Here is a 112,799-nt window from a genome sequence, read left to right as displayed (position 1 = left end):
GCCGATCTTCGCCGGGTGATTGATACGTTCCACGAGCGCGGAGTTTCATTTCAGTCTCTAGACATTCTCCCTTCCGGAGAGGTTCGTTTGACGCTGGCAACACCAGAAAATTCGGTTTCCACCGATTTGTCTCAAGACGTTAAATCTTGGGATGACGTCCTGAGATAATGACCTGCCGACGTTCGAGTGCATTTCTGCAGGCCGATTAATGTCCGCCCCGAAATACCCCAAACAGGGAAAGCTTACGGCGCGAGACCTAACTGCGCTTGGATATCCCCACCTTAACGTTTTTAAGGATCGGCATGGAAAGCTCCGGTACCGATATAGACAGGCTGGGCGAGCCACCGTGTACATACACGGGGTTTTGGTTCTCCTGAATTTTGCGCGGCATACCATGCCGCACGTGAGGGCCAGACAAGCGCTGTTATTCCCGGTGCGGGGCGAACGGTCGCCGGAACCCTCAACGCCTTGGTAATCGCAATCTACCGCTCAGCAGAATGGGCGCGGCTGTCGAAGAGTACCCAAGCGACATATCGCGGCATCATGGAGCGGTTGCGAACCGACTACGGGGATCAGCCTGTGCGGGGGTTGCAGGCTCAACACATCCTAAAAATGCGCGACCGAAAGGCCGATGCGCCCACGGCAGCCAACAACTTGGTCAAGGTAGTGCGCTGGATGCTAAATTTCGCGGTCGCCCGGCAATGGCGGTCGGATAACCCGGCCATTGGTATCAAGCCGCTGAAGATCGCGTCGCAAGGCTTTCCTTCTTGGTCAGAGAGCGACATTGCCAATTTGAGGCTCACTGGTCTGTGGGGTCCCGCGAACGCTTGGCCTTTGACCTCTTACTGTACACCGCTCAGCGGTCGGGTGACGTGCGACAGATGGGTCACCAACATGTCCAAGCCGGGGCAATCCTTGTGCGGCAGGAAAAGACTAAGGCATTTCTGGAGTTGCCGATTCATCCGAGGCTCAAGGCGTCGCTCGACACCGTCCCGACGGGGCAGATGCTTTTCCTGGTGACGCAGTCGCGCGTTGGCTTCACGGCGGGCGGGTTCGGCAACTGGTTCCGTGGGGCCTGTAGGGCGGCGGGTATCCCGGATCGCTCGGCGCACGGTCTGAGAAAATCGGCCGCGACGCGCTTAGCTGATGCGGGCTGCACCGAAGCTCAGATCAAGGCCGTGACGGGCCATCAAACCTCCAAGGAGGTCGAACGCTACACGAAGGCGAGGGATCAGCGGCTGTTGGCGCAGGACGCCTTCGCCATGATCGGCGGCACGCAACGCGAACAAACTTTGGCTAACCCGGCTGGGAAGTTAGCCAAATCGAACGGTAACTAGCTGAAAATAAAGGAAATTGCGATGGTGATGGCGGACAGAGAGGGATTCGAACCCTCGATAGAGTTGCCCCTATACACGCGTTCCAGGCGTGCGCCTTCAACCACTCGGCCACCTGTCCATTCCACCTGAGCCCGGATGCGTCCGGGGCGGAGCCGTCGGGAGCGGACCGACGGGAGGGGCTGATTAGAGCATGACGACCCCATGGGCAAGCGCTCTTGAAGCCTCCATATAGGCGTTGACGATGTTTTCGCGGAGTTCTCGCCATGTTGTTGAAGAAGAATGATGAACTGCCCACGCCTGAGACGGCTTTGCCGGGGCGGGCCGAGGCGCTGGCGACCGATGAGACCCACTTCGTGCTGGGCCATGCGCTGAAGGGGCCGCACCCCGCGGGGATGCAGACGGCCGTGTTCGGCATGGGCTGTTTCTGGGGCGTGGAACGGGTGTTCTGGCAGTTGCCGGGCGTGTGGGTCACATCGGCAGGCTATGCGGGCGGGATCACGCCCAATCCGACCTATGAAGAGGTCTGCTCGGGCCGGACCGGCCACGCCGAGGTGGTGCAGGTGGTGTTCGATCCGACCCAGATCACCTACGGCGACCTGCTGAAGGCCTTCTGGGAGAACCACGACCCGACGCAGGGCATGCGTCAGGGCAATGATCTGGGCACCCAGTATCGCTCGGCCATCTATACGCTGAATGACGAGCAGCAGGCGGAAGCGGAAACGTCGCGCGACGCCTATCAGGCGGCGCTCAGCGCGGCGGGGCGCGGGGTCATCACGACCGAGATCGAACCGGCGGGCCCCTATTATTTCGCCGAGGATTACCATCAGGGCTATCTGGCCAAGAACCCGGCGGGCTATTGCGGCATCGGCGGGACGGGCGTGGTCTGCCCGATCGGTCTGGGCGTCGGGGCCTAGGATGGATCGCGCGGGCGTGGGCGAGGCTTGCCTGGCCTTGCCGGGGGCGACGATGGATCACCCGTTCGGGCCGGGCCATGACGCCTATAAGGTCGGCGGCAAGATGTTCGCCCTGATCGGGGCCGAAGGCGGGCTGTCGTTGAAGGTCTCCGACACCGCCTATGAGGTGCTGACCGAGGAGGGCGCGCGGCGCCGGCCCCTATCTGGCGCGAGCGAAATGGGTGCATCTGGCCCATCCGGGCGACTGGCCGGATGACGAACTGGCCGATCATCTGAAGTCGGCCCACGCCCTGATCGCCGCCAGGCTGACGAGGAAGGCGCGGGCCGACCTGGGGCTTCTCCTCCCCATGTAATGGGGAGGTGGATCGGCGGCGAAGCCGCTGAGACGGAGGGGCCGCTTGGTTCAGCCGTCGCCGAGCCCCTCCACCACTTCGTGGTCCCCCTCCCCACATGTGGGGAGGAGAAGGCGCCGGTTACCTGGTCTTCTGTTCGGCGATCCAGCGGTCCATGCGCGCGTCCAGCAGGGCCAGCGGCAGGGCGCCGTCGACCAGCAGGGCGTCGTGGAAGGTCCGCACGTCGAAACGGTCGCCCAGCTCGCGCTCGGCCCGGCTGCGGATCTCGCGCAGGCGGATTTCGCCGATCTTGTAGGCTGTGGCCTGGCCGGGATCGCCGATGTAGCGCTGCAGTTCGGTTTCGATGTTGTGCGGCGACAGGGCGGAGTTGTCGCGGAAGCAGGCGCGGGCCTGTTCCTCGCTCCAGCCCAGCCAGTGCAGGCCGGTGTCGGCCACCAGACGACAGGCGCGCCACATCTCATAGCTGAGGCGGCCGAACCGCTCATAGGGGGTGCGGTAGATGCCCATTTCCTCGCCCAGGAACTCGGAATACAGGCCCCAGCCCTCGCTGAAGGCCGTCACCGACGCGCGGCGGCGGTAATAGGGCTGGTCGGCGGCTTCCTGCTGCAGGGCGATCTGCAGATGGTGGCCCGGCACGGCCTCGTGCACCGTCAGAGCGGGCAGTTCATACAGGGGCCGCTGGTCCAGCTTGCCGGTGTTGACGATGTAGCCGCCGGCGACGCCCGTCTTCATCGACCCGGCGTTGTAGCGGCCGGTGGTGTAGGTCTCTTCCATCTCGACTGGCACCGGGCGCACGCCATACGGCAGGCGCGGCAGGGTGGCGAACAGCGACGGCAGGCGGTCGTCCGAGCGTTTGGCGATCTCGGACGCCTTCTCCAGCAGTTCCTCGCGCGACTGGGCGTAGAATTGCGGGTCCGTGCGCAGGAAGTTCAGAAAACCGGCGAAGTCGCCGGTCCAGCCCGCGGCGCGCATCTCCGTCTCCATGCGGGCGCGGATGCGGGCGACTTCCTCAACGCCGATCTGGTGCACCTGATCGGGCGTCAGGTCGGTGGTCGTATTGCTGCGGACCAGGAAGGCGTACAGGTCGCGGCCGCCGGGGCGGTGGACCAGGCCCGGCTCCTGCGGGGCCTTCGGCGCATATTCGTCGCGCAGCAGGTCGCGCCAGGCGGTGCGGCGGGCGGTGATCGGTCCCTCGACCAAGGCGCGGGCGCGGGCGCGGAACTGTTCCTGCTGGGCGGCGGGGATGGCGGCGGGCAGGGCGTTGAACGGGCGCAGCAGGACGTCGCCCGCCTCGCCCGGCGTCAGGTCGCGTTCGGCCTGGGCCAGGGCGCTGTCGACCACTGAACGGGCCTGGATCAGGCCGGTCTCCAGCCCGCGCCGGGTGTTGGCGATGCCGGCGTCGTAGAAGGCGGGCGCAGCCTCCAGACGCTTCAGCCAGGCCTCGGCGTCGGCGGCCGTGGCGATGCGCGTGGCGGGCGCCACATAGGCCAGCATCTGGCCGGGGCCGCCTTCGGAATCAAAGGCCAGACGCGACGGGTCCAGCTCGATCCGCTCCAGCTCGCGGCCGATCAGATAGCCGACGAACGCGTGGTTCAGGCGGTGCGCTTCATCCAGCGCGGCGGGGTCGATGGCGTCCAGCCGGGCCTTCAGCGCGTTCAGCGGCGCGCGGCGAGCCAGTTCGCCCGCACGGCTGGCGTCGGGCAGGCGCGACAGGGCGGCGCGGTCGCCATCCATGCCCGAGCCGATCGGGTCGTTCTGGCGCAGATAGGCTTCGTAATCGACCAGCAGGGCGTCGAGCGCGGCGGCGCTGGACTGGCTCTGAGCAACGGCCGCCTGCGCAGGCAGGGCGGTTGCGGCCGTGAGGCCCGACAGGCCGAGGCCGGCGATAAGAAGAAGATGACGCATGACTGAAGCCCTCCCACGAGCAGGCGGGGAAGGGAGCGGACGGCGCCGCTGCGGTCAAGCCCTTAGCGGCACAACGCCAGGAAGCGGGCGGGGCGATCCTGCGATCCCGGCTGGGCCGCCATCATCGACCGCTGGTCGCCGTTCCACACGGCCAGCCAGCCGAGGCGCTGGAAACGCTGGAAAACCGGATGCGACGCGGGCGCTGTGGCGACCAGATGGACGCCGTCGTGCATGTCCGCCGGCTCGATCCGGGCCGGGAAGGTCTCGGTGTCGCCGCCCGATTCCAGCGTCACGGCGCGGCGCTGCGGCGTCCGGTCGGCGGTCAGCGACAGGCCGATCTTGCCCGATCCGGGAGCGCACATGAGGCTGAGCGGCACGTCGTCGGACTGGGCCAGTCCATAGGACAGGCGCGGCTCGTCCGGATCCTCGTTCAGGAACCAGTCGTAACCGGCGACCGGCAGGGGGCCGGCGCTGGTCGCCAGAGGCGCGACGGTCGGCGCGCAGGCGCCCAGGGCGGACACGGCGGCGACGGCTGCGGCCGTCAGCCAGAAAGAGAGGCGCATCCTGATCCCTATCCGGTGCACAGTTCGGCGAAGCGGCGCAGCTTGGGCAGATCTGCTCGGTCGATCTCTATGGTCTGGGCCTGTTCGCCCAGGGTGAGCGTCAGCCGCCCGGTCGCCAGGAAGGCGGCGAAGACCGGATGGTCGGCGCGCAGCACCGCCTCCAGACGGCCGCGTCGCGCCCGGGCCTCGACCTCGGCCGATGCAGCGCCGGAGCGGATGGTCGCGAAACCGTCGGCGCCGGGGGCATCATGGAAGGCCAGCCGCACGATGCTGGAGCCCGCCGCGCATTCCAGGGTGGTGCGCAGGCGCGGCGTATCCGGGATCTCATTGGCCAAGACCAGAGGGCCGTCGCCGCTGTAGAGAGTCCAGGTCCAACCTTCGGAGGCGCGCGGCGGTCGCGCGGGCGTTCCGGCCTGAGGCCGTTCGGCCGGCGTTTGGGCTCCGCTCTGAGGCGCCGTCTGCACGGCCAGGGCGAACAGCATGGCCTGGGACAGGCCGAGCAGTGAGGTCATGTTTCAGCCCCCGCTGAGGAAAACCGGGGACTGTGGTCACGCATGTCCCGAAGCGCAATAGCTAAGGAAGCCCTGGACCATGCGCCGCTCGGCGCGGGTGGCTGTCAGCTGACGATCGCCGGCCTCAGTCTGGACGGTCATCCGTCCGCCGCGCGCCAGCCCGGTCAGGGCGGCATCGCCCAGCGGCAGGCGCGCCTCAAAGGCCTCGCCGTTCGACAGGGGATCGATGGGCTGCGGCCCGTGCGAAGCCAGGACCAAGCCTGCGCTGCGCGGCTGAACATCGCCATAGACCACGGCCGAGCCCTCGCCCGGCGCACAGGTCAGCATCAGGGCCAGCTGGTCCGAATCCGGCAGGCCATACGCCAGTTTCGCCATCGGGCCCTCGCGCAGCACATGCCAGCCGGCGACCGGCTCGGTTTCGCCGCGCGGCGCCGAAGGCGCTTGGGTCGCCGCATGAGCTGCAAAGGCGGCCAGGCCCACGGCGCTCAGGATTGGAAAAAGGCTCTTACGCATCACAAGTTCACCCGCGTTCGACAGAGCAAACGCGGGTCGCTTGTTAAGAGTTCACGGCTCCGCTGGGCCGCGCGCGATTCAGTGATCGGGTGCGGCTGGAATCACACGTTTCGGTGAACGCGGATCAGAACGGGCTGAACCGCTCGACCAGGGATTGGGCGGCGGGCGTCGCCTGCATCCGGCTGATGTCGCCGCGCCCGCCGTAGCTGATGCGCGCTTCGGCGATCTGGCTGTGGCGGATGGTGTTGGCGCTGGAGATGTCCTCGGGCCGGACGATGCCGGCGACGGTCAGCTCGCGCACCTCGCGGTTGGTGCGCACTTCTTGCCGACCCTGGATGACCAGGTTGCCGTTGGGCATGACGGCGGTGACGACAGCGGCCACCGTCAGGTTGACCCTCTCAGAGCGGTTGACGCTGCCGGAGCCGTTGGCGTTCACGGCGCCTTCGGTGCCGATCATGTTGGCGGCGTCGAAACCGCCGGGGAAGGCGCGGCCCAGGCTGTTCTCCAGCCCGAAGAAGTTGGTCACCCCGCCCGAGGCGCTGTTGGTGCGATTGCGCTGGGTCGAGTTCTGGGTCTGGGCGCGGTCGTTGATATCGATGGCGACGGTCAGGATGTCGCCGACGCGGCGCGCGCGCTGGTCGCCGAAGAAGCTGCGCGCGCCGGTGCGCCACAGGCTGTTGGCGCTGGCCGAGGTCGGCTCGGGCAGATAGGCCTGCTCGACCGGGACCAGGGCGGCCGGATAGCCGATGGGCGCCAGTTCCGGGCCCTTCACCGCCTCGATCGCGGTGGAGCAGGCGGCCAGCGAGAGCGCGGACAGGGACAGGGCGATCAGGGGCAGGGGGCGCATGATGTCTCTCTCGCTCAACGGGCGGCGAACTGTTGCGGGTTGCGGCGGGCCATCTGGGCGGCGGGGCCGGCGACGGCCCGGCCGGGGCCCACGGCCACGGCGTCGATGGTGCGGTTGGACTGGACGTTCAGGATCGGCACGGCCTCGCCCGCCGAGGCGTTGCGCGTCGCCTTGCCGGTGACGGTCAGCTCGACGCCGTCGCTCAGATAGGCGACCTCGACCATGTCGTTGCGGGCGATGACCTGGGGCGAGGCCAGGTCGCGCTGGGCCACGGGCGAACCGGCGCGCAGGGCGCGTTTGGCCTGCAGCCCGATCACGACTTCGGCGTCCTGGGGCGCGCCCGCCGGGGCCAGGTGCGACTGGACCGAGGCCCAGATCACGTCTTCGGGCTGCACCACCTCGCCGGCGGCCAGGCTGCGGGCATAGGTCAGGACCTCGACGCTGGCGCCGGCTCGAGCGGGCGCGCTGACGCTGGCGATGGCGGGACGAGCCGAGGCTTCGGCCGCAGCGGCGCCGCCTTCACGCACCACGATGCGACGCAGGCCGCTGGGGTTGCTCCATTCCAGCCCGGCGCGGCGCGCCGCGATCTGCACCTGAGAGGCTTCCAGCACGGCGGTGGGGCCGACGCGGCGGCCGACCACGACACTGGCCGCCTCGCCCGCGTTGTCGAACAGCTCGCCCAGGGTGATGCGGCCGTCATCGTCGACCGGATCGGGCAGCAGGCTGACCGGCCCGGCCAGCGCAGGGGCGGCGAGGGCGGCCAGGGCGACGGCCAGGACGGGGGCGAGGATCAGGGCGCGCTTCATGACTTAGCTCTTCACCTGGGCCGTGACGGCCAGCATGTCGTCGGCGGTGGTGATGACCTTGGAGTTCATCTCATACGCGCGCTGGGCCACGATCAGCGCCGTGATCTCGCTGACCGCATCGACGTTGGAGGCCTCGGTATAGTGCTGCAACAGATTGCCGTAGCCGACCTCGCCGGGCACGCCGACCGTGGCCGGGCCCGAAGCCGCCGTCTCCAGCAGCAGGTTGTCGCCGATGGCTTCCAGGCCTGCTTCGTTGAAGAAGGTCGCCAGCTCCAGCTGGCCCACGACCTGCGGCTCCGGCTCGCCCTGGGTGGTCACCTGGACCTGGCCTGACTTGGAGATGGTGACGTCCAGCGCATCCTGCGGAATGGCGATGGCGGGCTCGACCGCATAGCCGTCGTCGGTCACCAGCTGGCCTTCGCCGTTGATGGTGAAGTTGCCTGCCCGCGTATAGGCCAGCTCGCCGGAGGGCAGGGTGATCTGGAAATAGCCCTTGCCCTGAATGGCCACGTCGTAGGTGTTGCCGGTGCGGTTGGGGCTGCCCTGTTCGGTGATGCGGTAGACGCTGCCCGCCTTGACGCCCGAACCGATCTGGATGCCGGTCGGCACCACGGTGCCCTGCGACGAGGACTGGGCCCCCATGCGTTCGACGTTCTGGTACAGCAGGTCCTGGAACTCGGCCCGCTGACGCTTGAAGCCGACCGTGTTCATGTTGGCGATGTTGTTGGAGATGACCTCCACGTTCAGCTGTTGGGCGGCCATGCCGGTGGCGGCGGTGCGAAGCGCGCGCATGTCTCAGCTCTCCCTTACGAAACCCGGCCCAGCCGCTCGATCGAGCGGCGCGACAGGTCGTTGGTGTTTTCGATCATCTTGGTCACGCGCTCATAGGCGCGGTTGATCTCGATGAGGTTGGTGATTTCCATCAGGGTGTTGACGTTCGACCCTTCGAGCGTCCCTTGACGCACCTGGGCGTCGGTCGCCTCCATCGGCTCGGCGCCGGACGTGTTGCGGTACAGGCCGTCGCCGGACTTCTGCAGCACCGACAGGTCGTCGAAACGCACCACGGTCAGGCGGCCGATCGGCTGGCCCTGCTGGCTGACCGTGCCGTCGTGGGCGACGCTGACGGGGCCGCGTTGCGGGTCCAGATCCAGTTCGGCGCCGTCGGCCATGACCAGCAGGCCCTGTTTGGTCGTCAGCCGCCCTTCGGGATCGGTGACGAAGGAGCCGTCGCGGGTATAGGCGGGGCCGGTCGGCGTCTGCACCGTGAAGAAGGCCCCTTCGCCCTCGATGGCGAAGTCCAGGTCGCGGCCGGTCTGCTTCAGCGCGCCCTGGCCGAAGTCGCGGCCGACGCCCTTGTCCAGGACGAAGCTGGCCGAGGGGCGGATGGCGTCGTTGCGCGCGCGCTCGCCGATCTCGGTCCCGACCATCAGCTGCTCGACCTTGAAGCCGGTGGTGTCGGCGTTGGCGACGTTGTTGGCCACGATGTCCAGCTCGCGGCGAAGCGTCATCTGGCGTGACAATCCGATATAGGCGGCGTTTTCCACGAGCGGGCTCCTTTCGCCCTTTCCCGTCGCAACGACCGTGCCAACAGGGTTAACGCCCGTAGAATGGGGGTTTGAGCGGTTCTGAGCCCTGCGGCGCCCGGCAGGATTTGCCGATTGTAAACGCCTCGTTAACCAAAACAGGGCCACACCCGGCATGTGAGGATCGGGGCGGCTTGGGCATGCTGAAACTGAAGCTGGGCAAGAAGAAGAGCGAGGCGCCGGTCGGCGACGACGCCAACCTGCCCGCCGTAAGCGAGGCCGCGCCCGGCGCTGAGGGCGAAGACGGCGCCGCCGAGGCCTCGGGCAAGAAGAAGATCCCGCTGCTGTTCATCATCATTCCGGCAGCGCTTGTGGTGCTGGGCGGGGGCGGCGCGACCGCCTTCATGCTGATGAAGCCCAAGTCGGCCGAGGCGGCGGGCGGTCACGCGGCTCCAGCCAAGGAAGACAAGAAAAAGGACGGCGGCGGTCACGGCGGCGCCAAGGAGGGCGAGGCGCCCGCCGGGGCAGGCAAGATCGCGGCCGGTCCTGACGGCGTGACCTTCTACACCCTGCCGGACATGATCGTGAACATTCAGTCGGTGGACGGGCGTCCGACCTATCTGAAGCTGCGGCTGACGCTCGAGATGAAGGACGCCTCGGTCGCTTCGCACCTTCAGGCCGAGGCGCCGCGGATGCAGGACATGTTCCAGGGCTTCCTGCGCGAACTGCGCCCCGAGGATCTGGCCGGGTCGGCCGGGTCGTATCAGCTGCGCGCCGAGATCCTGCGCCGCGTCAACCTGATCGCGCGCCCGGCAAGGTCGACGCCGTGCTGATCGAAGAAATGCTCGTGCAGTAATGAGCGACACCCTGGCTCCCGACAACGAACTGGATCCCTTCGGCGGCGACGCCGACCTGGGCGCCGATCTAGGCGCGGGTCTGTCCGAGCGCGTGCTGAACCAGGATGAGATCGACAGCCTGCTGGGCTTCGACATGGGCGGCGGCGACGATGATGAGCGCAGCGGCATCCGCGCCATCATCAACTCGGCCCTGGTCTCCTACGAGCGCCTGCCGATGCTCGAAATCGTCTTCGACCGCCTGGTGCGGCTGATGACGACCAGCCTTCGCAACTTCACCTCCGACAACGTCGAGGTCAGCCTCGACACCATCAGCTCCATCCGCTTCGGCGACTATCTGAACTCCATCCCGCTGCCGGCCATCCTGGCGGTGTTCCGGGCCGAGGAACTGGACAACTACGGCCTGCTGACGGTCGATTCCAACCTGATCTACTCCATCGTCGACGTCCTGCTGGGCGGGCGCCGCGGCACGGCGGCCCTGCGGATCGAGGGGCGGCCCTACACCACCATCGAGCGGGTGCTGGTGCAGCGCATGGTCGAGGTCATCCTGAATGACGCGCGTCAGGCGTTCGAGCCCCTGACCCCCGTCCACTTCAATCTGGACCGGCTGGAGACCAACCCTCGCTTCGCCGCCATCGCGCGCCCCGCCAACGCCGCCATTCTGGTCAAGCTGCGCATCGACATGGAAGATCGCGGCGGCCGGGTCGAGCTGCTGCTGCCCTATTCGACACTAGAGCCCATCCGCAAGATGCTGCTGCAGCAGTTCATGGGCGAGAAGTTCGGCCGCGACAACATCTGGGAAGGCCACCTGGCCACCGAGCTCTGGACCACCGAAACCGAGGTGCGCTGCGTTCTGGACGAGCAGCAGATGCCCCTGTCCAAGGTGTTGGACCTGAAGGTCGGCGACACCCTGATGCTGAACGCCACGCCTGAGTCCGAAGTCTCGGTGCGGGCGGGATCCATCCCGCTGACGACAGGCAAGATGGGCCGCAAGGGCCAGCACATCGCCGTCCGCGTCGAAGGCCCCATCAGCACCGACGCCGCCGCCCGTATCGCCAGAGGGACCCGCTGACATGACCGGCATCATCCTCGACTCCATCCTCATGCTGCTGCTGGTCGCGGCCATCGGCTACGGAATCAAGCTGGAGCGCAAGCTGAAGACCCTGCGCGAGGGTCAGCTGGCCTTCGCCGCCGCCGTGACCGAGCTGAACAGCGCCGCCGGACGCGCCGAACAGGCCCTGGCCACCCTGCGCGCCTCGGGTCAGGAGACCGACCTGCTGCACGACCGCATCATCAAGGCCCGCGCGGTGAAGCAGGAGCTGGAGGTGCTGATCGCCCGCGCCCCGGCGCGCCCGGTCGACAGCCGCATCGAAACGCGCGAGGACGAACGCCGCGCCGCCGCCAGGGCTCTGGCCGAGATCGAGGCGACCGCCGAGGCCGAACCGGCCCGCGCCTCTGCGGTCTCGCCTCTGCTGGATGACGAGACCCGCGCCCGCCGCATGGCCGCCCTGATGGAGCGCATCGAGGGGGCCCGCGCCGTCATGAAAGCGCCGTCGCCGAAGCCTGCGCCCGCGCCTGAGCGCGCCTCGCTGGTGATGCAGGCCCTGGCCGCTAACCATGCTGCGCAACAGAGCCTAAACCGCGCCCGCCGTAGTCTGGACGACGACCTGTTCGCTGCTTGATGTTAGCCCCTATGTCCGAGGCGCGGCCTCGGACGACTTGAGGGGCGATGGTGTTACGCCGCTTTTTTCCTGAGTTTGACCGATGAGCAAGCTGCCCCGCCTTCTGCCCCTGATCGCCGTCGCCATCGGCGGCGTCGTGGCCGTGCGCGCTGCGGGCGTGGCGCCGGATCTGTTCCAGGGCGCGACCGCCTGGGCGCAGGAAGCCGTGGTCAAGGAAGGCGAGGGGGCCAAGCCCGAGCCCAAGCCCGCCGCCGTCTGCGCCCTGACGCCCGAACAACTGGCCCAGCAGGCGGGGATTTCTCCGGCCGAACTGCGCATCATCCAGTCCCTGTCCAAACGCCGCGACGCGCTGGACGCGCGCGACGCCGACTTCGCCACCACCCTGCCGCTGATGGTGGCCGCCGAGCAGAAGCTGGACGCCAAACTGCAGGCTCTGGAAGCTCTCAAGAGCGAGATCGGCGCCCTGGTCGGCCAGGTCGACGAAAAGGAAAAGGCGGAAGAGGACCGTCTGGTCGCCGTCTACTCCGCCATGCGGCCCAAGGAGGCGGCGGCGGTCTTTTCGACGCTGGACGATGGCGTGCGTCTGCCGGTCGCCTCGGCCATGCGCCCCCGGACCCTGGCCGCCATCATGGCCCAGATGCCGCCCGCCGCCGCGCGTGAACTGACCGAGAAGCTGGCCAAACGCTTCCAGGCCGAGCAGTACGCCGCCCGCGCCGCCGCCGTGGCTGCGCCCGCCGCGACCGCTCCGGCTCCGACCCCTGTCGCCCAGCCTGCGGCGACGACGCCTGCGCCCGCTCAGGCCGCCCAGACGACGCCGCGCCGCCCAGCGGCCCGCCCCGCCGCCCAGCCGGCGCGAAAGGCGGCCCCGTCCGCCGAAACCGGCCCGCGCCCCTATGCGGCGGCGGCTGACGCCCCGACCGGTCCGCGCCAGTCGGTGCAGTAACTCACAAGAGCCCTTCGGCTCGATGGGGAGGAAGAGTTGTCGCGCTGGCCCCGCGCGGCTATTCAGCCCGCTTCGCCTTTTCATGAGACCTGCCATGTCCGACGCTCTGCCTGACCGCCTTTCGGTCGATCCCGACAGCCCCTTCCACGACGCCGACCTGCTGGCGCGCGGCGTGGGCATCCGCTTCAAGGGCGAGGAGAAGACCAACGTCGAGGAATACTGCGTCTCGGAAGGCTGGGTCCGTCTGGCCGTCGGCAACCGCGTCGACCGCCGCGGCAAGGCCCTGACCGTCAAACTGCAAGGCCCGGTCGAGCCCTTCATCAAGGGCGAGTGATCGAGAGCCTTCGATTTCCGCTCTGGCGGCGAAGCTGAGACTTTCGGTCGCAGCCTTCGCCCGCTAGGGTCCGCGGCTCATTGTTGAGTTGGGGAGGCGCTCTTGTCGTTCAATGCTCGTCTGATGGCCGCCAGCGCTGTAGCGCTCGGCCTGATCGCCACGCCGGTCCTGGCCCAGGACGCCAGGACCATCCGCGCCGCCGAACAGGTGCGCGACCAGGCGCTGAAGGGCAATATCGCCCTCGACTACGTCACCCAGGTCACCACCCGCTTCGGCCCGCGCCCGGCGGGTTCGCGCGCCGAGCAGGACGCCTCGGCCTGGGCCGCCGATTACATGCGCGCCCACGGTTTCCAGAACGTCCGCATCGAGACCTTCCCCCTGATCGGTTGGGAGCGGGGCGAGGAGAGCGCCGAGATCCTCGGCGCCCGTCCGCAGAAGCTGGTCGTGGCGGCGCTCGGCCACTCCATCGCCACCCCCGCCGAGGGCGTCGAGGCGGACATCGTCTTCTTCGACGGCCTGGAAGCGTTGGCGGCCGCGCCCGCCGGCTCGCTGACGGGCAAGATCGCGGTGGTCGACGGCGGCCAGATGGTGCGCATGCAGAACGGCTCGGGCTACGGTTCCCTCTCGCGCATTCGCAGCGTCGGCCCGACCGAGGCGGCCAAGCGCGGCGCGGTCGCCTTCGTGATGCGCTCGGCCGGGTCGGATGAGCACCGGATGCCGCACACCGGCACCACCCGCTATGTCGACGGCAAGGTGCCGCTGCCGTCCTTCGCGCTCAGCGCGCCCGACGCCGATCAGATCGCGCGCCTGGTCGGCATGGGCGAGACGGTGCGCCTGCGCCTGAAATCCACCGCCCGCACCTATGAGACGGTCAGCCAGAACGTCATCGGCGACATCGTCGGCGCCTCGCGTCCGGACGAGATCATCGTACTGGGCTCGCACATGGACAGCTGGGACCTGGGGACCGGCGCCATCGACGACGCCGCCGGCGGCGCCATCACCCTGGCGGCGGCCAAGCTGATCGCCGAACAGGGCCGCCCGGCCCGCACCATCCGCGTGGTCCTGTACGGATCCGAAGAGGTCGCCCAGCCGACCGATCACGGCAACGGCGGCGGCGCCTATGTCCGCAACATCGGCGCGGCCGTCGAGAAGCACGTCATCGCCGGCGAGAGCGACTTCGGCGCCGACCGCGTCTACGCCCTGGGTCTGCCGCCGGGATCGCAGGGGACCGACTTCGCCCGCATCGCCGAGCGGATCCTGCGCCCGCTGGGCGTGCTGCCGGGCGAGCCGGAACTGTACGGCGGGGTCGACATCGGCCCGCTGGCCAAGGCGGGCGTCCCGGTCTTCGGCCTGCGCCAGGACGGCACGCGCTATTTCGACCTGCACCACACCGCCGACGATACGCTGGACAAGATCGACCCGGCCCAGATGACCCAGAACGTCGCCGCCTGGGCGGCTCTGGTGCGCCTGATCGCCGATTCAGATGTGGACTTCCGGGCCGCTCGTGCGGCACAGGAGGCCAAGCGCTGAGACGCGCACTGCGAGCGTGGCGGAACTGGTAGACGCAAGCGACTTAAAATCGCTCGACCTCGGTCGTGCGGGTTCGATTCCCGCCGCTCGCACCATGAATGGCTTAATCGAGTTGCGCCCCTGGCCGGCTTTTGGGGCTGGCCCGTACAGGCGCCGGCGTGACCCGGGCGATCAACTGGGATAACAGGGCTCCGTTGCGCCGCATTTCCGGCAGCGTTGGCGGAGGCGTAACTTGCCAAGATTATTCCCCCTTCTGATTGCCCTCGTCCTGAGCATGAGCTTCGCCCAGCCTGCTTGTGCGATGCAGATCTTCGTCAAGACCCTGACGGGCAAGACCATTGCCCTTGAGGTAGAGCCGAGCGATTCGATCGACGCCGTGAAGGCGAAGATTCAGGACAAGGAAGGCATCCTCCTCCCCAGCAGCGCCTGGTCTTCGCGGGAGTGCAGTTGGAAGACGGGCGCACGCTTGCTGATTACAATATCCAGAAGGAGAGCACTCTCCATCTGGTTTTGCCGGCGGCGGCGGTCCCGACCATGTCCGAATGGGCGTTGATCATTCTTGCCTTGGGCCTGGCGGGCGGCGCGGCCGTCGCCATCCAGAGGCGGCGGCTCGCCTGAGGCTTTTCGCGCCAGACGGAACAGCTGGATCCGAACTAAGCGCCTGCGTTCTTGAACGCAGGCGTTTTGCATTTTGGCCGCGTGCGAGGCGCCCCTTCAAGGCGGCGCTCAGCGGTCTGGCACGGCGCGTTCACCCGCTGCATGAAAATCAATGTCGATGAATGAAGTGTTCGGTGTCGGCCGATTTCTTCGCCCTGAACCGGCATTTGTTGCGAGTAAAGTATAAATCGTGATGAATATGGTTTTAGTTCATTTTCCCGTGCTGACAGTTAGGGTTGAATGATCTTGGTTTGATTGTCTATCGCCTTGCTGGAAAAGGCCCGATTTCTGTCAAGCCATTTGCGCTGCACAAAAACTTTATCTCGGCTTTGCCGTTGATGTATTAAGCTGTCTTCTCGTGGCTTGCGGGAGCGAGCCGCGTCGGCGCGCCGGACGCGCCTTTTCCTTGCGCCTGGCGTTTTCGTCGGGTGCGAACGCAACCGTGACATCCCGTCTGCCTGCGCCTGGGGCGCGGCGGCGTCTTTGCGGCTGCGCGTAGGGCGGGCCGGGGGCTCGCCGGAAGTAGAACAGACAGGAGCGCAGGCGCGCGTGGACGACTTACAACTTCAACAACTGGGCGGGCCGCTGACGATCGGCCTGCTGGTGCTGTTCTTCGGCCTGACCATGCTGATTTCCTTGCGGATCAGCCGACGCAAGGAAAACGCCGACGCCTATATGACCGCCGGGAACGGGATCGGTCTGGGCGTCTCCGCCGCCTCGATGACGGCGACCTGGATATGGGCGGCGTCGATGTATGCGTCCGCCACCTCGGGCTACGTCTACGGCATATCGGGGCCGATCCATTATGGGCTGTGGGGGCGCTGATGATCCTGTTCATCTACCCCTACGGCCGCCGCATCCGCGCCGTGGCGCCGCGCGCCCATACGCTGGCCGAGGTCATGTACGCCCGGCACGGCCGCTCCAGCCAGCTGATGCTGGCGGGCTCCAACGTTCTGGGCAGCGTGATCAGTCTGACGTCCAACTTCATCGCCGGCGGCGCCCTGATCTCCATGCTGTCGCCGTTCAGCTTCAGCCAGGGCATCGTCGTCATCGCCGGCGGGGTGCTGCTCTACACCCTGTGGTCGGGCTTCCGCGCCTCGGTCCTGACCGACTTCATCCAGGTCTGCGCCATGCTGGGCGCCGTGGTGGTGATCATCCCGGCCATCTTCTTCGCCATGGGCGGCCCGGCGGTCTTTATCGAGGGTGCGTCCAATCTGACGCCGCAGCAGACCAGCTTCTTCTCGTCCGACGCCTTCCTGAACCAGGGCGCGCCCTATATCGCCGCCGTCCTGGCCTACGCCATCGGCAACCAGACCATCGCCCAGCGTCTGTTCGCCGTGCGCGAGGATCTGATCAGGCCGACCTTCATCACCGCCACGGTCGGTTACGGCGCGACCATCATCGGCATCGGCATGCTGGGCGTGGTGGCGCTCTATGCCGGGATCAATCCGATGGAGGGGGACCTCAACAACTTGATCCCGCAACTGGCCGGGACCTATTTCGGGCCTGTGCTGCTCAGCATCTTCTTCATCATGATCATCGGCTCGCTGGCCTCGACGGCGGATTCCGATCTGTCCGCCCTGTCGTCGATCATGATGGCCGACATTTACGGCCGTGCGGGCAAGCGCAAGGCCGACCCGCGCCTGATGCTGACCGTCGGGCGCGCCACCATGGTCATCGCCACCGGCGCGGCGCTGTATTTCGCCGGGGCGCGGATGAACATCCTGGACCTGCTGGTCCTGGTCGGCGCCATCTGGGGCGCGCTGGTCTTCCCCGTCATCGCCAGCTTTTATTGGGAGAAGGTGACCAACAAGGCCTTCACCGTCTCGGTGCTGGCGGCGCTGGCGATCTTCTTCCCGGTGCGGTTCGGCTGGATCCCGATGGACGGCGCCGTCGGCTATGTCTTCGACGTGATCGCCGTGGTCGGCGTCGGCGTCGTCGCGGGCCTGATGATCTTCGGCTTCTTCGGCGCGCGCGCGGCGCGGATCGTCGGCTTCATCGCCGCCGTGGCCGTGGCGCCCTTCGCCATCGGCTTCCTGCATGACTACGCCGTGCTCAGCGGCTCGCTGATCGCCTATGCCGTCAGCACCGTGGTCTGCACCGCCATGTCGCTGTCCAATCAGGACGGGTTCGACTTCTCGCGCATCGCCCGCATGACCGGCGACTTCGATGTGGAGGAAGCCGAACCCGCCGCCGCCTCTGCGGCCGCCCCCGCCCGTTCGGGCTCGCAAATCCCCCAACCCCGCTAACAGGAGATCGCAATGACCCCTTTCTGGCTGACGACCTATGTCCTGATGTGGCCCGTCATCGTCGCGGGCGTGCTGGCCTTCATCGCCCGGGCCTTCTTCAAGGAGTGGCTGGACGCGCACCGGCGCGGCGAGCCGATGATCTGATGTCGAAGGGGGCTGCGGCCCCTTTTTCATGCCCTGACTGTCTTGGACCCGTCATTGCAGACGGCTAGGGGTTGGAAGACATTCTGCTTCGCCTGGAGTTCCTGATGATCCGAAGCCGCCTTCTCGCCTCCGCCCTGGGGCTGACTCTCGGGCTTGCCGCTATGAGCGGAGTTGCACAGGCGGCCGAGGCGGCGTCCCCGAAGGCGGCCGCGACAGCGACCCCCGCGGGCGAGCGGGCCTCGCCCTCGCTGATCGTCACCATCGTAGTGGACCAGCTCAGCGCCAATCTGTTCAACCAGTATCGCAGTCAGTTCACCGGCGGGCTCAAGACCCTGGCCGATCAGGGCCTGGTCTCGATCAACGGCTATCAGACCCACGGCGTGACGGTGACCTGCGCCGGTCACTCCACCGTCCTGACGGGGGTGCACCCGACCCACAGCGGCATTCCGGCCAACGACTGGATCGACACCCGGACGGGGCAGGACACCTACTGCCTCGCCGCGCCGCAGAACACCCTGGCTCACGGCAAGAACACCGACAACGGCCCGGTCGGCCCGGAACAGCTCAGCGCCTCGACCCTGGGCGACTGGCTCAAGGCGGTCAGCCCTGAGAGCCGCGTCTATGGCGTGTCGGGCAAGGATCGCGGCGCCATCACCCTGGCCGGCCACAAGGGCGACGGCGCCTTCTGGCTGACCGACGGCTTCGGCTTCACCACCTATGTCGAGCCGGGTCAGTCGGCGCAGGCGCGTCTGGCGCCGGTGGCGGCGATCAACGCCCGCATGGCCGAGCGGTTCAGCCCCGCCACGCCCAGCTGGACCTATACCAACGAAGCCTGCCGCCGTCTGGAAGGGCAGTGGACCATCGCGGGCCAGACCTTCGACTCCAAACTGCCGCCGGTGAACGACAGCTTCGACAACTCGCCGGTGCTGGACGAGCTGACCCTTGAAGGCGCCATCGAGCTGCTGGAGACGCAGCAACTGGGCCGTCGCGGCGTCACCGACATGCTGGGCGTCAGCCTGTCGGCCACCGACCGGATCGGCCACGGCTTCGGCACTCAGGGCCCTGAAATGTGCGAGCAGATGCTGCGTCTGGACGCGGCCCTGGGCGGCTTCCTCGACCGGCTGTCCACCATCCCCGGCGGAGTGATCGTGGCGTTGACGGCCGACCACGGCGGTTCGGACTTCCCCGAGCGGTCGGCGGTCGAGGGCTATCCCCACGCGGGCCGGGTCGACCGCGCCCTGCAACCGCGCGTCAATGCGGCGCTGAAGGCTCGTTTCGGTCTCGACGCCGATCCGGTCGTGTCCTCGGCGGGCGGCTTCGTTATCGTCGACAAGGACCGCAGGTCGCTGGCCGAGCCGCTGCGCTCGCAGGTGCTGGCGGCCGCGATCGAACTGCTGAACGGCGAGCCGCAGGTGGCCCTGGCCGTGTCGCGGGACGAACTTCTGGCTGAGCCTGCGCCGGCCTCGCTCAATCCCGAAGACCTCAGCGTGCGCGAACGCCTGCGTCTGTCGGCCGTAGCGGGCCGTTCGCCCGACATCCTGCGCGCCTGGCAGCCGGGCCTGACCGGCCAGGGCCGCGTCGGCGGCGCCATCTCCAGCCACGGTTCGCCCTGGGACTACGACCGCCGCGTGCCCATCGTCTTCTGGTGGCCGGGCGCGCAAGGCCAGGAGCGCTTCCTGCCGATGCGCACCATCGACATCGCCCCGACCCTGGCCAATCTCATCGGGATCGAACCGGGCGCCCGATCGACGGCCGCTGCATGGACCTGCCTCAGTTCGCCAAGGGCCGGTGCGCGGCGGAATAGGTCGCGGAGGTGACAGGAGTGATCCCTTCTGGGCTGACGCGCACGGCGAGCGGCGTATGAGGGCGGATTTTTCCGCTCTCAACCGCTTGCGCTAGCATGTCTAAAAAACGGTCCGGCTGATCTAGAGGGAGACGGGTCAGGTCGCGGGCGCTGTAGAGCCACCATTGGCTGTTGAGCAGCCGGCGGATCGTGTCAGGGCGATGGCGCCAGCCGATGATTGTCGCGGGATTGCCGCCGACGATGGCGTAGGGCGGCACGTCCTTGGTTACTACGCTTCCGGCGGCGACGATGCAGCCTGTCCCGAGCGTGACGCCCATGCTCAGGGTCACGTCGCGTCCGACCCAGACATCATGCTCGATGACAGGGTAGGGCTTCACGCCGATCGGGGAAAATTTGAACGCTTCTACGACGTTCTCATCCACGTGCCCGCGAACGATGTCGTTATGAGGCCGAAAAGCGATGATGGAGGTCGTCACCCAGTCTATCGGATGGGTGGAGTCCAATATGGCCAAGCCTGTCGATATCGAACAATAGCGCCCTATCCGCATGGCTTCGTGAAGCGCCGAATAGGAGTAGCTGTGCATGCCCATGGCGCACAGGCCGGACGACGCGTCGCCGCCGATCGAGGGTGTGTAAGGGCCTTTATAGAGTACACATGGTCCCTCTATCTCAAAGGTTCTCATGACGCGGATATCGGTATCCACTCGCGCCCAACCATAGGTTTTTGATGGAGGCGGCGTATTCTGACACAGCATCACGCCTGCATTGTAGAGGTGGTCAAGGCCTTGACGGGTGACGCGCATGGTACTCTTTAAACTGGGTCTGTGAGCGTGCAGGACTACAGTACCGTGAAGGGTTCGCCACCCCATAACTCATCTGAAGACAATGAGAGCTGGCGGATCTGGCGCTCATAAACTCGTGTTTCCGCGGCTTGAGGCGCTCTTACGCCCCTGCCGTTTCCTTGGCACAAGGGCTTGAGAAACGCCTCTGAGGGGAGGCGTCGGCCGTCAGAGCCACACGAGGAAACCCGTTTATGCAAAGAGCCCGCCGCGCCCGCATCGTCGCGACACTCGGACCCGCCAGCCGCGCGCCGGGAACCGTCAAGGCGCTGGCCCAGGCCGGGGTGGACGTCTTTCGCCTGAACTTCAGCCACGGCTCGCACGACGATCACGCCGCCGCCTTCAAGGCCGTGCGCGGCGCCGAGATGGCGCTGAAGCGGCCCCTGGGCGTGCTGGCCGACCTGCAAGGCCCCAAGCTGCGGCTGGGCCGTTTCGCCGATGTCGAGATCGAGGTGAGGCCGGGGCACAGGATGCGCTTCGACCTGAACCCGGCTCTGGGCGACGAGACGCGGGTGCAGATGCCGCATCCGGAGATTTTCCGCGCCCTGCGCACGGGGATGTTGCTGCTGATCGACGACGGACGCGTGCGCCTGCGCGTGGGCGAGCGCACCGACGAGTGGTGCGACGTCACGGTCGAGAGCGGCTCCAAACTGTCGGACCGCAAGGGGTGGCCGTGCCTGAGGCGGTGGTGCCGGTCTCGGCCCTGACGCCCAAAGACCGCGAGGACCTGGCCTTTGCGCTTCGCCTCGGCGTCGACTGGGTGGCCCTCAGCTTCGTGCAGAAGGCCGAGGACATGGCCGAGCTGAAAAGCATCGTGAACGGTCAGGCCGCCTGTCTGGCCAAGATCGAAAAGCCCCAGGCCCTGAACGATCTGGATAGCATCCTCGACTATTGCGACGGCGTCATGGTCGCGCGCGGCGATTTGGGCGTCGAGATGGAGCCGGAAGAGGTGCCGGTCGCCCAGAAGAAGATCCTGCGCGCGGCCCGCCAGCGCGGCGTGCCCGCCATCGTCGCCACTCAGATGCTGGAATCGATGACCAGCTCGCCCGCCCCGACGCGGGCGGAGGCGTCCGACGTGGCCAACGCCGTCTATGAGGGGGCCGACGCCCTGATGCTGTCGGCCGAGACGGCGGCCGGCGACTATCCGCTGGAGGCGGTGGCCATCATGAACCGCATCATGGAGCGGGTGGAGCGCGACCCCCTGTGGCCCGGCCTGATGGACGCCGAACACGCCGGGATGGACATCGACGATGTCGACGCCCTGGTCGCGGCGGCGAGGAAGGCGGCCGAGGCCTCTTCGACGGCCTGCATGGTGGTGTTCACCACCCTGGGTGGCACGGCCCGGCGCATGTCGCGCGAGCGGCCGCTGCAGCCGGTGCTGGCCCTGACGCCCAAGCCGGAGACGGCGCGCCGGCTGGCCCTCGTCTGGGGGCTGGAGCCGCGTCTTGGCGATCAGCCGACCTCGCTGGAGGGTCTGACCGACGATGCGGTCCAGGCGGCCATGCTTTACGGCCTCGCCGAGCCGGGCCAGCGCATCCTCATCCTGGCTGGAACGCCGTTTGGCGCGCCAGGCGCGGCGAATCTGTTGCGTCTGGCCCATGCTCCGGCCCATGCTGCGCCTCGCGGCGGACAAGGGGCGAGGCGCGCCCGCGGAACCTGACGGGACGGGATGATCAAATACATCGGCTCAAAGCGGGCGCTTCTGGGCCATGTGGCGGGAGCGGTGCGGGCGGCTCTGCCTGATGGAGGCATGGTCTGCGACCTGTTCTCCGGCACGGCGCGTGTCGGCCACCGGCTGAAGCGCGACGGCTTCCGGGTCTGGTCGAACGATCACAACGCCTATGCCCACGTCCTGGCCACGACCTATGTGCAGGCGGACCGCGAGGTCTGGGCCGAGCGCGCCGAGGCCGTGCTGGCCGAACTGCGCACCGTGCAGCCCGAGGCCGGCTGGTTCACCCGGACCTTCTGCGAAGAGGCCCGCTTCTTCCACCCCGACAACGGCGCCCGCATCGACGCCATGCGCGAACGTATCGAAACGATGGGGCTGGAGCCAGAGCTGAAGGCCGTCGTCCTGGTCGCCCTGATGGAGGCGGCCGACCGCGTGGATTCCACAGCGGGCCTGCAGATGGCCTATATGAAGCAGTGGGCGCCGCGCGCGCTGAAACCGCTGGAGCTACGCCTGCCCGACCTGCTGCCCGGCGTGCCTTCGGGACCGTGCATCGCGACGCGCGGCGACGCCGTGGAGGTCGCGGCCGAGGTCGAGGCCGATCTGGTCTATCTGGATCCGCCGTACAATCAGCACTCCTATCTGGCCAACTACCATTGCTGGGAAAGCCTGGTGCTGTGGGACAAGCCTGAGACCTATGGCGTGGCGCGCAAACGGATCGACGTGAAGACCCGCAAGAGCGCCTTCAACAGCCGGCCCGGCATCGGCCCGGCCATGCAGGCGGTGATCGAAGGGCTGAAGGCCCCGAACCTGATCGTCAGCTTCAACGACGAGGGCTATCTGAGCCGCGAGGATCTGGTGGCCCTGCTGGCCTCGCGCGGTCACGTCCAGGTGCTCGATATCCCCTATCCCCGCTACGTCGGCCCGGATCGGCATCCACAATCTGAAGGGCGAGAAGGTCGGTGCGGTGGGGCGCCTGCGCAACGTCGAACACCTGTTCGTCGTCACCGATCGGCCCGTGGTCCTGCCGGTGGCCGCCTAACCTGACGGACGCGCTAGGGCGAAGACCGAAGGAACGAAGCTGGCGGCCTGTCGTTTTGCTGACATGCGTTCGTTTGCTTCTCCCCGTTCCCATAGTGATTTCGACGCCGCGCCGCGCGGCGGGCGATCAGGCCGGGGCCTCCCGGTTCGGGCGGAGGCTGGCGATCGATACGACTTCCGCCAGCGTCAAACGCCCAGCGCACCGCGACAGCGTGGGGCGCGGGTTGGACGGATGGACCATCTTCCTGCTGGGCGCCCTCGTAGCGGGCATCATGGGCATGATGCTGGGCGGCGTCCTGTCGGTCTGAACCGTTAGGCGGCTTCTAGCAAAGCCCTGATCGGCGCCCAGCTGCGCCGATGCTCCGGGCAGGGGCCGAGCGCCTGCAGCGCCTTCTGATGAAGGGGGCGTTATAGCCCTTGTGGCTGGCGAAGCCGTAGCCGGGGTAGGTCGCATCCATCTCGATCATCAGCCGATCCCGGGCCGTCTTGGCCAGGATGGACGCCGCCGCGATGGACAGGGAGCGGCTGTCGCCCTTGACCACGGGCGTCACCGCGCAGGGCAGGGGAAAGCGGTAGTTGCCGTCCACCAGGGCGTGCACCGGCGGATGGGCCAGGGCCTCGACCGCCCGCCGCATGGCCAGGCCCGTGGCGTGAAGGATGTTCAGCTGGTCGATCTCCTCGACCGAGGCGAAGCCGACGCCCCAGGCCAGGGCGCGGGTCTTGATGTCGATCTCCAGCACCGCCCGGCGCTTTTCGGTCAGGGCCTTGGAATCATCGATTCCCTTGGGCAGGTCGTCCGGGTTCAGGATCACCGCCGCCGCCGACACCGGCCCGGCCCACGGTCCGCGGCCCGCCTCGTCGACCCCGCAGATATGACCGTTCCAGCTCGCCCGCGCCTCCAGCTCCAGCAGCAGGGTGGGGAAGGGGCGATCAGGCTTGCCGGGAGCTTTCGAGGCAGGGGCTTTAGGCGACGTCATCACGCCCCAGTGCCACGAAGCCCGGTCGGACGGAAGACCTGCAAGACAAAGGGGGCGGGGCGCGGCGGCGCTACGGCGCATGGTAGGCCCGGAGGGACTCGAACCCCCAACCAGACCGTTATGAGCGGTCGGCTCTAACCATTGAGCTACGGGCCCCCGAGCGCATGGAAGGCCGTGCCTAGCAGGCGACGCGTCGGCTGCAAAGCCGCCTTGGACCTGTCGCGCTTTTCACGCCGATGAATGGAACCTGCACAGGGGTCTTCCGCGTTCGTTCAGCTTGAAACGGTCAAGTTAGGCCGTGGCTGGCGAACACGTCCGCCTGAACGATTTCGACGGAGACCTCCATGACCCGCACCGCACGCGCCCTGATGATGGGCACGGCCCTGATGACTTTGGCGGCGCCGGCCGTCGCGACAGCCCAGTCCCAGCCCGGCGGCGCTTCTCCGATCCAGGTGCACGCCATGGCGCAACAACCCGCCCTGAACCTGTCGGCCTACGGCGAGGTCAAGGTCGCGCCGGATCAGGCGACGATCAACTTCGGCGTGGTGACCGAGGCCCCGACGGCCCAGGAGGCCATGGGCCAGAACGCCCAGCAGATGACCCGCGTCATCGCCGCCCTGCGCCGCGCCGGCATCGCCGAGCGCGACATCCAGACCTCGGGCCTCAACCTGTCGGCTCAGTACGACTACCAGCAGAACGAACCGCCCAAGCTGCGCGGCTACCAGGCCTCGAACCGCGTCACCGTCGTCATCCATGATCTGACCAAGGTCGGCACGACCGCAGACGCCGTCGTCAGCGCGGGCGTCAATCAGATCGACGGCATCAGCTTCGGCCTGAAGGATCCCAAGGCCGCCGAGGATCAGGCCCGCGTGCTGGCCGTGCGCGCGCTGCAGGATAAGGCGCGCCTGTACGCCCAGGCTCTGGGCGTCGACCTGGGGCCGGTGCGCTCCCTGACCGAGGGCGGCGGCTATGTGCCCGAGGTTCGTCCGCAGGCCATGTACGCCCGCGCCGCCATGGACGCCGGCGGCGCCTCGACCCCGGTCTCGGCTGGCGAGCTGTCGGTCCGCATCGACATCAGCGGCACCTACGATATCGGCCGCTGATCCCGTCCGCATGAATGAAGAGGGCTCGCTGGCGACGGCGAGCCCTTTTTTCATGGGTTTATTACCGTCCATTCATTTGACGGAGCGGACGCGGCCACTATCCTCACGCTTGGCCGCCTCTGGCCGCGATCCTGGACGTCCGCCTTCCCATGAAGCAGTTCTTCCTCACCATGCTGGGCGTTTTCGCCGGGCTTGTGGCCTTTTTCGTCGTCCTGCCCGTCGTGGCGCTGATCTTCTTCGCCATGGCCGCCGGCGCTTCGAAGCCGTCGACGCCCGCCCATACGGTGTTGGGCTCGACCTGCGCAGCGGTCTTACGGACCAGACGCCGACCAATCCCTTCGCGGCCTTCAGCGGCCCCAGCATGTCGGTGGTTCAGGTCGTGGACGTCCTGGCCCAGGCGGCGGCGGACGACAACGTCAAGGTCCTGCTGGTGCGTGCGCCCGAAGCCGGCATGACGCCCGCCTCGGCCGATGAGGTGCGTCAGGCGATCGCCCGCTTCCGCGCCGCGGGCAAGACGGTCATCGCCCACAGCCAGGGTTTCATGCCGGTGGGCGCGGTGATGTCCAGCTATATGGTCGCCTCCAGCGCTGACCAGCTGTGGCTGCAGAACACCGCCGGCTTCCAGGCCGTGGGTCTGGCGGCGGACAGCGTCTTCCTGGGCCGCGCCTTCCAGAAGTACGGCGTCAAGGCCGACTTCGAGCAGCGCTACGAATATAAGAACGCCGTCAACGAGTTCACCCAGAGCGACTTCACCGCTCCGCACCGCGAAGCCATGCTGGCCTGGATGGGCTCCATCCACGACAACGCCATCGCCAACATCGCCCGCGACCGCAAGACGACGCCGGACGCCCTGAAGGCCGTCATCGAGGCCGGCCCCTATTCGGCCGATCAGGCCCTGTCGCTGAAGCTGGTCGACAAGATCGGTCAGGTCGAAGAGGCCGAAGCGGCAGCCAAGACCAAGGCGGGCAAGGACGCCAAGATCGTCAAGTTCGGCGACTACGCTTCGCTGAAGGGGACGCGCACGACGTCGGGCTCGGGCTCGGCCAAGTCGGCCATCGCCATCGTCGGCGGCGAGGGCGCCATCATGACCGGTCGCGGCTCCAACGATTCGCCCTTCGGCGGCGGCTCCAACATTCGTTCGGACGACACCGCCAAGGCCATCTATGACGCAATCGAGGACAAGGACGTGAAGGCCATCGTCTTCCGCGTCTCCTCGCCGGGCGGCTCGCCCGAAGCTTCGGAACAGGTGCTGGCCGCCGTGCGCGCGGCCAAGGCGGCGGGCAAGCCGGTGGTCGTGTCCATGGGCGCCTACGCCGCGTCGGGCGGCTATTGGATCAGCTCGGAAGCCGACTGGATCGTGGCCCAGCCCTCGACCCTGACCGGCTCGATCGGCGTCTTCGGCGGCAAGTTCGTGCTGGCCGACGCCCTGGGCCGCTTTGGCGTCGACATGCGCGGCCTGTCGGTCGGCGGCGACTACGCCGACGCCTTCTCGCCGGTGCAGACCTTTGATCAGGGCCAGCGCGCCGCCTTCGCCGCCTCGATGGACCGCATCTACGAAGAGTTCGTCGCCCGCGTCGCCAAGGGCCGCAAGATGCCGGTCGAGCGCGTGCGCGAGATCGCCAAGGGCCGTGTCTGGACCGGCGCCCAGGCGCACGGCCTGGGTCTGGTCGATCAACTGGGCGGTCTGAACGAGGCTGTGGCCAAGGCCCGCGAACTGGCCAAGATCCCGGCTGACGAGAACGTCCGCTTCAAGCGTTTCCCGCAACCGCAGTCGCCGTGGGAGGCGCTGGCCACCGCCTTCGGCGCCTCGGGCCAGGCCGCCGAGGCCATGGTCAAGGTCGGTCAGGTGATGGGCGATCCCGCCGCCCAGGCCGTTCTGAACCGGGTCGAAGTCGACCGGATGCGCAGCCGCGGCGCCGTGGTTCTGGCCGATCAGCCCGCCTTCTGAGCCGGGCCGGGACCGCAAAAGTGACTGGTGCGTGATGTCGCAGTCCATTGACCGTTCAGGTCGATGGTCCGACATTGCGCCTCAGGCGTTCATCCGGACGCTGAGAGAGGTTTTGAGTTCATGATCAACTCCGACCCGATGGGCCCGCTGGGTTTCAATGCGCGCCGTCGGCCGGGTTCCGGCCTGCTGGCGCCCTTCTTTGGGCGGCGGGTCTGATCGCCACCGCCCTGGCTGTCGCCGTCGGCGCGCTGTTGGCGGTGTTCACCGCCGCCGCCGTGGCTCTGATCGCCGTGGTAGGCGGAGTTCTGGTCTTCGTCGCGGGTTTCGCCCTGCGCGCACGACGCGCCATGACCGCCCGTCGTCGTCGGGATGAGGGCGTGATCGACGCCAAAAAGGTCGGCGACACCTGGGTGACATACGGCTGGGAAAAGGAAGGGCGCTGATCGGCCCGCATGATCTCCCGGCCATGATATCCTTCACCGACGCGCCGTCCCCTAACTTCGACGCCCGACGCGGCCCGCCGGACATGCTGGTGCTGCACTATACCGGCATGGAGACGGCCCAAGAGGCCGTGGCCCGCCTTCGCGATCCCGAGGTCAAGGTCTCGGCCCACTATGTCGTCGACGAGGACGGCTCCATCCTGCGCCTGGTGGCGGAGGAGCGCCGCGCCTGGCACGCCGGACGCGGCGCCTGGCAGGGCGAGACCGACGTCAACGCCGCCTCGATCGGCATAGAAATCGTCAATCCCGGCCACGAGTTTGGCTACCGCGCCTTTCCTGACGGCCAGATCGAAGCGGTGATCGCGTTGATCGGCGACATCCGCACCCGCTGGTCCATCCCCGACGCCCGCATCATCGGCCACTCCGACATGGCGCCCGAGCGCAAGCAGGATCCCGGCGAGCTGTTCCCGTGGAAGCGTCTGGCCGAGGCCGGGCACGGCCTGTGGTTCGACCCGGCGCCCGAACGCATCGCCGCTCTGGGCGGGCCGCTGTCGCCGGGCGACGAGGGGCTGGGCGTCATCGTCCTGCGCTCTGGCCTGCACCGGCTGGGCTACGGCCTGCAACCCGGCGGCGCCTATGACGAAGAAACCCGCCTGACCGTCGAGGCCTTCCAGCGCCGCTGGCGGCCCGATCGCGTCGATGGGATCGCCGACGGCGAGACGCGCGCGCGCCTGGTCGGCCTGCTGCAACTGGCCTCGGTTGAGAGCGTGACGGGCGTTCTGGATTGACGCGGCGCCCTATCGCGCGCATCTAGCGCTCGCCAGACGGCCGGGCGGTCGCGGCGGGGGCTTGCTCCTGTCGAGGAAAGTCCGGGCTCCACGGTGAAAAGGCGGCGGGTAACGCCCGCCCGGGGCGACCCGAGGGACAGCGCCACAGAAAGCAAACCGCCTGGGCTTCGGCTCAGGGAAGGGTGAAAGGGTGGGGTAAGAGCCCACCGCGTCGGCGGCAACGTCGACGGCACGGCAAGCCCCGCCTGGAGCAAGACCAAATAGGGACATCGCGCGGAGGCTCGCTCCGCAGGGTTCACCGCCCCAGATGTCCGGGTAGGTCGCGAGAGCCGTCCAGCAATGGGCGGCCCAGAGGAATGATCGTCGCCGCCTTCGGGCGGAACAGAACCCGGCTTACAGGCCGTCTGGTGTTTTATTTCGAGGCCCTAAGGGCCGTTCGGCCTGCTTGAGGGCTGATATTCGCCCTACCGCGCGTTCGCGCTGCTGGAGGGCAGTCGCTCTTTTTGACGCCGTCATCCTCGGGCTTGACCCGAGGATCCGGCCGTCCGTCTGCGCGTCGTCGGAGGGCGGGAACGCGCGGGCCGCTCAATCCTCGGGTCAAGCCCGAGGATGACGGTGTGGAGACGAGCGCGGGTCGGCGGCATCGGCTTTGCCATTAACTATTCCGTTGAAATTAAGGCCTTAGAACCCGTCCACAGGCTGTGAATACTCACTTTGTTCCATGTATGTTCTGATTTTACAGTCTTTGCGAGGCCCGGCGAACCGCAAATTAGGTTAAAGGGTGTCAACTAATCCCATTGAGACCCATTGTGTCCCATGCTATCCCAATCGCTCATGAGTAGGGGCCGAACGCCCGACGCGTGGGCTTTCATCAACGGACTTCAGGGACGAGCCGCAGGGTTCGATAGGGCAGGGCGTGTTTCTCTCGACCTACGAGAAGCAGCTGGACGGCAAGCGCCGTCTCCTGATCCCTCAGGAATTCCGCACGGCCGAGAACGGCGCTGAACACGGCGTCTTCTGCTTTCCCTCCATCGAAGCCGATTGCCTGGAAGCGGGCGGCGACAAGCTGTTCGCTGAGTATCGCGCGGTGATCGAAAGCCTGCCCTTCGGCGATCCCTACCGTTCGGCGCTGGAGGCCTCGATCTTCGGCGAGCAGAAGCCGCTGGCCTATGACTCGGGCGGCCGCATCACCCTGCCGGAACATCTTTGCGCCGAGGTCGACCTGACCGACACGGTCGTCATCTACGGCGTCGGCGAACGCTTCCAGATCTGGAACAAGGACAAGTGGGCCGCGCACCGCGCCGAGCAGCGCCGCATGGCGCGCGAGGGCCTCAAGCAGTTCGGCGAGATGCGTCGCCAAGCCCAAGGTCAGGTGATGGCCGCCAAGGCCGGAGGGGCGGCATGACCTCTCCGCACGCCCCCGTCCTGCTGGCCGAAGTGATCGAGGCGCTCGATCCCAAGCCGGGCGATGTCATCATCGACGCCACCTTCGGAGCCGGCGGCTACACCCGCGCCGTCCTCGAGCGCGGGGCCGAGGTCGTGGCGCTGGATCGCGACCCGACGGTGCAGCCTTTCGCCGAGGCCGTGGCGCGCGATTTCCCGGATCGCTTCCAACTGATCCGCACGCCGTTCTCGGGGCTGGCCGAGGCGTTCGAGGAAAGCGGCAAGGCGAAGCTGGACGGCGCCGTCTTCGATATCGGCGTCTCGTCCATGCAGCTGGATCAGGCCGAGCGCGGCTTTTCCTTCATGCGCGACGGGCCGCTGGACATGCGGATGTCCGCCAATTCCGACCATGGGGGCGAAACCGCCGCCGACATCGTCAACACCTGGGATCACGGGCCGCTGGCCCATATCTTCAAGCTGTACGGCGACGAGCGTCAGTCGGGCCGGGTGGCGACCGCCATCCTGCGTCGCCGGGTCGAGCAGCCCTTCACCCGCACGCTCGATCTGGCCGAGGTGGTTGAGAAGGCCCTGGGCGGGCGTCGCGGCGCCGCCATCCATCCGGCCACCCGCGTGTTTCAGGCCCTGCGCATCGCCGTCAACGATGAGCTGGGCGAGCTGGAGCGCGGGCTGGAGGCGGCCGAGGCGACGCTGGCGCCGGGCGGGCGGCTGGTTGTCGTCACCTTCCATTCGCTGGAAGACCGCATAGTCAAAGCCTTCCTGACCGAGCGCACCGGCAATGCGCCGGGCGGCTCGCGCCATGCGCCGGTCGCGGTGGAGACGCGCAAGCCCAGCTTCGACCTGCTGTTCAAGGGCGCGCGCGAGGCGGGCGAGGCCGAACTGGCCGCCAACCCCCGCGCCCGCTCGGCCAAGATCCGCGCCGCCGTGCGGACGCACGCGCCGGCCTGGGGCGCGGCGACGGGGAGGGGCGCATGATCGCCGTGCCCGCCCCGGTCCAACGTTTGTTCGAGTGGAAGGTGCGCGGCGTGCGCTGCGTCGAGATCATCGGCGTGGCCTGCGTCCTGGCCCTGGTCTTCTCGGTCTATATCGCCAAGGCGGCCGCCGCCCGCGAAAGCGCCGAGATCAGCCGCATCGAGCGCGACATTCGGGAAAACCGCCAGCGGGTCCGCCTGCTGCGCGCCGAGGTCACGCGCCTGGAGCAGCCCGCGCGGCTGGAGGCCCTGTCGCGCGAGATCGGACTGGGCCCGGTCGATGTGAAGAAGCAGGCGGGCGAGGCGACCCTGCCCGAAATCGCGCCGCCGCCGGCTGAGAAGCCCGCCGAACAGGCGCCTGCCGCGCCCGCCGCCGCTGCGGAGGCCGTGCAATGAGCGTGCATGACCATCACGGCATGGGCTATCGCGGTCGTCCGCAGGCGACCTTCGGCGGCGCGGTGTCGGCCTGGGGGCGCTGGGTCGCCTCCCTGGTGTGGAACCTGGAGCACTCGTTCGAGCGCGCCCGCGCCGACGCCCGGCCCGAAGAAGACACCCGCGTCCGCATCTTCCTGATCATGGCGGCCTTCTGCGCCGTTTTCGCCTGCCTGGCCTTGGGCGCGGCGCACGCTGCGTTGCTGGCGCCGGCGCGAGGGACGGGGGCGGGCTTTCATCCCGGCGCCCTGACGCGGGCCGATCTGGTGGATCGCAACGGCCAGTTGCTGGCGACCAACATCACCCACTACGGCCTCTATATCGACCCGCGTGAGGTCTGGGACATTCCGGCCGCCAAGGCGCAGCTGCGCCGCGCCTTGCCGCGTATCCCGGCCAAGCGCCTGGACAAGGTGATGAGCGGCGAGCGCCGCCTGATCGTGCTGACCGGCCTGACGCCGTCGGAGCGCCGCGCGGTCCATGCGCTGGCGCTGGGCGGAGTGACGTTCGAGCCCGAAGACCGCCGCGTCTATCCGCTGGGCAGCTCGGCCGTGCATCTGATCGGTCGTTCGGATACGGGCGGCGAGGGCGTCGCGGGCGCCGAACTGGCCTTCAACCAGGAAATCCGCGCGGCGGGCGTCGCGGGCGAGGACTTCCCCTGTCGATCGACCTGCGGGTTCAGGGCGTGGTCGAGAACGAGCTGGCGATCGCCGCTGAGGAACACAAGGTCAAGGGCGCCGTCGCCGTCGTCGCCGACGTGCAGACGGGCGAGATCCTGGCGATGGCCTCGTGGCCGACCTATGACGCCAACCGCCGCAACGCCGCGCCGGAAGAGGCCACGCTGAACCGCGTCGTCTCGGCCCACTATGAGATGGGTTCGGTGTTCAAGAGCTTCACCGTCGCCGCCGGGATCGACACCGGCCGGGCCGACATGAACACCCTGTTCGACGCCTCTCAGGCCCTGCAGATCGGCAAGCGCCGCATCACCGACTTCCACGCCACCAACAAGGTGCTGACGCTGGAGGAGGTCTATCTGCATTCGTCCAACATCGGCACCTCGCGACTGGCGGTCGAGATGGGCGGCGATGTGATGCGCGACTATTTCCGCCGTCTGGGCCTGCTGGACGCGGCTCCGATCGAACTGAAGGAATCAGCCGCCCCGCCCAAGGTGCGCAAGTGGGACGACAGCACCCTGGCGTCGCTGTCCTTCGGCTATGGCGTCATGGTCACGCCGATCCAGTATGTGGCGGCCTATGGCGCGCTGAGCAACGGCGGGCGCTATGTGGCGCCGACCCTGCGCAAGGGCGGCCGTCCGAACGCTCAGACGCATCAGGTCGTCTCGCCCGAGACCTCGGCCGTCATGCTGGACCTGATGCGCCGCAACGTCACGCGCGGTTCGGGCCGGTTCGCCGATGCGCCGGGCCTGCGCATGGGCGGCAAGACGGGTTCGGCCAATAAGCTGGTCAACGGCCGCTATAATCCGGCGGTGGCCGTCGGCTCCTTCGCCGGGGTCTTCCCCGCCGACGGCCCGGTCGACGCCAAGCGCTACACCGTCTTCGTCCTGATGGATGAGCCGGGCGTCTATCCGCGCACCGGCGGCTACGTCGCCGCGCCCGCCGTGGGCCGCATCGCCAACCGGATCGCCGGCTTCCTGGGCGTCGAGCGCAAGGCCGACCGCTGGTCCACCGCGCTGGGCGAAAAGATCCCCGAGTTCCAGGACGTGGAGGGCGACGGCCGATGAGCCTTCCCAGCGCCCACTTGCGTCTCTCCGAACTGCTGCGCCGCGATGTGGCTTCCGACCCGGAGATCACCGCCGTCACCGCCGACAGCCGTCAGGTCGTGCCTGGCGCCCTGTTCGTCGCCTTGCCGGGGACGCAGGCCGACGGCCGCGCCTTCATTCCGCAAGCCTTGGCGAAAGGCGCCGCCGCAGTGCTGGCGCCGTCGGACACGCCTGCGGGCGCGGCGCCGGTCCTGGTCGGATCGGGCGACGTGCACCGGGCCTACGCTATCGCCGCGCGCGCCTTCTACGGCGCCCAGCCGCGCACCTGCGTCGCGATCACCGGCACCAACGGCAAGACCTCGGTCGCCAACTTCTGCCGCCAGATCTGGGCCGGCCTGGGCCTGAAGTCGGCCAGCATGGGCACCCTGGGCGTCGTCGGCCAGAAGGGCGACAAGACCTACGCCCTGACCGGCCCCGGCCTGACCAGCCCCGACGCCGCCGAGGCCGCGCGTCTGCTGGCCGAGCTGGCCCGCAAGGAGGTGACGCACCTGGCGCTCGAAGCCTCGTCCCACGGCATCGACCAGCGGCGCCTGGACGGGGTGGCGATCAAGGCCGCGGGCTTCACCAATCTGACCCAGGACCACCTCGACTATCACGGCACGATGGACGAGTACCGCGCCGCCAAGCTGCGCCTGTTCGAGGCCCTGCTGCCGCGCGGGCGCACGGCGGTCCTGAATGCGGATTCCGACGCCTATTCGGCTTTCGCCTCGGCCTCGATCATGGCCGGGCTGGGCGTGATGGGCGTGGGCGAGCGCGGGCGTGACCTGACCCTGCTGGCGCGCCGGGCGACGCCGGAAGGCCAGCGCCTGAGCATCGACGCGCGCGGCCGGGTGCATGACATTCTGCTGCCTCTCGCGGGCGCCTTCCAGGCGTCGAACGCCCTGGTGGCGGCGGGCCTGTGCATCGCGGGCGGCGAGGATCCCGACCAGGTGATCCCGGCGCTGGAGCTGATTCAGGGCGCGCAGGGCCGCCTGCAACGCATCCCGGGCGGCGCGCGCGGGGGCGAGGTCTATGTCGACTACGCCCACACGCCCGACGGGCTGGAGACGGTGCTGAACGCGCTTCGTCCGCACGCGACGGGCCGCCTGATCGTCGTCTTCGGCGCGGGCGGCGACCGGGATCGGGCCAAGCGTCCGCTGATGGGCGAGATCGCCGGGCGTCTGGCCGACGTGGCTATCGTCACCGACGACAACCCGCGCTCGGAGGACCCCGCCGCCATCCGCGCTCAGGTGCGCGCCGGCTGCCCGGACGCGCTGGAAGTCGGCGACCGCCGCGAGGCCATCCGCCACGCCATATCCCTGATGCGCGAAGGAGATGTGGTCGTGATCGCCGGAAAAGGGCATGAACAGGGTCAGATCGTCGGCGGGGTCGTGCACCCCTTCGACGACGCCGCCGAAGCGACCGAAGCCCTGAAAGATCATGCCTGACGCTCACACGCCGCTCTGGACCGCCGAAGCGATCGCCTCGGCGACCGGCGGCCAACTTCACGGACCCGATGTTCCTGTCTCGGGCCTGACCTACAACAGCCGCGAGATCCAGCCGGGCGACCTGTTCCTGGCCCTGCACGGCGCCCGCGACGGGCATGAGTTCGCCGAGGCCGCCTTTGCGGCGGGGGCGACGGTCGCGCTGGTCGACCGGCTGGTCGAGGGCGGACCGTACGTCCTGGTTCCCGACACCCTGAAGGGGCTGGAGGCGCTGGGCGTCGCCGCGCGCGATCGCGCCCGCCTGCGCGGGGCCGTCACCGGCAGCGTCGGCAAGACCAGCGTGACCCAGGCGATCAAGGCGGGCCTTGATCTGGCGGGGTCCAGCCACGCCTCGATCAAGAGCTACAACAACCACATCGGCGTGCCGCTGACGCTAGCGCGGATGCCGCAGGGCACGGATCGCGCCGTGTTCGAGATCGGCATGAACCACCCGGGCGAGATCGGGCCGCTGTCGCAGCTTGTTCAGCCTCATGCCGCCTGCGTCACCACGGTCGGGCCGGTGCATATCGAGGCCTTCGCCGACGGCGAGGCGGGCGTGGCGCGCGAAAAGGCCGCCATCTTCGAGGGGCTGGCGCCGGGCGGCATCGCCGTGGTCAACGCCGCCGACGCCCACGCCGACATCGTGCGTCAGGGCGCGGGAAAGGCCGGGGCCGTGGTGCGGACCTTCGGCCATGAAGCGGGTTGCAACGCGCGTCTGCTGGACTTCGTCGCCGACAGCGAAGGCGCGACCGTTACGGCTGAACTGGACGGACAGCGCATCGAATATCGCCTCGCCCAGTCGGGCGTGCACTGGGGGCTGAACAGCCTGTGCGTCATCCTGATGCTGCGGGCGCTGGACGTGTCGCTGGAGACGGCCTTGCAGGCGCTGGCGGGCTTCCGGCCGCTGGCGGGCAGGGGGCAGATGAAGACGGTCGCCATCCCGGGCGGCGCCTTCACCCTGATCGACGAGAGCTACAACGCCAATCCGCTGTCGATGAAGGCGGGCTTCGTCAGCCTGGGCGCCAAGCCGGTCGGGCCGGGCGGGCGCCGCGTCGTCGTGCTGAGCGACATGCTGGAGCTGGGCGAGCACAGCCGCGCCCTGCACGAAGGCCTGGCCCCCGCCATCGCCGCGGCTGGGCTAGACCTGGTGCATACGGCCGGGCCGCAGATGCGCCTGCTGCATGAGGCGCTGCCGCCGTCGCTGCGCGGGCAGTGGCGCGAGACCGCCGCCGAGCTGGCCGCCGAGGCCGCCAGCCTGGTCCGGCCGGGCGACGTCGTCATGGTCAAGGGCTCGAACGGATCAAAGGCCTCGCTGGTCGCGGCCGCGCTTGCAAATCTCGGCGTGACCGAACAAGGCAACAACCCCTCAAGCAGCGGCGCGCCGCGCGCGACGCGATAGGGTCACCCAAGAATGTTCTATCTGCTCTATCTCTATTACGCGGACATCGCCCAGGAATATCCGCTGCTGCACCTGATCCAGTATCAGACGGTGCGCGTGGCCCTGGCCATGGCCACGGCCATGATCGTGGCGGTCGCCATGGGCAGCCGCTTCATCAACTGGATCCGCGCCAAGCAGGGCCGCGGCCAGCCGATCCGCGACGACGGCCCCGTCTCGCACCTGTCCAAGGTCGGCACGCCCACGATGGGCGGTCTGATGATCCTGGCGGGCATCGGCGTGGCGGTCTTCCTGTGGGGCGACCTGACCAATCCCTACATCTGGATCGTCTCGGGCGTGACGGCGGCGTTCGGCGTGCTGGGCTTCATCGACGACTACGCCAAGGTGACGAAACAGACCTCGGCCGGGCTGACGTCCAAGCAGAAGCTGGCGGCCCAGGCGGTCGTGGCGGTGATCGCCGGCGTGCTGACGGTGTTGTGGATGACCCAGTCGCCGACCTCGCCGGGGCTTGAGACCTCGATCGCCTTCCCCTTCCTGAAGGCGGTGCTGCTGAACATCGGTTGGTTCTATGTGGCCTTTGCGGCCTTCACCATCATCGGCTTCTCGAACGCGGTGAACCTGACGGACGGTCTGGACGGCCTGGCCATCGTGCCGGTGATGATGGCGGCGGGCGCTTTCGGCATCATCTCATACTTGGTCGGCAACTTCCTGTTCGCCGATTATCTGCAGGTCCACCATGTGCCCGGCGCGGGCGAGCTGGCCATCTTCTGCGCCGCCATCATCGGCGGGGGCATGGGCTTCCTGTGGTACAACGCCCCGCCGGCCAAGATTTTCATGGGCGACACCGGCTCGCTGGCCCTGGGCGGCGCTCTGGGCTCGATGGCCGTGGCGACCAAGCACGAGCTGGTGCTTGGCATCGTCGGCGGCCTGTTCGTGGTGGAGGCGGCCTCGGTCATGATCCAGGTCGGCTACTTCAAGCTGACCGGAAAGCGCATCTTCCTGATGGCGCCGATCCACCACCATTTCGAGAAGATGGGCTGGCCGGAATCCACCGTGGTGATCCGCTTCTGGATCGTCGCCGCCATGCTGGCCCTGGCCGGTCTGGCCACGCTGAAGCTGCGTTGAGCCGATGATCCCCGTTCCCGGCTTCGAGGGGCGTCGCGTTGCGGTCTTCGGCCTGGGGCGGTCGGGGATCACGGCGGCGCGCGCGCTGCAGGCGGGCGGGGCCGTCCCCGTGCTGTGGGACGACGGCGTCTCGGGCCGCATGCAGGCCGAGGCCGAAGGCTTCCTGGTCGAGGATCTGACCCGCGCCGACTGGTCCGGGTTCGCCGCCCTGGTGCTGTCGCCGGGCGCGCCGCTGACCCATCCCAAGCCGCACTGGACTGTCGAGCGCGCCCATGAGGCGGGCGTGCCGGTCATCGGCGATGTGGAGCTGTTCGCGCGGGCGCTGGCCGCCCTGCCGCCGGGGGATCGGCCGCGCGTGGTCGCCATCACCGGCACCAACGGCAAGTCGACGACCACGGCCCTGATCGGCTGGGTGCTGAAGCAGGCGGGCCTCCGCGTCCACATCGGCGGCAACATCGGCATCGGGGTTCTGGCTCTGCCGGAGCCGACGGCGGATGCGGTCTATGTGATCGAGGTGTCGTCCTATCAGTTGGACCTGACGACGGGCTTTGCGCCGGACGTGGCGATCCTGACCAATGTATCGCCGGACCATCTGGACCGCCACGGCGGGATGGAAGGCTATGTCGCCGCCAAGCGCCGCATCTTCCAGGCGCAGGGCGCTGAGGCTCTGGCGCTGGTCGGCGTGGACGAGGAGTGGGGCCAGAAGATCGCGGCGGGCCTGCAAGCGCAGGGGCGGCGGGTTGAGACGGTCGTGTCCGTTCCTTCTCCCCCGAGGGGAGAAGGGTTTTCGGCGGCCGCGGGCGTGTTGATGGCGGGCGGCGAAGTGCTGGCTGACCTGACCGCCGCCCGCTCGCTTCCCGGTCGTCACAACGCCCAGAACGCCGCCTTCGCCTATGCGACCGCGCGAGCGCTGGGCGTGTCGCATGAGGCGGCGGTCGAGGGCCTGCTGACCTTCCCCGGCCTATCGCACCGGATGGAGGCCGTCGGGCGGCTGGGCTCCGTGCGCTTCATCAACGATTCCAAGGCCACGAATGCGGATGCGGCGCGGCAGGCGCTGGCCTCCTACCCGTCCGTCTTCTGGATTGCGGGTGGCAAGGCCAAGGAGGGCGGGATCGACAGCTTGCGCGACCTCTTCCCGTGCGTAACCAAGGTCTATCTGATCGGGGAGGCGGCGGACGCCTTCGCCGTGACCCTGGCCGACACCCCGCACGTCGTCGCCCAGACGATGGAGCGCGCCGTCGAACTGGCCGCCGCCGACGCCGCTGCAGCCGAGGGCGAGCAGGTCGTCCTGCTGTCGCCCGCCTGCGCCAGCTTCGATCAGTTTCCCGATTTCGAGGTCAGGGGCGAGGCGTTCCGCGCCGCCGTCCTGGGACTGGGCGCACGGCCGGAGCCTGCCGCATGACCCACAACAGCTACAGCCATCCCTTCTCGCGCAACGACCAGAGCATGGTGGCGCGCTGGTTCTGGACGGTGGATCGCGGCCTGCTGGGCGCGGCGCTGACGTTGATGGCGCTGGGCGTGGCGCTGAGTTTCGCCTCCAGCCCGGCGGCGATCGGGGCGGATGAATCCATCACCGATCCTTTCCACTACTCGTGGCGGATGATGGTCTTCTCGACCATGGGACTGTTCGTGATGCTGGGCGCGTCGCTGCTGTCGCCGCGCGGCGTGCGGAGGATCGCGGTGCTGGCCCTGATCTGCTCCATCCTGGTCATGGCCGCCCTGCCGATCGTCGGCGACACGGTGAAGGGCGCGGCGCGCTGGATCAATCTGGGGCCGTTCAGCCTGCAGCCGTCGGAGTTCGCCAAGCCGGGCCTGATCGTCTTCGCCGCCTGGATGTTCGCCGAGGCCCAGAAGGGCGAGGGCGTGCCGGGCGTCAGCATCGCCTTCGGCCTGTGGGCGCTGACGGTCGGCCTGTTGCTGATCCAGCCGGACATCGGCCAGACGCTGCTGGTCACCACCACCTTCATGGCCGTCTTCTTCATGGCCGGGGTGCCGCTGAAGTGGGTCGCCGTCATCGCCGCCATGGGAGCGGGCGGGGTGGTGTCGCTGTATTTCATGTTCGGCCACATGCGCGACCGTCTCAGCCGCTTCCTGTCGCCCGAGACGACCGACACCCACCAGATCGACCGCGCCTCCGAGGCCATCCGCAACGGGGGACTGATCGGGCGCGGCATCGGCGAGGGCGTGATGAAGCGCCACGTGCCTGACCTGCACACCGACTTCATCTATTCTGTCGGCGCCGAAGAGTTCGGCCTGGTGCTGTCCTTGATCATGATCGGCCTCTACGCCTTCATCGTCATTCGCGGGATGCGCAAGGCGATGAAGCTGAACGACTCGTTTGAGCAGACGGCGGCGGCGGGGCTGTTCATGCTGATCGGGCTTCAGGCCTGCATCAATGTGGCGGTGAACCTGAACCTGATCCCGACCAAGGGCATGACGCTGCCCTTCATCAGCTATGGCGGCTCGTCCATGATGGCCATGGGGCTGACCATGGGGTTTGCGCTCGCCCTGACCCGGCGCCGTCCGGGCGCCTATGAACTCGGCTCGAACGTCGCCCCGCGCCGTCGCCTGCTGCCGTAAGAGAGTATCGCTCATGATCAAGGTCTGCGTCGTCGCCGCCGGGGGCACCGGCGGCCATATGTTCCCCGCAGAGGCCCTGGCCCGCGAGATGGCGGCGCGCGGCTGGCGCGTGGTGCTGGCCACCGACAAACGCGGCGAGCAGTACGCCCACGCCTTTCCGGCCGAAGAACGCCTGGCGCTGGACGCGGCGACCGGCTCCGGGCCCATCGGCCTGATGAAGGCCGGTCTGGCCATCATGAAGGGCGTCGGCCAGGCCAAGGCCGCGTTCCAGCGCACCGGCGCGGACGTTGTCGTGGGCTTCGGAGGCTATCCGTCGGCGCCGGCCCTGCTGGCGGCGGTGACGACGCGCCGCCCGACCGTGATCCATGAGCAGAACGCGGTGCTGGGCCGCACCAATCGCTATCTGGCGCCCAGCGTGGGCGTGATCGCGGCGGCCTTTCCGACGCTGGGCCGGGCGCCGGACAAGCTGAAGGACCGCGTCCAGCTGGTCGGCAATCCGGTGCGGCCGGACATCCGCGCCCTGTTCGACCGGGCCTATGCCGCCCCGGTCGAGGGTGGGCCGATCCATGTGCTGGTGACAGGCGGCAGTCAGGGCGCCCGCATCCTGTCCGAGACCACGCCGCGCGCGCTGGCGGCCCTGCCCGAGGCCATCCGCAACCGGCTGAAGGTGCAGCAGCAATCGCGGCCCGAGACGCTGGAGGCCGCGCGCCAGATCTACCTCGACGCCGGGATCGAGGCCGAGGTCGCCCCCTTCTTCCGCGACATGGCCGACCGGCTGTCCAAGGCGCATCTGGTGATCGGACGGGCGGGCGCCTCGACCTGTTCGGAGCTGGCGGTGGCGGCACTGCCGTCGGTCCTGATCCCGCTGAAGATCGCGATGGACGACCACCAGACGCTGAACGCGCGGGCTCTAGCCGAGGCGGGCGCCGCGAAGGTGATCGCCGAGGACGACCTGACCGTCGAGACGCTGACGACCGCCCTGACCGCCATCCTGTCCGATCCTGCGGCGCTGGCGGCCATGTCGGCGGCGGCTCGTTCGGTCGCCATCCCCGACGCCGCGCAACGGCTGGCCGATCTGGTGGAGCAGGCGGCTCGATAAGACCCTTCTCCCCGCCGGGGAGAAGGTGGGCGGCGAAGCCGCTCGGATGAGGGGGCGCTTCCCTCATCGAGACGGGTTGATGGGGGTTTGCGTCATTTGGCGTCCCCCTCAACCGTCTCGCTGCGCGAGCCACCTTCTCCCCCGGCGGGGAGAAGGGCTATGGTCTAGCCATGCCCCAGTTCGTGCTCGACCTGACCAACACCGTCTTCGCCCTCTGGCGTCAGTTTCACTGGCTGCCCAAGTGGGCGGTGATCTCGATCATCACGGTCGTCTTCGTCTTCATCGGCTGGGCCGCCAACCAGGTGGTGTTCGCCCTGTTGAGGCTGGCGGTGCGCAACCGCGACGCCTTCTGGAAGGGGATGCTGAAGCGCGCCCGGCTGAAGGTGCGGCTGGCGGTGATGATCATCGCCCTGGCGCTGGCGGTCACGGTGTCGCCCCTGGCGCCCGAACCGTCGCTGTTCATCCGCCGGACCCTGCTGTTCTGCTTCATCCTGGTGTCCGGGTGGATGCTGGCCGGCGCGGTGGACATGGGCGCCATCGTCCACCTGAAGAAGTTCAACATGGAGGCAGAGGACAACCTCTACGCCCGCAAGCACGTCACGCAGACGCGCATCCTGCAGCGGGTCGCCGCCATATTGATCGGCCTGATCACCCTGGGGCTGGCGCTGCTGACCATTCCAGGCGTCAAGCAGTGGGGCCTGTCGCTGCTGGCCTCGGCGGGCGTGGTCGGCATCGTCGCCGGTCTGGCGCTGCAGCCCTTCCTGACCAATCTGATCGCGGGCATCCAGATCGCCACCGCCCAGCCGATCCGCCTGGACGACGCCGTCATCGTCGAGGGCGAGTGGGGCCGGGTCGAGGAAATCACCTCGACCTATGTGGTGGTCAAGCTGTGGGACTGGCGGCGCATGGTGCTGCCGCTGACCTACTTCATCCAGAAGCCGTTCCAGAACTGGACGCGCGAGGATCGCGCCTGATCGGCGTGGTCTTCCTCTACGTCGACTACGAGGCCCCGATCGAACGTCTGCGGGTGAAGCTGGAGCAGATCGCCCACGGCTCGCCGCACTGGGATGGCGACGTCGTGGCCCTGCAGGTCACCGACATCACCGAACGCACGGCCCAGGTCCGCTGCCTGACCAGCGCGCGCAACGCCTCGGTCGCCTTCGATCTGCGGGCCGAGGTGCGCGAGAAGATGCTGGCCTTCATGCGCGACGAATGCCGCGAGGCCCTGCCGCGCGACCGCGTCGACCTGGACCGCGAGGAACGCGGCGGCCTGCGCCTGAAGCCGGAAACGCCCTGACGATCAAGAAGCGATCTTAGGGGGCTAGCCGGGCGCGGCCGATCCACACCGCCGCGTCCGTGGAGGTCGCCTCCACCGCCGGAACAGCCTTTCCGCACGCCGCAGCGGCCAGCGCCGAGGCGTCCTGACCCGGCGTGATCGGGGCCGGCGGCGCATTCTCGGGCGTGACAGGGCCTTCGGTCCCATCTGCGCGCAGCGACGCGAAGTCCAGCCGGTCGGCCGTCCAGGCGGCGCAGTCGAATCGCCACCACGACCAGCCGCCGACATAGGCGACGCCGCCGATCAGCATGTCCTCGCGGCTGATCTGCAGCGATCGCATCCGCACGACATTGGCGCCCTCGTCGGGCTGCGGCATGATCGACGCCAGATCGGCGAAGACGGCGAACCGGTTGCCGCTGGCAAAGGCCAACAGCGGGGGCGGCGCGGCTTCGACGGCCGGCGGCGGCGGGGCGATGGTCAGCATGCTGGCTCCGAGGTGCGCCGGTGTTCGGTTTGGATTAACCCTGTCCGCATACCCGATGTTGAAACGGCCAGGCTAGACAGCCGTCATGTATTACGCGCCGCCCGGTTTTGACCCCTCCGGCCCGCCGCCGGACCGACGTCGGCGGCCGCGCGCGCCATTTCGCCAGACGCGCCGGCCAGACGAGCGGATCACCCTGCTGGGCGAGCCGGTCGATCTGGTCCGCCCCGAAGAGGTGCTGCTGCATCTGGAGCGCAGCGTGGACGCGGGCGTGCAGTCCATCGTCGCCAACCACAATCTGCACAGTCTCTATCTGATCCGGCGCACGCCGGGGATGCGGCGTCTGTACGAGGCGGCCGATCTGATCGAGCTGGACTCCACGCCTCTGATCCATTTCGCCCGTCTGCTGGGCTATCCGGCGCGGCCGCAGCACCGCTGCACCTATCTGGACTGGCGCGATCATTTCTGGAGCCTGGCCGACCGCAAGGGCTGGCGCGTCCTCTATGTCGGCGGCGCCGACGGCGTGGCGGAAGAGGCGGCGCGGCGCCTGACGGCCCGCTATCCGCGCGCGACGGTAAAGGGGCTAAGCGGCTATTTCGACGCTACGCCGGGGTCCTTGGGCAATACCGCGGTCCTGGCGGCGATCAGGGACTTCGCCCCCCACGTGCTGTTCGTCGGCATGGGGATGCCGCGTCAGGAACTGTGGATCGCGGACAATCTGGCTTCGCTGCCGGCGGTCCCGATCCTGCCGGTCGGCGCCGCCTTCGACTATGAGGCCGGGGTGCAGAAGGCCGCCCCCGCTGGATGGGGCGGCTGGGCGTCGAATGGCTGTTCCGCCTGTTCGCCGATCCCAAGCGGCTGTTTGCACGCTACTGCATCGAGCCCTGGTTCCTGATCGGGCCGGCGCTGGCCGACGTACGCGCGGCCATGCGGCGCCGAAAACGCTGAGCTTTTCCTCCCCATGAAATGGGGAGGGGGACCGCGTAGCGGTGGAGGGGCTCTGCGACAGCGGAACCAAGCGGCCCCTCCGTCTCGGCGGCTGCGCCGCCGATCCACCTCCCCATGACATGGGGAGGAGAGGCGACCTCTACGCCGTGACGATCTCCTCGGCCTGTTGCAGGTCGACGCTGACCAACTGGCTCATGCCGCGTTCGGGCATGGTGACGCCGTAGAGGCGATCCATCCGGCTCATGGTGACGGGGTTGTGGGTGATGACGATGAAGCGGGTGTCGGTGCGGCTGCGCATCTCGTGCAGCATCCGGCAGAAGCGGTCGACGTTGGCGTCGTCCAACGGCGCGTCGACCTCGTCCAGCACGCAAACCGGCGCCGGATTGGCCAGGAAGACGCCGAAGATCAGCGCCGCCGCCGTCAGGGCCTGTTCGCCGCCGCTCATCAGGCTCATGACCGACAGCCGCTTGCCGGGCGGGCAGGCGTAGATTTCCAGCCCCGCCTCCAGCGGATCGTCGCTCTCGACCAGCTTCAGCTCGGCCTGACCGCCGCCGAACAGCGCCTCGAAGAGGGTCTTGAAGTTGGTGTTGATGACGTCGAAGGCGGCGATCAGCCGCTCGCGCCCCTCGGCGTTCAGTTCGTCGATGCCGTCACGCAGCTTGGCGATCGCCTGCGTCAGGTCGATGCGCTCGGTCTTCATGGCGCTGAGCCGGTCGCCGTATTCGGCCGCCTCTTCCTCCGCGCGCAGGTTGACGGCGCCCAGCGCCTCGCGCTCGCGCTCCAGACCATAGAGCAGGCTTTCGGCACCCGCCGCGTCGGGCGGGCGGGCGATGGCGTCGTCGGTCAGCTTCCGGCCCAGTTCCTCGGGCGACATCTGCGCCGTCTCGCGGATGTTGGCCGCGCTCTCGGCCAGCTTTTCGGCGGCCGCCTCGGCGCGGGCGGACAGGCCCGCCCGGCTTTCGCGGGCCTGAGAGGCGGCGGTTTCGGCCGCGCGGGCGGCGCGGTCGGCCTCCTGCGCGCCGGCCTCCGCGGTCGCGACGGCGTCGGTCGCCGCCTGCTTGCGCTTTTCGGCCTCGGCCAGGGCGTCCATCAGGGCGTTGCGCTGCTCGGCGAAACCGGCGGGCGCGGCTTCGGCCTTCGTCAGGGAGCTTTGCGCCTTCTCCGCATCGCGCTCCAGCGTCTTGAGGCGGGCGGCGCTGTCGCTGGATCGCGTGACCCAGCCTTCGCGGGCGCGGGTCAGACTGCCCAGCCGCTGTTCGCGTATGGCGCGGTCGCGGGCTTCCTCGTCGCGGGTCGAACGGGCGGCCTGCGCCGCCAGCCGGGCGCGTTCGGCCCCGCCGCGCGCCTCGGTCAGCTCCTGACGCAGGCCGACGACGACATCGGAAGACGACTCCACCGAACTGGCCTCGGCGAAGGCGGCCTCGGCCTCCTGCACCTCGCCGTTCAGCCGGGCGACCGTCTCGTCCAGCGATTGGGCGCGGGCCTCCTTGCGGGCTTGATCGCGCATCAGGGATTCCAGCCGGTCGCGGGCGGAGACGACCTGTTTGTCCAGCGTGAAGGGGCGCAGGCGCGCGGCCTTCACCTCTTCCTCGGCGGCGCGGAAGGCTTCGCCCGCCGCCTTCAGCGCGGCTTGCGCCGTCTCCAGAGCCGGCCTGCCGAGGTCGATCTCGGCTTCCAGTTCCGACAGGCGGGTGCGTTGGGCCAGACGCACCGCGGCGGGGCGCGGCGCCTCGGCGCGGCTGACGAAGCCGTCCCAGCGATAGAGGTCGCCCTCAACCGTCGTCAGGCGCGCGCCGCGCGGCAGGGCGCGGGCCAGTTCGGCGATCCGCTCTCGCGGGGCCACGCCGCAGAAAGCCAAACGCGCCGCCAGCTGATCCGGCGCCGTCACGTGGGCGGACAGGGGCTCAACCTCTTGCGGCCAGTGCGGCGGCGCCGCCTCGGCGCCCGCCCAGTGCGCCGGCGCGCGTGCGTCCAGCGCCGCGTCCAGATCATCGCCCAGCGCCGCCGCCAGCGCGGCCTCATACCCCTTGGCCGCCGACACCTGATCCAGCGCCGGAGGGTGCTCGCGCTTGCCCGTGACCAGCAGTTGCGCCAGTCCGCGCGCCTCGGTCTGCAGACGGCCCAGCTGGTCCTCGGCGGCGCGGGCGGCCGTGCGCGCCTCCTGCTCGGCGCGGGCGATGTCGCTGCGGTTCGCCTCAGCGGCCTCGACGGCCTCGCGCGCGGCGGCCAGTTCGGTCTGGGCGGTTTCCAGCGCGGCCTTGGCCGTTTCGATCTCGGGCGTCTCCAGCGGGCCGAGGGCCTCGCGTTCGCGGCGGGCCTGTTCGTGCTGGGCTTTCACCCGCGCCAGCCGGGCCTCGGCGTCGCGCTTCCTCGCGCTTTCGGCGTTGGCGCGGGCTTCGACGGCGGCCAGCGTCCCGGCCAGCCGTTCGACCTCGGCGTCGGCGGCCTTGCGCGCGTCTTCGGCTTCCAGCAGGGCGCGTTCCAGTTCGGGGCCGCGCTCGGGGGCGGCGGCGATCTCGGCCTTCAGCTTCTCCAGCTCGCGGTCCAGCCGTTCCAGTTCGCGCCCGGCGTCGGCGGCCATGCCGTCCTCGCGCGCGCGGTCGGCCTCGATGCGGGCGACCTCGGCCTTCAGGCGGTCGACCTCGGCACGCGCGGCCTGTTCGGCCATGTCGAGCCGGTCGCGCTCGATGATGGCGCGGTTCAGCAGGGCGGTGGCCACCGCGTCTTCCTCGCGCGCAGGCTTCAGGCCTTCCTGAGCGTTCAGCGCCGCCGTCTGGGCCGCCGCCGCCGCCGTGGTCGTTTCGGCCACCAGCCGGTCGGCCTCGCGCAGTTCGGCCGCCGCCGTCTCGGCCGCCGCCTTGGCGTCTGTCCAGCGGACGTAGAGCAGGGCCGCCTGCAGGGCGCGGATCTCGGCCGAGATCTTCTTGTATTTCTCGGCCTGACGCGCCTCGCGCTTCAGCCGGTTCAGTGTTGACTCCAGCTCCTTGCCGATGTCGTCCAGCCGGTCGAGGTTGGTCTCGGCCGCCCGCAGCCGCAGCTCCGCCTCATGGCGCCGGGTGTGCAGGCCCGCCACGCCCCCGGCCTCTTCAAGGATGCGGCGGCGGTTCTGGGGCTTGGCGGCGATCAGTTCGCTGATCTGGCCCTGGCGCACCAGGGCCGGGCTGTTGGCGCCGGTCGAGGCGTCGGCGAACAGCAGCTGCACGTCGCGCGCCCGCACCTCCTTGCCGTTGATGCGATAGGTCGAGCCGCGCCCGCGCTCGATCCGGCGCGAGACCTCCAGCATCGGGCTGTCGGTGAAGGGCTGGGGCGCGCGCTTGCTGGCGTTGTCGATGGTCAGCTGGACTTCGGCGTGGTTGCGCGGCGGACGACCCGCAGCGCCCGCGAAGATCACGTCCTCCATGCCCTGGCCGCGCATGGCCTTGGCCGAGTTGGCGCCCATGACCCAGCGCAGGCTCTCCAGAACGTTCGACTTGCCGCAGCCGTTCGGCCCGACGATGCCGGTCAGACCGGCCTCGATGTGCACCTCGGCCGGGTCGACGAAGGATTTGAAGCCGACGAGCCGGAGGCGCTGGAACTGCATCGCGTCGCGATCAGCGCGCCCGGATCAACGGGTCGATGGCCGCCGACAGGGCCTGAAGCGAATGGTCTTCGATCCGCTTGCCGTTGACGAAGAAGGAGGGGTCCCGGTCACGCCGGCGGCCACGGCGCCCTCGACCTCGGCCTGCAGGGCCTGGCCGACGGCGGGGTCCTTGAGGCAAGCCTCGATCTGCTCCTGAGTGCGGCCGCTGGCGGCGATGGCGGCCGCGAACCAGTCGCGCGCGTCGCCCTTTTCGAAGGCGGCGGCCTGACCGCTCATGAAGGCGCGGGCCACGTCGAAAAAGCGGCCCGGCGCGGCGCATCGCCCGATGCCCGCCGCCGTCGAGGCGATCTGGGCCGGGGCCGTCGGCATGTCGCGGAACACCAGCCGAACCTTGCCGGTGTCGATATAGCGAGCCTTGAATTGGGGCAGGACCTCATTGGTCCAGTCGGCGCAGTGATTGCAGGTGAAGGAAGCGTATTCGATCACCGTCACGGGGGCGTCGGCGCGGCCCATGATGCGGTCCGCCGCCGTCACGGCCGGGACTGCCGTCGGAGCTGAGCTTGAGGATGCGGCGGACTTGCGGACCAGGTCCAGTGCGGCGGCCGGAGCGGCGCTCAGGCCGACAATCGCCAAAGCCGAAATAAGGGTCAGGATGCGACGGGTCATGAGGCGCTTTATAGCAGGGGATCGATGTGGGCTGACAGGCCTGCCAGCGATTTGTCGTTCACGATCTGGCCGTTGACCATGAAGGTCGGGGTGCCGGTCACGCCCGCCGCCGAGGCCTGCCCGATCCGCTGTTCCAAGGCGGCGATGGCGGCCTTGTCCGAGGTGCAGGTCTTGAACTGCGCCTCGCTGAGCCCGGCGGCCTGCGCTGTGCGCAGCAGGACGTCGCGCGGGGCGGCGCCGCCGTGCATTTCGGCCTGTGACCGCATCAGATGGTCGATCACCTCGAAATATTTGTCCTCACCGGCGCAGCGGGCGATCAGAAATCCCGCGACGGCCACGTCCTGAGGGTGCGTCGGGAATTCGCGGAAGACGAAGCGGACCTTTTGGGTGTCGACGTATTTGGCCTTGAAATCAGGCCAGACCTGCTCGTTCCAGGCGGCGCACCCGGCGCAGGTGGTCGAGGCGTATTCGACCACCGTGACCTTGGCGCCCTCGGCGGCGCCGATCGCCATGTCGCCCTCGGCCGCCGCCCTGCCGCCGCCGCCCTGGCCGCAGGCGGACAGGATCAGGGCCATGACCGCCATGCCGACGACCGTTGAACGCTTCATCATGTCCGCCCCCCTCCGTTTGGACGTTTACTTCGCCAGCGCCGCGTCGATGGCTTCGGACAGGCCGGACAGGGAACTGTCGGCCACGTTCACGCCGTTGACGGTGAAGTAGGGCGTGCCGTTCACGCCGGCGCTGATACCGGCCTGAATGCGTTTCTCCATGGCTTCGATGGCGGCCTTGTCGCGGATGCAGTCGTTGATCTGCTGCTCGCTGAGGCCCGCCGCCTGGCCGGCGCGGAACAGGGTGGTGCGCGGCGCCACGCCCGCCAGCCATTCCTTCTGGCTGGCCATGATGTCGTGAACGACGTCGAAATACTTGTCGGGACCAGCGCAGCGAGCGATCAGGAAGCCGGCGACGGCGATGTCCTGCGGCGGCGTCGGGAATTCGCGGAAGACGAAGCGAACCTTCTTGTTGTCGACGTATTTCTTCTTGAACTCGGGATAGACTTCCTCATTCCAGACGGCGCAGTGGCCGCAGGTGATCGAGGCGTACTCCACCACGGTGACCTTGGCGCCTTCGGGCGCGCCCTGCGCCATGTCGCCTGCGACTTCGCCGCCTGCGCCGCCGCCCGAACACCCGGCCAGCACGGCCATCGAGGCCAGGGCGGCGGCGGACAGGGCGGCGCGGCGGCTCATGGCGGCGTATTTGAAGGTCGGGGCCATTGGAGGTCCTTGTCAGAAATGAGAGGCGGAACCGTCGCGCGATTCTCGCGCGCGAGCGAAAACGTCTGCATGTCGAGAACGCTGGCAGCGAGGATTTGTCAACGTCACTCTTCGCGCGGAGGCTGCGACAGCACGGCGCGGCCCAGCTTTCCCAGCGCCGCCTTCAGCCCGTCGGGGGCCGCCTCGACCGAGGCGTTCAGTTCCGCTTCCATCGCGGCGGGCAGGGGGGCAGGACGGCGCGGCCCCGCGGACGGGGCTTGGCGCCAGAGGCTGGCAAGGGCTTCACCGGGCCTTGGGCGATGCGCAGTTTTTCGACCGAGCCCGCCCCCAGAAACAGGTTCACCCGCTGGATGATGTCCGCCGACTGGTGCTGGACCAGCAGGGCGGCGGGCCCGGCGACGCGCAGCTCCAGCGTGCCGCCGGCGTTGCCGCGCCCCTTGGTCAGCTTCTGCGGGCGGGTGACGCGGGCCAGCCGCTCGCCCACGATCTCGACCCAGCGCGGCTCCAGGGCCGAGGCGCCGCGCCCGAACTGGGCGTCCAGCTTCTTGATCAGCGGCGCCAGCGACCGGCCTGCCGGAGGCGGCGGTCGCAAGGCCGGGCGCGTCCGGCGCCGAGCCAGGATTTCGCGGGCTTCGCTTTCGGTGGGCAGGGGACGACGCATTCGTCCTATATAACCTGAGCGATGACCGACGTCCCCTCTCTCCGCGCCGCCCTGCTCGATTGGTACGACGCCCATGCGCGCAGCCTGCCGTGGCGCGCGCCGCCGGGGGCGCAGGCGAAGACCGACCCCTATCGCGTCTGGCTGTCCGAGGTGATGCTGCAGCAGACGACAGTCCCGCACGCCGCGCCCTATTTCGAGCGCTTCACCACCCGCTGGCCGACGGTGGCCGACCTGGCGGCCGTCGAGGACGCCGAGCTGATGGCCGCCTGGGCGGGGCTGGGCTACTACGCCCGGGCGCGAAACCTTCTGGCCTGCGCCCGCGCCGTGACGGCCGAACACGGCGGCGTCTTTCCGCGGACCGAGGCCGAGCTTCTGGCCCTGCCGGGGTGGGCGCCTATACCGCCGCCGCCGTGGCCGCTATCGCCTTCGATCAGCCCGCCAACGTCGTCGACGGCAATGTCGAGCGGGTGATGAGCCGCCTGTTCGCGCTGGAGACGCCCTTGCCCGCCGCGCGGCCCGAACTGCGGCGGCTGGCGGCCCTGTTCGTGGACGAGCACCGGCCGGGCGACTGGGCGCAGGCGCTGATGGACCTGGGCTCGGGCGTCTGTCGGCCCCGGTCGCCGCTGTGCGATCAGTGTCCGCTCGCCTTTGGCTGCGAGGCGCTGAAGACGGGAACGCCCGAGCGCTATCCGTTGAAGACGAAGAAGGCCGAGCGGCCTCATCGGCGCGGCCACGCCTATGTGCTGACGGATGGTGCGGGACGGGTCGCACTGGTCCGGCGGCCGGACAAGGGTCTGCTGGGCGGGATGGCCGGCCTGCCGACCTCGGACTGGAGCGCGACGCCGGCGTTCGCCCCGCCGGTCGATGCGGACTGGCGCGCAGCTGGATCGATCGAGCATGTCTTCACCCACTTCAGCCTGACGCTGGAGGTGCATGTGGCGACGGGCGAGGGCGATTTCTCATGGACCCCGGCGGACGAGGCGGCCAAAGCCCTGCCGACCGTGTTCAGGAAGGCGCTGGAGCGGGGGCTTGGATCTGCTTGAGGGTTTGAGGCGCAGAGCCGTCGACGCAACCAACCCTTCTCCCCTTGTGGGAGAAGGTGGCTCGCGCAGCGAGACGGATGAGGGGTGTGTCCGCTCCGGCGTCTAGCTGCACACCTGCCGAAGTCACAAAGTTCAAGCCTAGCGCCGACACCCCTCATCCGAGCGCCTTGCGGCGCCCACCTTCTCCCACACGGGGAGAAGGAAAAGCGGATCCAGGCCTTAACCCGTCGCTCTCAGATTCACCGTCCCGCTGCGTTCGCGCGGCATGACCACCACATGGCCGTTCAGGCGCTGGAAGTGCAGGTCGATCACGCCGTCGCCGACCTTCAGCCGGGTGATCGACAGTCGATCGAGCCCGGCGGGCAGGGCGGGATTGTTGACCTCGACCAGACCCTCCGCGGCGTCGATGTTCAGGCCCAGCACCGCCTGCATCATCAGGAAGACCGACCCGGCCGCCCAGGCCTGCGGCAGGCAGGCGACCGGATAGGCGATCGGCGGCTCGCCCGTTTCGCGCACGAAGCCGCAGAACAGTTCGGGCAGGCGCATCTGGAAATGGGCGGCCGAGCCATAGATCTCGCCCAGCAGCATGGCCACCGCATGCCGCTCGCCGTAACGGGCCATGCCGGCTGCCGCCAGGGCCGTGTCGTGCGGCCAGACCGAGCCGTTATGATAGCTCATCGGGTTGAAGCGGGCCTGCCCCTTGGCCAGGGTCCGCAGGCCCCAGCCTGAGCGGAACTCGGCCGTCAGCATCCGCCGCGTCACCCGACGCGCCCGCTCATGCGAAGGCAGTCCCGTGAACAGCAGGTGCCCGGCGTTGGAGCCGATGGCGCGGCACTGCTCGCCGTCGCCGTCCAGGGCGATGGCGTAGAAGCCCTCGTCCTCCATCCAGTAGCGCTCCTCGACCAGGGCGCGCAGCGTCTCGGCGCGGCTCGCCCATTCGTCGGCGCGGCCGTCGCCCAGGACGGCGCCCATTTCGGCCAGCGCCTTCCAGGCGGCGAAGGCGTAGCCCTGGACTTCCAGCAGGGCGATCGGTCCCTTGGGAAAGCGGCCGTCGGCGTGGAAGATGGAGTCCTCGGAATCCTTCCAGCCTTGGTTCGACAGCCCGGTGTCGGCCGCGCGGGCGTAGTCGATCAGACCGTCGCCGTTGCTGTCGCCATAGTCCTTCATCCAGCCCGCGGCCGCGATCAGATTGGGCCACAGGGCGCGGATCGTCTCATAATCGTTGGTGCGCTTGGCGTAGGCGCCGGCCAGGGCGATAAACAGGCAGGTGGTGTCGACCCCGCCATAGTAGAGGCCGAACGGCACCTCTCCCAGCACGCTCATCTCGCCGCCGCGCGTCTCGTGCATGATCTTGCCGGGGGCGGAGTCCATGAAGGCGTTGGTCTCGGTCGCCTGACGCGAGGCCAGATAGGTCAGCACCCCCTTGGCCAGGCCGGGGTCGATCCACAGCATCTGCCAGGCGGTGATGATGCCGTCGCGCCCGAAGGGGTCGAGAACCACGGCGTCCCCGCATAGGGATAGGGGCCGGTCGGCAGGTCGGTGACCAGCAGGGCGATATCGGCGCGCGACTGCCGCAGCCAGTCGTTGAAGCCCTGGTTGCGTCCGCCCTCGACGATGGCGCCGCGCCGCAGTCGCCGCCGCATGGCCAGCCGCGCCAGGATGGAGTGCCAGCGCCAGCGCTCCTCGTCCGGCTGGTCGCAGGCGTCCAGGCCGCATTCGACGAACAGGTCCAGGCTGCGGCCGCGCGGCAGGCTGAACATGAACTCGGCGCGCGTGGCGCTGAGGCGGGCGGGCGGCTCGGAAAAGGCCAGGCAGCTGGTGCGCTTCACCCCGTCCAGGCCGGTGTAGCTGAAGGTCACGCGCCGCCCGTCGATCACCGGCGGATGGATTTCGCCCTGCTGGGGCCGCACCGTGCCGCGCACCTGGAAGATGTCCGCGAAGTCGGCGTCAAATTCGAACGTCAGCGGCAGCAGGATGTCCTCGACGCCGTGGTTGACCATCCGCACCCGTTCGAACAGCCGCCGGTCCCAGATGAAGCGCCGTCGTTCCAGATGCAGCACGCCCGCCGGCGCTGATCGCCCGCCCATCGGCGGCAAAGGCCGATTGGTGGAGTGGCAGGTGAAGAAGACATTGTCCTTGGTCACGCCCGAGCTGAGGCGGGACGGCCGCGCCCGCCCGACGGTCAGGGCAAAGCGCGACAGCAGCCGGGTATCCTTGTCGAACAGGCCGTCGGCGCCCGCCTTCACATCTCCCCAGTGATCGGCCACCAGGAAGGTGTCGCCGTCCTTGAGGGCCATCAAGGTCTCAAGGCCGTCCTGATCGTTGGTGTCGGCGGCCGTGACCTGGGTCGAATAGGCGTCGTCCATCAGCGTCTCCGCTTGCGGCTGGCTCCCCTGCGCAGCTGATAGGCGAACGGTCGGGAACGGGGTTCAGTTCAGACGAAAACAGCGTTCGCCCTCGGCCGGGGCCTCTAGGCCAGAGCGGCGAAGCTGCGCTCTTCCTCGATCGGCCGCATCGGCGCTGCAAACGGACGCCGCGCCAGCAGGTCGGCGTAGACGTCCAGATAGCGCCGCGCCATGGCGGTCGCCGAAAAGCGCAGATCAAAGCGGGCCCGGATGGCTTCCCTGTCCAGCCGGTGCGCATGGGCGGCGGCGGCGACCGCCTCTTCCATCGTGGACACGAGGAAGCCGGTGGCTCCCTCCTCAATGATTTCAGGCGTGGACCCGCAGGCGAAGGCCACGACCGGCGTGCCGCAGGCCATGGCCTCGATCATCACCAGGCCGAAGGGCTCGGGCCAGTCGATGGGGAACAGCAGGGCCTCCGCGCCGCCCAGGAAGGCTGATTTGTCCGCATCGCCGATCTCGCCGACGAACTCGACCAGAGGGTTGTTTCGCACCAGCGGCTCGATGACGGTCTCCCAGTAGACGCGGTCAGCGGCGTCTACCTTGGCGGCGATCTTGAGGGGCTTGTTCAGCCGGGTCGCGATCTCAATGGCCCGGTCCGGACGCTTCTCAGGCGAGATGCGGCCCAGGAAGGCCAGATAGCCCTGCGACTGGGGGAGAACCGGTAGAGATCGCCCGGCATGCCGTGATGCACGGTGGCGCGCCAGTTCGCGTGGGGCAGGGGGCGACGCTGATCGTCCGAGATCGACACCAGGCCGAACTCGGGCCAGCGCGTATAGACGGGCGCCAGATCCTTGACATCAAGCCGGCCGTGAAGCGTCGTCACCGTCTTGTCGGCCCACCCCTGGAAAAAGGGAAGTGGATCATGTCGGTGTGGAAATGAATGACGTCGAACTGGTCGGCGCTGTCCAGCACCTCGGCCAACTGGCTCATGTGCGCGGCGAGATCAGATTTCAGCGGCGCGGGGTCCAGGCGGATGGCCTGGTCGCGGACCGGCACCAACCGTGCGCGGGTGCGGGCGTCGGCGCTGGCGAACAGGGTGACGTCGTGGCCGAGATCGACAAGGGCGTCGGTCAGATGCGCGACCACGCGCTCCGTGCCGCCGTAAAGCCGGGGCGGCACGGCCTCATACAAAGGCGTGACTTGAGCAATTTTCATGACAGGCTCCTGCGCCCGCGCGATACGCGGCGCCGAAACCTCAATCCGCCCGGCCAAGCCGGGTTCCAGCGTTGCCGGAACGATATTATTCAATCGCGCCTGTGAGTTAGGCGAAGAGCGAGATCGCGCCCTACTGCATCCCGGCCCGGATCTCGGCGCGCAGGGCGTCGATGGGGCGAAGTCCCGTGTCCGTCTTAAAGCGCCAGTAGGTCCAGCCGTTGCACGCCGGGGCGTTTTCCAGGAGGGCGCCCAGCTTGTGGATCGAGCCGGTCAGGGCGCCGGACACCAGGGAGCCGTCGGCGCGCACCCGCGCCTCGCGCTCGCCCTTGGGGCAGTAGAGCTTGTCGCCGGGAGCCAGCAGGCCCGCCTCGACCAGGGCGCCGAACGGGACCTTGGGCTCGGCCTTCTTGGAGCCGGTGACGACCAGGTCTTCCGGCGCGGCCGGGATGACGGCCTTGATGCGCTTCTCGGCCAGCTTGGCGTAGGTCTCGTCGCGCTCGATGCCGATGAAATGACGGCCCAGGCGCTTGGCCGCCGCGCCCGTCGTGCCGGTGCCGAAGAAGGGGTCGAGCACCACGTCGCCGACGCGGCTGGCCGACAGCAGCACCCGGTGCAGTAGCGCCTCCGGCTTCTGGGTCGGGTGAGCCTTGGCGCCGTCCTCGTCCTTCAGCCGCTCGTGGCCGGTGCACAGGGCCAGCGTCCAGTCCGAGCGCATCTGGGTGTCTTCGTTGAAGGCCTTCAGCGCGTCATAGTTGAAGGTGTAGCGCTTCTGCTCGCGCGACTTGGCGGCCCAGATCAGGGTCTCATGGGCGTTGGTGAAGCGCGTGCCCTTGAAGTTCGGCATTGGGTTGGACTTGCGCCAGATGATGTCGTTCAGCACCCAGAACCCCAGGTCCTGCATCGCCGCGCCCAGGCGGAAGATGTTGTGATAGCTGCCGATGACCCACAGCGAGCCCTCGTCCTTCAGCACCCGGCGGCATTCGCCCAGCCAGGCGCGGGTGAAGGCGTCATAGGCGGCGAAGCTTTCGAACTTGTCCCAGTCGTCGTCGACCGCGTCGACCTTGGAGTTGTCGGGACGCAGCAGGTCGCCGCCCAGTTGCAGGTTATAGGGCGGGTCGGCGAAGACCATGTCCACCGACTTGTCCGGCAGGCCTTTCAGCACCTCGATGCAGTCGCCACGCAGGATGACGTCGGTCTTCAACTCGGACATGGAAAAGCGGCCCCGGACAGATGAGGCGCTTATGGTGAATCCTTACGGTTAAGGCGGAGTAACCAAGATTCAGAACAGGCGAAGGAAATGGGGCGGCGCTCGGCGGCCGCCCCACCTCTCGTCGTCAGGCCAGGGTGCGGACCTTGGGTTCGCGGTCCCACTGACGGGTGGCTGCGGGCTTGATGAAGCCGTCGGCCCCGTTCGACAGATCGACCACGCCGGCGTCGGCCTCGACCCCCGCCTTGTCGAGCAGGGGTTGGGCTTCGGGCGTATGACCGATGGCCTTCAGGTGCCCAAAGGCGTCCTTGGCGAAGTCGACGGCCGCTCCTTCGGTCAGCAACTGCTCGCAGCCGTCGGCCGACAGCACCAGGGCGACCGCGTCGAACAGCACCGAGGGCGCGCCCGCCAACTGATGATCCGCCGTCAGCGTCGAGCCGTCCTTCAGCTTGGCCCCGCCGCGCTTGGGCGCGATGATCTCGACGGCCGCGCCGGCCGCCTTGGCCGCTTCCTGCACCGCCTTGACCACGGCCCCGTCGGCCCCGTCGGTGACCAGCACGCCGACCTTGCGCCCTTTCAGGCTGTCCGGGTATTTGCCGATCAGACGCACGGCGGGCGACGGGTCCAGGTCGATCGGCTCGGCCGCCGCCGGGGTCTTTTCGGGCAGGGCCATGCCCAGGCCGTCGGCGACCCGTTTGGCGAGGTCTTCATCGACGTTGCGCAGATTGCCCATCACGCGGTTGCGGACGTGCTCCAGCGAGACCTTCGACAGTTCGAACACGATGGCCGAGGCCAGGTGAGCCTGTTCCGGCGCGGCCAGGCTGGCGAAGAACAGCCGCGGCTGGCTGTAGTGGTCGGCGAAGGTCTCGGAGCGCAGCCGCACCTTCTCCTTCTCCACCGGCTCGCGGAAGCTGGTGAAGCCGCCCTTGGCGTCGGCGCGGGGGCCGCCTTCCTCTCCGGCCTGAGCCAGGCTGTTGGGCTCATAGTTGGCGCGGCCGGTCGGGACGCGGGTCTGCATATGGCCGTCGCGCTGGAAGTTCTGGAAGGGGCAGCCCTTGGCCTGGTTGATCGGAATCTGGTGGAAGTTCACCGTGCCTAGCCGCGACAGCTGGGTGTCCTGATAGGAGAACAGCCGGCCCTGCAGCAGCGGGTCGTCCGAGAAGTCGATGCCTGGCACGATGTTGGTCGGCAGGAAGGCGGCCTGTTCCGTTTCGGCGAAGAAGTTGTCGGGGTTCCGGTTCAACGTCATGCGGCCGATGACCTTCAGCGGATGGACTTCCTCGGGGATGATCTTAGTCGCATCCAGGATGTCGAAGGGCAGGGCGTCGGCTTCGGCCTGGGTCAGCACCTGCACCGCGAAGTCCCACTGCGGGAAGTCTCCCTGGTCGATGGCGTCGAACAGGTCGCGGCGGTGGAAGTCGGGATCCGCCCCGGCGATCTTCACTGCCTCGTCCCAGCAGGTCGCCTGCGTCCCCAGCTTGGGCCGCCAGTGGAATTTGACGAAGTGCGATTCGCCCTTGGCGTTGACCAGGCGGAAGGTGTTGACGCCGAACCCTTCCATCATGCGCAGGGAGCGCGGGATGGCCCTATCCGACATGGCCCACATCACCGTGTGGGTGGTCTCGGGCATCAGGCCGACGAAGTCCCAGAAGGTGTCGTGGGCGGACGCGGCCTGCGGATAGCCGCGATCCGCCTCCATCTTCACGGCGTGGATCAAGTCGGGGAACTTGATCGCGTCCTGGATGAAGAAGACCGGGATGTTGTTGCCCACCAGGTCCCAGTTCCCCTCCTTGGTGTAGAACTTGACCGCAAAGCCGCGCACGTCGCGCGGGGTGTCGATCGAACCGGCGCCGCCCGCCACGGTCGAGAAGCGGGCGAACAGTTCCGTTTTCTCGCCGACCTCCGTCAGGATCTTGGCCGTGGTGTATTGTTCGAGGCTCTCGGTCAGCTCGAACACGCCGTGCGCGGCCGAGCCGCGCGCGTGGACGATGCGCTCGGGGATGCGCTCGTGGTCGAAATGCTGGATCTTCTCGCGCAGGATGAAGTCTTCGAGCAGCGTCGGTCCGCGCGGACCCGCCTTCAGCGAGTTCTGATTGTCGCTGATCGGCGTCCCATGGTTTGTGGTCAGCCGCGTCTCGGGGGTCGAGGCCTGCTGATGCAACTCCCCGCCTTGGCCGATGATGTCTTGGTTTGTCGAATTCTCGGGCACCGCGTCGCTCCTCCTGGCCGTCATGGCGAGCAACGAACGTTCGGTCTGCGCAATTGGGTGCGGGGTTCAGCCGATTTTACATATAATGCCGCGCAGGCGCCTGGGGCGTCTTCGCAGTCGGCGACGGTGCGGCTATGAGGCGTGCATGATCCGTCGTCTTCGCCCCGTTCCGTTCGCCCTTGGGCCTGTCCACTTCGTCGGCATCGGCGGCATCGGCATGAGCGGCATCGCCGAGATCATGCTGAAGATCGGCTATCAGGTGCAGGGCTCGGACGCCAAGGCCAGCGCCAACACCGAGCGGCTGGAGAAGCTGGGCGCCCGCATCTACATCGGCCACGACGCCGCCCATGTGAGCGAGGGCGTCTCGGCGGTGGTCTATTCCACGGCGGTCAAGGCGGCGAACCCCGAACTGGTCGTGGCGCGCGAACGCCGCATTCCTCTGGTCCGTCGGGCCGAGATGCTGGCGGAACTGATGCGGCTGCAATTCTCCATCGGCGTCGGCGGCACCCACGGCAAGACGACGACGACCTCCATGGTCGCGGCCCTGCTGGACGCGGGTGCGCTGGACCCGACGGTGGTCAACGGCGGCATCATCAACGCCTACGGCACCAACGCCAAGGTCGGCGACGGCGACTGGATGGTGGTTGAGGCGGACGAGAGCGACGGCTCCTTCCTGCGCCTGAAATGCACCGTGGCGATCATCACCAACATCGACCCGGAGCACCTGGACCACTACGGCGACTTCGACGCGGTGAAGAAGGCCTTCTGCGACTTCATCGAGGACATTCCCTTCTACGGCTTCGGCGTGGTCTGCCTCGATCACCCCGAGGTGCAGAAGCTGGCGGCCCGGATCGACAACCGCCGTCTGGTCACCTACGGCCTCAATCCGCAGGCCATGGTGCGCGCTGACAATGTGCGGATGGACCCGGACGGCTCGCGCTTCGACGTGGTGATTCAGGGGCAGGGCATGGCGGCTCTGGACGAACCGGCGCGCATCGAGAACCTGCACCTGCCGATGGCGGGCTGGCACAATGTCTCCAACGCCCTGGCCGCCATCGCCGTGGCGCGCGAGATCGGGGTGGACGACGAGTCCATCCGCGCGGGTCTGGCGGGCTTCGGCGGGGTCAAACGGCGCTTCACCACCACGGGCGTCGCCCACGGGGTGCGCGTGATCGACGACTACGGCCACCACCCGGTCGAGATCGCCGCCGTGCTGAAGGCCGCGCGCCAGGTGGTGCATAACGCCGACAATCCCGGCCGCGTCATCGCCGTGGTCCAGCCGCACCGCTACACCCGCCTGCGCGACCTGATGGAGGAGTTCTCCACCTGCTTCTCGGACGCGGACAGCGTTCTGGTGGCCGACGTCTATCCGGCGGGCGAGCAGCCGATCGAGGGCGTCGACAAGCACGCCTTGGTCGAGGGCGTGCGCCGCTACGGCCATCTCCACGTCGCTGCGCTGGAGAACGCCGCGGCCCTGCCGCGCGTCATCCGCGAAGAGGCGAAGCCGGGCGATCTGGTCGTCCTGCTCGGAGCCGGCGACATCACCAGCTGGGCCTACGCCCTGCCGGCGCAGCTGGAGGCGCTGGGCTGAGCCTTTCCATCATCCGCTCATCCCCGCGGAGGCGGGGACCCAGTGCTTTGGCTGCAGGCGGCGACGCTCGGGGTCTTGCGCAGGTTGTCATGAGCGGGCATCGCAGCAGCTCTTACTGGGTCCCCGCCTCCGCGGGGATGAGCGGAAATAATGATGCCTTGGCGCGATAATCTCCCCGCCGTGCGCGGCAAGCTGCTGCTGAACGAGCCGCTGGGGCCTTACACCTGGTTCCGTGTGGGCGGCGCGGCGGACGCCCTGTTCATCCCGGCCGACGCCGATGATCTGGCCGATTTCCTGAAGGCCCTGCCCGAAAGCGTGCCCGTCACGGTGATCGGCGTCGGCTCCAACCTGATCGTGCGGGACCGGGGGGTCGAGGGCGTGGTGATCCGTCTGGCGGGCCGCGCCTGGGGGCAGGTGACGACCGACGGCGACACCGTCACGGCGGGCGCCGGGGCGCTGGACAGCATGGTGGCGCGCGCCTCGGCCAAGGCGGGCATCGCCGGGCTGGAGTTCTATGCGGGCATCCCCGGCTCCATCGGCGGCGCCCTGACCATGAATGCGGGCTGCTACGGCTCGGAAACCAAGGACGTGCTGGTGTCCGCCTGGGGGCTGAACCGCAGGGGCGAGCGGGTCGAACTGTCCCTGGCCGACTTCGGCTACGCCTACCGCCACTCGAACGCGCCGCCCGACATCATCTGGATCGAGGCGACCTACCGCGGCACGCCCGACGCGCCCGAGGCCGTCGCCGCCCGCATCCAGGAGATCACCGAGCGGCGCGAGAAGACCCAGCCGATCCGCGAGAAAACAGGCGGCTCGACCTTCAAGAATCCGGACGGCCATTCTTCGTGGAAGCTGGTCGACGACGCGGGCTGGCGCGGCAAGCTGCACGCCGTGACCGGAGGCGGCGCCAAGTTCAGCGAGTTGCACTCCAACTTCATGATCAACCCCGGCGAGGCGACCGCCGCCGACATCGAAGGCCTGGGCGAAGCCGTCCGCGCCGACGTGCTGGAAAAGACCGGCGTGCAGCTGAACTGGGAAATCAGGCGGATCGGGCGTCCGTAATCCTTCTCCCCTTGTGGGAGAAGGTGGCCCTTCAGGGCCGGGTGAGGGGTGTCGGCGCGACAGTTCCTGATTTCCAGCCGCTCACCCAGCGCCGTCGCACCCCTCATCCGTCAGGCTCCGCCTGCCACCTTCTCCCACAAGGGGAGAAGGAAAATGGTGACGAATTTCCTTCCACGACCCCGTATCGTTTCCAACCGGTTAACCGTATTCAGGGCATAGGGGCGGGCTAGTCTTCGGATGTTGCCATGCGTGCGCCCCTGAACACCCTCCATGTCGCTGTCCTGATGGGCGGCCTGTCGTCGGAACGCGAGGTGTCGCTGTCCTCGGGTCGCGGCTGCGCGGACGCCCTGGAAGGGCAGGCGGCCAAGGTCACACGCGTCGACGCCGGGCGCGATCTGGCCCAGGTGCTGACAGCGCTGAAGCCCGACGTCGTCTTCAACGCCCTGCACGGCAAATGGGGCGAAGACGGCTGCGTCCAGGGCATCCTTGAGACGCTGAAGATCCCCTACACCCACTCCGGCGTCTTGGCCTCGGCCCTGGCGATGGACAAGGACAAGTCCAAGGCCGTGCTGCGCGCCGCGGGCGTCATCGTGCCGGGCGGGGGCCTGTTCGATCGGCATGAGGTCGCCAGCCGCCACGTCATCGACCCGCCCTATGTGGTCAAGCCGAACGCAGAGGGCTCCTCGGTCGGGGTGTTCCTGGTGCGCGAGGGCGCCAACCGTCCGGTGGCCGAGGTCGGCGCCGATGACTGGGCCTATGGCGATCAGGTCATGGTCGAGCCCTTCATCGCCGGCAAGGAGCTGGCGGTCACCGTCCTGGGCGAGGCGACCGGTCCGCGCGCCCTGACCATCACCGACATCACCCCGACCAAGGGCTTCTACGACTACGAAGCCAAATACGCCGAGGGAGGCTCCACGCACGTCCTGCCCGCCGAGCTGCCGCCGCACGTCTTTGACAAGGCTTTACGCCAGGCCGAGCTGGCTCACGCAGCCATGGGTTGCCGAGGGGTTTCCCGAGCCGACTTCCGTTATGACGATGTTAACGACGTTCTCGTTCTGTTGGAGATCAACACCCAGCCCGGCATGACCTCGACCTCGCTCGCTCCCGAGCAAGCGGCCTATGTCGGGATGGATTATCGCGAACTGGTTCGTTGGATGGTGGAGGACGCCTTATGCCCGCGGTAGTGCGCGGCGGTCGGCGACAGTCTTCGGGCAAGGGCGGCGCGCGCGGCGCTCCCCTAGCCGCGCGGCCGCGATCGGCCGGCTGGACATGTCGCCTCGCGTGGTGGCGGCGACCCTGGTGGTGGGCGTCGGCATCGTCGCGGCCGTGCTGGCCACCGGCGCGCGCGCCGAGCGCATCTCGACGGCCGCCACCGAGCGCTTTGACGCCGTGACGACCGGCATGGGTCTGAAGGTGCGCCAGGTTCACGTCACCGGCGCCTCGCCCGAGGCCGCCGCCGCCGTGCGCGCCGCCGTCGGCGTCCATGCCGATCAGCCTATCGTCAGCCTGGACCTGGCCGCCGTGCGCGACCGGGTGCAGACCGTCGGCTGGGTCAAGGAGGCGCGCGTGGTGCGCCTGTTGCCCGACACCCTGATCGTGGACGTCAAGGAACACGACCGCCTCGCCGTCTGGCAGGTCGGCGGCAAGGCTCACGTCATCGATGCGCAGGGCCTTGTCATCGAGGGCGCCGACGCGGGCCGTTATCCGCGCCTGCCCCTGGTGGTGGGCAAGGGCGCCGACCAGGCCGCTTCCGACGTCCTGCCCCTCCTGGCCCAGCGCCCGCGCCTGATGGCCAAGGTCGACGCCCTGGTCCGCGTGGACGAGCGCCGCTGGGATCTGCGCCTCAAGGACGGCGCACTGATCCAGCTGCCCGCCGTGGATCAGAATCCGCCCTCATCCGCCTCGACGCCCTGGACCAGCGCGAACGCCTGCTGGACCTGGGCTTCGCCCGCATCGACCTTCGCACGCCGGAAGAAGTGGCCGTCCGCCCTTCCGAAGGCGCCGTTTAACTCTCTGACCTCTTAGGACACGACCCCATGGTTGGACGCAGCCGAGACATGAAGCCGGAACAGGGCAGGGGCGCGCCGCGCGCGCCGGTCGTGGCCGCGCTCGATCTCGGCCAGTCCAAGGTCGCCTGCTTCATCATGAAGCCCGACGGGGTGCGCCACGCCGACCGCACCATCCGCGTCGCCGGCGCCGGCCACGTCCAGTCGCGCGGCGTCAAGGGCGGGGCCATCGTCAACATGGACGAAACCGCGCAGGCCATCGGCCACGCCGTCGAACGCGCCGAGCGCGCGGCCGGAGCGCCAGTCTCCGGCGTCGTCGTCACCACGGCCATCGGCCAGATGGCCAGCCACCGGGTGCAGGCTCGCGTCTCGCTCGGCTCCCATCCGATCAGCGACGCCGACCTGGCCCGCGCCATCGGCATGGCCCTGGCCCAGATCGCCTGCCGAACCGGCGCCCGATCCACGTCCTGCCCATCGCCTGGTCGGTGGACGGGGCGCGCGGCGTCCATGACCCGCGCTCAATGCGCGGCGGCTCGCTGGGGCTCGACCTGCTGGTCGTCTCCATGTCCGAGGGCTCGTTCAACGCCCTCAGCCACTGCCTCGAACTGGCCCATCTCGACCTTCAGGGCGTGGCCGCCGCGCCCGTCGTCTCATCCCTCGCCGCGCTGGAAGAAGATGAGATGGAGCTGGGCGCCCTGTGCATCGACATGGGCGGCGGCTCGACCTCGGCGGCGGTCTGGGGCGGGCGCTCCCTGCTGCATATCGAAAGCCTGAACGTCGGCGGCGACCATGTGACCGCCGACATCGCGCGCGGCCTGTCGACCTCGCGCGTCGGCGCCGAGCGTCTCAAGACCCTGCACGGCTCCGCCATGGCCAGCGCCAACGAAGACCGCGAAATGCTGGAGGCCCCGCCGCGCGGCGAGGACGCCTCGGCCGGCCCGGTCATCGTCCCGCGCGCCATGCTCAAGACCGTCATCGCCCCGCGCGTCGAAGAGACGCTGGAGCTGCTGCGCGACCGCCTGAAACACGCCGGCATGGGCCTGGAGCCCGGCGCGGGCCTGGTCCTGACCGGCGGCGCCAGCCAGCTGAACGGCGTGCGCGAACTGGCCGTGCGCGTCTTTGACCGCCCCGTGCGCCTGGGCCGCCCGCAACGCGCGCCCCACCTGGCCGACGCCGCCGCTGGCCCGGCCTTCTGCTCGGCCGCCGGCGTCCTTCTTCGCGCCGCCTACGGCCCGCGCGAGGCGGTCTCCGCCCGCAAGCTGATGTCCCGCCAGATCACCGCCGCCGACGCGCCCAAGGTGCACCGCGGCGGCATGGTGGCGCGTGCGGCCGGGTGGCTGCGAGACAACCTGTAGGGCGTAGATCCAGCCGCGCGGAATACGCTGCTGCGACGTTTCGAGTTCTAGCGCCGCCGCATATGTGCAGCCAGGGCTCCACCACGAGCCGGGTTTCGCGCCGACTTCAGCGAAGCTCTGCGGCGCGGCGCTTGAATCAACCCCGAAAATAGAAGTTCGCTGAGCGGCAGTGGGCGCGACTCGTGCGCTCCCAACTGAGGCGGGGTTGTGGCCGTATTGTTACACGAACGACGTTTATCGGCCCCATTCGAGACACAAAGCTTGCTTGGCCGGCGCTATTGGTTAGACCCAAGCTAACAAGGTCCTTTAGTTCGCTTCGGGCGCTTTGAGTTTAACAAGGTTGGGGCACATCCAATGCAAATGAACCGCAGACATCTTTTTGGGACGACCGTCCTTGCGGGCGTCGTGGCGCTTTCCGCGCCGGCGCTGGCGCAGTCGACGCAGCCTGATGAGCAGGTGTCCCAGGTCGAAGAGATTGTCGTCACGGGCTCGCGTATCCGCCGCGATCCGACCACCTCGCCGACTCCGCTGATCCAAGTTCAGCGCGAGCAGCTGCTGGAAAGCGGCCAGTCGACCATGATCGACTACCTGGCCACTATTCCTGCTCTGTCGAACTCGGTGGTGCCCTCTGATACGACGGGCTCCGGTCTGGGCGATGGCGGCCTGTCGCTGCCGAACCTGCGTTCGCTCGGTTCGGGCCGCACCTTGACCCTCGTTGACGGTCGCCGGCATGTCGGCTCCAACGGCGGTTCTCTGGCGGTCGACGTTGACACCATCCCGCGCCTTCTGATTCAGAACATCGAGATCATCACCGGCGGCGCTGCGTCCGTTTACGGCGCTGATGCCGTGTCGGGCGTGCTGAACTTCAATCTTCGCAAAGACTACGAAGGGGCCGAGATCGACGCCAACTACGGCATGATCAACGATGGCGGCGAGGCGAACCAACGCGTCTCTGCGCTGATCGGCAAAAACTTCTTCGACGACCGCCTGAACGTCTATGCGTTTGGCGAGTACGAGAAGGCGGACGAAGTACGCGCAGCGGACGTGGACTGGCTCCGTGGCTCGACAGCGCTCGTTTCGACCGACGCCGACCCGGTGGCGCGACCCTTCGACGGTGTCATCGATTCTACCCTGTTCTCCAACCTTCGCACCATGCAACGGCTGCGCTGGGGCGTCGTGAACCTGGCCAACAACCGCGCCGCCAGCCCCACCAATGACCCGGACACGAGCTATTTCAGCTGCGGCGTTGTGGGCTCCGCCGTGCCGACGGCGAACTACAACAACACCAACTGCACCCAGCTCGCTCAGGGCAAGTCCTGGGTGTTCAACGGCGATGGCTCGGCGAGGCTTGCGGACTTCGGAACGCGCGTCGGGACGGGTCTGTCGCCAGTCTACAACGTCGGCGGCGATGGCGAACTGGCCTCGGAATACGCCAACTACACCTTCTTCCCGCGGTCCGAAGCGAAGCGGTTCCAGGTTGGGGCCAACTTCCGTTTGACGGAAAGCATCCTGGCTCGGTTCGAAGCGAAGCGCGTCGAGGAAGAGACCTTTGACGAAGGGCAACCCACCTTCTTCGACATCTTCATCTCAGACCGCACGGCCGCTAACCGGCTGTCGACCATCCGCGCGACCAGCGCCTTCGACATTCGTCTGAGCGACAACGCCTTCATCCCGGAAAATCTGCGGCAGGCGATCCTCAACAACCGGATCGACATCTATTCGCAGCCCACCGCCACGGAACCGGGTCAACTGCTCGGCACTGCGGCGGCGCCCTACGCCCGCTCGGCGCTGCGCGGCCCGGATCGCAGCCAGCTCAACACGCGCGATTTGACGCGTTATGTGGCCTCGGTGGAAGGGCGCTTCGACAACTTCCTGTTCGTCAAGGACGGTAGCTGGGACATCGGCTACACCTACGGCGAGGTCGAGGTCGCAAACCGTGAACGCGGCGTCGATGTCGAGCGCATGGCGTTCGCGGCGGACGCCGTGCGTGACACGGCGGGGCTGCTCGGCGCGCCGGGCGGTATTGTCTGCCGCTCGACCTTGCTCGCCAAGCAGGGCGTCCCGATGGGACAACTCGGCGACCTGGTGCGTGGCGGTGACGTTCGCAGCTCCGAAGCCGGTCGCGCTGCAATCGAGCAGTGCAAGCCGTTGAATATCTTCGGTGTTGGCCAGCAGAGCCAGGAAGCTCTGGACTACCTCTACGCTGAAGTCGGCACGACCGATCGTAATGAGCAGGAGCAACTGCTGGGCTCGTTCTCGGGCCAGTTGTGGGACTTCTGGGGCGCTGGCCGCATCGGCATGGCCATCGGCGCCGAGCATCGGCGTGAATTCACCGAAGGCACGGGCCGCGATCGTGAGTTCGGTGACCGTCTGTTGTTCCTGAACAGCGGTCCTGATCAGGAGCCGGTGGAATACGAGAGCGACGAGATCTTCGGCGAAATCTCCATCCCCCTGTTCCGCGACAGCTTCCTTGGCCAATTTGCCGAGCTGAGCGGTTCGTACCGTTACTTCGATTACAGCCATATCGGCACGGGTGACGTCTATGGCGTCAACCTCGTCTATCGTCCCATCCAGGACATCGCCTTCAAGACGAGCTTCAATACCTCTCTGCGCGCTCCGACCCTGTCGGAAGTGTATGGTCCTTTTTCGCAGACGTTCTCGTTCTTTGGTTCGAACGATCCCTGCACCACGTCCAACATCAATGCCGCCGCGAATGCGGAGTATCGTGCGAACCGGATCAAGAACTGTACCGCTCTGGCCGCTCAGCAGGGTCTCACGTTCGACTTCGCCGGTGACACGCCGGGAACCACCGACGATTTCGGTCGCCTTTACTCCACGTCCAGCATCTCTGGCGTGAGTGGCGGGAACCCGAACCTGGAACCCGAAGAGTCCGACTCGTTCACCTTCTCGGTCGTGCTCCAGCCGCGCTTCATTCCGAACTTCAGCCTCGTTCTCGACTATTACGAGATCGAACTGACCAACGTCATCGCCTCCGTGTCGGCGCAGACGCTGGCTGAAAACTGCGTCAACGGGCCGACGCTCAATGAGGAGCTTGCTCGTTCATCTTCCGCAACAATCCTGATGTCCCGTTTGGGGTTGGCGCGCCCAGCAGCGATCCGGTCGGCGGTTACATCGAAAGCTCGATCAACTACGCCAAGCGCACCACGCGCGGTCTGGACTTCACGGCCAACTATTCGGTCGACATGGAAGAGATGTTCGGCTTGAACGTGGGTCGACTGGACTACCGTTTGGGCGGGACCTGGTTGATCGAGCAGAAGCAGTTCAACAACTCCCAAGATCCCAACGACTATACGGGCCTGGATTCGACGCTGCGGTATCCTCGCGTTCGCATGACGTCGTCGCTGACGTATCGTCCGACCTCCAAGTGGAGCCTGAACTGGACGATGGACTGGCAGACGGCCCAGGACATCTCGCAGATGCGTACTTTCGTGGCGAATGCGGACGCGCGACTGGTGCAGTATATGAACACTGGCAACTTCGCCCGTCATGACTTCACGGTTCGCTACAACGTTACGGAGGACGTCTCGATCCGCGCAGGCGTCACCAACGCGTTTGATGCCGAGCAGGCTAAGTGGCTGGGCTTCACCATGTACCCGAACTTCGATCCGTGGGGCACGCGCTACCACATCGGGGTGAACTGGAAGGCGTGGTAACAACGACTAGTTACTGAAGCTAAGCGGAGGGCGGCTCAATCGAGCCGCCCTTTCGTTGTAATGCCGGCGGTATTTTGTGGCTAAGCTAGGGAAATCGCCTGCCATTTCCTCCGACTCACGCTACCGAGGGTAACTCTTCGTTAACTCAGACAGGGTTTTCCTTAACGCGCTCATAACCAATGCGATTCGGCGGGGATCTCGCGTTGGGGACGAAGGGCAGGGTCCTTAGGTCGGATTACATAATGTCTCTCTCGCTGGTCAGGCCGGAAGCCACGGAATTGAAGCCCCGCATCGTCGTGTTCGGCGTGGGCGGAGCCGGCGGCAACGCCGTCAACAACATGATCGACTCCGGCCTCGAGGGGTGGAGTTCGTCGTCGCCAATACTGACGCCCAACATCTGAGCTTCGCCAAGACCGACCGTCGCATCCAGCTGGGCGAGACCATCACCCAAGGCCTGGGCGCGGGCGCCACCCCGAGGTCGGCATGAACGCCGCCGAGGAAAGCGCCGATGAGATCCACGCGCACCTGGAAGGCGCGCACATGGTCTTCATCACCTGCGGCATGGGCGGCGGCACCGGCACCGGCGCGGCGCCGGTCATCGCCAAATGCGCGCGCGATCGCGGCATCCTGACCGTCGGCGTGGTGACCAAGCCCTTCACCTTCGAAGGCCGCCACCGGATGCGCCTGGCTGACGCTGGCGTGGCCGAGCTGCAGCGCTACGTCGACACCCTGATCGTCATTCCGAACCAGAACCTGTTCCGGGTCGCCAACGAGCGCACCACCTTCTCCGACGCCTTCGGCATGGCCGACCAGGTCCTGCACTCGGGCGTGCGTTCGATCACCGACCTGATGATCCTGCCGGGCCTGATCAACCTGGACTTCGCCGACGTCCGCGCCGTGATGAGCGAGATGGGCAAGGCGATGATGGGCACGGGCGAGGCCACGGGCGACGACCGCGCCCTGCTGGCGGCCCAGAACGCCATCGCCAACCCCCTGCTGGACGAAACCAGCCTGAAGGGCGCCAAGGCCGTGCTGGTGAACATCACCGGCGGCATGGACATGACCCTGCTGGAAGTCGACGAGGCCGCCAACGCCATCGCCGGCGAAGTGGACGGCGACGCCAACATCATCTTCGGCGCCGCCTTCGACCCGGCCCTGGACGGCAAGATCCGCGTCTCGGTCGTGGCGACCGGCATGGACGAGGCTGTCATTCAGCAGATCGAGCCGCAGGGCCAGACGTTCAGCCGCACGGGCGCGCCGTCGGCGGCTGCGCCGCGTCAGCCGGAGGTTCGCATCGACCCGGTGCGCGACGCCGCGCCGCAACCTGCGCCGGCTCCGACCTATGAAGCCCCGGCCGCACGCGCGCCTGAGCCTCGGATCGAAGCCAAGCCCGAGCCCGTGATCCACGACGCGCCGCGCAACTTGGAGCCGATCGTCGATCCGTGGGTCGAGGAATACGAGCAGGGCGGCGGCCGCGGCCAGACCGCAGCGTCTTCGGAGCAGGGCGACCTCTATTTCGACCGCGCCCCCCAGCGTCAGCAGCCTGCGCCGCAGCAACCGGCCCAGCACTCGACCCAGCGTCCGGCCGCCCGCCACGAAGAGCCTGCCGAAGAGCCCTTCTATGACGAGCGCGATCACCGCCGCAGCGGCTGGAGCCTGTTCGGTCGCAAGCGCCAGCAGCCGCAGCAGCAGCCCTCCTACGCACCGCCGCCGTCGTCGAACCGCACGACCCAGCAGCTGCGTCAGACCCAGTCGATCCAGCCGCAGCATCAGGACCCGCAACTGGGCCAGAGCGAAGACGACGACCTGGAGATTCCCTCCTTTCTTCGCCGCCTCGCGAACTGACCGCCCTAAACGGCCCTAAAGTCTAGAAGCGCCCCGGAGCTGGTCTCCGGGGCGTTTTGCTTGGGCGAGCGGCCTCGCGGCGGGGCGCCGGCCGGTCCCTCGATCGTAACCAAAGCGAAACAATCCGAAACCCGACTTTCATTTCGGGCTTGAGCCCCCAGGCGTAAACGACGGGTGAGGCGAAGACCGTCCTGATGGGGGCGGGTCGCGCAACAGAGAGTATCCGAGTGACGGTCCGCAACGACCAGTACGAACAGACCATCGTCGCTCCGGCCATCTGCGCCGGCGTCGGCGTGCACACCGGCCGCCGCGTGCGTCTGGTCGTGCGCCCGGCCGCGCCCGGCCACGGCATCGTCTTCGTGCGCACCGATGTGACCGACCGTGACAACCGCATCCCGGTGTCGGGCGAAGCCGTCGTGGACGCGCGCCTGAACACCATGATCGAGAACGCGGCGGGCGTGCGCCTGTCGACGATCGAACACCTGATGGCCGCCCTGGCCGCTCTTGGCGTCTCCAACGCCGTGATCGAGGTGGACGGGCCGGAGCTGCCGATCCTGGACGGCTCGGCGCTGCCGTTCGTGCAACTGCTGGACCGCGCCGGCTTCCGCCGCCAAGAGGCGCCGCAGACCTATATCGAGATCCTGAAAGCCGTCCGGGTGGAGGAGGGCGACAAGTCCGCCGTCCTTCTGCCCTGCGAGCGCTATGAGATGCGCTTCGAGATCGACTTCCCCACGCCGGTCATCGGCAATCAGGTGGTGGATTTCGTCGTGGACGAGGCGACCTTCCGCTCGGACATCATGGCCGCCCGCACCTTCGGCTTCGCCCATGAGGTCGAGGCCCTGCGTCAGGCCGGTCTGGCTCGCGGGGGTCGCTGGAGAACGCCGTGGTCATCGACGGCGACCAGATCCTGAACCCCGGCGGTCTGCGCATGGAACGCGAGTTCGTGCGTCACAAGGCCCTGGACGCCATCGGCGACCTGTATGTCCTCGGCGCCCCCTGCTGGGTCGCTACGAAGGCGTCAAGGCGGGTCACGCCCTGAACAACAAGCTGGTCCGCGCCTTGCTGGCCCAGCCGAACGCCTGGCGCGAGACGACGCGCGTGCCTGATATGGCGATGGCGGGGTAAGTTTTCCTTCGCCCCTTGTGGGAGAAGGCGGCGGGCGGAGCCTGACGGATGAGGGTGTGGCCGCCCCGGTGACCGGATACGCGCATCGCTTGCTGTAGATGATTTCCGAACGTCGCGCTGACACCCTCATCCGAGCGCCTTCGGCGCCCACCTTCTCCCTCAAGGGGAGAAGGGTCAGGTGAGCGTGATCGCGCTGATCAACCGCCCGAAATCCGGTTCCGCTGCCAGATAGGCGCGGCGGTTGGAATAGAAGCGCCGTTCGTCCGCGCGCGTGTCGTCGCCGGTCCAGGCGGCCTCTCCGACGCCGGCCTGTTCCAGTCGCCACAGAACGAAGCCGGGCAGGTCGAACTGGCGTTTGTCTTCGGCCGCGCCCGGGCGGAAGAAGCGTTCGCTGCCGGGGTCGTGGTGGGCGAAGCGCTCCTGATAGTCGGCGCCGACTTCGTAAGAGCCCTGCGCGATGCAGGGGCCGACAACGGCCACCATGCGCGACGGTTCGGCGCCCAGGGCCGTCATGGCCTTTACGGTCGAGTGGATGATGCCGCCAAGGGCGCCCTTCCAGCCGGCGTGGGCGGCGCCGATGACGCCTGCTTCGGCGTCGGCGAACAGGACGGGCGCGCAGTCGGCGGTCAAGACGGTCAGCACCGGACCCTTTACGCCCGCGACCACGGCGTCGCCTTCGGGACGCTCTCCGCCCCAGCCGCTTTCGGCCACGCGGGCGACGGCGGAGTGGACCTGATAGCAGCCGCACAGGTCATCGGCGGCGCTGCCCATCCATTCGGCCACGCGGCGGCGGTTCTCGGCGACGCGCGCCGGGTCGTCCTTGGACCCCACCCCGGCGTTCAGCCCGGCGTAGATCCCCTCGGACACGCCGCCCTCGCGGGTGAAGAAGCCGTGGCGCACCCCGGCCTTGTGGAGTAACGGGTGGGTGACGGGGTTCAGGCTCATGCAGCGCCCTCCAGTTCGAAACGGGCGGCGTCGATGGCGGCCTGAACAGCCTTGCGGGCCTGAGGGCTGTTCTTCCAGCAGGTGGAGCCGACGCTGGCGGCGGCGCCCGCGCAAACGACGGCTGCGTCCGCCTGGGCCAGACGGGCGAAGCCGCCGACGCCCAGTTCCTCCAGCCGTTCGATCACCTTGGGGCCCACGCCCTTGGTCGCCAGCAGGATCTGGCGCTCGTGGTCGGTGAAGGTCATGGCCGTATCAGCCTCCATCATCGGGCGGGCTGCGTCAGAAGCCCGGCAGGGCCAGCGAGCGCGGCGAGAAGATCGCCGCCGCCTTGAACAGTTCGCCCATCTGATCCGGCGCGGTCAGGCGATCCAACTGGCGCTGGATGACCGGGGCGGCCTCGGGGCGTCCCTGCATCAACCGTTGGGCGCGGGCTTCGATCCCCAGCGCCTTCAGGAAGGCGCCCTGGGCGACGCAGCCGGTCACGTCGGCGCCGCCGCGCACGGCGGCCTCCAGCACCAGGGGGAAGTCGGCCCACTGCGTCAGGTCGGCCTCGCCCGGCGTCGACAGGGGATCGACCTTCTGATGCCGTCGCAGGGCCTGTAGCGTGTCGCCCGCCTCAGGTCTGCTGCGGCCGTAGTCGATCAGCAGGGCGGCGCCGGAGGCCGCTCGGATCATCGTCGCCAGGTCGCGGCCGAAGGCGGCCTGCTGTTCCGAAATCTCGATGATCTGGCCGGGTTCGACGTCAAAGCCGGGCCTCGAAACCGTCCGCGATGGCGGTCAGGCCGAAGGTCAGGTCATTGTCGTCGGTCACGCCGATGCGGCGCTCGGCCCAGCCGCCTTCGGTCTTGATGAACTGGCGCGCGGGCAGGCAGTCCAGCACCTCATTGGCGATCAGGATGACGGGGGCGTCCGTCTCGACCTGATGCAGGGCGCTGAGCCAGCGCGGATGCACGTCGGCGTCGGCCAGGCGCCGGGCCTGTTCGGCGCGTAAGGGGGCGCTGGGCTCGATCAGGATCAGATCGACCGCCTGCAGGAAGGCCGGTACCAGCCGCGCCGCGCGCAGCACGTCCGACATCAGCGTCCCGTCGCCGGGGCCGACCTCGACCAGGCGGACCCGCTCGGGCGCGCCCAGGCGGCTCCAGGTCTCGATGGCCCAAAGGCCGATCAGCTCGCCGAACATCTGGCTGATCAGCGGGGCGGTGATGAAGTCGCCGCCTTCGCCCAGCGCCGGACGGGTGGCGTAATAGCCGCCCTTGGGGTCGTGCAGGCAGCGGGTGACGTAGTCCGCCACCGTCATCGGCCCGGTCAGCACGATCTCGCGGACCAGCCGGTCCTTGAGCGTCTCCGCCATAGTGGTCTTACGCCTCCGCGACTTGCGGCTTCTTCAGCGCCCGCCAGATCAGCCAGGCGCCGACCAGCATCATCGGGATCGACAGGATCATGCCCATGGTCAGGCCCAGCGGCAGGTTCTCCAGCCCGGCGTCGGGCTGGCGCACGTTCTCCAGCGCGGCGCGGCAGACGCCGTAGCCCAGCAGGAACAGGCCGGTGACGAAGCCCGGACGTTTCAGCATCCGCCACTTCCAGATCGCCAGCGACAGGATGACGAACAGCAACAGGCCTTCCAGGCCGGCCTCATACAGCTGGCTGGGGTGGCGCGGTTCGTTGCCGGCGGGGCAGAAGCCGTACATCTGCTGGATGCGCTCATTGCAGAAGCGGATGGCCCAGGGGACGGTCGTCTCGCGGCCCCACAGTTCGCCGTTGATGAAGTTGGCGATGCGGCCGAAGAACAGACCCAGCGGCGCGACCGGGGCGATCAGGTCGCCCAGGCTGAGCGGGTTCACCTGTTGGCGGCGAGCGTAGAGGGCCAGGGCGACGACCACGCCAAGGAAGCCGCCGTGGAAGCTCATGCCTCCGGTCCACAGCTGCAACAGCTCCAGCCGCTCGCCCCAGCTGTCGCCGGTGAACAGTTGGGCGAACATCGCCGGCTTGTAGAAGAGGGCGTAGCCCAAACGGCCGCCGAGAATGACGCCCAGGGTAATCCACAGCACCAGGTCGTCCAGTTGCGGTCCCGTCACCGGCGGCTTGCCGGGCGCCCACAGCCGCTCGGTCTTGGCCAGACGCGAGGCGTACCACCATCCCAGCACGATGCCGGCGACATAGGCCAGGGCGTACCAGCGGATGGGCAGGGGGCCGAGATGGATCAGGACAGGGTCGATTCGGGAAAGGGCACGGGGCCTCCGTCGGCGCTTTCAGGGGTCGCCCATGGTCTAGCAAGCGGGACTGCATTCGTCGCGCGCTTTTCCCGCGAAGCAGTCTATAGGCCGTTGGCGGGTAAGGTTTGGTTTACCCAAATCAATGCACCGTTAACCATCATCGGGCCGGCAGGCCCGGGAGTTCTCAAGAGGCCGCCATGCAGACGCGCAATCCCCTCCTTGATGAGTTCGCCAAGCTGACCACCGGCGCCATGGGCCTGGCCCAGGCTGCGGGCGAAGAGGCCAAGGCCGCCTGGCGCGCCCAGGCCGACCGCTTCGTCGCTGAAATGGACCTGGTGCGTCGCGACGAGTTCGACGTTCTGAAAGACGAAATCGCCGTCCTGCGGGCGGAGATCGCCGCGCTGAAGGCGGCTGCGCCGGCTCCGGCGAAGGCCGGCGCGGGATCGTCCACAGACGCCGCCTCGACCCCGGATTCAGCCGGTTGAGCCGAATCTGCGAACACGCCTACCGTCCTCGAAAGCGACCCTTTGAGTCGCTGTCGCTGCTGAAGAAGTTGAACGCCTGATGGATGCTGTGAGACCCGAAGAGGTCGACCTGCCCTTGATCCGCTGGATGTGGTCGAACACGTCCTGACGGCGGAGAACCTGCCGTTCGACCGCACGGACGAGGGCGATCTGGCCTTCGCCCTGGCCGGCGACTGGAAGGATTATGAGCTGTGGTTCGCCTGGCGGCCCGAGGGCGACTGCCTGCAACTGTGCCTGGCGCTGGACCTGCGGGTGGTGAAGACGCGCCGCGCGGCGGCTTATGAGCTGGTCTCCATGATCAACCAGCGCACCTGGCTGGGCCATTTCGAGATCTGGCCGGACGAGGGCGAGATCGTTTTCCGCCACGCCCTGGCCCTGCCGCACACCGAGCGGCCGACCCTGGCCCAGGCCGCGTCCATGATCGACGCGGCGGTCGAGGCGGCGGATCGTTACTATCCGGCCTTCGACTTCATGGTGCGCGGCTCCAAGAAGCCGCAGGAGGCGATCGATGCCTGCCTGTTCGAGACGGTGGGCAACGCCTGATGAGCGGTTCCGGACGTCCGGTTGTGCTGCAAGGCGTAGGGCGCCTGGGCTCGGCCATTCTGGAAGGCTGGCTGGCGACGGACGCCGTCGGCCCGGCCGATCTGATCATTCTGACGCCGTCGGAAAAGCCGGTCGCCGAGGCGGCCCGGGCGAACGGCGCGCGGATCAATCCGCCGCTGGAAGAGCTGGCGGACGCCCGCGCCTTCGTCATCGGCGTCAAGCCCGCCAAATGGCTGGAAGCCGCGCAGGCGGTGCTGCCGCATCTGGCCTCAGACGCCGTGATCGTCTCGGTCATGGCCGGGGTGCGCGGCGAGACGATCTCTGAGGGTTATCACGGCCGCCCGGTCGTGCGCGTCATGCCGACGACCGGCGTGGCGCAGGCGCGGGGCGTGGCGACGCTGTGGTCGTCTGATGCGGATGCCTTGAAGGTCGGACAGACCCTGTTCGAGCCGATCGCGGAAACCGTCCTGCTGGATGACGAGGCGCTGATGCACGCGGCGACGGCGGTGTCCGGCTGCGGCCCGGCCTATTTCTTCGCCTTTACGCGAGCTCTTGCTGAAGCGGGCGAAGCCGAGGGCCTGTCGCCCGAGGCCGCCGCCCGTCTGGCGCGCGCCACCCTGCGTTCAGCCGCGGCGGGCGCGGAGGGCGACGAGGCGCTGAACGCCCTGATCGACCGCGTGGCCTCGCCAGGCGGCGTGACCGAAGCCGGCCTGATCGCCCTCAATGAAAACGGCGCCCTCGACCATTCTGTCGAAAGCGCCGTGAAGGCGGCGGTCGCCAAGTCCACTGAACTCAGCGGCTGATCCGTTTTCCTCCCCATGAAATGGGGAGGTGGATCGGCGGCGCAGCCGACGAGACGGAGGGGCCGCTTGGTTCCGCTGGCGTAAGCCCCTCCACCACTACGTGGTCCCCCTCCCCATTGCATGGGGAGGAAAGAGCCGCCTCACCGCGTGACGAAACGCCCGTCGGCCAGGTTGCGGGCCAGGCGGTCATAGGCGCGCTGGGCGTCGCTCCAGGTCGTAGAACCGCGCGCGTCGGCCAGGGTCGGGGTGTAGTAGTTGAACTTGACCGGCTGAACCTCGCCGGAAGCCGTCGTCACCGTGCCTTCGACCGCGGCGCCGCCAATCGACAGGCTGCGCATGGCGTCCAGACCCGGCTTGTCGGACAGCTGCTGCATGGTCGGACGGTTGGGCTTCAGGTCGGTGATGACAAGTTCAAGCCGGCGCCGTCCAGGGCGTGGCGTTCCGTCAGCACGCGCTCGACCGTGCGGGTCAGGTCGCTGACCTGCTGTTGAACATCGCGCTCGCCCAGTTCCGCAGCGGTCTTGGCGAAATCGGGGCTGACCGTCACGACGACGGCTGAAGGTTGAGCCGCAGCCGCGCCGGAGAGGGCGAGAACGGCGGCGATCGGTGCAAGAAAAGCAATAGAACGCATAGTCAGGCTCCTGAATTCCAGGCCCCCTGGAACACTGGACAAGATGGCGATGATTTTACGGTTCCGCTAGGGGCACCCGGCAAGGATCTAGGGGCGCGACGATCCGCCGGCAGTCGGATCGCAGCCTTCAGGCCGCCCAGTTCGCTGCGGCCCAGGGTGATGTCGCCGCCGTGGCTGCGCGCCACGTCGCGCGCCACCGCCAGGCCCAGACCCACGCCCTTGCGGTTCTGGTTGCGCGAGGCGTCCAGCCGCGAGAAGGGGCGGAAGGCTTCTTCGTGCATGTCTTCGGGGATGCCGGGGCCGTCGTCCTCGACGGTGATCTCCAGCCCGCCGGAGGGCAGGGGACGCGCCGACAGCCGCACATGCTCGCCATGCGAGGCGGCGTTGCCGACCAGGTTGTTGATCGCCCGGCGGAAGGCCAGCGGTCGGGCCAGCATGTTCAGATCGTCGGGCGTCTCGACCTGGGCGGCGGCCCCGGCGCGGCGGGCGTCCTCGGCGGCGCGGCGCAGCATTTCAGGCACGGAGATGGTCTGGGCGGCCTCCCCGGCCTCGCCGCGCGCGAAGGCCAGGTATTCGTCGATCATATGCTCCATCTCGTCCAGATCGCCCTTCATCGCCTCGGCGCGCTTGAAGGGCGGCGCCAGGGCCAGCTCGAGGCGCAGACGGGTCAGGGGCGTGCGCAGGTCGTGGCTGACCGAGGCCAGCAGGGCCGTGCGCTGGTCGATGTGGCGCTGGATGCGCGAGCGCATGTCAAGGAAGGCGCTGGCGGCGGCCCGCACCTCGCGCGCGCCGTGCGGCTTGAAGCGCGGCACGCTTTCGCCCCGACCGAAGGCCTCGGCGGCATGGGCCAGACGTTCGATGGCGCGCACCTGATTGCGGATGAACAGCACAGCCACGGCCAGCAGCAGCACCGTGGCGATCATCAGCCACAGGACGAAGATGTGGGCCTGCGTCGCCACCGCCCGCTCGCGCGGGGCGATGACGCGCAGGACGCCGTCCGCCTCCTGCACGCGGATGTCGACGTAGGCGGGGTAGCGGGTGGTGTCGAACCAGAAGGGCTGGTCCAGCCGCGAGGCCAGCGCCTTTTCCAGCGTGCGGTCGACCAGTCCCAGCGCGCCGCGCCGCTCTTCGGCGGGCAGGGAGGCTTCGGGCTGGAAGGCGATGGACAACTGCATCGACCGTTCGGCGCGTTCCGAGATCAGCGCCAGATTCCTGGCCGAGGGGTCGTCGCGATAGCTCTCGGCCGCCCAGGCCACGTCGCCCGCCAGACCTTCGGACAGGCGCGCCGTCACCGCCTGCCAGTGGGCGTCGAAGAAGGCCCAGGTCACCGCCGCCTGCATAATCAGGACAGGCAGGACGATGATCAGCAGCGAGCGGCCCCACAGGGAGGTCGGCACCCGGCGCTTGATCCAGCGCGTCCAGACGTTGAACGGCATCAGCCGCATCGGCGTCGCCTCAGTCCGGGGCCAGCATATAGCCGATGCCGCGCACGGTCTGCAGGTAGCGCGGGTTCTTGGGGTCCGCCTCCAGCTTGCGGCGCAGGCGCGTGACCTGCACGTCGACGGCCCGCCCCGTCACATCGGCGGTGTCGGGCGACAGGGTCATGCGCTCCACCGGCGAATGGGCGTGGATGGCCAGGGTCTTGAGCAGTTGCGCCTCTGCTTCGGTCAGGCGCTGCAGGGCGCCGTCGCGCGTCAGCTCCAGCCGCTCCATGTCGAAGACGGCGGGGCCCATGTGGATCTCCTTGGGCGTCATCAGCTTGCCGCCGGTGCGGCGCAGGATGGCCTCGATCCGCAGCGCCAGTTCGCGCGGATCGAAGGGCTTGGACATATAGTCGTCGGCCCCGCGCGACAGGCCCTCGATGCGGTCGTCCGGGTCGCCCTTGGCCGTCAGCAGCAGCACCGGCGTCTTGGACAGCGCCGCCTGGCTGCGGATCCAGGTCGTCAGGTCGAAGCCGCTCTCGCCCGGCATCATCACGTCCAGCACGATCAGGTCGAACTCGATCAGCTCGACCATGCGGCGCGCCGCGCCCGCGTGGGCGGCGCCGGTGACGCGATAGCCCTCGCGGCTCAGGAACTCCTTGAGCAGTTCGCGGATGCGGTCGTCGTCGTCGACGACCAGGATGTGCCGTCCGCTGCCGGCTGGGGCGACGGGACCGGAACGGCCGTTGGCGCGCGGCTCGACCATGCTCATCGCCATTCTCCCTGCGAGGCGCCGTTGACGCTGGGTTGCGGCAGGCGTCTAACCGAGATCGTTGCGCAGGAGACGTACTTCAATGGCCTTCGTTCCTTTCGACGATCGTGACGGCTGGATCTGGTTTGACGGCGGCTTCGTCCCCTGGCGGGAAGCGAAAACGCACGTCCTGACCCATGGCCTTCACTACGGCTCGTCGGTGTTCGAGGGTGAGCGTATGTATGGCGGTGAAATCTTCAAGCTCACAGCCCACAGCCAGCGCCTGAAGCGCTCCGCCGAACTGCTCGACTTCGAGATTCCCTATAGCGTGGCCGAGATCGACGCCGCCTGCAAGGAAACCTGCGCCCGCAACGGCCTGACCGACTGCTATATCCGGCCTGTCGCCTATCTGGGCGCCGAACAGCTCAGCGTCTCGTCGCTGAACAGCAAGGTCCACCTGGCCATCGCCGCCTGGGAATGGCCCAGCTATTTCGACCCTGAGGTCAAGAAGAAGGGCATCGCCCTGGAGTGGGCCAAATGGCGCCGCCCCGACCCGGCCACGGCGCCGTCCACGGCCAAGGCGGGCGGCCTGTACATGATCTGCACCATGTCCAAGACGGCGGCCGAGAAGCGCGGCTTCAACGACGCCCTGATGCTGGACTGGCGCGGCTATGTGGCCGAGGCGACCGGCGCCAACGTCTTCTTCATCAGGGACGGCGTCCTGCACACCCCGCGCGTGGACCACATCCTGGACGGCATCACCCGCCAGACGGTGATCGAGATGGCCAAGGCGCGCGGCGTCGAAGTCGTCGTGCGCGACATTCTGCCGGAAGAGCTGGGCGATTTTTCCGAATGTTTCCTGACCGGCTCGGCCGCCGAGGTGACGCCGGTGGGCCAGGTCGGGGACCATCGCTTCACGCCCGGCGAACTGTCGCTGAGCCTGATGGACGACTACGGCAAGCTGGTGCGCGGGCAGCTCTAGTCGCCCTCTCCCATCGGGAGAGGGTTTTTCCATTGCCCCTTGCCAGCGGCCGCCCGCTGGCGTTGATGCGCATTTGAGAAGCCGGCTCCGATAGCGCCGGTCGCGGAGCCGCTTGTTTCATGTTCAGCCTTCTGAACCTCCAGAGCCTGGTCGGGCTGTTCGTCATCGTCGTCGTCTGCTGGGCGATTTCCGAGAACCGCCGCGCCTTTCCGTGGCGGCTGGCGATCGGGGCGGTGCTGGTTCAGGCCGCGCTGGTGCTGGCGACCTTCGCCATCCCCGGCTCGCAGGTGGTGCTGGACGGCATCAACAACGCCGTCAGCGGCCTTGAGGCGGCGACCGAAGAAGGGACGCGCTTCATCTTCGGCTTCCTGGCGGGCGGGGAGCAGCCCTACGCCGTGGCCAACGAGGGCGCCCTGTTCACCTTCGCCTTCAAGGTGCTGCCGCTGATCCTGGTGATCTCGGCCCTGTCGGCTCTGCTGTGGCACTGGAAGATCCTGAAGTGGATCACCCTGGGCTTCGGCTTCCTGTTCCAGCGGACCATGGGGCTGGGCGGCGCCTCGGCGCTGGCGGTGGCGGCCAACGTCTTTCTGGGGATGATCGAGAGCCCCATCGTCATCCGCGCCTATCTGGACAAGCTGACCCGTTCGGAAGTCTTCCTGATGATGGTGGTGGGTCTGGCCACCGTCGCCGGTTCGACCATGGTGGCCTATGCGACCATCCTGTCGCCGGTGCTGACCAATGCGGCGGGCCACGTTCTGGTGGCCTCCATCGTCTCGGCGCCTGCAGGCATCCTGCTGGCCCGCGTCATCATTCCTGAAAAGCCCGGCGAGGGCGGGGCGGTGGCCGACTACAACTCGGCGCTGAAGTACGACAGCTCCGTCGACGCCATCGTCAAGGGCACGTCCGACGGCCTGATGGTGGTGCTGAACATCTCGGCCGTGTTGATCGTCTTCGTGGCCCTGGTGGCGCTGGCCAACATCATCCTGGGCGGCTTCGTCATCGCCGGAGACCCGCTGACGGTCGAGCGCATCCTGGGCTGGCTGTTCGCTCCGGTGGCCTGGCTGACCGGCGTGGAGTGGGCCGACGCCCAGAAGGCGGGCTGGCTGCTGGGGGTCAAGCTGACCCTGACCGAGTTCGTCGCCTTCATCGAACTGGGCAAGGTGCCCGCCGCCGAGATGAGCGAGCGCACCCGGATGCTGATGACCTATGCGCTGTGCGGCTTCGCCAACATCGGCTCGGTCGGGATCACCGTCACCGGCCTGTCGGTGCTGATGCCCGAACGCCGCGAGGAGGTGCTGGGCCTGGTGTGGAAGGCGCTGTTCGCCGGCTTCCTGGCGACCCTGATGACCGCCTGCATCGTCGGGGCCTTGCCCGCCGCCGTCTTCGCCTAGTAGCGTCGCCGAGGGCAGCCGGAAGGGACCCTCTGATGAAGCTCTATGAAAGCCGCCGCGCGCCAATCCGCGCCGCGTCCGCTGGGTCATGGCCGAGAAGGGCGTGACCGATGTCGAACGGGTCGAGATCGAGCTTCTGGCCGGCGAGCACCGCACCCCCGTCTATCGGGCCAAGTTCGGCGTGCCGCACGTCCCTGCGCTGGAACTGGACGACGGGACCTGCCTGACCGAATCCATCGCCATCTGCCGCTATCTGGAGGCGCTGCACCCCGAGCCTAACCTGTTCGGCCGCGATCCGAAGGAGCAGGCGATCATCGAGATGTGGATGCGTCGATGCGAGATGTATCTGGCCAATCCGATGATGTTGAACGTGCGTTTCACCCATCCGGCCCTGGCCGCGCTGGAGGCGCCCCAGCCCCAGGTCGCCGAATACAACCGCCTGGGCGCCGAGCGCTTCATGAAGACCCTGGACCGGCATCTGGCGGATCATGAGTTCATCGCCGCCGACCGCTTCACCATCGCCGACATCGTCGGGGTCGTGGGTCTGGATTTCGCCCGTCTGGTCAAATACCGCCCGCCCCAGGAGTTGACGCATTTGGCGCGATGGCTGGCGACGTGCCGGGCCCGTCCGGCGGCCTCGGCGGGGATGTGAATCGACCTTGCGCAGTCTGACCGCGCCGGACCGCTGGCTGGCCCTGCTGCTGGCCGCCCTGGCGGGCTATGTCGATAGTCTGGGCTTCCTGCACCTGGGCGGGGTGTTCGTCTCCTTCATGAGCGGCAACAGCACACGGCTGGCTGTCAGCCTGGCTGAGGGGCGCTGGCAGGCGGCGGGCGCGGTGGGGGGCGTGCTGGCGCTGTTCGTGCTGGGCGCCATGCTCGGCGCCCTGGTCGCGGGCGGTGAGGGCGCGCGCTCGCGCAGCCGGGTGCTGGCGGTCGAGGCCTTCCTGCTGGCCGGCGCCGCCGTGGCGGCGGGGGCGGGCATCGCGCCCGTGGCTATCGGCCTGATGGTCATGGCGATGGCCGTGGAGAATTCCGTCTTCCTGCGCGACGGCGAGGTCGGGGTCAGCCTGACCTATATGACGGGAACGCTCGTCAAGACCGGCCACGCCCTGGCGGCGGCGGTGCGGGGCGGCGATCCGTGGGCGTTCCGGCCCTATATGGCGCTGTGGGCGGGCCTGGCAGGCGGCGCGCTGCTGGGCGCCGTGGTCTATGGCCGCCTGGGACTGGACGCCCTGTGGCCGGCGGCGGCCGTCGCGATGGGGCTGGCGCTGGGCGTGCGGTTCATTCGCGCGGCGTGAACTTCCGGATCACGCCCGAGAAGGTCATCAGCAGTCGTTCGCCGGTGACGATCTGGCCGCGCACGAAGATCAGGCTCTTGCCCGCCTTGGTCACCTGGCCCGTGGCCTCGATCAGTTCGCCGACATAAGCGCCGTCGATGAAGGTGGAATCCAGCTGCACCGTCACGCCCGAGGCGCCTTCCATCTCCTGATAGGCGATCTGGAACATGGCGATGTCGGCGAAGGTCATCAGGCAGCCGCCGTGCATCCGCCCGCCCGCGTTCATATGCTTCTGCTCGGCGCGGAAGGCGCAGCGCATGTGGCCGTCGGGGTCAGGCTTGCCATAGAAGGGGCCGACGACCACGTCGAAGGTGTCGCGCAGATTATAGGTCTTCCAGCCGGCGAACTCGCCTTCGGTGACGGTGATTATCTCGGCCATGTCGGTTTTGCCTTCTTTCCGATCTCGCGGTGCAGCATATAGCGCCTATGAGCGATCCAATCGAAGCAGCCATTTTTGAAAAACTGGCCAAGGCCGATCCGAAAAACGTCGGCGGCAAGAGCATTGAACCGGCCGATGTGGCCAAGGAACTGCAGCCCGAGCAGTGGCAGCGGATGCTGCCCAAGGTGAAGGCCACGGCGCTGGGCCTGATGCGTCAGGGCAAGCTGACCATCACCAAGAAGGGCAAGGTCGTCGATCCCAACAACTTCCGCGGCGTGATCCGTCTGCGCCTGCCGACCGAGGCCGAGACGGCCGCGGCCCTTGCGGCCTTGCCGCCGGTCGAAGCGTCGGATGACGACTTCGACTGATCCGGAAAACGGCCCGGAATCCGGCCTGGACGAAATCCTGGCCGGAATCCGCGCCTGCCGGGCGTGTCTGGGCCAGTTGCCGCACACGCCGCGGCCGGTGGTCATGGTCACGCCGGAAACCCGGCTGCTGATCTGCGGGCAGGCGCCGGGGCGACGGGTGCACGAGAGCGGCCTGCCGTTCACCGACCCGTCGGGCGTTCGCCTGCGCGACTGGATGGGCGTGGACGAGACGACCTTTACGGCGACGCGCGCCTCGGCGTCGCGGCCCAGGCCTTCTGCTTTCCCGGCACCGATCCGAAAGGCGGCGACTATCCGCCGCCGCGCCGCTGCGCCGAGTTGTGGCGGCCGCGCCTTCTGGCTGAACTGCCCAAGGTCGAGCTGACCCTGCTGGTCGGCGGCTATGCGCAGGTCTGGGCGCTGGGCGACCGCGCCAAGGCCAATATGACCGAGACCGTGCGCGCCTGGCGCGATTATGCGCCCGGTATCCTGCCCCTGCCGCACCCGTCCTGGCGCAATACGGCCTGGCTGAAGAAGAACCCCTGGTTCGAGGCGGAGGTTCTGCCCTACCTTCGCCAGCGGACAGCGGAGATATTGGCGTGACACATCGGTCTTTCCTTCTCCCCTCGGGGAGAAGGTGGGCGCCGGAGGCGCTCGGGTGAGGGGCTCTATCGGCGCTTCAGACGGTTGATGGTCCGGGTGCAGCCGACAGCCCCCTCATCCGTGTCGCTTCGCAAGCCACCTTCTCCCCCGAGGGGAGAAGGACGATGGATCGCCGCCGTGCTTCTCTCCCTCGCCCTGTCCGCCTGCGCCACCCCCTACGCCCAGCCGCCCCTGACGCCGCCCGCAGGCTTCACCGGCCCTCGCGTCGAAGAAGGAACCCTGGGGCGCGGTGCCTTCGTGGTGCAGGACGGGGCGCGGCTGCCCTATCTGCGCTGGAGCCCCGAAGATCAGGCGCCGTGGGCCGTCGTCATCGCCCTGCACGGGTTCAACGACCACTACGCCTCCTTTCGCCTCGCCGGCCCGTGGTGGGCGCAGCGGGGCATCGAGACCTGGGCCTATGACCAGCGCGGCTTCGGCCTGGCGCCCGGCCGGGGCGAGTTCGCGGCTGAGAGCCTGACCAGCGCCGACCTGCGCACCATCGTCGCCCTGGTCCGGGCCGAACGGCCGGGCGCCTTGATCGTAGTGGCCGGCGAGAGCATGGGCGGCTCCTCGACCATCGCCGCCTTCGGCTCCGACGCGCCGCCCGACGCCGACCGCGTGGTCCTGCTGGCGCCGGGCGTCTGGGGCTGGTCCAGCCAGAGCGCCTTCAACCGCGCGGGGCTCTGGACCGCCGCCCGCCTGATGGGGGCAAGCGAGTCGAGCCGCCATCGTTCGCCGTGCGCGACATCCGCGCTTCGGACAATACGCTGGAGCTGATCCGCAACGGCCGCGATCCCCTGTCGATCCTGTCGACGCGGTTTGATTCTCTTTATGGCCTGGTCGATCTGATGGAGACGGCGACCCTGCGGCTCGGCCGCGTCGAGAAGCCGACGCTGCTGCTGTATGGCGCTCACGACCAGATCATCACCCCGAGGCCGATGCGCCGCGCTCTGGAACAGGCGGGCGAGCGGCCCAACCTGACCACGGCCTACTACGCGGACGGCTGGCACATCCTGAACCGGGATCTTCAGGCCGAGGTCGTGTTCGCGGACATCGAGGCCTGGCTGCGGGACCCGGCTCAGCCGCTGCCGTCCGGTGCGCCGCCGGTCCTCCCGGCGCTGCGGGCCGATCCCAAGGCGCGCTGAACGAAAAGTCTGCGGAAAATCAGACCCTAAGCCGCATCGTAGCCAGAACTGATCCGACGATCACGGTGATGCTTGCCGTTTGGTCAGGGGGCGCGTATGTCCATGCGCACAAAAAATACCCCAGGAAAGGCCTGTCATGGGCAAGACGCTGTTTGAATCTCCTTCTTTCGCGAACCATGAAGGCGTCCACGCCTTCGACGACGAGAAAACCGGCCTGAAGGCTATTGTTGCGGTGCACTCCACCGCGCGCGGCCCGGCTGTCGGCGGCACCCGCATGTGGAACTACGCCTCGTCGGCCGAAGCGCTGGAAGACGTGCTGCGCCTTTCCAAGGGCATGAGCTACAAGAACGCCGTGGCCGATCTGGAGATGGGCGGCGGCAAGTCGGTCATCATCGGCGACAGCCGCACCCAGAAGACGCCTGAGCTGTTCCACGCCTTCGGCCGCTATCTGAACGGCCTGGGCGGCCACTACTACGCCGCCGAAGACGTCGGCACCTCGGTCGAGGACATCGCCGAAGCCCGCAAGGTCACCGAATACGTTCTGGGCCTGAAGGACGGCCCGGAAGCCTCGGGCGACCCCAGCCCGGTCACCGCCGAGGGCGTGTTCCGCTCGAACCTGGTCCTGGCGCGTCGCCTGTTCAACCAGAACGACATGACCGGCCTGACCGTCGCCATCCAGGGCGTGGGCCACGTCGGGGCCTATCTGGCCGAGAAGCTGCACAAGGCCGGCGCCAAGCTGATCATCGCCGACGTCAACCAGGCCAACCTGGAAGCCGTCGCCGCCAAGACCGGCGCTGAGATCGTCGCCCCGGACGCTATCTATGACGTCGCCGCCGACATCTACGCCCCGTGCGCGCTCGGCGCCACGCTGAACCCGCAGACGCTGGACCGCCTCAAGGTCAAGGCCGTCTGCGGCGCCGCCAACAACCAGCTGGCCACGGCCGACATCGGCGACGAGCTGTTCAAGCGCGGCGTGCTGTATGCGCCCGACTACGTCATCAACGGCGGCGGCATCATCAACGTCGCCTCGGAAATGAACGCGCGTCAGACCGGCGGCGCCTATGACCCGTCGTGGGTCGAGGGCAAGCTGTCGCGCCTGATGGAGACCTTCGAGGAAATCCTCGAGCGCTCGGTCGCCGAGAACAAGCCGACCCACCTGATCGCCGACGCCATCGCCGAGGCCCGCATCAAGGCCGCCGCCGACAAGAAGGCCGAGGCTCAGAAGGTCTAAGGCTTTCGACCAGACAGCCTGCCTCCCTTGAGGAAGCGGGCGGGCGCCGGGGGCGCCGAAGGGGGTGTGGGGCGTCATGGTCCCGCAGCCCCTTTTTCTTTTGCGCGCGAGTTATCCCGCTCGCATCGGGAGCGGGGGCTGCAGATCTCCAGCTCTTTAACGCCTCTTAACGCCGCATTTACCATCCAGGCGGCAGTTTCTGCCTAGCGGGTTCGGTTCGTCCCGCGTGTGCAGGGGCGGTTGCGCGTGGGCGGCTTCACGGAAGCTTTGAAGAAGTTCGGCATCGGACGCCTGGCCGCCATTCTGGGCGTGGCCGCGGGCGTGGCCGCCGTCCTGGTCGCCGTCATGCTGCGCGTGGGCCAGGCCCCGGACGCCTTGCTCTATTCCAACCTGGACCTGCGCGAAGCCTCCGAGATCAGCGCCGCCCTGAGCCAGGCGGGCATTAAATACTCGTCCAAGGGCGACGGCTCGACCCTGTTCGTCAGCCGCGACGAGGTCGGCACGGCGCGTCTGATGCTGGCGGGCAAGGGGCTCGTGACCTCGGGCAGCGTCGGCTACGAGATCTTCGACAACCAGTCGGTGCTGGGCCAGACCGAGTTCCAGCAGAACCTGAACGAACAGCGCGCGCTGCAGGGCGAACTGGCCCGCACCATCATGTCGATGCGCGGCATCGCCTCGGCCCGCGTCCACATCACCATGCCTCGGCGCGAGATGTTCCAGGCGGCCGCCGTCGATCCGACCGCCGCCGTGGTCGTGGGCCTGTCGGGCCGTGACCTGACGTCCGACCAGGTGCGCGCGATCCGCAACGTGGTCGCCTCATCCGTCCCGAACCTGAAGCCGGACAAGGTCACCGTGACGGATCAGGCCAACCGCACCCTGGCGGCGGGCTCCGAGGAGACCGGCTTCACATCGGCCACCGCCGACGCCGCCAAGGCCTCGACCGAGGCGCAGATGCAGGCCCGCATCAAGGACATCGTCGAGGGCGTCGTCGGCGCCGGCGCGGCGCGCGTCCAGGTCACGGCCGACATCGACCACAGCCGCTCGACCACTCAAGAGCAGAAGTTCGACCCTGACGGTCAGGTCGTCCGCTCGACCTCAACCAACGGCAGCCAGTCGCAGGACACGACCGGACAGCAGGAAGGCGCCACCGCCACCGCCAATATTCCCGGAGGCGAGGCCCCGCCCGCCAATCCCATCGGCTCGACCCGCGCCGAGAACACCGAGACGACCAACTACGAAATCTCCAACACCACCACGACGACGGTGAAGGAGCCGGGCGAGGTCAAGAAGCTGTCCGTCTCGGTCGCGGTCGACGGCAAATACACCCCGGCCGCCGACGGCAAGGGCGAGCCGACCTACGCCGCCCGCACCGCCGAGGAGGTGCAGCAGATCAAGGCCCTGGTCGCCGCCGCCGTCGGCATCGACGAGGCGCGCGGCGACAAGCTGGAAGTCGTCAACGTCCGCTTTAACCGCGAACCCTCCGTCGCCCCGGGCGAGGAAAAGGGATCGTCGCTGTTCGCCTTCGACAAGAACGACATCATGCGCGGGGTCGAGCTTCTAGTCCTGCTGGTCACGGGCCTGCTGCTGATCTTCTTCGTCCTGCGCCCGCTGCTGAAGACCGCCTCGGGACAGGGGCGCGCAGGCGTTCCCGCCCTGGTCGGGGCCAATGGAATCCCCGTCACCGCGCTGGACACCCAGCTCGTCGGCGGGACCCTGCCGGGCGGCGCCCCCATGCTGGCCGGCCCCAGCGACATGGAGCAGCGCATCGACATCGCCCGCATCGAGGGCCAGGTGAAGGCCTCCTCCATCAAGAAGGTCGCCGATTTCGTCGACAGCCACCCCGAGGAGTCCACGGCGATCCTGCGCGCCTGGATGCATGAAACCTGATGGCGGCGCGGTTGATGTCAAAAGGCGCGGCGGTCGACGACGCCAAGAAGCTGACGGGGCCTGAGAAGGCGGCCGTCGTTCTTTTGTCTCTGGGCGAAGAGCATACGGCCCTGTGGCAGCAGCTCGACGACGAAGAGATCAAGGAAGTCTCTCAGGCCATGGCCGGCCTGGGCACCGTCACCGCCGCCGTGGTCGAGGAGGTGCTGGTCGAGTTCGTCTCCGGCATCGGCGGGTCGGGCTCGCTGATGGGCTCCTACGAGCAGACCCAGCGTCTGCTGGCCTCCTTCATGCCCGGCGATCGGGTCGAAGCCCTGATGGAGGAAATCCGCGGCCCCGCCGGCCGCACCATGTGGGACAAGCTCGGCAATGTGAACGAGGCCGTCCTCGCCAATTATCTGAAGAACGAATACCCGCAGACGGTCGCGGTGGTCCTGTCCAAGATCAAGCCGGACCACGCTTCGCGGGTGCTGACGGCCCTGCCCGAGGACTTCGCCCTGGAATGCGTCCAGCGGATGCTGCGCATGGAGCCGGTGCAGCGCGACATCCTCGACAAGATCGAACAGACTTTGCGCAGCGAGTTCATGTCCAACCTGGCGCGCACGTCCAAGCGCGACAGCCATGAGCTGATGGCCGACATCTTCAACAGCTTCGACCGCCAGACCGAGGCCCGTTTCATCGGCGCGCTGGAGGAACGCAACCGCGACGCGGCCGAGCGTATCCGCGCCCTGATGTTCGTGTTCGAGGATCTGTCGCGCCTCGATCCAGGCGGTGTGCAGACCCTGCTGCGCTCGGTCGAGAAGGACCAGTTGGGGCTGGCGCTGAAGGGGGCCTCGGACTCCTTGCGCGAAATGTTCTTCTCCAACATGTCCGAGCGCGCCTCGAAGATCATGCGCGAGGACATGGAATCCATGGGGCCTGTCCGTCTCAAGGACGTCGACAACGCCCAGATGGCGATGGTCCAGGTGGCCAAGGATCTGGCGGCGCGCGGCGATATCATGCTGGCCGGCCAGGGCGGCGACGACGAGTTGATCTACTGACATGAGCGCCCTTTCATCCAACGCCGTCCCCTTCGCCTTCGACACCGAGTTCGGGGCCGACGGCGCCGTGCTGCGCGCCTCGACCTGGCAGCCGACCAAGCGCGCCTTCGCCCCGGCCGAGGTCGAGGCCCTTGTCGCCCAGGCGCGGCTTGAGGCCCGCCAGCAGGCGTTGAACGAGGTCGAGGCCCTGCGCGCCGAGGCCCTGTCCATCGTGGCGCAGACGGTGTCCCAGGCCGCGACCGCCCTGCGCGGCGTGGCCGAGGCGCACCGGCGCGAATCCGCCGAACTGGCCTTGGCCGCCGCGCGTGTGATCGGTTCGGCCGCCTTCGAACGCTTCCCGCGCCGTCCGCTGGAGGCCGCCCTCGAGTCCCTCGGGCAGGAAATGGACGCCACCCCGCGCCTCGTCGTCCGCGCCTCGGGTCTGGACGAAGACGGCCGCGCCCAGATCGAGGCCCTGTGCGCCCAGGCCGGCTTCTCCGGGCTGGTGGTGTTCCGCGACGAACCGCATCTGCCCGCCGCCGCTTTCGCCCTGGAATGGGCCGACGGGCGCGCCGAGTTCGACCCGGCCGAGGCCGAGGCGCGCGTCGCCGCCGCCCTTAACGCCGCATTGGCCGCCGAAGCCGGCCACGCTGAGCCGCCCCTTGAAGGCGGCGTCCATGACAGGAGGGGCTTCTGATGGCCACCGACGATCTCTCGCTTGAGGAATTCGGCGAGTCCACCGCCCTCAACCTGGCCGATGACGGCGGCGAGAAGTCCGCCGTCGACCTGGCGCCGGTCTTCGACGTGCCGGTCAACATCTCCGCCGTGCTGGGCAAGGCGCACATGTCCGTCGCCCAACTGCTGAAGCTGAACAAGGGCTCGGTGTTGGAGCTGGACCGCAAGGTCGGCGAGGCCATCGACATTTTCGTCAACAACCGCCTGGTGGCGCGCGGCGAGGTCGTCGTCGTCGAGGACCGTCTGGGCGTGACCATGACGGAAATCATCAAGACCGAGGACAAGGGCGCCTGATCGGCCGCCCCGTCACGGACAGGATTTGAAGGAGTAGGGCGATGCGTCTTCTGGTGGTGGGTCGTTTAAGCGGCCAACTGGCGACGGCGGTGAAGATGGCCATGGCGCACGGCGCCAAGGTCCAGCACGTCGAGCGCGCCGATCAGGCGACCGAGCAACTGCGCCGGGGGCAGGGCGCCGACCTGCTGATGGTCGATTACCGCATCGACATCGCCGCCCTGATCGCCGCCAACGACGCCGAACGCATCCATGTGCCGGTCGTGGCCTGCGGCGTCGACGCCGATGCCCGCGAGGCGGCGGACGCCATCCGCGCCGGGGCCAAGGAGTTCATCCCCCTGCCGCCCGATGCGGAGTTGATCGCCGCGGTGCTGTCGGCCGTGGCCGACGATGAGCGGCCGATGATCTCGGCGGATCCGGCGATGAAGTCGGTGATCCAGCTGGCGGATCAGGTGGCGCGCTCGGAAGCCTCCATCCTGATCACCGGCGAGAGCGGCGTCGGCAAGGAGGTGATGGCCCGCTATCTGCACAGCAGCTCGCGCCGTGCGGACAAGGCCTTCATCAGCGTCAACTGCGCCGCCATCCCCGACAACCTGCTGGAATCCGAGCTGTTCGGCCACGAGAAGGGGGCCTTCACCGGCGCGGTCGCCCGCCGCATCGGCAAGTTCGAGGAGGCCGACGGCGGCACGCTTCTGCTGGACGAAATCAGCGAGATGGACGCCCGGCTTCAGGCCAAGCTGCTGCGCGCCATCCAGGAGCGGGTCATCGACCGCGTCGGCGGCTCCAAGCCCGTGCCGGTCAACATCCGCATCATCGCCACCTCCAACCGCGACCTGGCCAAGGCCGTGGCCGAGGGGACCTTCCGCGAAGACCTGCTGTATCGCCTCAACGTGGTGAACCTGCGCCTGCCGTCTTTGCGCGAACGCCCTGGCGACATCGCCGTCCTGGCCGACCACTTCGTCAAGAAATACGCCGCCGCCAACGGCGTGCCGCCGCGCGCCATCGGCCCTGAGGCCCGGCGCGCCCTGGTCGCTCACCGCTGGCCCGGCAACGTGCGCGAGCTGGAGAACGCCATGCACCGCGCGGTGTTGCTGGCGTCCGGATCCGAGATCGACGTCGACGCCATCCGCCTGCCGGACGGCCGCCCGTTGCTGGGCGGGGACGGAGCCTCGACGCCCGCCGCCTCGACCTATGACGCCGGGGTCGCCGGACAGGCGGCCCAGGCTGCCGACGCCGTGACCCGCAGCTTTGTCGGTCAGACCGTAGCCGAGATGGAGAAGACCCTGATCCTGGACACGCTCAGCCACTGCCTGGGCAATCGTACCCATGCGGCGACCATCCTGGGCATCTCCATCCGCACCCTGCGCAACAAGCTGAACGAATACGCCGACCAGGGCACGCCGATCCCGGCGCCCCAGTCGGGCGTGGCGGCCGCCTACGGCGCGGCGGGCTGATCCGGTGCGCGCCGATCGTCGCACCCTGCTGATCGGCGCCGGCGCCCTGATGTCCGGCGGCATGGCTCTCGGCGCCTGCACGCGCGCGACGGCGCCAGCGGCGCCGAGCCCGTCAGCATCGACCTGGACCTGTCGGCGCTGGAGGCCCGGCACGGCGGGCGCCTCGGCGTCTCGGTCCTGACCGAGGGCAAGCGCGCCGATTGGCGCGGCGACGAGCGGTTCCTGTATTGCTCGACGTTCAAGATGTATCTGGCCGCCGCGACCCTGCTGCGCGTTCAGGCCGGGCAGGAGCGGCTGGACCGGGCGATCCCGGTGACGCAGGCCGACATGATCGCCCACGCCCCGGTGACGGCGCCGGCGGTTGGTTCGACCCTGACCATCGAGCAGTTGATGAAGGGCGCGGTCGAGGTCAGCGACAACCCCGCCGCCAACATCCTGATCCGCGAAATGGGCGGACTGGACGCCTTGCGCGCCTTCTATCGCGGCATCGGCGATGAGACGACCCGCGTGGATCGGCTGGAGCCGGAACTGAACCGGGCGGACGGCGACAAGGACACCATCCAGCCCGCGCAGTCGGCCCGCAACATCGAGCGGCTGATCCTGTCGGAAGCCTCGCCGCTCGAGTCGGCTTCCAAGCGGTTGCTTCTGGAGTGGATGGTGGCGTCGCCGACCGGGCAGGCGCGCCTGAAGGCGGGCGTCCCTTCCGGCTGGACCGTCGCGCACAAGACCGGCACGGGCGGCGGCGGTCCGGTGAACGACATCGGCGTCGTCTATCCCATCGAAGGCGCTCCGATCATTATCGCCGTCTATTTCCATGCAACGCCGGAATCGACCGACGCCCAGCGCGAGGCGGTCATCGCTGACGCCGCCCGGCTGGCGCTCAAGGCGCTGGGGCATGGCTGACATGGATGAGATCTGGCGAATCCTGTCATCAGGCGGCATGACCTTCGCACGTCGTCATGGCTGACGCGCCGTACCTGATGAAGGACGGCATGGCGCGCCCCACGGGGCGTGATGCGCTCGGCTGGTTGATGCGCGGCGAAGTCGGCATGGCGGTCGGCGTCATCGGCGTCATCATGCTGCTGATCCTGCCGGTCCCGAAGATGCTTCTGGACCTGTTGCTGGCGATCTCGCTCGTCTCCAGCGTCCTGATCCTGATGACGGCCGTGATGATGAAGCGGCCGCTGGACTTCGCCATCTTCCCCACGGTGCTGCTGGTCTCGACCCTGTTCCGCCTGGGGCTGATCTGGCCTCGACGCGGCTGATCCTCAGCAACGGCCAGGAAGGTCACGACAGCGCCGGCAAGATCATCCAGGCCTTCGGCGAGCTGATGATGGGCGGCAACTTCATCATCGGGGTGATCATCTTCGCCATCCTGCTGGTGGTGAACTTCGTCGTCATCACCAAGGGCGCGACCCGCATCGCCGAGGTCTCGGCCCGCTTCACCCTGGACTCCATGCCGGGCAAGCAGATGGCCATCGACGCGGACCTCTCGGCCGGGCTGATCAACGAGGAGCAGGCCAAGCTGCGCCGCAAGGAGCTGGAGCAGGAATCGACCTTCTTCGGGGCCATGGACGGCGCCTCGAAGTTCGTGCGCGGCGACGCCGTGGCGGGCCTGATCATCACCTTCATCAACGCCATCGGCGGCCTGCTGATCGGGGTGGTCCAGCATGGCATGCCGGCGATGCAGGCGGCCAACACCTATGTCCAGCTGACCGTCGGCGACGGTCTGGTGACCCAGATCCCGGCCATCATCATCTCGGTGGCGGCCGGCTTCCTCGTGACCAAGGCCGGGGTCGAGGGTTCGGCCGACAAAGCGTTCGTCAGCCAACTGGCCACCAACCCCGTGTCGCTGGGCGTGGTGTCCGGCACGGCGGGACTGATCGGCCTGATCCCCGGCATGCCGCTGCTGCCGTTTGCGGCGCTGGCGCTGGGGACCGGCTTCATGGCGTGGAAGCTGGGCCGCGACCGGCTGAAGCCGCCGCCCGCCGAGCCGGTGGACCTCAAACCCAGGGAGGATGTCGAGGAGCCGATCTCCACCGCCCTGACCATCGACGAGGTGAAGATCGAGCTGGGCTACGCCCTGCTGGCGCTGATCAACGACCTGGAGGGGCGGCGCCTGACGGACCAGATCCGCGCCCTGCGCCGTTCGCTGGCTCAGGAATACGGCTTCGTCATGCCCAGCGTGCGCATCCTCGACAACATGCGCCTGCCCAATCAGGGCTACGCCATCCGCATCAAGGAGATGGACGCCGGCTCGGGCGAGGTGCGTCTGTCCTCCCTGATGGCGATGGACCCTGCGGGGCGTCAGGTCGAACTGCCCGGCGAGCACACGCGCGAGCCCGCCTTCGGCCTGCCCGCCACCTGGATCGACGAGTCGCTGAGGGAAGAGGCGACCTTCCGCGGCTACACCATCGTCGACCCTTCGACGGTGCTGACCACACACCTGACCGAAATCCTCAAGGAGAACATGGCCGAGCTGCTGTCCTACGCCGAGGTGCAGAAGCTGTTGAAGGAGCTGAAAGGCGAGGAGCAGAAGCTGGTCGATGAGCTGATCCCCTCGGTCGTCACCGTGACGACGCTTCAGCGCGTGTTGCAGGCCCTGCTGCGCGAGAAGGTGTCGATCCGCGACCTGCCCGCCATTCTCGAAGGCCTGGCCGAGGCCGCGCCGCACACCACCAGCGTCTCCACCCTGGTCGAGCATGTCCGCAGCCGCCTGGCGCGTCAGCTGTGCTGGCAGCACAAGGCCGACGACGGCGCTCTGCCCATCGTCACCCTGTCGCCGGAATGGGAGCAGGCCTTCGCCGACAGTCTGGTCGGTCCCGGCGAAGACAAGCAGCTGGCGATGGCGCCCAGCAAACTTCAGGACTTCATCCGCGCCGTGCGCGACGTGTTCGAGCGCGCCGCCATGACGGGCGAGAACCCGGTCCTGCTGACCGGGCCGCAGGTGCGTCCCTATGTTCGCTCCATCATCGAACGCTTCCGCGGACAGACGGTGGTGATGAGCCAGAATGAGATTCACCCCAAGGCCCGCCTGCGCACCGTCGGCTCGGTTTAGACGACTTCACGGTTAATCGCTGGACACCGCGCAGGCGGCGAATATGGTTCCGGCCATGAAACGCATTCGGCCGGCCCTGCGCACCTTCGGAACCTTCCTGCGCACCCCGACCCTCAGTCGCTCCATCATCGCGCTTCTGGCCCTGGCCATCCTGCTGCTGATGGCGGTCAACGCCGCGACCTTCGTCATGATCCAGCGGACGGCGGCCTATAACGACACCGTCGATCACAGCCAGCAGGTGCGTCTGGCGGCCAAGGACATGCTGATGCTGCTGACCGAGGCCGAGACGGGTCAGAGGGGCTTCATGCTGACCGCTCGCACCGAATATCTGGGGTTGTACGAGAACGCCGTGGCCAAGCTGCCGGGCGTGGTCGAGCGGATGGAGCAACTGGCCGTCGGCGATGAGGATCAGGCCCGCCGGGTGGCCAAGGTGAAGGGGCTCTATCGCGAGCGCCTGAAACTGATGGCGGACACGATCGAGCTGACGCGAACGGGGCGCATCGGCGAAGCGGTGTCCTTGATCCGCAACGGTCGCGGCAAGTCTCTGATGGACCAGATCCGCGTCGAGCTGTCTGCAGTGGATGTGGTCGAGGCGCAGCGTCTGACGGAAAGGAAGCGTCAGTCCGAGCGGGCCCAGACGGTCACGGTCGCGGTCAACGCCCTTGCGGCGATCCTGGTGCTGATCCTCGCCGGCATCAGCGTCTGGATGGTTCGGCGCTATGTGGCCGAGATCGAGGAGGCGCATTTCGAGCTCGACCGCGTCAACGCCGGGCTAGAAAACGAGGTGCGCGACCGCACCGCCGAACTGACCCGCGCCAATGAGGAAATCCAGCGGTTCGCCTATATCGTCAGCCACGATCTGCGCGCGCCCCTTGTCAATGTCATGGGCTACACCTCCGAGCTTGAGCAGGTCAGCAAGGCCCTGGAGCAGCAGCTGACCGCGCTGGAGGCGACCCACCCGGAGCTTGTGGACGCCGAGGCGCTGCGTTCGGTGCGCGAGGATGCGCCCGAAGCGGTGGGCTTTATCCGCACCTCGACGGCCAAGATGGACCGGCTGATCAACGCCATCCTGCGCCTGTCGCGCGAGGGGCGTCGCGCCCTGCAGCCCGAGACGCTCGAGATGACGGCCATGGTCCGCGCCATCGCCGACACCGTCAGTCACCAGGTCGCCGAAACGGGCGGCGAGATCACGATCAGCGACCTGCCTGCGATGGAGAACGACCGTCTGTCGATCGAGCAGGTCTTCAGCAATCTGATCGACAACGCCGTCAAGTATCAGCAGCCGGGCCGACCGATCCATATTGAGGTCAGCGGCCGGCAGGAGCCGGACGGCTGGGTCTCCTATGCGGTGCGAGACAACGGCCGGGGCGTCTCGCCTCGCGATCACGAGCGTATTTTCGAACTGTTCCGGCGCTCTGGCAAACAGGACACGCCCGGCGAGGGGCTGGGGCTGGCGTTCGTGCGCAACATCGTTCGCCGCATGGGCGGCACGATCGAGGTTGAGTCCGAATTGGGAGAAGGCTCGACTTTTTACCTAAATTTCCGAAGCGTCTCGTTATGCTGGGTGACCATCAAGGAGACCGCCTGTGAGCCACTCGGTGAAGATCGTCATGGTCGAGGACGACCACGGCCACGCCAAGCTCATTGAGAAGAACATCCGGCGGGCGAATATCGCCAATGACATCGTCCATTTCGACCATGGGGATGCGGCGCTGGATTATCTCTTTCAGGAAGAGGTTCGCCGCAGCGGGCCGCTGCTGATCCTGCTGGACCTCAATCTGCCGGACATGTCGGGCACGGACATCCTGGAACGGGTCAAGGCGGACGAGCGTCTGCGCCGCGCCCCGGTGGTGGTGCTGACCACGACGGACGACAAGGGCGAGATCCAGCGCTGCTACGACCTGGGCTGCAACGTCTACATCACCAAGCCCGTCGACTATGAAGCCTTCGCGGGCGCGATCCGGCAGCTGGGTCTCTTCCTCTCCGTCATGCAAGCCCCCGAGATCTGACGCGTGGATCAGGCCCGGCCCCCATACGGCTTTTGTACATCGACGATGATCGCGGCCTGTCGCGCCTGGTTCAGAAGGAGCTGGAGCGCCACGGCTATCAGGTGGTCTGCGCGCCAGACGCCGATGCAGGCTATGAGGCGCTGAAGGCCGAAACCTTCGATGTCTGCGCCCTGGATCACTATATGCCGGGGCGCGAGGGTCTGGACGTTCTGCCCGACATCCTGGCGCTGCCGGAACCGCCGCCGGTGGTCTATGTGACCGGGGCGCAGGACGGGCGCATCGCCGTGGCCGCCCTGAGGGCCGGCGCGGCCGACTACGTCATCAAGGACGTGTCCGAGGACTTCACCGCCTTGTTGCGCTCGGCCATCGAGGACGCCCTGCTGCGTCGCCGGCTGGAGCGCGAAAACGAGCGCGCGCATGACGAAGTCCGTCAAGAGCGCGACCGTGCCGAGGCCCTGCTGCGCGAGGTGAACCATCGCGTCGGAAACTCGCTGCAACTGGTCTCCAGCTTCATCTCCCTGCAACTGCGCCAGCTCGCCGACGAAGGCGCGCGGGCCGCCCTGCGCGAGGCCCAGGTCCGCATCGAGGCCGTCGCCCATGTCCATCGCCGCCTCTACACCTCGGCGAACGTCGAACGGGTTCAGATGGACGAATATCTGGCCGGCTTGGTCGAGGAGCTGAGCAAGTCGATCGGTCCCAATGGCGACGGATCGCGCCTGACCCTGTGCGCTGAACCTCTTCAGGTGACCACCGATCAGGCCGTGTCCCTGGGGGTGATCGTGACCGAACTGGTCACCAACGCCGTGAAATACGCCTATGAACCCGGCGCCGCCGGCGAGATCCGCATCCTTCTGCAGAAGGCCGAAGACGGCAGTCGGGCCCTCTTGACGGTCGAGGATGACGGCCCCGGTCTGGGCGACGGCGCGCCCAAAGGCACCGGCCTGGGCTCCAAGATCATCTCGGCCATGGCCAGCGGCCTGCGCTCGGCGATCGAGCTGGATTCCGCCCACCACGGCGTGCGCGCCCGTCTCGCCTTTGATCTCTGACCGTTTTGGGCTTCCGTCGGGCGTCCCGGCGGGTTTAAGCTCGGTGAAATGAAGCTTCAGTTCGGCACGGCGCGCCCCGGCCTCGACTATATCCACCGCCCTGCTGTTTTCGGCATCGCTGAGCGCGACGGCCGTCTGGCCTGCGTCCGCGTGGATCGCGGCGAAGGCGGCGTCTATTACGACCTGCCCGGCGGCGCCCTGGACGGCGACGAGACCGAACAGCAGGCCCTGGTGCGCGAGTTCGCCGAGGAAACCGGCCTGATCGTCGAGCCGGTCGACCGCCTGACCGAAGCGGGGCAGTATTTCCTCAGGTCGGACGGCGCCGCGGTGAACAACGTCGGCGGCGTCTGGGTGGTCAGCGTGACTGGCGCCGACCCTTCGACCAAGCAGGAAGCCGACCATGAGCTGGTCTGGATGGAGCCGATGCGCGCCTTGTTCAGCCTTCGCCACGAGGCCCACAGCTGGGCCGTCGCCCGCTGGCTGCGGGACCGTCATGCTGCAGCTTCGGAACCGCAGCGGCGATAGGGGTTGTTTTCCCTGAGAGACCGTCATTCCCGGCGGTCGCTGTACAGGAGTCCAACATGGCCGATCACGACCGCATTGAAGGCGCCGCCAAGAACATGGGCGGCAAGATCAAGGAAGCCGCCGGCAAGGTCACTGGCGACGAAAAACTGAAAGCCGAAGGCCGCGCCGATCAGGTCGAAGGCAAGGTCCAGAACGCCGTCGGCGGCGTCAAGGACGCCCTGAAGGGCAAGTAAGGACTGAGGCTACCCTCGTCCAAAGGACCGCCGCCCTTGCTGGGCGGCGGTTTTTTATCGCGCCAGCGTCCGCATCGCCCGCTCCAGCCCCTCCAGCGTCAAGGGGAACATGCGGTGCTCCATCATCTCGCTGATCAGGCTGACCGAGGGAGTGTAGGACCAGTAGCGTTCGGGCACGGGGTTCAGCCACACCGACTTGTCCCACTGTTCGCGGGCGCGTTTCAGCCAGACGGCGCCCGCCTCCTCGTTCCAGTGCTCGACCGAGCCGCCGGGCATGGTCACCTCATACGGCGACATGGTCGCGTCGCCGACGAAGATGGCGCGCCAGTCGCCGGGGTATTTGTGGATCAGGTCCCAGGTCGGGATGCGCTCGCTGTGGCGGCGGCGGTTGTCCTTCCACACGCCTTCGTAGAGGCAGTTGTGGAAGTAGAAGAACTCCAGGTTCTTGAACTCGGTCCGCGCGGCCGAGAACAGCTCTTCACACAGCTGGATATGCCCGTCCATCGAGCCGCCGACGTCCAGGAACAGCAGCACCTTGATGGTGTTGCGCCGCTCGGGCCGCATGTGGATGTCCAGCCACCCCTGGCGCGCCGTGCCGTCGATGGTGCCGTCGATATCCAGCTCCTCGGCCGCGCCTTCGCGGGCGAAGCGGCGCAGGCGGCGCAGCGCCACCTTGATGTTGCGCGTGCCCAGTTCGACCGTGTCGTCCAGGTTCCTGTATTCGCGCTTCTCCCAGACCTTGACCGCGCGGCCGTGACGGCCGGGGCCGCCGATGCGCACGCCCTCGGGGTTGTAGCCGCCGTGGCCGAAGGGGCTGGTTCCGCCCGTGCCGATCCACTTGTTGCCGCCCTGGTGGCGCTCCTTCTGCTCCTCCAGCCGCTGCTTCAGCGTCTCCATCAGCGTGTCGAAACCGCCGAGCGCCTCAACCTGCGCCTTCTCCTCGTCGGTCAGGTATTTTTCGGTCAGCAGCCGCAGCCAGTCCTCAGGGATGTCGGCGGTGATCTCATCGCCGGGGCCGACGCCCTCCAGCCCCTTGAACACCTTGCCGAAGACCTGATCGAAGCGGTCGTAATGCTTCTCGTCCTTGACCAGGACGGCGCGCGACAGGTGGTAGAAGGCCTCGACGTCGCGCCCCTCCACGCCCTTGTCCATGGCCTCCATCAGATGGAGCCATTCCTTGAGCGACACAGGCACCTTGGCCTCGCGCAGGGCGGTGAAGAAGGGCAGCAGCATGAGCTTAAGACTGGCCCTCGCCTAGCCGCGCCGCAAGATGAACTCGTCATCCATCCAGGCGCCGACCGGGTACTGATACTCGCCAGCCTTCTCGAAGCCGTAGGCGGCGTACAGCTTCTGGGCCTTTTCGTTGCCGCTCCAGACGCCGATCCACAGGGGGCCGTCGGTGTGAGCCTCCATCCACTCCAGCGCGATCTTCAGCAGTTGCGTGCCCAGGCCGAGGCCCTGCGCGGGCTTGCCGACGTAGAGGCGGCGCAGCTCGGCGTGACTGGCGCGGCCGTCGGGGTGGGGCAGGGTGTTCGGCCCGGCGTTGGCGAAGGCCAGCAGCTCGCCCTCGCGCTCGGCCACCCACCAGGCGGCGCCCGGCTCGGCAAGTTTGGTGGTGATGGCCTCGGCGTTGAAGCTGGCGTCCAGGAAGGCCGTCAGATCGGCGACCGGGTAAGGAATGCCGAAGCCGGTGACGAAGGTGTCGATGAAGGTCTGGCGCCCCAGCACGGCCAGGGCGGCGGTGTCGTCAGGACGGGCGGGGCGGATCACGGGGGCGCTCATGGCCGACGCATAGCGCCGGGCGGGCGTCGGGTGAAGGCGTGTCGAGACCGGCTTGGCGACATCATCGCAGCCTCGTCATCTTTGTGTGGTTGCAGGGGCGCGCGACGGGGGCTACCACCTTTGTCCAAGGTGCGCCGTCCGCGGCGCCCGTCAATGCTCGGATGGGGAGGTTAAGGGACGCCAAGGCCTTGGTTTCACAGGCCGATCCCCGTGCTATGACTTCTCCTGCACTCATGACTCATTCCGAATCTGCAACTCAGACGCCGGTCTTGGCCGCCCGCTCCGCGGGGGTGAAGCCGCCTATGGGGCCATTACGCTGGCGCGCCACGGCGAGCCGGCCCTGTCGCGCAAATGCATGATCACCTCGGACCAGTATCGCGACTGGTGGGGCCGCTATGAGATCGGGGGCCTGCGCGCGGGCCAGACGCCGCCTCAGGCCCTGCTGACGGCCGCCGAGGGCGCCGGAGCCATCTACGCCTCGACCCGACCGCGCGCGCAGGAGACCGCGCGCGCGGTGGCGCCGGATCGCGACGTGCTGGTCGACGCCCTGTTCATCGAGGCGCCGCTGCCGCCGCCGCGCTTCCCAAGCTGGATCAAGCTGTCGCCGCGCTATTGGGGCGTGATCTCGCGCATCTGGTGGCACGCCTTCAATCACCACGAAGGCCAGGAAACCCGCGCCGAGGCCGAGGTCCGCGCCGATCAGGCCGCGCGCGTGCTGATCGCCCGCGCCTCGGAGGGCCACGACGTGCTGGTTCTGGCGCACGGCTATTTCAACCACATGGTCGGCCGGCGGCTGAAGGCGCACGGCTGGCGCCTGGTGCATAATCAGGGCTTCAAATACTGGTCCCAGCGCCGTTTTGAGAGGCGCTGAGGTCGCGGTCTGAGGAAGGCCGTTGAAGCGGCGCGCGCGCCTCTCTAGGTTGCGCCCATCATGACCGACGCATCCGTTTCCCCCGCCGTGCCCGCCGATCTCAGCTTCGAGGACGCCCTGTCGCGTCTGGAGGGCATCGTTTCGCGCCTGGAATCGGGTCAGGCGCCGCTCGAAGAGTCCATCGCCCTGTACGAAGAGGGCGCGCGGCTGAAGGCCCACTGTGAGGCGCGGCTTAAGGCCGCCCAGCTGCGGGTCGAGAAGATCGTCGTCGGCGCCGACGGCCAGGCCAAGGGCGTCGAACCGGCCGAGTTCGGCTGATGTCCGGCGCCGGAATCGCGCCGCAGATCGGCTTCGACGACTTCATGAAGGTCGATGTGCGCATCGGCCGGATCATCAAGGCCGAGCCGTTCCCCGAGGCCCGCAAGCCCGCCTATAAGCTGACCATCGACTTCGGCGACGCCATCGGCGTCAAGAAGTCCTCGGCCCAGATCACCCATCATTACACCCTGGAACAGCTGGACGGCCGCAAGGTCGCCGCCGTCGTCAACTTCCCGCCGCGCCAGATCGGCCCGGTGATGTCCGAAGTGCTCACGCTCGGTTTCCCGGACGCTGAGGGGAACGTCGTCCTGGTCGGCGTCGATCGCGACCTGCCGCTGGGCGGGAGGCTGTTTTGAAGGTGCTGGCCGCCAACTCGCCCGAGCAGGCCGTCATCGACCGCGTCGCCGAGGTCGCTGACGTCGTCACCGTGGCGCTGGATGAACTGTTGCCGCGCGCCGACGGACCGGAAGTGCGCCTGACCGAGGCCATGCGTTACGCCGCCCTGGGGCCGGGCAAGCGGCTGCGTCCCTTCTTCGCCATCGAGGCGGGCCGGATGCTGGAGGCGGACGACCGCGCCGTCCTGCGCGCCGCCTGCGCGCTGGAATGCGTCCACGCCTATTCGCTGGTGCATGACGATCTGCCGGCGATGGACGACGACGACGTGCGGCGCGGCCGCCCGACCCTGCACATCGCCTATGACGAGGCGACCGCCATCCTGGCGGGCGACGCGCTTCAGACTGCGGCCTTCGACATCATTCTGGATGAGGACACCCACGACGAGGCGGCCGTGCGCTGCGAACTGGCGCGTCGTCTGTCTTTTGCGTCTGGCGCGCGCGGCATGGCGGGCGGTCAGATGATCGACCTGATGGGCGTCCGCGACGATCTGGGCGGCGTCGCCCGGATGCAGCGGCTGAAGACCGGCGCCCTGTTCGCCTACGCGTTCGAAATCCCGCTGATCGTCGCCGACGCCAATGAAGCGGCCTGGCACGCCCTGACCAGTTTCGCCCACGACATCGGCCTGGCCTATCAGATCGTCGACGATGTTCTGGATGCGGAAGGTTCGGCCGAGGAGATGGGCAAGGCCGCGGGCGGCAAGGACGCGGCCCTGGGCAAGACCAACTTCGTCACCCTGCTGGGGGTCGAGGCGGCGCGACAGAGGGTCGCGCACCTGGCCGATCAGGCCCGCTCGCACCTTGACCTGTTCGGCCATGACGCCGAAATCCTCAAGGCCAGCGTGGACTTTGTGCTCAAGCGCCGGTCCTGATAGGAAACGCGCCCGCCCTCAGCGGGTTACTGTTTGACGCCTCGTCGTCTGAAGGCCCCCGATCCCCATGTCCAAGACCCCGCTTCTCGACTCCGTCAAGTTTCCCGCCGACACGCGGGGCTTCGACATTCCCCAGCTGAAACAGCTGGCGGACGAGGTGCGCGCGGAAACCATCGACGCCGTGTCCGTGACCGGCGGGCACCTGGGCGCCGGTCTGGGCGTGGTCGAGCTGACGGTCGCCCTGCACCACGTCTTCGAGACGCCGCAGGACATTCTGATCTGGGACGTCGGCCACCAGTGCTACCCGCACAAGATACTGACCGGGCGGCGCGACCGGATTCGCACATTGAGACAGGGCGGCGGCCTGTCGGGCTTCACCAAGCGGTCCGAGAGCGAATACGATCCCTTCGGCGCGGCCCACGCCTCGACCTCCATCTCGGCGGCGCTCGGCTTCGCCGCCGCGCGGGACGCCAAGGGCGGGAACAACCGCGTCGTGGCCGTGATCGGCGACGGCTCCATGTCTGCGGGCATGGCCTATGAGGCGATGAACAACGCGGCCGAGGCCACAAACGGCCAGCTGATGGTCATCCTGAACGACAACGACATGTCGATCGCCCCGCCCGTCGGCGGCATGAGCGCCTATCTGGCCAAGCAGGTCTCGGGCGGGACCTATCAGAACATCCGCAAGGTCGGGAAGAAGTTCGTCGACCACATGCCGCGCCCCTTCCGCGACGCCGCGCGCAAGGCCGAGGAATACGCTCGCGGCATGATCGTAGGCGGCACCTTCTTCGAGGAGCTGGGCTTCTACTACATTGGGCCGATCGACGGCCACGACATGGAGAATCTGGTCCCCATCCTGAAGAACGCGGCCGCCATCACCGACCGCCCGGTGCTGGTCCACGTCGTCACCCAGAAGGGCAAGGGTTACGCCCCGGCCGAGAGCAGCGCCGACAAGCTGCACGCCGTGGTCAAGTTCGACGTGGTGTCGGGCAAGCAGGCCAAGGCCGTCTCCAACGCCCCCAGCTACACCAAGGTGTTCGGGACCGAGCTGATCAAGCACGCGCAAGCCGATCCGACCATCATGGCCGTCACCGCCGCCATGCCGTCGGGCACGGGGCTGGACCTGTTCGGCCAGGCCTTCCCGGATCGCACCTTCGACGTCGGCATCGCCGAACAGCATGCTGTAACCTTCGCCGCCGGCCTGGCCGCCGACGGCATGAAGCCGGTCTGCGCCATCTACTCGACCTTCCTGCAGCGCGGCTATGATCAGGTCGTCCACGATGTGGCGATTCAGTCCCTGCCGGTGCGCTTCGCCATGGACCGCGCCGGTCTGGTGGGCGCGGACGGCGCGACCCACGCCGGGTCGTTCGACATCGGCTATATGGGCGCACTGCCGGGCATGGTGCTGATGGCGGCGGCGGACGAGGCCGAACTGGCGGCCATGATCTCGACCTCCCTGGCCATCGACGATCGCCCCAGCGCCTTCCGCTATCCGCGGGGCGAGGGCGTGGGCGTCGACATCCCCGAACTGGCCGCCCCGCTGGAGATCGGCAAGGGCCGCATCGTGCGCGAAGGCACGTCGGTTGCCATCCTGTCGCTGGGCACCCGCCTGCAGGAATCGCTGAAGGCGGCCGATCTGCTGGCGGCCAAGGGCGTCTCGGCCACCGTCGCCGACGCCCGGTTCGCCAAGCCGCTTGACGCCGATCTGATCCTGCGTCTGGCGCGCGAGCACGAGGCCCTGATCACGGTCGAAGAGGGCGCCATGGGCGGCTTCGGCGCCTTCGTGCTGCAACTGCTGGCCGAGAAGGGCGCGCTGGACGCCGGGCTCAAGGTCCGCACCCTGCACCTGCCCGACATCTTCCAGGACCAGGACAAGCCCGAGATCATGTACGCCCAGGCCGGCCTGAACGCCGAGCACATCGCCGCCGCCGCCTCTACGGCGTTGGGCGTCGACGCCAGCCGGGCCGTGCGGGCGTAAACCGATTTTCCTTCTCCCCTTGTGGGAGAAGGTGGTCCGTCAGGACCGGATGAGGGGTGTCGGCGCCACGACAAGCCGTTTCCGCTGGCGCTTGAGCGGCGAAAGAGGGCGTAAGCACCCCTCATCCGAGCGCCTCCGGCGCCCACCTTCTCCCACAAGGGGAGAAGGGCATGGATCGCAACGCAATCGACCATCCCCCTCGGCGCCTGTGCTAGACTGCGCGCGGGCCGAGGGGAGATTTCAGACGATTCAGACGAATTGGACTCTATTTTTTCGTCCCCTCATCCGAGGAAGGCTCGGGTCACAGCACCCCGATCATGCTGGCGACCAGCGGGTGGCGCACGATGTCGCGTTCGGCCAGGCGCACCACGGCGATCTCGGGCACGGCCTCCAGCCGCTCAGCGATGTCGGAGAGCCCCGACACGCCGGGCAGCAGGTCCGACTGGTGCGGGTCGCCCGTCACCACCATGGTCGAGTGCCAGCCCAGCCGGGTCAGCAGCATCTTCAACTGGACGTAGGTGCAGTTCTGCGCCTCATCCACGACGATGAAGGCGTTGTTCAGCGTGCGGCCGCGCATATAGCCGATGGGGGCGATCTCGATCAGACCTTCGGCCATCAGCGCCTTGACCCGCTTCATGCTGAGCCGGTCCGACAGGGCGTCGTAGAGCGGGCGCAGATAGGGGCCAGCTTGTCCTCCATGTCGCCTGGCAGGAAGCCGATCGATTCCCCGGCCTCGACGGCGGGACGGCTCAGGACGATGCGGCCGACCTTGCCCGCCTCCAGCGCCTCGACCGCCTTGGCCACGGCCAGATAGGTCTTGCCGGTGCCCGCCGGGCCCAGCGCCAGCACCAGGTTGGCGTGGTCGACGGCCTTCATCAGTGCGGCCTGGCCGTCCGACTTGGGCTTCAGCGTCTTGAGATAGGCCTGGTCGCGCTCGTCGTTCGAGGGGACGGGCGACCAGCCGCCGATGCGGGCGGGCAATCGCCGGACTTTGGCATCCTGAAGGAATTCGGGCGAATCCAGCACGCCTTCGCGCAGCTGACGCTTGATGGCCGATCGTTTGCTCATGGACGCCTCCAGGGCATGAAAAAAGGCGAGCCCGGCTGGGTCTCGCCTTGGTCGTCGGTGGGAGAGGTGGGGGCCGAAGTCGCACAGCCGTCCCGAACGGTCGCAGGGTCTTCGCCGCAGCAGGTGCGTCGCCGTCCCCCGACTGGTCGTGAACACGCCAAGCGCATTCTCCAGCATCTGACCGGACCGGGCTTGATCCGGCTTCGGATCCGGGGGCGAATGGGGCCGACCGAATCGCATCAACAGTCTGATGCTAACGTGGTTTCTGAAGGGTTAAAGCCTTCATTTTAAGAAGAATAGGCGGTGTGCGGATGAGTGTTTACAGTCTGGGCGACAGCAAGCCTCAGCTTCCAGCGGAAGGCGAATACTGGATTGCGCCCAGTGCGACCGTCCTAGGAAATGTGATTCTGCATCCGGGCGCCAGCATCTGGTTCAACGCTGTGCTGCGCGGCGACAACGATCCCATCGTCATCGGGGCCGACAGCAATATTCAGGACGGCAGCATCCTGCACACCGACCTGGGATCGCCTCTGACGATCGGCGCCGGGGTCACGGTGGGGCACAAGGTGATGCTGCACGGCTGCGAGATCGGCGACAACAGCCTGATCGGCATCGGCGCGGTCATCCTGAACGGGGCGCGTATCGGAAAGAACTGCCTGATCGGCGCCAACGCCCTGATCACCGAGGGCAAGGTCATTCCCGACAACAGTCTGGTCATGGGCCAGCCCGGCAAGGTGGTGCGGGAATTGGAAGAGGGTCAGATCGAGGGCCTTCGCATGTCGGCGCAGCACTATGTCCAGAACTGGCGGCGCTATGTGACGGACCTGAAGCGGATCGACTGACCCGTCGCCCCACAATGGCACGGGTCACAATGGGACAGGCGCTGCGGCTAAGGGGCCGGAACGGCGCAAACTCGCGCAGGAGGGGATGAAACAGCCCATTGGCGGACACTCGAAACGGCCCGGCGCTTGCATTGGTCCTGCTGACGATCAATGCAGGAGTCCGATCCCATGCGGATAGGGATTACGAAAATGCTGGCGGGCGCTGTGGCCTTTGTGGGGCTGATGGCGGTTGCTGATGCGGCTGCGGCGCAGTGCGGGCCGTCCAGTTGCCTGCCGCCGCCGCCGCCCACGCCGATCTTGCCTCCGCCGACGCCGATCACCCCGCCGGTGACGCCGCCCGGCGGCGGTTGCGGCCCCAGCGGCTGTCTGCCGCCGCGCCCGCCGGTGACGCCTCCCTGCGGAGGAGGCGGTTGCCTGCCGCCTCCGCCTCCTCCGTGCTGCGGCTCGGGCGGGGGCAATGTGAACGTCAACGTCAATGTCAATGCGAACGCCAGCGCCAACGCCTCGGCGCGTGCCTGGGCCGGTTCGCGCGCGGCGTCCACGGTGATCGTGGCGGGCGGCGGCGGGGCTTATTTCAACGTCGACCAGCCCTATCCCACCACCATTCAGGGCCTGAACGTCCAGGGCGGGATGCAGTCGGTGCGGGTGCCCTTCACCGCCACGCGCCGCATCGAGAAGCAGGTCGTGCTGCAGGCCGTCTGCATCGACGACCGCAATGTGCCGCACCCGGCGTCGCAGGTGACGCCGGGCCGCGACGTGGCCAACAGCTATGACGGCGAACTGTTCCGCTGTCTGGCGGGCACCAAGCTGCAGTGGACCATCAGCGACGCTGAAGGCGCGCCGGGCGAAACCACGGCCTGCAACAAGGGCGACGCCCTGTGGCACGGCGCAGGCGGCCGTCTGGAATGCCGCCCTGAAAAGCAGGCGCGTCAGTGCAACGAGCGCTCGCTGCTGCGCCGCTATGGCGCGGGCGTGAAGGTGCTGACCATGATCCGTGAAGAGTCCTACACCGAATATCGTGAGGAAATGGTCGAAGGCGCCGCCTCGACCGGCATGATCATGATGGATGGCGGGGTCGGCGGCCGGGTTTTCTGAACCCGCTGTTCAGCCTGGCGACAGACGCGATCGTCTAGGGTCAGCCATCGACTCTCCGTCGATAGGCCTAAACGACTGGGCCCCGTTCCTTGCAGAACGGGGCCCTTTCTTCGTTATTGAGTGGCGTTGACCGAGACCACCTCGGCCTTCCACGCCGCATCCGGTTTCAGATACTGGCGCGCGGCCGCCTGAAGGTCGGCGGCGGTGAAGGATTCCAGATCGCTGATATGCGTCTGGATCTGCTCCAGGGAGGCGGGCTTGGCGGCTAGATCCTCCAGTTGACCCAGCCAGTATTCATTGCCCGCCTGGCTGCGGCGCAGGCTTTCGATCACCGGCAGGCGCGCGCGGTTCAACTCGTCCTCGCTGACCGGCTTGTCGCGCAGGTCGGCGATGATGGCGTCCACGGCGGTGAAGAAGGCGTCGAACTTTTCCGGAGCCGTGTCGGCGGTGATCGAGATGGAGCCGTAGCCCGCGAACACGTCGGACGACGAGGCGCGCACGCCCGGCGAATAGGCCAAGGCCTGCTTTTCGCGATCTCGTCCAGGACGCGCAGTTTCAGCACCTCAGCCAGGATAGAGGCCTTGCGCGCTTCGGTGCGGTCGTTGACGGCGTCTGTGGTCGGCCAGGCGATATAGGCCAGGCCCTGCTCGGCCGGACCGGCGTGGGTCAGGCGGATCGGCTGGGCCGTCGGCGCCGGGAAGCGGCGCTGGTCCGACCCGGCCAGAGGCTGGGCGGCCGGGGCGCGGGCGGGCAGGGCGGCGAAGGTCGAGGCGACCGAAGCCACCGCGTCCTCGATCTTGACGTCGCCGACCATGATGATGTCGATCGGGCCCGTCGCCAGACCCTGAACCACGCCCTGCTTCAGTTCATCCAGGGTGAAGGCGGCGATTTCTGCGGGCGACGGCATGGATTCGCGCTTGTCGCCGCTGGCCAGCAGACCCGAGGCCTGAAGGCCGAAGGCGCGCCGGGGGTCGCCATCTGCTGCATGATCACCTGCGGCAGCACGGCCTTGATCTGCTCGAACGGCGCAGGGCGCAGGCCCGGATCGGTCAGATATGCGGCCAGCACCTGCATCTGCAGTTGCAGATCGGCCGGCCGGGTGGCCTGACAACTGATAGGCGTCGCTGTCGATGCTGAAACCGGCGCCGTAGATTTTTCCGGTCAGGACGCGGTTCAACTCGTCGGCCGTCAGCTTGCCGAGACCGCCGGCCGTGAAGACCATCGGGGCCAGGGACTGAGCGGTGAAACGATCGGCCGGCAGGCCCATCTCGCCGATGCCGGTGCGGACCGAGATCAGGATCTGCTGGTCCTTGAAGGTCGTCGGCTTGACGGTCAGGCGCACGCCGTTGGGGAAGGTGACGATGGTGGCGCCGACGGCGGCGACTTCGGTGGTCGAGGCGGGCGTGGCGGCGGCGCCGAAGTCGGCGTAGGGCCAGTCCAGAGCGGCCTGTTCCGCCGGGGCGGCGACCGGCGTGGCGCGGCTGGCTTCCAGCAGGGCGGTGACGCCGGCCTCGCCGCCTTCGATCGGCTCGGGCGTGACGACCAGAGCCAACGGACCCTGGCCCTCGAAGGCGCGCTTGACGGCTTCGCTGACCTGAGCCGCTTGAAGGTCTTTCACCGTAGCTTCAAAGAGCGCCAGGTTGGTGGCGGGGGAGGAGAAGACCTTGTCGTCGTTGGCGGCGCCCAGCAGGGCGTTGGCCAGGGCCGGGGTGCTGCGCGTGGCGGCGGCCTGGACCGCCGTTTCCAGCGCGGCGCGGCTGTTGGCGATCTCGCGATCCAGTTCGATCTGGGACACGCCGAACTGAACCAGGCGGCGCTGTTCCTGCTCGATGGTTTCCAGCGCGCGCTGGATGCCGCCGGGATTGAAGGCGGCTGAGACGCTGGCGAGGTCCAGGGTCTTGAACAGGGTTCCCTGTCCGCCGCCGGCGCCGATGAAGGGCGGGTTGTCCGCGCGGGCCAGTTCACCCAGACGGCGGTTCAGCACGGCCATGCCCAGGCCTTGCAGCATGGCGTCGCGGCGTTCAGACGCTGTATCGGGATCGAGGTCAGGGTTGCGGATCCAGTTCAGCTGAACCGACGACTGCACGCCGGGCTCGACCAGGATGCGGGTCTCGGGCTGGCGCGGGGCGACCTGTCCCAGATCGGGCTCGGGGCCATCGGCGGCCTTGGGCGTCCAGTCCGAGAAGGTCGCCTTGATCTTGGCTTCCATCTGATCGACGTCGAAGTCGCCGACGGCGATCATGGTCGCGCGCTCGGGGCGGTAATAGGCCTCGTAGAACTCGACGAAGCGTTCGCGAGGCGCGCTGCGGATGATGCTGAGGTCGCCGATCGGCAGGCGATTCGACAGGCGCTGGCCCGGCGCCAGCAAGGCGATCTGGGCTTTCAGCGAGCGCAGGGCCGGGGTGTTGCGCAGGCGCTCTTCGCCTTCGATCACGCCGCGTTCGGAATCGATGTCCTCGGCCTTCATCAGGGCTTCCGAGACCTGCTCCCGCATGATCCGCAGCGAGGTGTCGACCGTCTCGTCGTTGGTGCGCGGCAGCTCCAGGGTATAGGCGGTCTGGTCAAAGCTGGTGAAGGCGTTGGTGTCGGCGCCGAAGGCCAGGCCGAGACGCTCCAGAATCGCAGCAGCTCGTTCTCCGGCACGTTCGTCGTGCCGTTGAAGGCCATATGCTCCATGAAGTGGGCCAGACCCAGCTGGTCGTCGTTCTCCATCAGCGAACCGGCCGCGATCCGCAGGCGCAGCGACGCCTGACCCGGCGGGGTGGCGTTCTTCATGATGGCGTAGCGCATCCCGTTGGGCAGGACGCCGAAGCGCACGGCCGAGTCAGCCGGGATGTCGCTGGCCGCCTGGGCCCAGGGCTTGGAGGGTTGGGCGTTCTGCGTCGCGACGGCCGAAGCCGGCGTCAAAGCAACGGCAGGGAGGGCCGCGCCGCCCATCAGGGCGAGGCTGGACGCGGCGAGCAGGAGCAGGCGGCGAGGGGATCGCATTCGGTGGTCTCCGCGACGTGCGAGCGGGCGGCCCCGGGACTGATTGCGGCCCTGCACGTAAGACAGGCGCGAAGCGTCTTCAGCCCCGCGCCTGCTTACGGTGACAAACGAGCTTGACTAGCTCAAGTTACCGAAAGTTAATTTCCCGGTCGGGCGACATAGAAGGTCGCCGTGTTGCCGACGGCGTTGGCGCCGGCGACGACATTGCGGCCCCAACCGTTGACGGTGGCGGTCGCCGTGGCGCGCACGTCGCCGACATTGGTCTGGCTGTTGCGAACGTTCAGGTCGCCGCCGCAGGTCGAGCAGGCGAAGCCGGTGACGGCGTTGCCCGCCGCATTGGCGCCGACATAGGCGTCATAGCCGTTCTGGCCGGTGAAGCCGGCGCTGGCGGTGACGCCGCCGGTGTTCATCTGGGTGTTGTCGATGCTGACATAGATGTCGTTGTTGCCCGCATGAACCTCGTTGCCGACAGCCTCGGCGGTCGAATAGGCGGCGCCGAAGTCGTAGGAGCTGACTTCGGTGCGCGACAGCACCTCGGCCGAGTTCTGCTGGTCCACGTCCACGACCAGCGAACCGCCCTGATTATAGAAGGCGGCCTGGTTGGAGGCGGCGCGGCTGCGTCCGGCGATGTCCCAGGCGTTGCCCGCCCACACGCCGGTCCAGGCGGTGACGCCGGCGCCCGAGGCGTTCTGGGCGACTGACAGGTCCTGGTGCGAGTTCGGGGTCGAAGTCGCCTGCACGGCGTTGGCCGAAGCCTGGCTGGAGAAGACGGCCGGGGCCGGGGCGTAGGTGAAGCGGGCCTCGTTCTCGGCGTAGATCTGGCCGGTTGAGTTCTGATCAGCGCGGCCGGTGATGGCGCCGCGCTGGTCGCCCGTGCCGCTGGCGCCCAGGGCGACGGTGTTGCCGATGGCGTCAGCTGAGATGTGGCCGCCGTAGTTCAGGCGGGCGCCGGTTTCTTCGATGCGTGTGCGCGCCGTGACGTCGCCGTTCAGGTTCTGGCCAGCCTCGACGTCGACGCCGGTGTTGACGGCGGTGGCGGCCAGATAGTTCCCGCGCGCCTGGGTGACGCTGTTCACGTAGCCGGTGTCGCCGCGCAGGGTCAGGGAGGTGTCCGCGACCGCGGCGCCTTGCATGTCCTGGGTCGAGCGGATGTCGGCGGCGCGGCCTTCGGCGCCGCCGGACAGGGCGTTGCCCATGGCGGCGTTCGACACGGCGACGTTGTCGCTGACGTTGACGACGTTCAGGCGCTGACCGCTGATGACGTCGCCAAGGTTGAGCTGCTCATTCAGGACCAGCCCGCGATCTTGAGCGGAAGCCTCAGCGGCCGCCGCTACGCACAGCGCTGTCGCGGCGATCGTGCCAGCGAGACGGGTCGGCGCGAGTCTGGCCATTGTTCGTGTCCGTGTTTGCGTAAGCGGGATAATAGCCGCCCGTCGGGCCGACAGGGCTGTCGGCCAGCGGGTCGTTGGCGGGGTTGAGGCAGATTTCCGGGCCGGGCGCCGTACAGATTGGCCATGAACTCGACCGTGGCGCGTTCGACCAGGGCGCGGACGGCCAGTTGAACCGGCTCCAGGCCGCTGGACCCGGCGGAAATGTCGAAGACGTTGCCGTTCAGGAAGTCGAACACGCCGGCCGACACTTCGCGGCCGACGATCTGCTTCTGATAGGAGACGACATCCACGACTTCGAGGGTGGTGGTCTGCACCAGACGAAGGTCGATCGCGACGTTCATCACGAACACCTTGCCGGTGATCAGGCCCGAGCCGCCGTTCTGTTTCACTTCGCCGCCGGCGACGTCGAAGCCGCCCGAGCGGATGTTGTAGTTCACCTCGGTGATGCCGCCGACCACATAGAAGTCCGAGCCCGGCACCTGACCGGCCAGGATGCGGCGGAAGGCGGCGTCCTGGGGCGCGCCGTTCGGCACGTCGTCGCCGATCAGCTTGTTGTTGGCGTAGCGCAGCTCAAGCTCCGACACCGAGGTGTCGTAGCGCTCGACGATGCGGGCGCCGGCCTTGGCCAGGGCGGTGTTGGCCATCAGGGACGCGCCCTGGGTGATCTGGCGGCCGCCGTCCGAGGAGATGGAGCCGGTGTAGTCGCTGATCCGACCCACGGCCATGCGCGGCGAGGGCAGGTTGTAGCGGCGCGCATAGTCGGCCAGGCAGTAGAGCGCGGTCGAATAGGGCGTCGGGTTCGACGTTACCGGGGCGTTGCCGATCGGCTTGGCGTACTGGCCCGACGGCCCGGCGGAGGTGCTGACGCAACCGCCCAGCAGGGCGGCGGCGGCGGCGACGCAGCCGAGGGCGCGCACTGGCGAGCGACGGATGGCTGGGATTTTCATGGACGCGGCCCGTTCAGGGTGGTGCCGGCGTTGATGTCGCCGGTGTTGGTCTGGTTGGAGTTGACGACGACCGTGTTGCGGTTGCCCTGGACCACCACATTCAGGTTGTTGCCGATGGCGGTCGAGCCGCCGATGTTGGTCCCGCCGCTCGAGCCGACGCCGCCGTTGAAAATGCTAGACGACGCATTGCTGTCGCTTCGCGAATAGGCGCTGCCGTTCTGCTGGATGAGGCCGTCGACGACCAGGCGGTTGCCGTTGGCGTCGCGGGTCGTGCCGCGGCTGGCCTGGGCGGTGGTGTAGCGCGAGGCGCCGTAGCCGGCCTGGAACTGGCCCGCGCCGGCCGAGCCGGTCGACTGCGCGACGGCCGAACCGGCAGGCAGGCCCGCCAGCACGACGGCGGCGGCCGCAACGGTCATGAGTGTCAGTCTATGAGACGGCATCAGGCGCTCCCGAGAACTTCTGGAAGGCCCCTCGCAATGACCATGCCAGCCCATATCAGTCTCGGAATGGCGCAAAACGACGGCTTGAGCTGGAATGCGACTGGCCCCATCAAGGACGAATGTCCCAATCTGACGCCCGTTCGCCGCGACCGCCGCGCGAAAAGATGTTCAACGCGCCCTTC

General features: G+C 68.0%; 99 protein-coding genes, 3 tRNA genes, 1 other RNA gene and 17 pseudogenes (1 of these 120 cut by a window edge). 80 read left to right on the top strand and 40 right to left on the bottom strand.

Annotation, left to right across the window (positions count from 1 at the left end; translation table 11 throughout):
- Positions 1-809: 809 nt before the first annotated feature.
- Positions 810-1,337 carry a tyrosine-type recombinase/integrase gene (locus V8F63_RS01060; RefSeq protein ID WP_392354257.1) on the top strand — a complete coding sequence of 176 codons (528 nt, stop codon included), beginning with the start codon at positions 810-812 and terminating at the stop codon, positions 1,335-1,337.
- A gap of 28 nt (positions 1,338-1,365) precedes the next feature.
- Here V8F63_RS01060 and V8F63_RS01055 read toward each other — a convergent pair.
- A tRNA-Ser gene (locus V8F63_RS01055) sits at positions 1,366-1,455 on the bottom strand.
- Between the two features lie 145 nt (positions 1,456-1,600).
- Here V8F63_RS01055 and msrA point away from each other — a divergent pair.
- Together msrA and V8F63_RS01045 are read left to right on the top strand one after the other, a co-directional pair.
- Positions 1,601-2,251: a peptide-methionine (S)-S-oxide reductase MsrA gene (gene msrA / locus V8F63_RS01050; protein ID WP_313633441.1), complete on the top strand. Its 651-nt coding sequence runs from the start codon at positions 1,601-1,603 to the stop codon at positions 2,249-2,251.
- Positions 2,252-2,267: 16 nt separating this feature from the next.
- Positions 2,268-2,507: an MmcQ/YjbR family DNA-binding protein gene (locus V8F63_RS01045; protein WP_392354254.1), complete on the top strand. Its 240-nt coding sequence runs from the start codon at positions 2,268-2,270 to the stop codon at positions 2,505-2,507.
- A gap of 217 nt (positions 2,508-2,724) precedes the next feature.
- Here V8F63_RS01045 and V8F63_RS01040 read toward each other — a convergent pair whose 3' ends face one another.
- From V8F63_RS01040 to flgF, 8 genes are all read right to left on the bottom strand, one after another.
- Complete coding sequence (locus V8F63_RS01040) at positions 2,725-4,509, bottom strand: DUF885 family protein (RefSeq protein ID WP_392354252.1); 1,785 nt, start codon at positions 4,507-4,509, stop codon at positions 2,725-2,727.
- 62 nt (positions 4,510-4,571) lie between these two features.
- Complete coding sequence (locus V8F63_RS01035) at positions 4,572-5,072, bottom strand: hypothetical protein (protein WP_392354250.1); 501 nt, start codon at positions 5,070-5,072, stop codon at positions 4,572-4,574.
- Positions 5,073-5,080: 8 nt separating this feature from the next.
- Complete coding sequence (locus V8F63_RS01030) at positions 5,081-5,584, bottom strand: hypothetical protein (RefSeq protein WP_392354248.1); 504 nt, start codon at positions 5,582-5,584, stop codon at positions 5,081-5,083.
- A 36-nt stretch (positions 5,585-5,620) separates the two neighbouring features.
- Positions 5,621-6,097, bottom strand: a complete 477-nt coding sequence (locus tag V8F63_RS01025; protein WP_134581482.1) for a hypothetical protein — start codon at positions 6,095-6,097, stop codon at positions 5,621-5,623.
- A 124-nt stretch (positions 6,098-6,221) separates the two neighbouring features.
- Positions 6,222-6,944 carry a flagellar basal body L-ring protein FlgH gene (gene flgH / locus V8F63_RS01020; protein ID WP_025977796.1) on the bottom strand — a complete coding sequence of 241 codons (723 nt, stop codon included), beginning with the start codon at positions 6,942-6,944 and terminating at the stop codon, positions 6,222-6,224.
- A gap of 14 nt (positions 6,945-6,958) precedes the next feature.
- On the bottom strand, positions 6,959-7,750 hold the full coding sequence (flgA, locus tag V8F63_RS01015; RefSeq protein WP_392354246.1) for a flagellar basal body P-ring formation chaperone FlgA: 792 nt from the start codon (positions 7,748-7,750) through the stop codon (positions 6,959-6,961).
- Between the two features lie 3 nt (positions 7,751-7,753).
- Complete coding sequence (gene flgG / locus V8F63_RS01010) at positions 7,754-8,542, bottom strand: flagellar basal-body rod protein FlgG (protein ID WP_253119061.1); 789 nt, start codon at positions 8,540-8,542, stop codon at positions 7,754-7,756.
- A gap of 14 nt (positions 8,543-8,556) precedes the next feature.
- Positions 8,557-9,294: a flagellar basal-body rod protein FlgF gene (flgF, locus tag V8F63_RS01005; RefSeq protein WP_024354813.1), complete on the bottom strand. Its 738-nt coding sequence runs from the start codon at positions 9,292-9,294 to the stop codon at positions 8,557-8,559.
- A 179-nt stretch (positions 9,295-9,473) separates the two neighbouring features.
- Between flgF and V8F63_RS01000 the strand changes: the two are divergent.
- From V8F63_RS01000 to V8F63_RS00945, 12 genes and pseudogenes are all read left to right on the top strand, one after another.
- A pseudogene (locus V8F63_RS01000) lies at positions 9,474-10,129 on the top strand (flagellar basal body-associated FliL family protein).
- A complete protein-coding gene (fliM, locus tag V8F63_RS00995) occupies positions 10,129-11,199 on the top strand; it encodes a flagellar motor switch protein FliM (protein WP_278069609.1) in 1,071 nt (356 codons plus the stop codon). Before V8F63_RS01000 ends, fliM begins: the two are co-directional and overlap by 1 nt.
- A 1-nt stretch (position 11,200) precedes the next feature.
- Positions 11,201-11,809 (top strand): DUF6468 domain-containing protein, encoded by a 609-nt coding sequence (locus V8F63_RS00990; protein ID WP_392354243.1) that lies wholly within the window; start codon positions 11,201-11,203, stop codon positions 11,807-11,809.
- An 82-nt stretch (positions 11,810-11,891) separates the two neighbouring features.
- A complete protein-coding gene (locus V8F63_RS00985; RefSeq protein WP_392354241.1) occupies positions 11,892-12,752 on the top strand; it encodes a hypothetical protein in 861 nt (286 codons plus the stop codon).
- 94 nt (positions 12,753-12,846) lie between these two features.
- Positions 12,847-13,086 (top strand): DUF3297 family protein, encoded by a 240-nt coding sequence (locus V8F63_RS00980; protein WP_003169732.1) that lies wholly within the window; start codon positions 12,847-12,849, stop codon positions 13,084-13,086.
- A 102-nt stretch (positions 13,087-13,188) separates the two neighbouring features.
- Positions 13,189-14,616, top strand: coding sequence for a M20/M25/M40 family metallo-hydrolase (locus V8F63_RS00975; RefSeq protein ID WP_392354238.1), 1,428 nt, complete (start codon positions 13,189-13,191; stop codon positions 14,614-14,616).
- A 10-nt stretch (positions 14,617-14,626) separates the two neighbouring features.
- Positions 14,627-14,711, top strand: a tRNA-Leu gene (locus V8F63_RS00970).
- Between the two features lie 346 nt (positions 14,712-15,057).
- The gene (locus V8F63_RS00965; protein WP_392354236.1) at positions 15,058-15,234 is read left to right on the top strand and encodes an IPTL-CTERM sorting domain-containing protein; all 177 of its coding nucleotides are present in this window, start codon (positions 15,058-15,060) and stop codon (positions 15,232-15,234) included.
- A gap of 588 nt (positions 15,235-15,822) precedes the next feature.
- Entirely contained in the window at positions 15,823-16,098 is a 276-nt protein-coding gene (locus tag V8F63_RS00960; RefSeq protein ID WP_392354234.1) for a hypothetical protein, read from the top strand.
- Positions 16,098-17,522 (top strand): sodium:proline symporter, encoded by a 1,425-nt coding sequence (locus V8F63_RS00955; RefSeq protein ID WP_392354232.1) that lies wholly within the window; start codon positions 16,098-16,100, stop codon positions 17,520-17,522. Before V8F63_RS00960 ends, V8F63_RS00955 begins: the two co-directional genes overlap by 1 nt.
- A gap of 12 nt (positions 17,523-17,534) precedes the next feature.
- Positions 17,535-17,666: a putative transporter small subunit gene (locus tag V8F63_RS00950; protein WP_025977786.1), complete on the top strand. Its 132-nt coding sequence runs from the start codon at positions 17,535-17,537 to the stop codon at positions 17,664-17,666.
- A gap of 104 nt (positions 17,667-17,770) precedes the next feature.
- The gene (locus tag V8F63_RS00945; RefSeq protein WP_392354230.1) at positions 17,771-19,483 is read left to right on the top strand and encodes an alkaline phosphatase family protein; all 1,713 of its coding nucleotides are present in this window, start codon (positions 17,771-17,773) and stop codon (positions 19,481-19,483) included.
- Here the strand turns inward: V8F63_RS00945 and V8F63_RS00940 are convergent.
- Complete coding sequence (locus V8F63_RS00940; RefSeq protein WP_392354229.1) at positions 19,437-20,273, bottom strand: CatB-related O-acetyltransferase; 837 nt, start codon at positions 20,271-20,273, stop codon at positions 19,437-19,439. The two genes, V8F63_RS00945 and V8F63_RS00940, sit on opposite strands and share 47 nt — an antisense overlap.
- Before the next feature lie 230 nt (positions 20,274-20,503).
- Here V8F63_RS00940 and pyk point away from each other — a divergent pair.
- The 3 genes and pseudogenes from pyk to V8F63_RS00925 all read left to right on the top strand — a co-directional run bounded on the left by pyk (position 20,504) and on the right by V8F63_RS00925 (position 23,324).
- A pseudogene (gene pyk, locus V8F63_RS00935) lies at positions 20,504-21,969 on the top strand (pyruvate kinase).
- 9 nt (positions 21,970-21,978) lie between these two features.
- A complete protein-coding gene (locus V8F63_RS00930) occupies positions 21,979-23,022 on the top strand; it encodes a DNA adenine methylase (protein WP_392354227.1) in 1,044 nt (347 codons plus the stop codon).
- A gap of 68 nt (positions 23,023-23,090) precedes the next feature.
- On the top strand, positions 23,091-23,324 hold the full coding sequence (locus V8F63_RS00925; protein WP_392354226.1) for a hypothetical protein: 234 nt from the start codon (positions 23,091-23,093) through the stop codon (positions 23,322-23,324).
- 4 nt (positions 23,325-23,328) lie between these two features.
- On the opposite strand, the pseudogene V8F63_RS00920 reads toward V8F63_RS00925, so the two are convergent.
- Together V8F63_RS00920 and V8F63_RS00915 are read right to left on the bottom strand one after the other, a co-directional pair.
- A pseudogene (locus V8F63_RS00920) lies at positions 23,329-23,993 on the bottom strand (ribonuclease HII).
- Between the two features lie 80 nt (positions 23,994-24,073).
- A tRNA-Ile gene (locus V8F63_RS00915) sits at positions 24,074-24,149 on the bottom strand.
- Between the two features lie 188 nt (positions 24,150-24,337).
- Here V8F63_RS00915 and V8F63_RS00910 point away from each other — a divergent pair.
- From V8F63_RS00910 to V8F63_RS00830, 17 genes and pseudogenes are all read left to right on the top strand, one after another.
- Positions 24,338-25,096, top strand: a complete 759-nt coding sequence (locus V8F63_RS00910) for an SIMPL domain-containing protein (RefSeq protein WP_392354225.1) — start codon at positions 24,338-24,340, stop codon at positions 25,094-25,096.
- A 361-nt stretch (positions 25,097-25,457) separates the two neighbouring features.
- Positions 25,458-27,044 (top strand): signal peptide peptidase SppA, encoded by a 1,587-nt coding sequence (gene sppA / locus V8F63_RS00905; protein WP_392354224.1) that lies wholly within the window; start codon positions 25,458-25,460, stop codon positions 27,042-27,044.
- Positions 27,045-27,295: 251 nt separating this feature from the next.
- Positions 27,296-27,487, top strand: coding sequence for a hypothetical protein (locus V8F63_RS00900; protein ID WP_392354223.1), 192 nt, complete (start codon positions 27,296-27,298; stop codon positions 27,485-27,487).
- A 23-nt stretch (positions 27,488-27,510) separates the two neighbouring features.
- Positions 27,511-28,272 carry an N-acetylmuramoyl-L-alanine amidase gene (locus V8F63_RS00895; protein ID WP_392354222.1) on the top strand — a complete coding sequence of 254 codons (762 nt, stop codon included), beginning with the start codon at positions 27,511-27,513 and terminating at the stop codon, positions 28,270-28,272.
- A 32-nt stretch (positions 28,273-28,304) separates the two neighbouring features.
- An RNA gene (gene rnpB / locus V8F63_RS00890) (RNase P RNA component class A) lies at positions 28,305-28,684 on the top strand.
- Between the two features lie 504 nt (positions 28,685-29,188).
- Positions 29,189-29,677, top strand: coding sequence for a division/cell wall cluster transcriptional repressor MraZ (locus V8F63_RS00885; protein ID WP_392354221.1), 489 nt, complete (start codon positions 29,189-29,191; stop codon positions 29,675-29,677).
- Entirely contained in the window at positions 29,674-30,648 is a 975-nt protein-coding gene (rsmH, locus tag V8F63_RS00880) for a 16S rRNA (cytosine(1402)-N(4))-methyltransferase RsmH (protein ID WP_392354220.1), read from the top strand. The genes V8F63_RS00885 and rsmH overlap by 4 nt, the downstream gene beginning before the upstream one ends.
- On the top strand, positions 30,645-31,040 hold the full coding sequence (locus tag V8F63_RS00875; protein WP_303683276.1) for a cell division protein: 396 nt from the start codon (positions 30,645-30,647) through the stop codon (positions 31,038-31,040). The genes rsmH and V8F63_RS00875 overlap by 4 nt, the downstream gene beginning before the upstream one ends.
- Before the next feature lie 20 nt (positions 31,041-31,060).
- A pseudogene (locus V8F63_RS00870) lies at positions 31,061-32,814 on the top strand (penicillin-binding protein 2).
- Entirely contained in the window at positions 32,811-34,280 is a 1,470-nt protein-coding gene (locus tag V8F63_RS00865) for a UDP-N-acetylmuramoyl-L-alanyl-D-glutamate--2,6-diaminopimelate ligase (protein ID WP_392354219.1), read from the top strand. Before V8F63_RS00870 ends, V8F63_RS00865 begins: the two are co-directional and overlap by 4 nt.
- Positions 34,273-35,715 carry a UDP-N-acetylmuramoyl-tripeptide--D-alanyl-D-alanine ligase gene (gene murF, locus V8F63_RS00860; protein WP_392354218.1) on the top strand — a complete coding sequence of 481 codons (1,443 nt, stop codon included), beginning with the start codon at positions 34,273-34,275 and terminating at the stop codon, positions 35,713-35,715. Before V8F63_RS00865 ends, murF begins: the two co-directional genes overlap by 8 nt.
- 12 nt (positions 35,716-35,727) lie before the next feature.
- A complete protein-coding gene (gene mraY, locus V8F63_RS00855) occupies positions 35,728-36,837 on the top strand; it encodes a phospho-N-acetylmuramoyl-pentapeptide-transferase (RefSeq protein ID WP_025977769.1) in 1,110 nt (369 codons plus the stop codon).
- A 4-nt stretch (positions 36,838-36,841) separates the two neighbouring features.
- Entirely contained in the window at positions 36,842-38,239 is a 1,398-nt protein-coding gene (gene murD, locus V8F63_RS00850; protein WP_392354217.1) for a UDP-N-acetylmuramoyl-L-alanine--D-glutamate ligase, read from the top strand.
- The gene (gene ftsW, locus V8F63_RS00845) at positions 38,236-39,417 is read left to right on the top strand and encodes a putative lipid II flippase FtsW (RefSeq protein ID WP_025976219.1); all 1,182 of its coding nucleotides are present in this window, start codon (positions 38,236-38,238) and stop codon (positions 39,415-39,417) included. Before murD ends, ftsW begins: the two co-directional genes overlap by 4 nt.
- Positions 39,418-39,430: 13 nt before the next feature.
- Entirely contained in the window at positions 39,431-40,516 is a 1,086-nt protein-coding gene (gene murG, locus V8F63_RS00840; protein ID WP_392354216.1) for an undecaprenyldiphospho-muramoylpentapeptide beta-N-acetylglucosaminyltransferase, read from the top strand.
- Between the two features lie 170 nt (positions 40,517-40,686).
- Positions 40,687-41,490 carry a mechanosensitive ion channel family protein gene (locus V8F63_RS00835; RefSeq protein ID WP_392354215.1) on the top strand — a complete coding sequence of 268 codons (804 nt, stop codon included), beginning with the start codon at positions 40,687-40,689 and terminating at the stop codon, positions 41,488-41,490.
- Positions 41,491-41,495: 5 nt separating this feature from the next.
- Positions 41,496-41,813 carry a hypothetical protein gene (locus tag V8F63_RS00830; RefSeq protein WP_392354214.1) on the top strand — a complete coding sequence of 106 codons (318 nt, stop codon included), beginning with the start codon at positions 41,496-41,498 and terminating at the stop codon, positions 41,811-41,813.
- Between the two features lie 16 nt (positions 41,814-41,829).
- Here V8F63_RS00830 and V8F63_RS00825 read toward each other — a convergent pair whose 3' ends face one another.
- Positions 41,830-42,276 carry a hypothetical protein gene (locus V8F63_RS00825; RefSeq protein ID WP_392354213.1) on the bottom strand — a complete coding sequence of 149 codons (447 nt, stop codon included), beginning with the start codon at positions 42,274-42,276 and terminating at the stop codon, positions 41,830-41,832.
- Positions 42,277-42,361: 85 nt separating this feature from the next.
- Between V8F63_RS00825 and V8F63_RS00820 the strand changes: the two are divergent.
- Positions 42,362-43,021: pseudogene (locus tag V8F63_RS00820) on the top strand (WecB/TagA/CpsF family glycosyltransferase); the annotation flags it as partial.
- 56 nt (positions 43,022-43,077) lie between these two features.
- Complete coding sequence (locus V8F63_RS00815; protein WP_392354212.1) at positions 43,078-43,221, top strand: hypothetical protein; 144 nt, start codon at positions 43,078-43,080, stop codon at positions 43,219-43,221.
- A gap of 139 nt (positions 43,222-43,360) precedes the next feature.
- Here V8F63_RS00815 and smc read toward each other — a convergent pair whose 3' ends face one another.
- From smc to V8F63_RS00790, 5 genes are all read right to left on the bottom strand, one after another.
- Positions 43,361-46,801 (bottom strand): chromosome segregation protein SMC, encoded by a 3,441-nt coding sequence (gene smc / locus V8F63_RS00810; protein ID WP_392354211.1) that lies wholly within the window; start codon positions 46,799-46,801, stop codon positions 43,361-43,363.
- A gap of 24 nt (positions 46,802-46,825) precedes the next feature.
- A complete protein-coding gene (locus tag V8F63_RS00805; RefSeq protein WP_392354210.1) occupies positions 46,826-47,467 on the bottom strand; it encodes a thioredoxin domain-containing protein in 642 nt (213 codons plus the stop codon).
- Between the two features lie 8 nt (positions 47,468-47,475).
- Positions 47,476-48,078, bottom strand: a complete 603-nt coding sequence (locus tag V8F63_RS00800) for a DsbA family protein (RefSeq protein ID WP_134581459.1) — start codon at positions 48,076-48,078, stop codon at positions 47,476-47,478.
- 24 nt (positions 48,079-48,102) lie between these two features.
- Positions 48,103-48,738 (bottom strand): thioredoxin domain-containing protein, encoded by a 636-nt coding sequence (locus tag V8F63_RS00795; RefSeq protein ID WP_392354209.1) that lies wholly within the window; start codon positions 48,736-48,738, stop codon positions 48,103-48,105.
- Positions 48,739-48,934: 196 nt separating this feature from the next.
- Positions 48,935-49,399, bottom strand: a complete 465-nt coding sequence (locus tag V8F63_RS00790; protein ID WP_392354208.1) for a DciA family protein — start codon at positions 49,397-49,399, stop codon at positions 48,935-48,937.
- A 21-nt stretch (positions 49,400-49,420) separates the two neighbouring features.
- Between V8F63_RS00790 and mutY the strand changes: the two are divergent.
- Positions 49,421-50,442 (top strand): annotated as a pseudogene (gene mutY / locus V8F63_RS00785) (A/G-specific adenine glycosylase).
- A gap of 219 nt (positions 50,443-50,661) precedes the next feature.
- On the opposite strand, the pseudogene V8F63_RS00780 reads toward mutY, so the two are convergent.
- From V8F63_RS00780 to V8F63_RS00765, 4 genes and pseudogenes are all read right to left on the bottom strand, one after another.
- Positions 50,662-52,808: pseudogene (locus V8F63_RS00780) on the bottom strand (amylo-alpha-1,6-glucosidase).
- A gap of 104 nt (positions 52,809-52,912) precedes the next feature.
- A pseudogene (locus tag V8F63_RS00775) lies at positions 52,913-54,002 on the bottom strand (glycosyltransferase family 4 protein).
- Positions 54,003-54,132: 130 nt separating this feature from the next.
- A complete protein-coding gene (locus tag V8F63_RS00770) occupies positions 54,133-55,212 on the bottom strand; it encodes a site-specific DNA-methyltransferase (protein WP_278069581.1) in 1,080 nt (359 codons plus the stop codon).
- Positions 55,213-55,336: 124 nt separating this feature from the next.
- A complete protein-coding gene (locus V8F63_RS00765; RefSeq protein ID WP_392354207.1) occupies positions 55,337-57,418 on the bottom strand; it encodes a catalase in 2,082 nt (693 codons plus the stop codon).
- Between the two features lie 145 nt (positions 57,419-57,563).
- On the opposite strand from V8F63_RS00765, the gene murC reads away from it, so the two are divergent.
- The 9 genes and pseudogenes from murC (at position 57,564) to lpxC (ending at position 70,076) form a co-directional block, all read left to right on the top strand.
- Positions 57,564-59,009: a UDP-N-acetylmuramate--L-alanine ligase gene (gene murC, locus V8F63_RS00760; RefSeq protein WP_392354206.1), complete on the top strand. Its 1,446-nt coding sequence runs from the start codon at positions 57,564-57,566 to the stop codon at positions 59,007-59,009.
- Positions 59,010-59,162: 153 nt separating this feature from the next.
- Positions 59,163-60,071, top strand: a complete 909-nt coding sequence (murB, locus tag V8F63_RS00755; RefSeq protein WP_392355003.1) for a UDP-N-acetylmuramate dehydrogenase — start codon at positions 59,163-59,165, stop codon at positions 60,069-60,071.
- A gap of 245 nt (positions 60,072-60,316) precedes the next feature.
- The gene (locus V8F63_RS00750; protein ID WP_227157940.1) at positions 60,317-61,255 is read left to right on the top strand and encodes a D-alanine--D-alanine ligase; all 939 of its coding nucleotides are present in this window, start codon (positions 60,317-60,319) and stop codon (positions 61,253-61,255) included.
- Between the two features lie 85 nt (positions 61,256-61,340).
- A complete protein-coding gene (locus tag V8F63_RS00745; RefSeq protein ID WP_392354205.1) occupies positions 61,341-62,096 on the top strand; it encodes an FtsQ-type POTRA domain-containing protein in 756 nt (251 codons plus the stop codon).
- Positions 62,097-62,128: 32 nt separating this feature from the next.
- Positions 62,129-63,432: pseudogene (ftsA, locus tag V8F63_RS00740) on the top strand (cell division protein FtsA).
- Positions 63,433-63,786: 354 nt separating this feature from the next.
- Positions 63,787-66,657: a TonB-dependent receptor gene (locus V8F63_RS00735; protein ID WP_392354204.1), complete on the top strand. Its 2,871-nt coding sequence runs from the start codon at positions 63,787-63,789 to the stop codon at positions 66,655-66,657.
- Entirely contained in the window at positions 66,564-67,106 is a 543-nt protein-coding gene (locus tag V8F63_RS00730) for a TonB-dependent receptor (RefSeq protein WP_392355002.1), read from the top strand. Before V8F63_RS00735 ends, V8F63_RS00730 begins: the two co-directional genes overlap by 94 nt.
- Before the next feature lie 242 nt (positions 67,107-67,348).
- Positions 67,349-68,951 (top strand): annotated as a pseudogene (gene ftsZ / locus V8F63_RS00725) (cell division protein FtsZ).
- Positions 68,952-69,178: 227 nt separating this feature from the next.
- A pseudogene (gene lpxC / locus V8F63_RS00720) lies at positions 69,179-70,076 on the top strand (UDP-3-O-acyl-N-acetylglucosamine deacetylase).
- Between the two features lie 174 nt (positions 70,077-70,250).
- On the opposite strand, the gene pgeF reads toward lpxC, so the two are convergent.
- Genes pgeF through lgt form a run of 5 tightly spaced genes read right to left on the bottom strand, consistent with a single transcriptional unit; the run spans position 70,251 to position 73,237 of the window.
- On the bottom strand, positions 70,251-71,021 hold the full coding sequence (gene pgeF, locus V8F63_RS00715) for a peptidoglycan editing factor PgeF (RefSeq protein WP_392354203.1): 771 nt from the start codon (positions 71,019-71,021) through the stop codon (positions 70,251-70,253).
- Positions 71,018-71,266 carry a helix-hairpin-helix domain-containing protein gene (locus V8F63_RS00710; protein WP_253118980.1) on the bottom strand — a complete coding sequence of 83 codons (249 nt, stop codon included), beginning with the start codon at positions 71,264-71,266 and terminating at the stop codon, positions 71,018-71,020. The genes pgeF and V8F63_RS00710 overlap by 4 nt, the downstream gene beginning before the upstream one ends.
- A 34-nt stretch (positions 71,267-71,300) precedes the next feature.
- A complete protein-coding gene (locus tag V8F63_RS00705) occupies positions 71,301-71,738 on the bottom strand; it encodes an SAM-dependent methyltransferase (protein ID WP_392355001.1) in 438 nt (145 codons plus the stop codon).
- 25 nt (positions 71,739-71,763) lie between these two features.
- Positions 71,764-72,372: an SAM-dependent methyltransferase gene (locus V8F63_RS00700; protein ID WP_392354202.1), complete on the bottom strand. Its 609-nt coding sequence runs from the start codon at positions 72,370-72,372 to the stop codon at positions 71,764-71,766.
- A gap of 7 nt (positions 72,373-72,379) precedes the next feature.
- Entirely contained in the window at positions 72,380-73,237 is an 858-nt protein-coding gene (gene lgt / locus V8F63_RS00695) for a prolipoprotein diacylglyceryl transferase (RefSeq protein ID WP_392355000.1), read from the bottom strand.
- 194 nt (positions 73,238-73,431) lie between these two features.
- On the opposite strand from lgt, the gene V8F63_RS00690 reads away from it, so the two are divergent.
- The 3 genes from V8F63_RS00690 (at position 73,432) to V8F63_RS00680 (ending at position 75,104) form a co-directional block, all read left to right on the top strand.
- Entirely contained in the window at positions 73,432-73,719 is a 288-nt protein-coding gene (locus V8F63_RS00690; RefSeq protein ID WP_313633490.1) for an accessory factor UbiK family protein, read from the top strand.
- A gap of 123 nt (positions 73,720-73,842) precedes the next feature.
- The gene (locus V8F63_RS00685; protein ID WP_392354999.1) at positions 73,843-74,301 is read left to right on the top strand and encodes a YbjN domain-containing protein; all 459 of its coding nucleotides are present in this window, start codon (positions 73,843-73,845) and stop codon (positions 74,299-74,301) included.
- Positions 74,301-75,104, top strand: a complete 804-nt coding sequence (locus V8F63_RS00680) for a pyrroline-5-carboxylate reductase dimerization domain-containing protein (RefSeq protein ID WP_392354201.1) — start codon at positions 74,301-74,303, stop codon at positions 75,102-75,104. The genes V8F63_RS00685 and V8F63_RS00680 overlap by 1 nt, the downstream gene beginning before the upstream one ends.
- Positions 75,105-75,244: 140 nt before the next feature.
- Here the strand turns inward: V8F63_RS00680 and V8F63_RS00675 are convergent, their stop codons facing one another.
- Genes V8F63_RS00675 through V8F63_RS00660 form a run of 4 tightly spaced genes read right to left on the bottom strand, consistent with a single transcriptional unit; the run spans position 75,245 to position 77,922 of the window.
- Positions 75,245-75,478, bottom strand: a complete 234-nt coding sequence (locus tag V8F63_RS00675; protein ID WP_392354200.1) for a hypothetical protein — start codon at positions 75,476-75,478, stop codon at positions 75,245-75,247.
- A gap of 17 nt (positions 75,479-75,495) precedes the next feature.
- Positions 75,496-75,735 (bottom strand): hypothetical protein, encoded by a 240-nt coding sequence (locus V8F63_RS00670; protein WP_392354199.1) that lies wholly within the window; start codon positions 75,733-75,735, stop codon positions 75,496-75,498.
- Positions 75,736-75,737: 2 nt separating this feature from the next.
- Positions 75,738-77,180 carry an ATP-binding protein gene (locus tag V8F63_RS00665; protein ID WP_392354198.1) on the bottom strand — a complete coding sequence of 481 codons (1,443 nt, stop codon included), beginning with the start codon at positions 77,178-77,180 and terminating at the stop codon, positions 75,738-75,740.
- Between the two features lie 10 nt (positions 77,181-77,190).
- Positions 77,191-77,922 (bottom strand): response regulator, encoded by a 732-nt coding sequence (locus V8F63_RS00660; protein ID WP_201105654.1) that lies wholly within the window; start codon positions 77,920-77,922, stop codon positions 77,191-77,193.
- Positions 77,923-78,010: 88 nt separating this feature from the next.
- On the opposite strand from V8F63_RS00660, the gene V8F63_RS00655 reads away from it, so the two are divergent.
- From V8F63_RS00655 to V8F63_RS00640, 4 genes and pseudogenes are all read left to right on the top strand, one after another.
- The gene (locus tag V8F63_RS00655; RefSeq protein ID WP_392354197.1) at positions 78,011-78,889 is read left to right on the top strand and encodes a branched-chain amino acid aminotransferase; all 879 of its coding nucleotides are present in this window, start codon (positions 78,011-78,013) and stop codon (positions 78,887-78,889) included.
- Positions 78,890-79,008: 119 nt separating this feature from the next.
- Positions 79,009-80,280, top strand: coding sequence for a NupC/NupG family nucleoside CNT transporter (locus tag V8F63_RS00650; RefSeq protein WP_064108267.1), 1,272 nt, complete (start codon positions 79,009-79,011; stop codon positions 80,278-80,280).
- A 35-nt stretch (positions 80,281-80,315) separates the two neighbouring features.
- A pseudogene (locus tag V8F63_RS00645) lies at positions 80,316-80,932 on the top strand (glutathione S-transferase N-terminal domain-containing protein).
- 7 nt (positions 80,933-80,939) lie between these two features.
- Complete coding sequence (locus V8F63_RS00640; protein WP_392354196.1) at positions 80,940-81,578, top strand: YoaK family protein; 639 nt, start codon at positions 80,940-80,942, stop codon at positions 81,576-81,578.
- On the opposite strand, the gene V8F63_RS00635 is transcribed toward V8F63_RS00640, so the two are convergent.
- Positions 81,562-81,996 carry a PaaI family thioesterase gene (locus V8F63_RS00635; protein WP_025976603.1) on the bottom strand — a complete coding sequence of 145 codons (435 nt, stop codon included), beginning with the start codon at positions 81,994-81,996 and terminating at the stop codon, positions 81,562-81,564. The two genes, V8F63_RS00640 and V8F63_RS00635, sit on opposite strands and share 17 nt — an antisense overlap.
- Positions 81,997-82,043: 47 nt before the next feature.
- Here V8F63_RS00635 and V8F63_RS00630 point away from each other — a divergent pair, with 47 nt between their 5' ends.
- The 18 genes and pseudogenes from V8F63_RS00630 to V8F63_RS00545 all read left to right on the top strand — a co-directional run bounded on the left by V8F63_RS00630 (position 82,044) and on the right by V8F63_RS00545 (position 97,633).
- Positions 82,044-82,364: a DUF3253 domain-containing protein gene (locus tag V8F63_RS00630; RefSeq protein ID WP_134581427.1), complete on the top strand. Its 321-nt coding sequence runs from the start codon at positions 82,044-82,046 to the stop codon at positions 82,362-82,364.
- Positions 82,348-82,964 (top strand): annotated as a pseudogene (locus V8F63_RS00625) (uracil-DNA glycosylase family protein). The gene V8F63_RS00630 and the pseudogene V8F63_RS00625 overlap by 17 nt, the downstream one beginning before the upstream one ends.
- A gap of 177 nt (positions 82,965-83,141) precedes the next feature.
- Positions 83,142-83,780, top strand: coding sequence for an alpha/beta fold hydrolase (locus V8F63_RS00620; protein ID WP_392354195.1), 639 nt, complete (start codon positions 83,142-83,144; stop codon positions 83,778-83,780).
- Positions 83,741-84,148, top strand: a complete 408-nt coding sequence (locus V8F63_RS00615) for an alpha/beta hydrolase (RefSeq protein ID WP_392354194.1) — start codon at positions 83,741-83,743, stop codon at positions 84,146-84,148. The genes V8F63_RS00620 and V8F63_RS00615 overlap by 40 nt, the downstream gene beginning before the upstream one ends.
- Before the next feature lie 136 nt (positions 84,149-84,284).
- Positions 84,285-85,379 carry a Glu/Leu/Phe/Val dehydrogenase gene (locus tag V8F63_RS00610; RefSeq protein ID WP_392354193.1) on the top strand — a complete coding sequence of 365 codons (1,095 nt, stop codon included), beginning with the start codon at positions 84,285-84,287 and terminating at the stop codon, positions 85,377-85,379.
- Between the two features lie 246 nt (positions 85,380-85,625).
- Complete coding sequence (fliF, locus tag V8F63_RS00605; protein ID WP_025976598.1) at positions 85,626-87,266, top strand: flagellar basal-body MS-ring/collar protein FliF; 1,641 nt, start codon at positions 85,626-85,628, stop codon at positions 87,264-87,266.
- Complete coding sequence (gene fliG, locus V8F63_RS00600; protein WP_025976597.1) at positions 87,266-88,303, top strand: flagellar motor switch protein FliG; 1,038 nt, start codon at positions 87,266-87,268, stop codon at positions 88,301-88,303. The genes fliF and fliG overlap by 1 nt, the downstream gene beginning before the upstream one ends.
- A 1-nt stretch (position 88,304) precedes the next feature.
- Positions 88,305-88,979, top strand: coding sequence for a flagellar assembly protein FlbE (locus V8F63_RS00595; protein ID WP_392354192.1), 675 nt, complete (start codon positions 88,305-88,307; stop codon positions 88,977-88,979).
- Positions 88,979-89,311 (top strand): flagellar motor switch protein FliN, encoded by a 333-nt coding sequence (gene fliN, locus V8F63_RS00590; protein WP_004370801.1) that lies wholly within the window; start codon positions 88,979-88,981, stop codon positions 89,309-89,311. Before V8F63_RS00595 ends, fliN begins: the two co-directional genes overlap by 1 nt.
- Before the next feature lie 41 nt (positions 89,312-89,352).
- Positions 89,353-90,762: a sigma-54 dependent transcriptional regulator gene (locus V8F63_RS00585; protein ID WP_392354191.1), complete on the top strand. Its 1,410-nt coding sequence runs from the start codon at positions 89,353-89,355 to the stop codon at positions 90,760-90,762.
- 4 nt (positions 90,763-90,766) lie between these two features.
- Positions 90,767-90,943 carry a hypothetical protein gene (locus V8F63_RS00580; RefSeq protein WP_392354190.1) on the top strand — a complete coding sequence of 59 codons (177 nt, stop codon included), beginning with the start codon at positions 90,767-90,769 and terminating at the stop codon, positions 90,941-90,943.
- Positions 90,880-91,665 (top strand): class A beta-lactamase, encoded by a 786-nt coding sequence (gene bla / locus V8F63_RS00575; RefSeq protein ID WP_392354998.1) that lies wholly within the window; start codon positions 90,880-90,882, stop codon positions 91,663-91,665. The genes V8F63_RS00580 and bla overlap by 64 nt, the downstream gene beginning before the upstream one ends.
- A 56-nt stretch (positions 91,666-91,721) precedes the next feature.
- Positions 91,722-93,820: pseudogene (flhA, locus tag V8F63_RS00570) on the top strand (flagellar biosynthesis protein FlhA).
- 55 nt (positions 93,821-93,875) lie between these two features.
- A complete protein-coding gene (locus V8F63_RS00565; RefSeq protein ID WP_392354189.1) occupies positions 93,876-95,468 on the top strand; it encodes a CHASE3 domain-containing protein in 1,593 nt (530 codons plus the stop codon).
- Positions 95,431-95,829 (top strand): response regulator, encoded by a 399-nt coding sequence (locus tag V8F63_RS00560; RefSeq protein WP_029673612.1) that lies wholly within the window; start codon positions 95,431-95,433, stop codon positions 95,827-95,829. The genes V8F63_RS00565 and V8F63_RS00560 overlap by 38 nt, the downstream gene beginning before the upstream one ends.
- A 32-nt stretch (positions 95,830-95,861) precedes the next feature.
- Complete coding sequence (locus tag V8F63_RS00555) at positions 95,862-96,875, top strand: sensor histidine kinase (protein ID WP_235599189.1); 1,014 nt, start codon at positions 95,862-95,864, stop codon at positions 96,873-96,875.
- A 48-nt stretch (positions 96,876-96,923) separates the two neighbouring features.
- Entirely contained in the window at positions 96,924-97,400 is a 477-nt protein-coding gene (locus V8F63_RS00550) for an NUDIX domain-containing protein (protein ID WP_312448853.1), read from the top strand.
- 56 nt (positions 97,401-97,456) lie between these two features.
- On the top strand, positions 97,457-97,633 hold the full coding sequence (locus V8F63_RS00545; RefSeq protein ID WP_134581420.1) for a CsbD family protein: 177 nt from the start codon (positions 97,457-97,459) through the stop codon (positions 97,631-97,633).
- Positions 97,634-97,687: 54 nt separating this feature from the next.
- Here V8F63_RS00545 and V8F63_RS00540 read toward each other — a convergent pair whose 3' ends face one another.
- Both V8F63_RS00540 and V8F63_RS00535 read right to left on the bottom strand, forming a co-directional pair.
- Entirely contained in the window at positions 97,688-98,866 is a 1,179-nt protein-coding gene (locus tag V8F63_RS00540; RefSeq protein ID WP_392354188.1) for a VWA domain-containing protein, read from the bottom strand.
- Between the two features lie 21 nt (positions 98,867-98,887).
- Positions 98,888-99,415, bottom strand: a complete 528-nt coding sequence (locus V8F63_RS00535; protein ID WP_392354187.1) for a GNAT family N-acetyltransferase — start codon at positions 99,413-99,415, stop codon at positions 98,888-98,890.
- A gap of 355 nt (positions 99,416-99,770) precedes the next feature.
- On the opposite strand from V8F63_RS00535, the gene V8F63_RS00530 reads away from it, so the two are divergent.
- The 5 genes from V8F63_RS00530 to dxs all read left to right on the top strand — a co-directional run bounded on the left by V8F63_RS00530 (position 99,771) and on the right by dxs (position 103,846).
- The gene (locus tag V8F63_RS00530) at positions 99,771-100,286 is read left to right on the top strand and encodes a histidine phosphatase family protein (protein ID WP_392354186.1); all 516 of its coding nucleotides are present in this window, start codon (positions 99,771-99,773) and stop codon (positions 100,284-100,286) included.
- Positions 100,287-100,346: 60 nt separating this feature from the next.
- Positions 100,347-100,604, top strand: coding sequence for an exodeoxyribonuclease VII small subunit (locus tag V8F63_RS00525; protein WP_004370819.1), 258 nt, complete (start codon positions 100,347-100,349; stop codon positions 100,602-100,604).
- The gene (locus V8F63_RS00520) at positions 100,604-100,960 is read left to right on the top strand and encodes a tRNA-binding protein (RefSeq protein ID WP_313633503.1); all 357 of its coding nucleotides are present in this window, start codon (positions 100,604-100,606) and stop codon (positions 100,958-100,960) included. The genes V8F63_RS00525 and V8F63_RS00520 overlap by 1 nt, the downstream gene beginning before the upstream one ends.
- Positions 100,961-100,995: 35 nt before the next feature.
- Entirely contained in the window at positions 100,996-101,868 is an 873-nt protein-coding gene (locus V8F63_RS00515) for a polyprenyl synthetase family protein (RefSeq protein WP_145915938.1), read from the top strand.
- A 67-nt stretch (positions 101,869-101,935) separates the two neighbouring features.
- Complete coding sequence (gene dxs / locus V8F63_RS00510; protein WP_392354185.1) at positions 101,936-103,846, top strand: 1-deoxy-D-xylulose-5-phosphate synthase; 1,911 nt, start codon at positions 101,936-101,938, stop codon at positions 103,844-103,846.
- A 301-nt stretch (positions 103,847-104,147) separates the two neighbouring features.
- Here the strand turns inward: dxs and V8F63_RS00505 are convergent.
- Positions 104,148-104,926, bottom strand: a pseudogene (locus tag V8F63_RS00505) (PhoH family protein).
- 299 nt (positions 104,927-105,225) lie between these two features.
- Here V8F63_RS00505 and V8F63_RS00500 point away from each other — a divergent pair.
- Both V8F63_RS00500 and V8F63_RS00495 read left to right on the top strand, forming a co-directional pair.
- Positions 105,226-105,756, top strand: coding sequence for a gamma carbonic anhydrase family protein (locus V8F63_RS00500; RefSeq protein WP_025976582.1), 531 nt, complete (start codon positions 105,226-105,228; stop codon positions 105,754-105,756).
- Positions 105,757-105,945: 189 nt separating this feature from the next.
- Positions 105,946-106,851 (top strand): hypothetical protein, encoded by a 906-nt coding sequence (locus tag V8F63_RS00495; protein ID WP_392354184.1) that lies wholly within the window; start codon positions 105,946-105,948, stop codon positions 106,849-106,851.
- A gap of 113 nt (positions 106,852-106,964) precedes the next feature.
- Here the strand turns inward: V8F63_RS00495 and V8F63_RS00490 are convergent, their stop codons facing one another.
- From V8F63_RS00490 to hfaA, 5 genes and pseudogenes are all read right to left on the bottom strand, one after another.
- Positions 106,965-107,330 (bottom strand): hypothetical protein, encoded by a 366-nt coding sequence (locus V8F63_RS00490; protein ID WP_392354183.1) that lies wholly within the window; start codon positions 107,328-107,330, stop codon positions 106,965-106,967.
- Positions 107,331-108,673: 1,343 nt separating this feature from the next.
- A pseudogene (locus V8F63_RS00485) lies at positions 108,674-109,626 on the bottom strand (pitrilysin family protein); the annotation flags it as partial.
- Positions 109,627-109,976: 350 nt separating this feature from the next.
- Entirely contained in the window at positions 109,977-111,230 is a 1,254-nt protein-coding gene (hfaD, locus tag V8F63_RS00480) for a holdfast anchor protein HfaD (RefSeq protein ID WP_392354182.1), read from the bottom strand.
- A pseudogene (gene hfaB, locus V8F63_RS00475) lies at positions 111,157-112,177 on the bottom strand (holdfast anchoring protein HfaB). Before hfaB ends, hfaD begins: the two are co-directional and overlap by 74 nt.
- A complete protein-coding gene (gene hfaA / locus V8F63_RS00470) occupies positions 112,174-112,593 on the bottom strand; it encodes a holdfast anchoring protein HfaA (protein ID WP_035302070.1) in 420 nt (139 codons plus the stop codon). The pseudogene hfaB and the gene hfaA overlap by 4 nt, the downstream one beginning before the upstream one ends.
- 143 nt (positions 112,594-112,736) lie before the next feature.
- Here hfaA and V8F63_RS00465 point away from each other — a divergent pair, with 143 nt between their 5' ends.
- A protein-coding gene (locus V8F63_RS00465; protein ID WP_029972366.1) for a rhomboid family intramembrane serine protease crosses the window boundary here: on the top strand, positions 112,737-112,799 show its 5' end (the start). 606 nt of this gene lie beyond the right edge of the window; 63 of the gene's 669 nt are visible here — the first part of the coding sequence; the start codon lies at positions 112,737-112,739; its stop codon lies off the right edge, out of view.

It is taken from the genome of Brevundimonas sp. LF-1, from assembly GCF_037055305.1.
Taxonomy (GTDB): domain Bacteria; phylum Pseudomonadota; class Alphaproteobacteria; order Caulobacterales; family Caulobacteraceae; genus Brevundimonas; species Brevundimonas sanguinis.
Note: the sequence above shows the minus strand (reverse complement) of the source record. Positions and strands in the feature narration are given on the sequence as shown.

What these genes read in the sequence shown, in the direction of transcription:
- V8F63_RS00660 (WP_201105654.1), bottom strand. Translation starts at nt 77,922, where the DNA reads ATGGTCGAGCCGCGCGCCAACGGCCGTTCCGGTCCCGTCGCCCCAGCC.
- V8F63_RS00670 (WP_392354199.1), bottom strand. Translation starts at nt 75,735, where the DNA reads ATGCGTTCTATTGCTTTTCTTGCACCGATCGCCGCCGTTCTCGCCCTC.
- flgH (WP_025977796.1), bottom strand. Translation starts at nt 6,944, where the DNA reads ATGCGCCCCCTGCCCCTGATCGCCCTGTCCCTGTCCGCGCTCTCGCTG.
- hfaD (WP_392354182.1), bottom strand. Translation starts at nt 111,230, where the DNA reads ATGGCCAGACTCGCGCCGACCCGTCTCGCTGGCACGATCGCCGCGACA.
- V8F63_RS01030 (WP_392354248.1), bottom strand. Translation starts at nt 5,584, where the DNA reads ATGACCTCACTGCTCGGCCTGTCCCAGGCCATGCTGTTCGCCCTGGCC.
- V8F63_RS00585 (WP_392354191.1), top strand. Translation starts at nt 89,353, where the DNA reads ATGCGTCTTCTGGTGGTGGGTCGTTTAAGCGGCCAACTGGCGACGGCG.
- V8F63_RS00495 (WP_392354184.1), top strand. Translation starts at nt 105,946, where the DNA reads ATGCTGGCGGGCGCTGTGGCCTTTGTGGGGCTGATGGCGGTTGCTGAT.
- V8F63_RS00530 (WP_392354186.1), top strand. Translation starts at nt 99,771, where the DNA reads ATGATCACCTCGGACCAGTATCGCGACTGGTGGGGCCGCTATGAGATC.
- V8F63_RS00805 (WP_392354210.1), bottom strand. Translation starts at nt 47,467, where the DNA reads ATGACCCGTCGCATCCTGACCCTTATTTCGGCTTTGGCGATTGTCGGC.
- fliM (WP_278069609.1), top strand. Translation starts at nt 10,129, where the DNA reads ATGAGCGACACCCTGGCTCCCGACAACGAACTGGATCCCTTCGGCGGC.
- V8F63_RS00835 (WP_392354215.1), top strand. Translation starts at nt 40,687, where the DNA reads ATGCCCCAGTTCGTGCTCGACCTGACCAACACCGTCTTCGCCCTCTGG.
- V8F63_RS00940 (WP_392354229.1), bottom strand. Translation starts at nt 20,273, where the DNA reads ATGCGCGTCACCCGTCAAGGCCTTGACCACCTCTACAATGCAGGCGTG.
- flgG (WP_253119061.1), bottom strand. Translation starts at nt 8,542, where the DNA reads ATGCGCGCGCTTCGCACCGCCGCCACCGGCATGGCCGCCCAACAGCTG.
- msrA (WP_313633441.1), top strand. Translation starts at nt 1,601, where the DNA reads ATGTTGTTGAAGAAGAATGATGAACTGCCCACGCCTGAGACGGCTTTG.
- ftsW (WP_025976219.1), top strand. Translation starts at nt 38,236, where the DNA reads ATGACCCACAACAGCTACAGCCATCCCTTCTCGCGCAACGACCAGAGC.
- V8F63_RS00665 (WP_392354198.1), bottom strand. Translation starts at nt 77,180, where the DNA reads ATGCGGCTGATGCCGTTCAACGTCTGGACGCGCTGGATCAAGCGCCGG.
- V8F63_RS00875 (WP_303683276.1), top strand. Translation starts at nt 30,645, where the DNA reads ATGATCGCCGTGCCCGCCCCGGTCCAACGTTTGTTCGAGTGGAAGGTG.
- flgA (WP_392354246.1), bottom strand. Translation starts at nt 7,750, where the DNA reads ATGAAGCGCGCCCTGATCCTCGCCCCCGTCCTGGCCGTCGCCCTGGCC.
- V8F63_RS00525 (WP_004370819.1), top strand. Translation starts at nt 100,347, where the DNA reads ATGACCGACGCATCCGTTTCCCCCGCCGTGCCCGCCGATCTCAGCTTC.
- V8F63_RS00815 (WP_392354212.1), top strand. Translation starts at nt 43,078, where the DNA reads ATGGGGCGGCTGGGCGTCGAATGGCTGTTCCGCCTGTTCGCCGATCCC.
- V8F63_RS00865 (WP_392354219.1), top strand. Translation starts at nt 32,811, where the DNA reads ATGAGCCTTCCCAGCGCCCACTTGCGTCTCTCCGAACTGCTGCGCCGC.
- V8F63_RS00650 (WP_064108267.1), top strand. Translation starts at nt 79,009, where the DNA reads ATGTTCAGCCTTCTGAACCTCCAGAGCCTGGTCGGGCTGTTCGTCATC.
- hfaA (WP_035302070.1), bottom strand. Translation starts at nt 112,593, where the DNA reads ATGACCGTTGCGGCCGCCGCCGTCGTGCTGGCGGGCCTGCCTGCCGGT.
- smc (WP_392354211.1), bottom strand. Translation starts at nt 46,801, where the DNA reads ATGCAGTTCCAGCGCCTCCGGCTCGTCGGCTTCAAATCCTTCGTCGAC.
- V8F63_RS00655 (WP_392354197.1), top strand. Translation starts at nt 78,011, where the DNA reads ATGGCCTTCGTTCCTTTCGACGATCGTGACGGCTGGATCTGGTTTGAC.
- rsmH (WP_392354220.1), top strand. Translation starts at nt 29,674, where the DNA reads ATGACCTCTCCGCACGCCCCCGTCCTGCTGGCCGAAGTGATCGAGGCG.
- V8F63_RS00745 (WP_392354205.1), top strand. Translation starts at nt 61,341, where the DNA reads ATGTCGCCTCGCGTGGTGGCGGCGACCCTGGTGGTGGGCGTCGGCATC.
- V8F63_RS00950 (WP_025977786.1), top strand. Translation starts at nt 17,535, where the DNA reads ATGACCCCTTTCTGGCTGACGACCTATGTCCTGATGTGGCCCGTCATC.
- V8F63_RS00955 (WP_392354232.1), top strand. Translation starts at nt 16,098, where the DNA reads ATGATCCTGTTCATCTACCCCTACGGCCGCCGCATCCGCGCCGTGGCG.
- V8F63_RS00770 (WP_278069581.1), bottom strand. Translation starts at nt 55,212, where the DNA reads ATGTCCGAGTTGAAGACCGACGTCATCCTGCGTGGCGACTGCATCGAG.
- V8F63_RS00825 (WP_392354213.1), bottom strand. Translation starts at nt 42,276, where the DNA reads ATGCTGACCATCGCCCCGCCGCCGCCGGCCGTCGAAGCCGCGCCGCCC.
- V8F63_RS00980 (WP_003169732.1), top strand. Translation starts at nt 12,847, where the DNA reads ATGTCCGACGCTCTGCCTGACCGCCTTTCGGTCGATCCCGACAGCCCC.
- V8F63_RS00735 (WP_392354204.1), top strand. Translation starts at nt 63,787, where the DNA reads ATGCAAATGAACCGCAGACATCTTTTTGGGACGACCGTCCTTGCGGGC.
- V8F63_RS00550 (WP_312448853.1), top strand. Translation starts at nt 96,924, where the DNA reads ATGAAGCTTCAGTTCGGCACGGCGCGCCCCGGCCTCGACTATATCCAC.
- V8F63_RS00635 (WP_025976603.1), bottom strand. Translation starts at nt 81,996, where the DNA reads ATGGCCGAGATAATCACCGTCACCGAAGGCGAGTTCGCCGGCTGGAAG.
- V8F63_RS00985 (WP_392354241.1), top strand. Translation starts at nt 11,892, where the DNA reads ATGAGCAAGCTGCCCCGCCTTCTGCCCCTGATCGCCGTCGCCATCGGC.
- V8F63_RS01035 (WP_392354250.1), bottom strand. Translation starts at nt 5,072, where the DNA reads ATGCGCCTCTCTTTCTGGCTGACGGCCGCAGCCGTCGCCGCCGTGTCC.
- V8F63_RS00675 (WP_392354200.1), bottom strand. Translation starts at nt 75,478, where the DNA reads ATGCAGCAGCTGTCCGACAAGCCGGGTCTGGACGCCATGCGCAGCCTG.
- V8F63_RS00710 (WP_253118980.1), bottom strand. Translation starts at nt 71,266, where the DNA reads ATGACCTTCACCGACCACGAGCGCCAGATCCTGCTGGCGACCAAGGGC.
- fliG (WP_025976597.1), top strand. Translation starts at nt 87,266, where the DNA reads ATGGCGGCGCGGTTGATGTCAAAAGGCGCGGCGGTCGACGACGCCAAG.
- V8F63_RS00535 (WP_392354187.1), bottom strand. Translation starts at nt 99,415, where the DNA reads ATGAGCGCCCCCGTGATCCGCCCCGCCCGTCCTGACGACACCGCCGCC.
- V8F63_RS00945 (WP_392354230.1), top strand. Translation starts at nt 17,771, where the DNA reads ATGATCCGAAGCCGCCTTCTCGCCTCCGCCCTGGGGCTGACTCTCGGG.
- V8F63_RS00545 (WP_134581420.1), top strand. Translation starts at nt 97,457, where the DNA reads ATGGCCGATCACGACCGCATTGAAGGCGCCGCCAAGAACATGGGCGGC.
- V8F63_RS00540 (WP_392354188.1), bottom strand. Translation starts at nt 98,866, where the DNA reads ATGCTGCTGCCCTTCTTCACCGCCCTGCGCGAGGCCAAGGTGCCTGTG.
- V8F63_RS00750 (WP_227157940.1), top strand. Translation starts at nt 60,317, where the DNA reads ATGCGTGCGCCCCTGAACACCCTCCATGTCGCTGTCCTGATGGGCGGC.
- V8F63_RS00700 (WP_392354202.1), bottom strand. Translation starts at nt 72,372, where the DNA reads ATGGCGGAGACGCTCAAGGACCGGCTGGTCCGCGAGATCGTGCTGACC.
- murD (WP_392354217.1), top strand. Translation starts at nt 36,842, where the DNA reads ATGATCCCCGTTCCCGGCTTCGAGGGGCGTCGCGTTGCGGTCTTCGGC.
- V8F63_RS00560 (WP_029673612.1), top strand. Translation starts at nt 95,431, where the DNA reads ATGGTCGAGGACGACCACGGCCACGCCAAGCTCATTGAGAAGAACATC.
- V8F63_RS00500 (WP_025976582.1), top strand. Translation starts at nt 105,226, where the DNA reads ATGAGTGTTTACAGTCTGGGCGACAGCAAGCCTCAGCTTCCAGCGGAA.
- V8F63_RS01040 (WP_392354252.1), bottom strand. Translation starts at nt 4,509, where the DNA reads ATGCGTCATCTTCTTCTTATCGCCGGCCTCGGCCTGTCGGGCCTCACG.
- V8F63_RS00630 (WP_134581427.1), top strand. Translation starts at nt 82,044, where the DNA reads ATGAGCGATCCAATCGAAGCAGCCATTTTTGAAAAACTGGCCAAGGCC.
- V8F63_RS00565 (WP_392354189.1), top strand. Translation starts at nt 93,876, where the DNA reads ATGAAACGCATTCGGCCGGCCCTGCGCACCTTCGGAACCTTCCTGCGC.
- V8F63_RS00930 (WP_392354227.1), top strand. Translation starts at nt 21,979, where the DNA reads ATGATCAAATACATCGGCTCAAAGCGGGCGCTTCTGGGCCATGTGGCG.
- murC (WP_392354206.1), top strand. Translation starts at nt 57,564, where the DNA reads ATGATCCGTCGTCTTCGCCCCGTTCCGTTCGCCCTTGGGCCTGTCCAC.
- V8F63_RS00680 (WP_392354201.1), top strand. Translation starts at nt 74,301, where the DNA reads ATGAGCGGTTCCGGACGTCCGGTTGTGCTGCAAGGCGTAGGGCGCCTG.
- murF (WP_392354218.1), top strand. Translation starts at nt 34,273, where the DNA reads ATGCCTGACGCTCACACGCCGCTCTGGACCGCCGAAGCGATCGCCTCG.
- V8F63_RS00610 (WP_392354193.1), top strand. Translation starts at nt 84,285, where the DNA reads ATGGGCAAGACGCTGTTTGAATCTCCTTCTTTCGCGAACCATGAAGGC.
- V8F63_RS00895 (WP_392354222.1), top strand. Translation starts at nt 27,511, where the DNA reads ATGATATCCTTCACCGACGCGCCGTCCCCTAACTTCGACGCCCGACGC.
- sppA (WP_392354224.1), top strand. Translation starts at nt 25,458, where the DNA reads ATGTCGGTGGTTCAGGTCGTGGACGTCCTGGCCCAGGCGGCGGCGGAC.
- murG (WP_392354216.1), top strand. Translation starts at nt 39,431, where the DNA reads ATGATCAAGGTCTGCGTCGTCGCCGCCGGGGGCACCGGCGGCCATATG.
- V8F63_RS00800 (WP_134581459.1), bottom strand. Translation starts at nt 48,078, where the DNA reads ATGATGAAGCGTTCAACGGTCGTCGGCATGGCGGTCATGGCCCTGATC.
- dxs (WP_392354185.1), top strand. Translation starts at nt 101,936, where the DNA reads ATGTCCAAGACCCCGCTTCTCGACTCCGTCAAGTTTCCCGCCGACACG.
- V8F63_RS00795 (WP_392354209.1), bottom strand. Translation starts at nt 48,738, where the DNA reads ATGGCCCCGACCTTCAAATACGCCGCCATGAGCCGCCGCGCCGCCCTG.
- V8F63_RS00595 (WP_392354192.1), top strand. Translation starts at nt 88,305, where the DNA reads ATGAGCGCCCTTTCATCCAACGCCGTCCCCTTCGCCTTCGACACCGAG.
- V8F63_RS00520 (WP_313633503.1), top strand. Translation starts at nt 100,604, where the DNA reads ATGTCCGGCGCCGGAATCGCGCCGCAGATCGGCTTCGACGACTTCATG.
- murB (WP_392355003.1), top strand. Translation starts at nt 59,163, where the DNA reads ATGCCTTGGCGCGATAATCTCCCCGCCGTGCGCGGCAAGCTGCTGCTG.
- V8F63_RS01025 (WP_134581482.1), bottom strand. Translation starts at nt 6,097, where the DNA reads ATGCGTAAGAGCCTTTTTCCAATCCTGAGCGCCGTGGGCCTGGCCGCC.
- fliN (WP_004370801.1), top strand. Translation starts at nt 88,979, where the DNA reads ATGGCCACCGACGATCTCTCGCTTGAGGAATTCGGCGAGTCCACCGCC.
- V8F63_RS00690 (WP_313633490.1), top strand. Translation starts at nt 73,432, where the DNA reads ATGCAGACGCGCAATCCCCTCCTTGATGAGTTCGCCAAGCTGACCACC.
- mraY (WP_025977769.1), top strand. Translation starts at nt 35,728, where the DNA reads ATGTTCTATCTGCTCTATCTCTATTACGCGGACATCGCCCAGGAATAT.
- V8F63_RS00990 (WP_392354243.1), top strand. Translation starts at nt 11,201, where the DNA reads ATGACCGGCATCATCCTCGACTCCATCCTCATGCTGCTGCTGGTCGCG.
- V8F63_RS00790 (WP_392354208.1), bottom strand. Translation starts at nt 49,399, where the DNA reads ATGCGTCGTCCCCTGCCCACCGAAAGCGAAGCCCGCGAAATCCTGGCT.
- V8F63_RS00910 (WP_392354225.1), top strand. Translation starts at nt 24,338, where the DNA reads ATGACCCGCACCGCACGCGCCCTGATGATGGGCACGGCCCTGATGACT.
- pgeF (WP_392354203.1), bottom strand. Translation starts at nt 71,021, where the DNA reads ATGAGCCTGAACCCCGTCACCCACCCGTTACTCCACAAGGCCGGGGTG.